104 protein-coding genes and 1 tRNA gene (1 of these 105 only partly in view) are annotated in these 115,343 nt (G+C 68.2%); 55 read left to right on the top strand and 50 right to left on the bottom strand.

The genetic code is table 11. The features are described from left to right. A protein-coding gene (locus OXG79_14310; GenBank protein ID MCY3784938.1) for a hydantoinase B/oxoprolinase family protein crosses the window boundary here: on the bottom strand, nt 1-520 show its start. 1,064 nt of this gene lie to the left of the window's left edge; only the first 520 of its 1,584 coding nucleotides appear in the window; it begins with the start codon at nt 518-520; the stop codon falls past the left edge of the window. A 187-nt stretch (nt 521-707) separates the two neighbouring features. Here OXG79_14310 and OXG79_14305 point away from each other — a divergent pair, with 187 nt between their 5' ends. Next, the gene (locus OXG79_14305) at nt 708-1,148 is read left to right on the top strand and encodes a hypothetical protein (GenBank protein MCY3784937.1); all 441 of its coding nucleotides are present in this window, start codon (nt 708-710) and stop codon (nt 1,146-1,148) included. Nucleotides 1,149-1,262: 114 nt separating this feature from the next. Then, nucleotides 1,263-2,231 carry an HD domain-containing protein gene (locus OXG79_14300; GenBank protein MCY3784936.1) on the top strand — a complete coding sequence of 323 codons (969 nt, stop codon included), beginning with the start codon at nt 1,263-1,265 and terminating at the stop codon, nt 2,229-2,231. Here OXG79_14300 and OXG79_14295 read toward each other — a convergent pair. Continuing rightward, nucleotides 2,228-4,909, bottom strand: a complete 2,682-nt coding sequence (locus OXG79_14295) for a valine--tRNA ligase (protein MCY3784935.1) — start codon at nt 4,907-4,909, stop codon at nt 2,228-2,230. The genes OXG79_14300 and OXG79_14295 overlap by 4 nt on opposite strands. Before the next feature lie 196 nt (nt 4,910-5,105). Between OXG79_14295 and OXG79_14290 the strand changes: the two genes are divergently transcribed. The 6 genes from OXG79_14290 (at nt 5,106) to OXG79_14265 (ending at nt 11,444) form a co-directional block, all read left to right on the top strand. Continuing rightward, nucleotides 5,106-5,777 (top strand): phosphoribosyltransferase family protein, encoded by a 672-nt coding sequence (locus OXG79_14290; GenBank protein ID MCY3784934.1) that lies wholly within the window; start codon nt 5,106-5,108, stop codon nt 5,775-5,777. A gap of 6 nt (nt 5,778-5,783) precedes the next feature. Further along, nucleotides 5,784-6,926 carry a D-alanyl-D-alanine carboxypeptidase gene (locus OXG79_14285; GenBank protein ID MCY3784933.1) on the top strand — a complete coding sequence of 381 codons (1,143 nt, stop codon included), beginning with the start codon at nt 5,784-5,786 and terminating at the stop codon, nt 6,924-6,926. 215 nt (nt 6,927-7,141) lie between these two features. After that, nucleotides 7,142-7,423: a twin-arginine translocase TatA/TatE family subunit gene (locus OXG79_14280; protein MCY3784932.1), complete on the top strand. Its 282-nt coding sequence runs from the start codon at nt 7,142-7,144 to the stop codon at nt 7,421-7,423. Nucleotides 7,424-7,467: 44 nt separating this feature from the next. Then, on the top strand, nt 7,468-9,066 hold the full coding sequence (locus OXG79_14275) for a SpoIID/LytB domain-containing protein (protein ID MCY3784931.1): 1,599 nt from the start codon (nt 7,468-7,470) through the stop codon (nt 9,064-9,066). 234 nt (nt 9,067-9,300) lie between these two features. After that, the gene (locus tag OXG79_14270) at nt 9,301-10,359 is read left to right on the top strand and encodes an ABC transporter ATP-binding protein (protein ID MCY3784930.1); all 1,059 of its coding nucleotides are present in this window, start codon (nt 9,301-9,303) and stop codon (nt 10,357-10,359) included. Next, complete coding sequence (locus OXG79_14265; protein MCY3784929.1) at nt 10,359-11,444, top strand: ATP-binding cassette domain-containing protein; 1,086 nt, start codon at nt 10,359-10,361, stop codon at nt 11,442-11,444. The genes OXG79_14270 and OXG79_14265 overlap by 1 nt, the downstream gene beginning before the upstream one ends. Nucleotides 11,445-11,470: 26 nt before the next feature. On the opposite strand, the gene OXG79_14260 is transcribed toward OXG79_14265, so the two are convergent. Beyond that, a complete protein-coding gene (locus tag OXG79_14260; protein ID MCY3784928.1) occupies nt 11,471-12,667 on the bottom strand; it encodes an amidohydrolase family protein in 1,197 nt (398 codons plus the stop codon). A gap of 43 nt (nt 12,668-12,710) precedes the next feature. On the opposite strand from OXG79_14260, the gene OXG79_14255 reads away from it, so the two are divergent. Next, the gene (locus tag OXG79_14255) at nt 12,711-13,865 is read left to right on the top strand and encodes a lactonase family protein (GenBank protein MCY3784927.1); all 1,155 of its coding nucleotides are present in this window, start codon (nt 12,711-12,713) and stop codon (nt 13,863-13,865) included. A gap of 31 nt (nt 13,866-13,896) precedes the next feature. On the opposite strand, the gene OXG79_14250 is transcribed toward OXG79_14255, so the two are convergent. Next, entirely contained in the window at nt 13,897-14,799 is a 903-nt protein-coding gene (locus tag OXG79_14250) for a hypothetical protein (protein MCY3784926.1), read from the bottom strand. Nucleotides 14,800-14,953: 154 nt separating this feature from the next. On the opposite strand from OXG79_14250, the gene OXG79_14245 reads away from it, so the two are divergent. Together OXG79_14245 and OXG79_14240 are read left to right on the top strand one after the other, a co-directional pair. Beyond that, nucleotides 14,954-15,433 carry a flavin reductase family protein gene (locus OXG79_14245; protein MCY3784925.1) on the top strand — a complete coding sequence of 160 codons (480 nt, stop codon included), beginning with the start codon at nt 14,954-14,956 and terminating at the stop codon, nt 15,431-15,433. Between the two features lie 33 nt (nt 15,434-15,466). After that, nucleotides 15,467-16,150 carry an MBL fold metallo-hydrolase gene (locus OXG79_14240; protein MCY3784924.1) on the top strand — a complete coding sequence of 228 codons (684 nt, stop codon included), beginning with the start codon at nt 15,467-15,469 and terminating at the stop codon, nt 16,148-16,150. Here the strand turns inward: OXG79_14240 and hisG are convergent, their stop codons facing one another. The 6 genes from hisG to OXG79_14210 form a co-directional block, all read right to left on the bottom strand. Next, the gene (gene hisG / locus OXG79_14235; protein ID MCY3784923.1) at nt 16,151-17,023 is read right to left on the bottom strand and encodes an ATP phosphoribosyltransferase; all 873 of its coding nucleotides are present in this window, start codon (nt 17,021-17,023) and stop codon (nt 16,151-16,153) included. A gap of 146 nt (nt 17,024-17,169) precedes the next feature. After that, complete coding sequence (locus OXG79_14230; GenBank protein ID MCY3784922.1) at nt 17,170-17,994, bottom strand: ABC transporter permease; 825 nt, start codon at nt 17,992-17,994, stop codon at nt 17,170-17,172. Beyond that, nucleotides 17,991-18,845, bottom strand: a complete 855-nt coding sequence (locus OXG79_14225; GenBank protein MCY3784921.1) for an ABC transporter ATP-binding protein — start codon at nt 18,843-18,845, stop codon at nt 17,991-17,993. Before OXG79_14225 ends, OXG79_14230 begins: the two co-directional genes overlap by 4 nt. A 233-nt stretch (nt 18,846-19,078) precedes the next feature. Next, nucleotides 19,079-20,428, bottom strand: a complete 1,350-nt coding sequence (locus OXG79_14220; protein ID MCY3784920.1) for a hypothetical protein — start codon at nt 20,426-20,428, stop codon at nt 19,079-19,081. Between the two features lie 10 nt (nt 20,429-20,438). Beyond that, on the bottom strand, nt 20,439-21,128 hold the full coding sequence (locus tag OXG79_14215) for a PHP domain-containing protein (protein MCY3784919.1): 690 nt from the start codon (nt 21,126-21,128) through the stop codon (nt 20,439-20,441). A gap of 38 nt (nt 21,129-21,166) precedes the next feature. Then, on the bottom strand, nt 21,167-21,652 hold the full coding sequence (locus OXG79_14210) for an NADH-quinone oxidoreductase subunit B (protein ID MCY3784918.1): 486 nt from the start codon (nt 21,650-21,652) through the stop codon (nt 21,167-21,169). A 258-nt stretch (nt 21,653-21,910) separates the two neighbouring features. Here OXG79_14210 and OXG79_14205 point away from each other — a divergent pair, with 258 nt between their 5' ends. Continuing rightward, nucleotides 21,911-23,803: an ASKHA domain-containing protein gene (locus OXG79_14205; protein MCY3784917.1), complete on the top strand. Its 1,893-nt coding sequence runs from the start codon at nt 21,911-21,913 to the stop codon at nt 23,801-23,803. A gap of 8 nt (nt 23,804-23,811) precedes the next feature. Here the strand turns inward: OXG79_14205 and OXG79_14200 are convergent, their stop codons facing one another. The 7 genes from OXG79_14200 to lon form a co-directional block, all read right to left on the bottom strand. After that, complete coding sequence (locus OXG79_14200; GenBank protein ID MCY3784916.1) at nt 23,812-24,555, bottom strand: creatininase family protein; 744 nt, start codon at nt 24,553-24,555, stop codon at nt 23,812-23,814. A gap of 321 nt (nt 24,556-24,876) precedes the next feature. Then, nucleotides 24,877-27,405, bottom strand: a complete 2,529-nt coding sequence (locus OXG79_14195) for an AAA family ATPase (GenBank protein ID MCY3784915.1) — start codon at nt 27,403-27,405, stop codon at nt 24,877-24,879. A gap of 27 nt (nt 27,406-27,432) precedes the next feature. Next, on the bottom strand, nt 27,433-27,843 hold the full coding sequence (locus tag OXG79_14190; protein ID MCY3784914.1) for a MerR family transcriptional regulator: 411 nt from the start codon (nt 27,841-27,843) through the stop codon (nt 27,433-27,435). Beyond that, a complete protein-coding gene (locus tag OXG79_14185; protein ID MCY3784913.1) occupies nt 27,844-28,770 on the bottom strand; it encodes a J domain-containing protein in 927 nt (308 codons plus the stop codon). It lies immediately after the preceding gene. A gap of 7 nt (nt 28,771-28,777) precedes the next feature. Beyond that, the gene (locus OXG79_14180; protein ID MCY3784912.1) at nt 28,778-29,302 is read right to left on the bottom strand and encodes a nucleotide exchange factor GrpE; all 525 of its coding nucleotides are present in this window, start codon (nt 29,300-29,302) and stop codon (nt 28,778-28,780) included. 3 nt (nt 29,303-29,305) lie between these two features. Then, nucleotides 29,306-31,243, bottom strand: coding sequence for a molecular chaperone DnaK (gene dnaK / locus OXG79_14175; GenBank protein ID MCY3784911.1), 1,938 nt, complete (start codon nt 31,241-31,243; stop codon nt 29,306-29,308). Between the two features lie 12 nt (nt 31,244-31,255). Continuing rightward, nucleotides 31,256-33,682: an endopeptidase La gene (lon, locus tag OXG79_14170; GenBank protein ID MCY3784910.1), complete on the bottom strand. Its 2,427-nt coding sequence runs from the start codon at nt 33,680-33,682 to the stop codon at nt 31,256-31,258. Between the two features lie 50 nt (nt 33,683-33,732). On the opposite strand from lon, the gene OXG79_14165 reads away from it, so the two are divergent. Next, the gene (locus OXG79_14165; protein MCY3784909.1) at nt 33,733-35,166 is read left to right on the top strand and encodes an extracellular solute-binding protein; all 1,434 of its coding nucleotides are present in this window, start codon (nt 33,733-33,735) and stop codon (nt 35,164-35,166) included. A gap of 27 nt (nt 35,167-35,193) precedes the next feature. Here OXG79_14165 and OXG79_14160 read toward each other — a convergent pair whose 3' ends face one another. After that, entirely contained in the window at nt 35,194-36,597 is a 1,404-nt protein-coding gene (locus OXG79_14160; GenBank protein MCY3784908.1) for a DUF2851 family protein, read from the bottom strand. A 356-nt stretch (nt 36,598-36,953) separates the two neighbouring features. On the opposite strand from OXG79_14160, the gene aroF reads away from it, so the two are divergent. Genes aroF through OXG79_14115 form a run of 9 tightly spaced genes read left to right on the top strand, consistent with a single transcriptional unit; the run spans nt 36,954 to nt 45,749 of the window. Next, nucleotides 36,954-37,988 carry a 3-deoxy-7-phosphoheptulonate synthase gene (aroF, locus tag OXG79_14155; GenBank protein ID MCY3784907.1) on the top strand — a complete coding sequence of 345 codons (1,035 nt, stop codon included), beginning with the start codon at nt 36,954-36,956 and terminating at the stop codon, nt 37,986-37,988. Between the two features lie 23 nt (nt 37,989-38,011). Next, nucleotides 38,012-39,280, top strand: a complete 1,269-nt coding sequence (gene aroA / locus OXG79_14150; GenBank protein ID MCY3784906.1) for a 3-phosphoshikimate 1-carboxyvinyltransferase — start codon at nt 38,012-38,014, stop codon at nt 39,278-39,280. After that, a complete protein-coding gene (gene aroE / locus OXG79_14145; protein MCY3784905.1) occupies nt 39,277-40,140 on the top strand; it encodes a shikimate dehydrogenase in 864 nt (287 codons plus the stop codon). Before aroA ends, aroE begins: the two co-directional genes overlap by 4 nt. Nucleotides 40,141-40,144: 4 nt before the next feature. Continuing rightward, a complete protein-coding gene (gene aroC, locus OXG79_14140; GenBank protein MCY3784904.1) occupies nt 40,145-41,329 on the top strand; it encodes a chorismate synthase in 1,185 nt (394 codons plus the stop codon). Further along, the gene (locus tag OXG79_14135; GenBank protein ID MCY3784903.1) at nt 41,326-41,874 is read left to right on the top strand and encodes a shikimate kinase; all 549 of its coding nucleotides are present in this window, start codon (nt 41,326-41,328) and stop codon (nt 41,872-41,874) included. Before aroC ends, OXG79_14135 begins: the two co-directional genes overlap by 4 nt. Continuing rightward, entirely contained in the window at nt 41,874-42,938 is a 1,065-nt protein-coding gene (aroB, locus tag OXG79_14130) for a 3-dehydroquinate synthase (protein MCY3784902.1), read from the top strand. The genes OXG79_14135 and aroB overlap by 1 nt, the downstream gene beginning before the upstream one ends. Nucleotides 42,939-42,989: 51 nt before the next feature. Further along, the gene (locus OXG79_14125; GenBank protein ID MCY3784901.1) at nt 42,990-43,814 is read left to right on the top strand and encodes a gamma carbonic anhydrase family protein; all 825 of its coding nucleotides are present in this window, start codon (nt 42,990-42,992) and stop codon (nt 43,812-43,814) included. 8 nt (nt 43,815-43,822) lie between these two features. Beyond that, the gene (gene radC, locus OXG79_14120) at nt 43,823-44,551 is read left to right on the top strand and encodes a DNA repair protein RadC (GenBank protein ID MCY3784900.1); all 729 of its coding nucleotides are present in this window, start codon (nt 43,823-43,825) and stop codon (nt 44,549-44,551) included. A 43-nt stretch (nt 44,552-44,594) separates the two neighbouring features. Next, nucleotides 44,595-45,749, top strand: a complete 1,155-nt coding sequence (locus OXG79_14115; protein ID MCY3784899.1) for a mandelate racemase/muconate lactonizing enzyme family protein — start codon at nt 44,595-44,597, stop codon at nt 45,747-45,749. Between the two features lie 20 nt (nt 45,750-45,769). On the opposite strand, the gene OXG79_14110 is transcribed toward OXG79_14115, so the two are convergent. The 3 genes from OXG79_14110 to OXG79_14100 form a co-directional block, all read right to left on the bottom strand. After that, nucleotides 45,770-46,549, bottom strand: coding sequence for a hypothetical protein (locus OXG79_14110; protein MCY3784898.1), 780 nt, complete (start codon nt 46,547-46,549; stop codon nt 45,770-45,772). Nucleotides 46,550-46,559: 10 nt separating this feature from the next. Next, on the bottom strand, nt 46,560-47,000 hold the full coding sequence (locus OXG79_14105) for an SRPBCC family protein (protein MCY3784897.1): 441 nt from the start codon (nt 46,998-47,000) through the stop codon (nt 46,560-46,562). 113 nt (nt 47,001-47,113) lie between these two features. Beyond that, a complete protein-coding gene (locus tag OXG79_14100) occupies nt 47,114-47,587 on the bottom strand; it encodes an HIT family protein (protein MCY3784896.1) in 474 nt (157 codons plus the stop codon). Between the two features lie 296 nt (nt 47,588-47,883). Here OXG79_14100 and OXG79_14095 point away from each other — a divergent pair, with 296 nt between their 5' ends. Both OXG79_14095 and OXG79_14090 read left to right on the top strand, forming a co-directional pair. Then, on the top strand, nt 47,884-49,500 hold the full coding sequence (locus tag OXG79_14095; GenBank protein MCY3784895.1) for an ABC-F family ATP-binding cassette domain-containing protein: 1,617 nt from the start codon (nt 47,884-47,886) through the stop codon (nt 49,498-49,500). A gap of 27 nt (nt 49,501-49,527) precedes the next feature. Next, nucleotides 49,528-50,553, top strand: a complete 1,026-nt coding sequence (locus OXG79_14090; GenBank protein ID MCY3784894.1) for a DUF402 domain-containing protein — start codon at nt 49,528-49,530, stop codon at nt 50,551-50,553. Nucleotides 50,554-50,695: 142 nt separating this feature from the next. On the opposite strand, the gene OXG79_14085 is transcribed toward OXG79_14090, so the two are convergent. Both OXG79_14085 and OXG79_14080 read right to left on the bottom strand, forming a co-directional pair. Then, nucleotides 50,696-51,178 (bottom strand): HIT domain-containing protein, encoded by a 483-nt coding sequence (locus OXG79_14085; protein ID MCY3784893.1) that lies wholly within the window; start codon nt 51,176-51,178, stop codon nt 50,696-50,698. A 59-nt stretch (nt 51,179-51,237) separates the two neighbouring features. Beyond that, entirely contained in the window at nt 51,238-51,726 is a 489-nt protein-coding gene (locus OXG79_14080; GenBank protein MCY3784892.1) for a Rieske 2Fe-2S domain-containing protein, read from the bottom strand. Between the two features lie 177 nt (nt 51,727-51,903). Between OXG79_14080 and OXG79_14075 the strand changes: the two genes are divergently transcribed. After that, a complete protein-coding gene (locus OXG79_14075; protein ID MCY3784891.1) occupies nt 51,904-52,839 on the top strand; it encodes an alpha/beta hydrolase in 936 nt (311 codons plus the stop codon). Here the strand turns inward: OXG79_14075 and OXG79_14070 are convergent. Together OXG79_14070 and OXG79_14065 are read right to left on the bottom strand one after the other, a co-directional pair. Beyond that, nucleotides 52,836-53,588: a glutamine amidotransferase gene (locus OXG79_14070; protein MCY3784890.1), complete on the bottom strand. Its 753-nt coding sequence runs from the start codon at nt 53,586-53,588 to the stop codon at nt 52,836-52,838. The genes OXG79_14075 and OXG79_14070 overlap by 4 nt on opposite strands. Next, complete coding sequence (locus OXG79_14065) at nt 53,585-54,979, bottom strand: MurT ligase domain-containing protein (GenBank protein ID MCY3784889.1); 1,395 nt, start codon at nt 54,977-54,979, stop codon at nt 53,585-53,587. Before OXG79_14065 ends, OXG79_14070 begins: the two co-directional genes overlap by 4 nt. A gap of 90 nt (nt 54,980-55,069) precedes the next feature. Here OXG79_14065 and OXG79_14060 point away from each other — a divergent pair, with 90 nt between their 5' ends. Both OXG79_14060 and OXG79_14055 read left to right on the top strand, forming a co-directional pair. Further along, nucleotides 55,070-55,918, top strand: a complete 849-nt coding sequence (locus tag OXG79_14060) for an FAD-binding oxidoreductase (GenBank protein MCY3784888.1) — start codon at nt 55,070-55,072, stop codon at nt 55,916-55,918. Nucleotides 55,919-55,955: 37 nt separating this feature from the next. After that, nucleotides 55,956-56,029, top strand: a tRNA-Pro gene (locus OXG79_14055). A 994-nt stretch (nt 56,030-57,023) separates the two neighbouring features. Here the strand turns inward: OXG79_14055 and OXG79_14050 are convergent. Further along, complete coding sequence (locus tag OXG79_14050) at nt 57,024-58,571, bottom strand: NAD(P)/FAD-dependent oxidoreductase (GenBank protein MCY3784887.1); 1,548 nt, start codon at nt 58,569-58,571, stop codon at nt 57,024-57,026. 218 nt (nt 58,572-58,789) lie between these two features. Here OXG79_14050 and OXG79_14045 point away from each other — a divergent pair, with 218 nt between their 5' ends. Together OXG79_14045 and OXG79_14040 are read left to right on the top strand one after the other, a co-directional pair. Beyond that, nucleotides 58,790-59,608, top strand: coding sequence for a class I SAM-dependent methyltransferase (locus tag OXG79_14045; GenBank protein ID MCY3784886.1), 819 nt, complete (start codon nt 58,790-58,792; stop codon nt 59,606-59,608). A 40-nt stretch (nt 59,609-59,648) separates the two neighbouring features. Next, nucleotides 59,649-60,122 carry an SRPBCC family protein gene (locus OXG79_14040; GenBank protein ID MCY3784885.1) on the top strand — a complete coding sequence of 158 codons (474 nt, stop codon included), beginning with the start codon at nt 59,649-59,651 and terminating at the stop codon, nt 60,120-60,122. 115 nt (nt 60,123-60,237) lie between these two features. Here the strand turns inward: OXG79_14040 and OXG79_14035 are convergent, their stop codons facing one another. The 3 genes from OXG79_14035 to OXG79_14025 all read right to left on the bottom strand — a co-directional run bounded on the left by OXG79_14035 (nt 60,238) and on the right by OXG79_14025 (nt 61,460). Beyond that, nucleotides 60,238-60,468: a type II toxin-antitoxin system VapB family antitoxin gene (locus OXG79_14035; protein MCY3784884.1), complete on the bottom strand. Its 231-nt coding sequence runs from the start codon at nt 60,466-60,468 to the stop codon at nt 60,238-60,240. Nucleotides 60,469-60,780: 312 nt separating this feature from the next. Then, nucleotides 60,781-61,206, bottom strand: a complete 426-nt coding sequence (locus tag OXG79_14030; GenBank protein ID MCY3784883.1) for a type II toxin-antitoxin system VapC family toxin — start codon at nt 61,204-61,206, stop codon at nt 60,781-60,783. Continuing rightward, complete coding sequence (locus OXG79_14025; GenBank protein MCY3784882.1) at nt 61,203-61,460, bottom strand: antitoxin; 258 nt, start codon at nt 61,458-61,460, stop codon at nt 61,203-61,205. The genes OXG79_14030 and OXG79_14025 overlap by 4 nt, the downstream gene beginning before the upstream one ends. Nucleotides 61,461-61,818: 358 nt before the next feature. Between OXG79_14025 and OXG79_14020 the strand changes: the two genes are divergently transcribed. The 10 genes from OXG79_14020 to OXG79_13975 all read left to right on the top strand — a co-directional run bounded on the left by OXG79_14020 (nt 61,819) and on the right by OXG79_13975 (nt 71,606). Beyond that, nucleotides 61,819-62,649 carry a zinc ABC transporter substrate-binding protein gene (locus OXG79_14020; protein MCY3784881.1) on the top strand — a complete coding sequence of 277 codons (831 nt, stop codon included), beginning with the start codon at nt 61,819-61,821 and terminating at the stop codon, nt 62,647-62,649. Beyond that, entirely contained in the window at nt 62,646-63,461 is an 816-nt protein-coding gene (locus OXG79_14015; protein MCY3784880.1) for a metal ABC transporter ATP-binding protein, read from the top strand. The genes OXG79_14020 and OXG79_14015 overlap by 4 nt, the downstream gene beginning before the upstream one ends. A 34-nt stretch (nt 63,462-63,495) precedes the next feature. Beyond that, a complete protein-coding gene (locus OXG79_14010; GenBank protein ID MCY3784879.1) occupies nt 63,496-64,629 on the top strand; it encodes a metal ABC transporter permease in 1,134 nt (377 codons plus the stop codon). After that, on the top strand, nt 64,626-65,735 hold the full coding sequence (locus tag OXG79_14005; GenBank protein MCY3784878.1) for a metal ABC transporter permease: 1,110 nt from the start codon (nt 64,626-64,628) through the stop codon (nt 65,733-65,735). The genes OXG79_14010 and OXG79_14005 overlap by 4 nt, the downstream gene beginning before the upstream one ends. A gap of 129 nt (nt 65,736-65,864) precedes the next feature. Continuing rightward, entirely contained in the window at nt 65,865-67,397 is a 1,533-nt protein-coding gene (locus tag OXG79_14000) for an FAD-dependent oxidoreductase (GenBank protein MCY3784877.1), read from the top strand. A 406-nt stretch (nt 67,398-67,803) separates the two neighbouring features. Then, nucleotides 67,804-68,322 carry a hypothetical protein gene (locus tag OXG79_13995; GenBank protein MCY3784876.1) on the top strand — a complete coding sequence of 173 codons (519 nt, stop codon included), beginning with the start codon at nt 67,804-67,806 and terminating at the stop codon, nt 68,320-68,322. Between the two features lie 54 nt (nt 68,323-68,376). Next, nucleotides 68,377-69,501: an exo-alpha-sialidase gene (locus OXG79_13990; protein MCY3784875.1), complete on the top strand. Its 1,125-nt coding sequence runs from the start codon at nt 68,377-68,379 to the stop codon at nt 69,499-69,501. After that, nucleotides 69,498-70,280 (top strand): alpha/beta hydrolase, encoded by a 783-nt coding sequence (locus OXG79_13985; protein ID MCY3784874.1) that lies wholly within the window; start codon nt 69,498-69,500, stop codon nt 70,278-70,280. Before OXG79_13990 ends, OXG79_13985 begins: the two co-directional genes overlap by 4 nt. 141 nt (nt 70,281-70,421) lie before the next feature. Beyond that, entirely contained in the window at nt 70,422-71,192 is a 771-nt protein-coding gene (locus tag OXG79_13980) for an SDR family NAD(P)-dependent oxidoreductase (protein MCY3784873.1), read from the top strand. 3 nt (nt 71,193-71,195) lie between these two features. Beyond that, the gene (locus tag OXG79_13975; protein MCY3784872.1) at nt 71,196-71,606 is read left to right on the top strand and encodes an ester cyclase; all 411 of its coding nucleotides are present in this window, start codon (nt 71,196-71,198) and stop codon (nt 71,604-71,606) included. Nucleotides 71,607-71,662: 56 nt separating this feature from the next. Here the strand turns inward: OXG79_13975 and OXG79_13970 are convergent, their stop codons facing one another. The 3 genes from OXG79_13970 to OXG79_13960 all read right to left on the bottom strand — a co-directional run bounded on the left by OXG79_13970 (nt 71,663) and on the right by OXG79_13960 (nt 75,022). Next, nucleotides 71,663-72,232 carry a GNAT family protein gene (locus OXG79_13970; protein MCY3784871.1) on the bottom strand — a complete coding sequence of 190 codons (570 nt, stop codon included), beginning with the start codon at nt 72,230-72,232 and terminating at the stop codon, nt 71,663-71,665. Nucleotides 72,233-72,265: 33 nt separating this feature from the next. Next, nucleotides 72,266-73,534, bottom strand: coding sequence for a hypothetical protein (locus tag OXG79_13965; GenBank protein ID MCY3784870.1), 1,269 nt, complete (start codon nt 73,532-73,534; stop codon nt 72,266-72,268). 144 nt (nt 73,535-73,678) lie between these two features. Beyond that, a complete protein-coding gene (locus OXG79_13960; protein ID MCY3784869.1) occupies nt 73,679-75,022 on the bottom strand; it encodes an aminotransferase class III-fold pyridoxal phosphate-dependent enzyme in 1,344 nt (447 codons plus the stop codon). Nucleotides 75,023-75,116: 94 nt separating this feature from the next. On the opposite strand from OXG79_13960, the gene OXG79_13955 reads away from it, so the two are divergent. Beyond that, nucleotides 75,117-76,220 (top strand): sialidase family protein, encoded by a 1,104-nt coding sequence (locus tag OXG79_13955; protein ID MCY3784868.1) that lies wholly within the window; start codon nt 75,117-75,119, stop codon nt 76,218-76,220. Between the two features lie 28 nt (nt 76,221-76,248). Here OXG79_13955 and OXG79_13950 read toward each other — a convergent pair whose 3' ends face one another. Next, nucleotides 76,249-77,415, bottom strand: coding sequence for an LLM class flavin-dependent oxidoreductase (locus tag OXG79_13950; protein MCY3784867.1), 1,167 nt, complete (start codon nt 77,413-77,415; stop codon nt 76,249-76,251). 276 nt (nt 77,416-77,691) lie between these two features. Between OXG79_13950 and OXG79_13945 the strand changes: the two genes are divergently transcribed. The 3 genes from OXG79_13945 to OXG79_13935 all read left to right on the top strand — a co-directional run bounded on the left by OXG79_13945 (nt 77,692) and on the right by OXG79_13935 (nt 81,032). After that, nucleotides 77,692-78,714 carry a hypothetical protein gene (locus tag OXG79_13945; protein ID MCY3784866.1) on the top strand — a complete coding sequence of 341 codons (1,023 nt, stop codon included), beginning with the start codon at nt 77,692-77,694 and terminating at the stop codon, nt 78,712-78,714. A 67-nt stretch (nt 78,715-78,781) separates the two neighbouring features. Next, nucleotides 78,782-79,873 (top strand): alcohol dehydrogenase catalytic domain-containing protein, encoded by a 1,092-nt coding sequence (locus tag OXG79_13940; protein MCY3784865.1) that lies wholly within the window; start codon nt 78,782-78,784, stop codon nt 79,871-79,873. Nucleotides 79,874-79,877: 4 nt separating this feature from the next. After that, on the top strand, nt 79,878-81,032 hold the full coding sequence (locus OXG79_13935) for a hypothetical protein (GenBank protein MCY3784864.1): 1,155 nt from the start codon (nt 79,878-79,880) through the stop codon (nt 81,030-81,032). 130 nt (nt 81,033-81,162) lie between these two features. Here OXG79_13935 and OXG79_13930 read toward each other — a convergent pair whose 3' ends face one another. The 7 genes from OXG79_13930 to OXG79_13900 all read right to left on the bottom strand — a co-directional run bounded on the left by OXG79_13930 (nt 81,163) and on the right by OXG79_13900 (nt 88,775). After that, entirely contained in the window at nt 81,163-82,383 is a 1,221-nt protein-coding gene (locus OXG79_13930; GenBank protein MCY3784863.1) for an aminotransferase class V-fold PLP-dependent enzyme, read from the bottom strand. Nucleotides 82,384-82,387: 4 nt separating this feature from the next. Next, the gene (locus OXG79_13925; GenBank protein MCY3784862.1) at nt 82,388-84,715 is read right to left on the bottom strand and encodes a LamG domain-containing protein; all 2,328 of its coding nucleotides are present in this window, start codon (nt 84,713-84,715) and stop codon (nt 82,388-82,390) included. A gap of 109 nt (nt 84,716-84,824) precedes the next feature. Beyond that, nucleotides 84,825-85,838, bottom strand: coding sequence for a Gfo/Idh/MocA family oxidoreductase (locus tag OXG79_13920; protein ID MCY3784861.1), 1,014 nt, complete (start codon nt 85,836-85,838; stop codon nt 84,825-84,827). A 131-nt stretch (nt 85,839-85,969) separates the two neighbouring features. Next, the gene (locus OXG79_13915; GenBank protein ID MCY3784860.1) at nt 85,970-86,230 is read right to left on the bottom strand and encodes a type II toxin-antitoxin system RelE/ParE family toxin; all 261 of its coding nucleotides are present in this window, start codon (nt 86,228-86,230) and stop codon (nt 85,970-85,972) included. Beyond that, the gene (locus OXG79_13910; protein MCY3784859.1) at nt 86,208-86,429 is read right to left on the bottom strand and encodes a ribbon-helix-helix domain-containing protein; all 222 of its coding nucleotides are present in this window, start codon (nt 86,427-86,429) and stop codon (nt 86,208-86,210) included. Before OXG79_13910 ends, OXG79_13915 begins: the two co-directional genes overlap by 23 nt. A 222-nt stretch (nt 86,430-86,651) precedes the next feature. After that, complete coding sequence (locus OXG79_13905; GenBank protein MCY3784858.1) at nt 86,652-87,944, bottom strand: sialidase family protein; 1,293 nt, start codon at nt 87,942-87,944, stop codon at nt 86,652-86,654. A gap of 105 nt (nt 87,945-88,049) precedes the next feature. Beyond that, on the bottom strand, nt 88,050-88,775 hold the full coding sequence (locus OXG79_13900) for a hypothetical protein (protein MCY3784857.1): 726 nt from the start codon (nt 88,773-88,775) through the stop codon (nt 88,050-88,052). Nucleotides 88,776-88,834: 59 nt separating this feature from the next. On the opposite strand from OXG79_13900, the gene OXG79_13895 reads away from it, so the two are divergent. Then, nucleotides 88,835-89,611, top strand: coding sequence for a phytanoyl-CoA dioxygenase family protein (locus OXG79_13895; protein ID MCY3784856.1), 777 nt, complete (start codon nt 88,835-88,837; stop codon nt 89,609-89,611). 214 nt (nt 89,612-89,825) lie between these two features. On the opposite strand, the gene OXG79_13890 is transcribed toward OXG79_13895, so the two are convergent. Continuing rightward, nucleotides 89,826-90,737, bottom strand: coding sequence for a dihydrodipicolinate synthase family protein (locus OXG79_13890; protein ID MCY3784855.1), 912 nt, complete (start codon nt 90,735-90,737; stop codon nt 89,826-89,828). 73 nt (nt 90,738-90,810) lie between these two features. After that, nucleotides 90,811-92,049, bottom strand: coding sequence for a hypothetical protein (locus OXG79_13885; protein ID MCY3784854.1), 1,239 nt, complete (start codon nt 92,047-92,049; stop codon nt 90,811-90,813). A 101-nt stretch (nt 92,050-92,150) separates the two neighbouring features. On the opposite strand from OXG79_13885, the gene OXG79_13880 reads away from it, so the two are divergent. Beyond that, nucleotides 92,151-92,639, top strand: a complete 489-nt coding sequence (locus tag OXG79_13880) for a VOC family protein (GenBank protein MCY3784853.1) — start codon at nt 92,151-92,153, stop codon at nt 92,637-92,639. Between the two features lie 273 nt (nt 92,640-92,912). Here OXG79_13880 and OXG79_13875 read toward each other — a convergent pair whose 3' ends face one another. Genes OXG79_13875 through OXG79_13865 form a run of 3 tightly spaced genes read right to left on the bottom strand, consistent with a single transcriptional unit; the run spans nt 92,913 to nt 96,076 of the window. Continuing rightward, entirely contained in the window at nt 92,913-93,896 is a 984-nt protein-coding gene (locus OXG79_13875) for a TIM barrel protein (GenBank protein ID MCY3784852.1), read from the bottom strand. A 7-nt stretch (nt 93,897-93,903) separates the two neighbouring features. Next, nucleotides 93,904-95,241: a sialidase family protein gene (locus OXG79_13870; GenBank protein MCY3784851.1), complete on the bottom strand. Its 1,338-nt coding sequence runs from the start codon at nt 95,239-95,241 to the stop codon at nt 93,904-93,906. 16 nt (nt 95,242-95,257) lie between these two features. Continuing rightward, nucleotides 95,258-96,076, bottom strand: a complete 819-nt coding sequence (locus OXG79_13865) for an aldolase/citrate lyase family protein (GenBank protein MCY3784850.1) — start codon at nt 96,074-96,076, stop codon at nt 95,258-95,260. A gap of 43 nt (nt 96,077-96,119) precedes the next feature. Between OXG79_13865 and OXG79_13860 the strand changes: the two genes are divergently transcribed. Next, nucleotides 96,120-97,895, top strand: coding sequence for a family 10 glycosylhydrolase (locus OXG79_13860; GenBank protein ID MCY3784849.1), 1,776 nt, complete (start codon nt 96,120-96,122; stop codon nt 97,893-97,895). Between the two features lie 15 nt (nt 97,896-97,910). On the opposite strand, the gene OXG79_13855 is transcribed toward OXG79_13860, so the two are convergent. Both OXG79_13855 and OXG79_13850 read right to left on the bottom strand, forming a co-directional pair. Beyond that, on the bottom strand, nt 97,911-99,854 hold the full coding sequence (locus OXG79_13855; GenBank protein MCY3784848.1) for a hypothetical protein: 1,944 nt from the start codon (nt 99,852-99,854) through the stop codon (nt 97,911-97,913). A gap of 59 nt (nt 99,855-99,913) precedes the next feature. After that, a complete protein-coding gene (locus OXG79_13850) occupies nt 99,914-102,019 on the bottom strand; it encodes a beta-galactosidase (GenBank protein MCY3784847.1) in 2,106 nt (701 codons plus the stop codon). A gap of 541 nt (nt 102,020-102,560) precedes the next feature. On the opposite strand from OXG79_13850, the gene OXG79_13845 reads away from it, so the two are divergent. The 8 genes from OXG79_13845 (at nt 102,561) to OXG79_13810 (ending at nt 111,639) form a co-directional block, all read left to right on the top strand. After that, complete coding sequence (locus OXG79_13845; GenBank protein ID MCY3784846.1) at nt 102,561-104,639, top strand: ABC transporter substrate-binding protein; 2,079 nt, start codon at nt 102,561-102,563, stop codon at nt 104,637-104,639. Between the two features lie 158 nt (nt 104,640-104,797). After that, nucleotides 104,798-105,808: an ABC transporter permease gene (locus OXG79_13840; GenBank protein ID MCY3784845.1), complete on the top strand. Its 1,011-nt coding sequence runs from the start codon at nt 104,798-104,800 to the stop codon at nt 105,806-105,808. 3 nt (nt 105,809-105,811) lie between these two features. Next, on the top strand, nt 105,812-106,951 hold the full coding sequence (locus OXG79_13835; protein MCY3784844.1) for an ABC transporter permease: 1,140 nt from the start codon (nt 105,812-105,814) through the stop codon (nt 106,949-106,951). Nucleotides 106,952-106,958: 7 nt separating this feature from the next. Beyond that, complete coding sequence (locus OXG79_13830) at nt 106,959-107,996, top strand: ABC transporter ATP-binding protein (GenBank protein MCY3784843.1); 1,038 nt, start codon at nt 106,959-106,961, stop codon at nt 107,994-107,996. A 34-nt stretch (nt 107,997-108,030) separates the two neighbouring features. Beyond that, nucleotides 108,031-109,065 carry an ATP-binding cassette domain-containing protein gene (locus OXG79_13825; GenBank protein ID MCY3784842.1) on the top strand — a complete coding sequence of 345 codons (1,035 nt, stop codon included), beginning with the start codon at nt 108,031-108,033 and terminating at the stop codon, nt 109,063-109,065. A gap of 74 nt (nt 109,066-109,139) precedes the next feature. Continuing rightward, nucleotides 109,140-109,577, top strand: a complete 438-nt coding sequence (locus OXG79_13820; protein MCY3784841.1) for a hypothetical protein — start codon at nt 109,140-109,142, stop codon at nt 109,575-109,577. 112 nt (nt 109,578-109,689) lie between these two features. Beyond that, the gene (locus tag OXG79_13815; protein ID MCY3784840.1) at nt 109,690-110,538 is read left to right on the top strand and encodes a sugar phosphate isomerase/epimerase; all 849 of its coding nucleotides are present in this window, start codon (nt 109,690-109,692) and stop codon (nt 110,536-110,538) included. Nucleotides 110,539-110,547: 9 nt separating this feature from the next. Continuing rightward, nucleotides 110,548-111,639: a Gfo/Idh/MocA family oxidoreductase gene (locus OXG79_13810; GenBank protein MCY3784839.1), complete on the top strand. Its 1,092-nt coding sequence runs from the start codon at nt 110,548-110,550 to the stop codon at nt 111,637-111,639. A 58-nt stretch (nt 111,640-111,697) separates the two neighbouring features. On the opposite strand, the gene OXG79_13805 is transcribed toward OXG79_13810, so the two are convergent. After that, nucleotides 111,698-112,177 carry a GyrI-like domain-containing protein gene (locus OXG79_13805; GenBank protein MCY3784838.1) on the bottom strand — a complete coding sequence of 160 codons (480 nt, stop codon included), beginning with the start codon at nt 112,175-112,177 and terminating at the stop codon, nt 111,698-111,700. Between the two features lie 191 nt (nt 112,178-112,368). Here OXG79_13805 and OXG79_13800 point away from each other — a divergent pair, with 191 nt between their 5' ends. Continuing rightward, complete coding sequence (locus OXG79_13800) at nt 112,369-113,274, top strand: phytanoyl-CoA dioxygenase family protein (protein MCY3784837.1); 906 nt, start codon at nt 112,369-112,371, stop codon at nt 113,272-113,274. A gap of 39 nt (nt 113,275-113,313) precedes the next feature. On the opposite strand, the gene OXG79_13795 is transcribed toward OXG79_13800, so the two are convergent. Both OXG79_13795 and OXG79_13790 read right to left on the bottom strand, forming a co-directional pair. Beyond that, the gene (locus OXG79_13795) at nt 113,314-114,495 is read right to left on the bottom strand and encodes a phytanoyl-CoA dioxygenase family protein (protein ID MCY3784836.1); all 1,182 of its coding nucleotides are present in this window, start codon (nt 114,493-114,495) and stop codon (nt 113,314-113,316) included. A 72-nt stretch (nt 114,496-114,567) separates the two neighbouring features. Further along, nucleotides 114,568-115,293 (bottom strand): SOS response-associated peptidase, encoded by a 726-nt coding sequence (locus OXG79_13790; protein ID MCY3784835.1) that lies wholly within the window; start codon nt 115,291-115,293, stop codon nt 114,568-114,570. Nucleotides 115,294-115,343 lie beyond the last annotated feature (50 nt).

Genomic DNA, 115,343 nt, shown 5'->3' with positions numbered 1-115,343 from the left:
CGTTGCGGCAAATGAGCTCGACCAACTGCTCGTCGACGGTCCCTGCGTCCACGAGCTTGAGGGGCGGGATGACGATGCCCTCGTGGAAGAGCTCCGTGGACATGGGCATCGAGCCGGGAGTGAGCCCGCCGACGTCCGCGTGGTGGGCGCGAGTGGCTACCCAGCCCCACATTTCGAGCGGCTCGCCCACGAACACCGGTGACACGGTGGTGATGTCGGGAAGGTGCGTGCCGCCGAGATAGGGATCGTTGACGATGATCACGTCGCCCGCGGCGGGCGCCCGCTTATCGTAGAAATCGACGGCCGCCTGCACCGCCATGGGCATGGCGCCTAGGTGCACCGGCACGTGGGCCGCCTGCGCCACCATTTGGCCCTCGTGGTCGAAGACGGCACAGGAGTGGTCGCGCCGCTCCTTGATGTTGGGCGAGTGCGCGCTGCGCTGCACGGTGACGCCCATCTCCTCGGCAACCGAGGCGAAGAGATGGCGAAAGACTTCGAGTTCAAAAGCTACGGCGGCCATGATTCGTGGAGCATATCGAAGCCGGCCTGCGCGATACAGCGATTGGGGCGTGGGGAGGTTGCCGTCCAGGCGGGGGAATGCCGGGGGCGCGGAGGTGACGGTCGGGTGGATTCCCGCGTTCGCAGGAATGACGGACGGGGGTCGGGGGTATACTTGACCGTAGGCAGAGTTGCAGCGGCGAGCACGGGTGACCAAGGACTGGCGCGAGGAAGTTCGGGACATCCTCGACGAGAACGACTTCAATTCGCCGGCGAGCGGCGAGCCGCCCCGGTCGGAGCCGGACCAAGACCAACCCCGCGGGCCCTGGCTGGATACGTTCGGCGCATGGCTGCGCCGCCGCTTCGCCACCACCAACGAGATGCTGGTGACGGCTGCCAGCCTGGTTGTCTTGGGGCTGCTGCTCTATGCCACGCCGCTGCGGCCGGTGGCGGCGGTGTTCGCGCTTTCGGGCGGAATCACGTTTCTCCTGGCCATCGGCCGCGGAGTTATCGAGCGCCGGTCGGGAACTGGTCCTGCAAAGCCGTCGAGTCCGCAGATGTGGCGCGGGCAAGTGATCGATCTCAACGACCACCGGCCGGCGCCGTCGTTTGGCGACCGATTTCGCGCATGGTGGCGCCGCCGTCGCTAACCGCCGGCCAGCGCCAAGGATGCCCTCGGGCCAGCGCCGACTCGACGTGCGACCTGGACCGGCGGCTCGGCGGCCGTGGGTAGGATGGGCCGTCCGTCCCCCGGATAGTCGCCCGTGAGGATTGCCGACATCCGTCCCGGCCAGATGGTGTCCGGGACGTACGTAATCGCCTCGCCGGACGTGCGCACCAGCCGCAACGGCGACCCGTATTTGCGGGTGACGTTGCGGGATCAGGACCGCGACTCGATTGACGCAATCTACTTTTCCGTGCCGCCGGAGCTCGCCGCTGCCGTCGATGCGGGCCAGACCTACACCGTCGAAGGCCGCGCGGAGGAGTTTCGGGGGCGGGTGAACGTGAAGCTGACGCGCATGGAGCGTTCCGCGGTGCAGTGGGACGCCACGGCCCTATTGCCGCAGGGCGAACGCGATCCGGCGGCGCTCAGTGTAGCTATCGCCGCCGCCGCCGACTCGATCGGCAACGCCGGCGTGCAGGCCGTGGTGCGGGCGGTGCTGGCGCAGCCGGCTGTCACGGAGCGGCTGACGACGTGGCCCGCCGCCAAAGGGCGGCATCATGCCTGGGTGGGCGGGCTGGCCGAACACACGGTCGAGATGTTGGAACTGGCGGAGCGGGTGACCGAGACATTCCCCGAACTGGACCGCGACCTAGTGGTGGCCGGGGTGATTCTGCACGACCTGGGCAAGGTGCTGGAGCTCGAGGTCACCAGCGAGTTCTCCTATACGCCGGCGGGAAACCTCGAAGGCCACATGGTTCACGGCGTGCAGTTGCTCGACGCGGCCATTGACGAGGTCAAGTGTGATTCGGAAACGGCCATGCTCCTGCGGCATCTGGTGCTCAGCCACCAGGGCACTCGAGAGTTCGCGGCCGTGGTGGAGCCCATGATTCCGGAGGCCATCGCGCTGCATTTCATCGACCAACTCTCGTCGCAGGTGCGGCCGGCGCTGGAAGACGTCAACGCGGCCAGGGCGCGCGGCATCGGCGGAGCCACCGTGCGCGGGGCGACCAGCCTGCGTCAGCTCTACGTGCGCGCAACCAGCGACGACGGAGCGGGAAGCTCGCGCTAGGACCGGGGCGGAAGGGCCGCCAGGCGGTCGTCGATCTGCGCCAGCGCCGAACGCGCGGCAGCGGCCTTTTGCCGCTCCTTGTCGACCACGGCGGCGGGCGCACGCTGCGTGAAGGCCTGGTTGGCGAGGAGGGCTTCCGCGCGTTCCAGATCGGCCAATCGTTCCGCCCGCTCACGCGCCAGGCGCTCATGCTCGACGGCAATGTCGATCATCCCCGCGAGCGGCAGATTCACCTCGATTCCGGCCGTGCGCACGGTCACCGCGGGATCGTCGAACTGCGTGCCCTGGGGGTGGAAGGACAACGGCTCCACCCGCGCGAGCCGCTCCACGAAGATCCGCTCGCGCTCGATAAAGGCGGCCTGGCCATTGAGAACGATGCGCGCCTCGATCATGCGGCCCGGTTCCACCTGCGACTCATGCCGCGCGTTGCGAATCCCCTGCACGACGGCAATGAGATCCCGAACCTGGCGCACGGCCTCGGCGTTACCCGGCGGCGGCGGCTCGTCGATGCGCGTCACGATGAGCCACTCGGGTGCGTCCGGCGCGCCGCCGGCCTCGCGGAAGTGGCGCCAAATCTCTTCGGTCAACGACGGCATGAAGGGATGCAGCAGGCGCAGGCTGCCGTCCAGCACGTGCGCCAGCGTCGCGGCAACCCGGCGCGCCTCGGCTGGAGTGTCCGAATAGAGGCGAGTCTTGGCCGCTTCGACGTACCAGTCGAAGAACTCGGACCACAGAAAGTCGTGCAGCCGGCGGCCGGCTTCGCCGAACTGGTAGCTCTCCACCAGGCGCACGACGTCCGCGTGCAGCGCGCCGAACTGGGCGGTGATCCATTCGTCGACGATCGTCGGCGCGGCCGTCGCGTCGGACTCTGTCGTGCGCCCCATGGCGCCGATCACGAACTTCGCGCCATTCCACAGCTTGTTGGCGAAGTGGGCCGCGGCCTCGACGCGCTTCAGATTGATGCGCAGGTCGGCGCCTTCCGCCGTGGACGTCACCATCATGAAGCGCAGGGAGTCGGCGCCGTAGGGATCAATGATGTCGGCGGGATCGTCGCCGGGCTGATAGTTCGATTTCTCGATCTTGGACCCGTCGGCATGCCGCACCATGCCGTTCAAATAGACGGTGTGGAACGGCAGCCGGTCGGTGAGCTCGAGTCCGAGCATCACCATGCGCGCGACCCAGAAGAAGATGATGTCGCTCCCGGTTTCAAGCACGTCGGTGGGATAGAAGCGCTTGAAGTCGGGAGTCTCGTCCGGCCAGCCGAGCGTCGAGAAGGGCCAGAGCCCGGAGCTGAACCAGGTGTCGAGCACATCCGGATCCTGAGCCAGGTTCTCACTGCCGCATGCCGAGCAGCGCTCCGGATCGGTGCGGCTCACCAGCGTCTCGCCGCAGGCGTCGCAGTACCACACCGGGATGCGGTGCCCCAGCCATAGCTGGCGGGAGATGCACCAGGGCTGGATCATTTCCATCCAGCGCAAGAACTCGGCGGCGGCGCGTTGCGGATAAAACGTGAGCGTGCCGTCGTGGACGGCTTGCGCGGCGCGGTCGGCCAGGGGCCGCGCGTTGACGAACCACTGTTCCGACACGCGCGGTTCCACCACGGAGCCGTCGCGCTGGCAATGGCCGAGGGCGTGGGCGTGCGACTCGACGCGCTCGAGCAGGCCTTCAGACTCAAGGTATGCCACGTAGGCGCGGCGCCCCTCGAAACGGTCCAAGCCGGCCCACTGACCGGCTTGGTCGTTGAGCGAGCCATCGTCGTTGAGGATGCTGACGACGGGGAGCCCGTGCCGCCGGCTCATGCGCCAGTCGTTGGGGTCGTGGCCGGGGGTGATCTTCACGGCGCCGGTTCCGAATTCGCGGTCGACCTCGGGGTCGGCGATGACGGGGATTTCGCGTCCGATTCCGGGCACGACGGCGGTGCCGCCGACCAAGTGCCGGTAGCGCTCGTCGTCTGGATGCACGGCCACGGCGGTGTCCCCGAGCATCGTTTCGGGGCGGGTGGTGGCGACGACGATGTGATTGCCGTCCGTCAGCGGATAGCGGATGTGCCAGAGGTGACCCTCGACGGTCTCATGCTCGACCTCGAGGTCGCTGATTGCCGAGCGATCCTCCGGGCACCAGTTCACCAGGTATTCGCCGCGGTAGATGAGGCCCTTTTCGTAGAGGCGCACGAAGGCCTCGCGCACGGCGCGCGAGAGCTGGTCGTCCATCGTGAAGCGCTCGCGCGTCCAGTCCGCGGAGGCCCCAAGGCGGCGGAGTTGCTGCGTGATGCGAGAGCCATAGGTGTCGCGCCACTGCCAAAAGCGGCGATCGAACGCTGTCCGGCCGATCTCGTGCCGCGTCGTGCCTTCGCGGCGCAACTCGCGCTCGATCACCGCTTGCGTGGCGATGGCGGCATGGTCCGTGCCCGGAATCCACAGCGCGGCGCGCCCCCGCATGCGATGCCAGCGAATCATGAGGTCCTGGTAGGACACGAACATCACGTGGCCGTTGTGCAGGGCGCCGGTGATGTTTGGCGGCGGAATGGCGATCACGAACGGCTCACGGGCGGGATCCTCGGACGGGACGAAATGACCGGCGTCCTCCCACAGGTCGTACCAGTGGGTCTCGACGCGCGAGGCGTCGTAGGGTCCCTCCATGCCCGCGATGGCGGGAGCCGGGACGGGGTCGTGGGCCACGAGACTGCCTGTGCGAAAACCGGATTCCGACGCATTGTAGGTGCGCCTGTTGCGTCCGGCGTGAAGCTCAGCCGCTCCCCGGTGCGCCGAGCGAGTCCCAGGTGATTCGATTTGGGCGGCGATTCTTGACCGCGCGTGGCCTGGCCCCAATAATTGCGGCGACGCAGGGTCCGCCTGGGAGGCCGTGGCGGCGGGCGTGGCGCGTCGCAGCTTGCGCGAGGCGCGCGTGACGGCCGACGACAACACGACGCTGGGCTTGGCTCGCCAGATCTACGAGCTCGGCGGCATTGAGTTTGGCAGCTTTACGCTTGGGCGGTCGACGGTCGACTCGCCGGTTTATGTAAACCCGAAGCGCCTCATTGCCGTCCCCGCCGCGCTTCGCGCCGCCGCCGATTTGGTACGCCAGACGGCGGAGCTCGCGGTGGCGCGCCTGCACCATCCCGCCGAGCCGTGGGAGCTGGTGGCGGGCGTCCCCTTGGGTGGTCTGCATCTGGCGACCGCTTACTCCCTGGCCACCGACGTGCCCCTCGTCTACCTGTCGCCCCGGCTGTCATCCGACGAACTATTGCTCGAAGGCCGATTCCTGCCCGGGCAACATGCGCTGCTGGTCGACGATCTGATCACCACCGGCGGTTCGGTGATCGCCACGGCGAACGCCATGCGCGAGCAGGGGCTCGTGGTCCGCGACGTCATCGTGCTGATCGATCGCGATCTCGGGGCGGCTCGCCGTCTCCAGCACCACGGCTTGCACCTGCTGCCCATCCTCTCGTTGCGCACCATGCTCAACTTCTACATGAGCGAGCAGTTGATCCGGGAAGCGGACTACCGCCGCAGCCTCGACTACATCGCGCGGCATCAGGTGGTGTAGCGGGCCATGGCGACACGAAGACGAGATCGCGGGGCACGGCGCCCGCTGGACGGTTGGCGACAAGAGGAGTTGCTCGAGGCCGGCGCTGGGGACGCGACCGGCGCCGCGGTGCCGCCGCCGATCTACCACGCCCAATTGCGGCAACCAGCGCAACAGCCGCGGGTGCGCCGGGTGCAGGCGTTGCGTTTTCGCCGGGGCGCGGAGTTGCTCCTGGTCCTGCTGGCGGCCATTTCTGGCGTGCTGGTGCTGACGCGGATCTTTTCGTCGGTGGAGGCGCCGCTGCCGGACATGGGCCGGGTGGTGAACTTGCTCGACCGCGACATCGAGCGCGTGCAGGCCAATGCCCCGACGTTGGCTCGGACCAGCAACGCCGCATTCATCGACGACCCGTTCATCCAACCTCTGGAAGCTCCGCCCATCACGGCCGCCTCGGCGATGGTTGTCGATCTTTCGCAGCGCACCATCCTCTACGGGCGCGACACGCACGTGCCGCACGCACCCGCGAGCCTGGCCAAGCTGGCGACGGCCGTGGTCGCCCTGGAGCAGGCGCCGGCCGATTTGCGCATCCAGGTGCCGCCCGAGGCCGCCGAGCAGCCGCCCAACGTTCTCGGCCTGCGCCCTGGGGAGGTGCTCACGCTGCAAGATCTGTTGTTCGCCATGTTGCTGCCGTCGGCGAACGATGCGGCGGTGACGGTCGCGGATGGAATTGGCGGCGAGGCCTATACCGTGGCGCAGATGAATGACCTCGCGCGACGGCTGGGGCTGGGCAACACCACGTTCGCCAACCCGGTGGGATTCGACTCGCCCGACCACCGGAGCACCGCCTTCGAAATGGCCGTGCTCGCCGCCGACGCGATCGAACGCTTTCCGCTCATCGCGCGCATCGTCTCCACGCGCTCCTATGTGATTCCAGCCCGCCCGAATCACGGCGCCTACACCGCCACGAGCCTCAACGGCCTGCTGTGGTCCTATGACGGCGCCCTCGGCGTCAAGACCGGACGCACGCAGGATGCCGGCGGCAACATCATCGCCGCGGCCGAACGCGACGGGCGCCGGCTGATGGTCGTGATCCTGGGGAGCAGCCAGCGCGAGCGGGACGCGGCAGTGCTCCTGGATTTCGGATTCCAACTCCTCAACGCCCAGGGTTAGGATGCGGTGCTTGCGAGGATAGACGCGACGATTTCTCATCCCAAGGCGCCGGGAAAAGGTAAAGTGACGTACGGTGTATCGAAGCACCGTGGTCGGGAACGTGTCGGTCGCGACGCGTGGAACGGTCGCGACCGCGGCTGTGGCAGAACCCCGACAATGAGGACTCGTCCACCAAGGGCAGCGCTCTCGCTGCCGCAGCGAGGGAGAAATTAGCCGTGTTCACATCACTTGGGCCGCTTGAGTTGCTCATCATCTTGCTCATCGTGATCGCACTGTTCGGCGCCGGCCGCATCGCGGGCGTGGGGCAGGCGCTCGGCAAGAGCGTGCGCGAGTTCCGCAGCGAGGCGCGGGCGGGCCTCGAGGACGAGGAAGAAGAAGAGGGTGAGCAGGACGAAGCCGACGAGGCGCCGGAGACGCCGGCCACTACGGTTGCAAGCGCCGACGCCACGGCCGAAGGCGCGGCCGAAGCTCCCGCCGAGAAGAAGCCCGAGTCCTAGTCCCACGCTCCCGACCGCGCCGCAGGCGACGTTGACCTGCGGTGGTGGAGCGTGAGCGTTTGATGATCCCGCCGCGCGAGGCGGGCGCCCGCTTGCGTTCCGGCGTGGTCAGTCGGCCAATCGCCTGGCTGCATTCGCTGGCAATTGCCGCGGCCGGCGCGGCGCTTGCGCTCACGCTGCTCCCAACGACCGGCGCGGGCGCTCAGCAGCGCGACCTGTCCTTGCCCGAGGTCGTTCGCGTCTTGCTCAGCAACATGGGCGACACGCTCACGCTCGAGACGCAAGGCCCTTCGACGGCGGTTATCGACGGCCGCGCGCGGGACGTGGCCGCTGGGCAGCGAATTGTCGTCGGGCGCTCGTCGAGATACCTGGCATTCTCCGTGCAAGGGGCGGCGCCGTGGGCGCTGGAGATCGGCGTCGACGGCCCCGTGCGGGCGGCCGAGCCAAGCCTGGTGCATGTCGGTCCCTACGTTGACCTTGCGGTGCTCGAGCGCCATCGCCGGTTGCTTCGGACGGAGGCCGGCGTCGCCGCGCGCGTCCTGCCGCCGCGCCCCACCCTGGCGGTTGGCGAATGGGCGACGTTTGAGCTTCCGGAGCGACTCGACGTGCGGCCGGCTGAGTCTCATGTCCCGACGCATCTCAACGGTACGCCCTACCGCGGCGGATTCGACATCCGTCGGGTCGATAGGGGCTTTCTCGTGGTTAATCACGTGGGCCTTGCCGACTACCTGGCGTCGGTGGTGGGCGCGGAGATGCCCCGCAATTGGGAGATCGAGGCGCTGAAGGCGCAGGCGGTGGCGGCACGAACCTACGCCATCCAGCACTTGCGGCCGGACGAGATCTACGACATTTGCGACAACCAAAACTGCCAGGCCTATAGCGGCACGCGCAGCGAGTCCGAGCGAACGCAGGCGGCGGTGGCGGCGACGGCGGGAGTCGTGGCGATGTTCAACGGCGCGCCGATCGAGGCGCTGTACTCGGCGAATGCCGGCGACGTGACCGAAGATTCCGAGCACGTGTGGGGCACGCCGGTTCCCTATCTTCGCAGCGTGCCGTCTCCAGGTGACGCCGCCGCCCTGACCGTGTCATGGGGCGCCGAGGGTTATCGCTGGACGCGGACGATCCCGCTGTCCGAGCTGGCCGACTACCGGACCTTTCGCAACGGGGGCGTGGGCGCGATCGTGGATTTGCGCGTCCTGGAGCGCACGCCGGCGGGACGTCCGCTGCGGGTTCTGGTGGTCGGCGCCGCGGGCGAGGTGGAACTCTTCGGCGATGCGGTGCGCACGGCACTCGGCCTGCCCAGCGCGTTTGTCGAGCTGGAGCTTGCCCCGGTGGCGTCGCTGGAGCTGATCGGCGCGGCGCCCCGCCGCCTGGGCGCGTTGCTCCAAGAGGGACTCCGCATGACGTCCGTGCGCCGCAGCGTCGCCTTCGCCACGGCGCCGTCCGATATCGAGCTGGTGAACGGCGCCGTGCACGTCGCGGTATTCGAGCGCCCGCCCTCGCTGGTCCTCACGGGTCGCGGATTCGGCCATGGCCTGGGCATGAGCCAATGGGGCGCGCAGGGCATGGCGCTGGCCGGGCACACCTACGACGAAATCCTGACCCACTACTACACAGGCATCGAGTTGCGTGTGCTGGCATGAGTTCGCACGTTGACGCCCTGCGGCGCTCGCACCTAAACTCATTCCCGCGGCTGAGCAGTCGTCCGTGAAGCGTGCGCGAGCCGCCCACGGGTGGGTACCGAGCCTCAACCTACGGAGTAACGGGTCAACAATGTCGGTAGTGCATCGTCGGAGCGTCCCGCGGACTCGGAATGGCGGCGCGGAGCGCGCGCTGCAACGGCCATGAGCGAAGTCAACGGCGCGCCCGAGCCCGGCATGCAGCTGCCGGAACGAGTCGAAAGAGGCGACCTGCTGCTGTCGGTGCGAAACCTGCGCACGCACTTTCGGGTTCGCGACGGAGTGGTTCGGGCCGTCGACGGCGTGTCCTACGCCATCGAACGCGGCAAGACGCTCGGGTTGGTCGGCGAGTCCGGCTGCGGCAAGAGCGTCAGCGCGCTCAGCGTGATGCGCTTGATTCGTCCGCCGGGCGACATCGTCGGCGGCGAGGTGATGTGGCAGGATCGCGATCTGCGTGGCCTCAGCGACCGGGAGATGCGCCGCGTGCGCGGCGACGAGATTTCGATGATCTTCCAGGAGCCCATGACGGCGCTGAACCCCGTGTTCAACACCGGCAATCAGATTGGCGAGGTCCTGCGCGAACATCGCGACTTCACGGGCAAGCAGCGCTACGAACGGACGATCGAGGTGCTGCGTCTGGTGGGGATTCCCCAACCGGAGCAGCGGGTGAAGGCGTATCCCCATGAACTGTCGGGCGGTATGCGGCAGCGAGTGATGATCGCCATGGCGCTGGCGTGCGAACCCCAGCTGCTCCTGGCCGACGAGCCCACAACCGCGCTCGACGTGACGATTCAGGCCCAGATTCTCGAATTGATCCGGGAAATCCGGGCCCGGACCGGCATGGCGCTGTTGCTGATCACCCACGATCTCGGCGTGATTGCGGAAATGGCCGACGACGTGGCGGTGATGTACACCGGTGAGGTGGTCGAGTACGCCGACGTCAAGTCCTTGTTCGCCGCGCCGAAGCACCCGTACACGCGGGGGCTGATGACGAGCATTCCGAGCCTCATGACGGATCGCAGCGAGCGGCTCTCGACCATCCGCGGATCGGTGCCGCACATGATGCGGCTGCCGCTCGGCTGTCTCTTCCAGTCACGCTGTCCGGAGGCGATGAACATTTGCCGCGACAACCGTCCGCAACTTCAGCGGCTTGACGATGGGCGCACGGTGCGCTGTCACCTGTATCCCCAGCGACCATCCGGACACGACGGGGAGCCGCTGCCCCAAGCTCGGGCGACCGCGGGATCGGCGAACTGATGGCTACAGAAATCGATGCCGCGGGCAACGGTGCCTCCGACGATGTCCTCGTTTCCGTGCAGAAGCTCACCAAGCACTTTCCGGTGCGAGGCGGCATCCTCCTGCGCACCATCGCCCACGTGCACGCCGCCGACGACGTCTCCTTCGACATCAAGCGCGGCGAAACGTTTGGCCTGGTGGGCGAAAGCGGGTGCGGCAAGACCACCGTGGGCCGCACGATCCTCCGCATCTATCCACCGACGAGCGGCGAGATCTATTTCGGCGGCGAGGATGTGTCGAAGCTCGACCGCAAGGTGCTCGCCCGCAACATGCAGATCATCTTCCAGGACCCGTATGGGTCGCTGGATCCGCGTATCACGGTGGGCGGCATCATCGGCGAGGGCCTCGAGGTCCACAGGATTGGCACCCCCGACGAACGCAACGACCAGATCCGCGAAATCATGGACATCGTCGGCATCAGCAGCCACTACGCGCAGCGCTATCCGCACGAGTTTTCCGGCGGACAGCGCCAACGCATTGGCATCGCGCGCGCGCTGGTGCTGCGTCCGCAGTTCCTCGTATGCGACGAGCCGGTTTCCGCCCTCGACGTCTCGATTCAATCGCAGATTCTGAATCTGCTGCGCGACTTGCAGGGTGAGTTCGGCCTCACCTACCTGTTCATCGCTCACAACCTGGCCGTCGTCCGGTACGTGTGCGACCGCGTGGCGGTGATGTATCTGGGCAAGATCGTGGAGCAGGCCGATACGCCGGATCTCTTCAGCAACGCCATTCATCCCTACACCCGGGCGCTCATGGACGCTATTCCCGTTCCTGATCCGTCCGAGCAGCGGGAACGCCTGATCATTCCCGGCGAGTTGCCGAGTCCGACCAACCCGCCCCAGGGATGTCGCTTCAACACACGCTGCGCCGTCGCCCAGGATGTGTGCTTCAACGAGGAGCCGCCCCTGCGCGACTTCGGTGACGGTCACCTCGTGGCCTGCCACGTCGCGGAGGACTTTGACCGGCGCGGCACGCCGCTCCCGCAGCTCAGCAGCGAAATGCACGACGCCATCACCGACTCCGTCCGGAGTTCATCCACGGAGTAGGACCGAGGTTCGAACCGGTGCGTGGCTTAGGGCGCCACGATGACCCGGCCGCCCTGCATGACGAACTCGACCCGTTGCAGGGTGTCGAGGTCACGCAGTGGGTTTTCGCGCACGGCGACGAGGTCTGCCGCTGCCCCAGGTTGCAGGCTGCCCACGTGCGGATGGAGCCCAAGCGCCTGCGCCGCCACGCGCGTGCCCGACAGCAGCGCGTCAACGGGCTCCATGGTCTCGGCCATGAGTCTGAACTCAACCGCGTTCTCGTGGCCGTGCGGCATCTCGGCGCCGCCCGTCGTGTCGGTCCCGAGCGCCAGCCGCGCCCCGGCGGCGTAGGCCCTCCGCAACGAGCGCATCTGAGCGTCGTAGATCTGCCGGCCGTCGTCGCTGGTGGAAAACGCTCGCGCGCGTAGGGTTGGCACCAGATAGGTGCCGCGCTCGATGATCAAACCCAGGGTGTCGTCGGTGATGTTGTAGCCGTGCTCGACGGTGTCAACACCGCCGAGCACCGCCCGGCGGACACCTTCGTCGCCCATGGCGTGCGCCGCCACGCGCAGGCCCCAGGCATGCGCCTCCTCGACCACGGCTTGAACCTCGGCCACGGTGTAGGTCGGAATCTCGCCCCACGCCGCGTCGCCGCGCCCGGTGGAGGTTCCGATCTTGATGATGCTGGATCCTTCCCGAATGCAGCGATGCACGGCCTGCCGGCAGGCGTCGACGCCGTCCGCGGGCCGCACCCAGCGCCACGATGGCTCCATGCCGAACCAGGGGCCGCCGGTGCGGGCGATGGCATAGCCGGCGGCGATCATTCGGGGCCCCGGCACTGCGCCATCCTCGATGGCTTGCTTGAGAGCCACGGAGGTCTGCGATCCCAGGTCGCGTAGCGTGGTGAACCCGGCCTCGAGCAGCGCCCTGGCTTGCCCCGCCGACCGAATGGCGCGGTATTCGATGGGGCCGGGGTGCGCGTGCGCCGGGTTCTGCCCCATGAGATGGACATGAGCGTCGATCAGTCCCGGCAGTACCGTGCAGGGCCGGAGATCGACCACCAGGTCGTCGGGATGAATCTCGACATCGGACGCCGATCCGGCGGCGGCCACCTGGCCGCCGGCAACCACGACCACGGCGTCATCGGTGAGCGTCCGGCTCACCCCGTCGAAGAGCTTGCCGGCGCGCACGACGGTTTGCCCCGTCGGCGACGGGCCGTGAGACTCGTGGCTGTGGGTGTGCATTGGCAGGGCTCCCGTCGTCGACACGTTCGCATTGTGCCCGCGAATGCCAATCCGGCATGTCGAGCCGTGTCCGGTGCTATGGTCCGCCAATCGCACCGGCAACGACGCGCGAAATGAGGCCGTGAGCGTGAACGACGAGCGATTCCTGTTCGTGGGCACCTATACCGATCTGGGCGCGGAGGGTATCTATACCTGTCGCCTGAACGTTGCGACCGGCGCCGTCGAATGCATTGACGTGCAGCCCGGCATCGTGAATCCGACCTTCGTTGCCATCGACCCAACCGGCGACCACCTGTATGCCGCTTCCGAACAGGAATCCGGCCACGGCGTGGTCACGGCCTACGCCATCAATGGGAATGGCGCCCTCACGGTGCTCAACTCGGCGCACACCGGCGGCGCTGGGCCCTGCCACGTGCAGGTGGACCAAACGGATTCCTACGTCGTCGTGGCGAACTATTTCGGGGGCAGCGTGTGCCTGCTGCCGATCAAGCCGGACGGGTCACTAGGAACGCGCACCGATTTCGTCCAGCATCACGGCTCCTCGGTCCATCCCGAGCGCCAGCGACAAGCCCATGCGCATTGCGTGGTGATCGATGGCGCCAACACGCTGGTCTACGCCTGCGATCTGGGCATGGACGCCATCGTGGTCTACCGCATCGATCACGCTACCGGCCGTCTGATCGAGCAACCGGACCTGGCGGTGCGCGCCGAGCCGGGTGACGGGCCGCGGCATTTCACCTTCAATCCCGCCTCCGCCCATGCCTACGCGGTGAATGAGTTGGGGTCGTCGGTTTCCGCCTACGACTACGAGGCGGCGACGGGGACGCTGACGGTCAAGCAGAGGATCTCGACGCTTCCCGCGGCGTGGAGCGGCGACACCACCTGCGCCGACATTCACGCATCGCCGGACGGTCGGTTCGTCTACGCCTCGAACCGGGGGCACAACTCGATAGCGGCGTTTGCGGTCGAGTCAGGCACCGGTAGGCTCACGCCGGTTGGCCATACTCCGACCCGCGGCGATATCCCGCGGAACTTTCTCATCACGCCCGACGGCCGGTTCCTCCTTGCCGCCAACCAGAACTCCGACACCATCGTCACGTTCCGGGTCGATGCGGCTTCAGGCGGGCTCGAGTTCACCGGCCACGAGGCCGCCGTGCCCGCGCCCGTGTGTCTGAAGCTGGCGCCCCTGCGCGAATAGCCCGGTGCTCACCGATCCACGGGTCGAGTGGTCACACTGGCATGGTTCGCCCGGTGAGCGCCCGGCCCGCGGCGGCCAGGATGGGGCCGTCACCCGCCGCGATGAGCTTGGCGCCGATCTCGTTGATTAGCAGGTCGGCGCGCTGCTCCGGCGTGAGGGCCGGGTCGTCCCAGGCGCAGAGGAAGAGGATGCCCGCACGGTCGCAAGCGGCCTTCACCTGCCGCCAGGCGGCCTCCATTTGCGGGCTGTAGGGGGCGTTTTTCCACTCCGGATGGCCGAAGAACAGGCCCATGTCGCCGGGGCCCCATTCGCCGAATGCCACGCCCGGAACGGCCATGCAGGCGTCGGCGTGCGGCAGGCCGAAGCGGTCTTCAACCTTGATGCCGAGGGCCAGTTCACCGGCCGGATTGAGCGGCCAGGGGTCGGCGACGCGCACGTAGTCGGACACGTCCAGTCCCCAGATGTCGGCCGGGTATCCCTCGGCGCCGTGCCCGCGGGTGCCGATGCCCAGGTCGTCGCCCATGCCAACGGTCTGATGCGGAAAGCGGCAGGCCTCGACGAATGCCCGCACAGCCCGGGGGTCGCGCACGTGGGCCAGATAGAGTCCGTGGACGCCCGCTGAGAGGATGTGCCGAATCTGCCAGGCGTTGAGCCGAACCTCGTCGGCGCTCATGCCCGTGGCCGGCAGGGTGCACATCACCGTGGGCGTGCGGTGTCCGCTGCGCGTCGGACCGGCATCGACCATGCCGCGCATGAAGCGCGACAGCGCGACCGCATCGAGTCCCTGGTGCTCGAACTCGATCCGCAGGTAGTCGGCCCAGGTGCTGCTCAGCTCGCGGCCCAAGTCATAGCTGAGCTCGAGCGGGTCCACCCGGTCGTAGTAGACGGGCTGTCCTTGCTCCAGCAGCTCGATGCAACGATTGACGCGTGACACGTGGGCTCCCGGGTATCTGGTCGTGGCGGCGAGGCATCGTAGCGTAGCCGCGGCCGTTCATCGCTGGGCTTCGCGGCGTCGGCGTTGCCGCGGACGCGGCGGGGCGCGGATAATTGCATGGAGCCAAGGCCCTTGCACCTAGATGGGATCTCTCATGTCTGACAGCGACCCGGTATCCGACGCGCTCAATGCCCTTGTCTACGGTCTGGTGGTGGTCGGCACGAAGTCGGCGGACGGCGAGCCGAACGGCATGACGGCGAACTGGCTGACCCAGGTGTCCTTCGATCCGCGCGTGGTCGCGGTGGCGATTCAGGACGGGGCGCACACGCGGCAGAACATCGACGCGACGGGCGTCTTTTCGATTTCGGTCTTGCCGGACGGTTCCAAGGACCTCTCGCTCAAGTTCACGGCCAAGTCCACCAGCGGCGAGGGACGCCTGGAAGGCGAGCCGGTGACGACGTACGACACCGGCACTCCCGTCTTGGATGGGGCCGTGGCCTGGTTCGAGTGCCGCGTCGTGGGCAGCAGCCAGCCCGGCGATCACGTGGTCTACTTCGGCGAGGTCGTCGGCGGATCCGAACGCGGCGGCGAGCCGCAGCTCCTGTCCGCCACGGGGATGAGCTACGGGGGATAGTCTCGCTTGGTTGCCTGGCCTGACTGGCGGGGCATGAGCAAACGCCAGCCGCCGTTCGAACTGGCGCCTGGCTGCTACGCGGTGGACCGCTTTCTCAGCTCGTGGTGCTACCTGCTCACGGGCGCCGCGACGCTGCTGGTGGACACCGGGATGCCCGGACGGGCCGGCGCGATCCTGCGCGCCGCGCGCGAAGTCGGCATCGAGCCGTCCGGCATCGACCGCATCGTGCTGACGCACTTCGATATGGACCACAGCGGCAGCGCGGTGGAGCTGCAGCGGCGAACCGGGGCACCGGTCCTGATTCACGAGGCCGACGTGCCATATTTGGCGGCGCCGGAGACGTGTCCCCGTCTCCGCTCGGTGCTCTACTGGCCACTCATTCCCTGGATCATGCGCTGGCGACCGCCGGTGGACGTTTCGCCGGTGCAAGAAGGCGACATGATCGACGACTGGCACGTGCTGCACACGCCGGGCCACACGCCCGGCAGCATGTCACTCCAGCGCGGCGATGTGCTCGTGGCGGGTGACGCTCTCCTTCACAGTCGCGGCCGCTTGCACGAAAACGTGCCCTGGCTGGCCACCAGCCGCGCTGAGCAGCGCGCGTCCGCCCGCCGCCTGGCGGCGAGCGGCGCGCGCGTGGTGCTACCCGGGCACTACAGCCCCTGCACCGACCCCGAGGCTCTGTCGGCCCTGGCGCGGCGTCTCGAGCGCCGCTGATCAGACGATCTTGTTGAGCGGGTACTCGATGATGCCTTCGGCGCCCTTGGCGCGAAGCTCCGGGATCAGCTCCCGCACCTCGTGCTCCGACACGACGATCTCGATGGACAGCCAGTCGGTGCCGAAGAGATTGGCGACCGTCGGCGCGGTGATGCTCGGCAGCACCTCGACGATGTCTTCCACTCGCGTCCGCGGCACGTTCATCTTGAGCCCCACCCGTGACTCCGCTTCCAGCGCGCCCTTGAGCAACAGCGCGATCTGATCGATCTTGCGCCGCTTGTCCGGGTCGGCGTAGGCGGTGTGGTTGGCGATCAGCTGCGGATTCGAGGTGGTGAGCGTCTCGATGACGCGCAGCCCGTGCGCCCGGATCGTGGTCTCGGTTTCGGTGACCTCGACGATGGCGTCGGCCAGGCCCTCGGCGGCCTTGAGCTCGGTAGCGCCCCAGGAGAACTCGACGGAGACGTCGATCCCGCGATCGCTGAAGTACTTGGTGGAGAAGTTCACCAGCTCAGTGGCGATCTTGCCGCCCTGCAGATCTTCCGCGCACTGGGCCGGCGAGTCGTTGGGCACCGCCAGCACCCAGCGAGTCGGCTGGAAGCTGGCCTTGGAATAGACCAGATCCGCGACGACGCGCACGTCGGAGGCGTTCTCGAGGGTCCAGTCGAGCCCGGTGATGCCCGCGTCGAGGCTGCCGTCGGCAACGTAGCGCGAGATTTCCTGAGCCCGGACCAGCTTGCAGCGCACATGCTCGTCGTCGATGCCCGGTACGTAGTTGCGCGACGACACCGAGACGCTCCAGCCCGCGCGGCGGAGCAACTCAATGGTCGCGTCCTGCAAACTGCCCTTGGGAATTCCCAACTGCACCGGATCCATAGCTGATGTGCGCTCCCACATAAACGCGCGCCGCCTGGGCGCGCCGGCTGATTGTCGCGCATTCGACGCTGCGCGCGGCGGTTTGGGTCGGGTGGAAGCCGCGACACGTGCGCGGCTTCTGCCATCGGTTTGCGATTGCTGACGCATCATCCGTGTCGCTTCAGGCGCCCGCTGCGCAGCGCATAGCGCTCGGCGGCGCGGAAGACCACGACGCCCAGCGGCAGGGCCACCGCCGCGATGGCCAGCAGCGGCGGGAACACCTCGGCGACATCGCCGATGGTTGCGCCGTCCAGCACCGCGGCGCGCATGCCCTCCAGCACGTAGGTGGCCGGCGACAAGCGCCCCACGACCTGGAGCCAGCCCGGCAGCACCTCGATCGGGTAGAACACGCCGGACACCAGCAGCAGCGCCGCGAGGGTGATCATCACCATCTGTTCGCCGCGTTCCAGGAACAGCAGCGGCAGCGCGGCCACCATAAGCGCTAATCCGAGAAACCCAACGCTGCCGACGCTGATCGTGGCCAGTGCCGTGAGCCAGTTGGCCTGCAGCAGGTCGAGGTCGAAGAACAGCGAGACGAAACCCAGCACCAGGAGGGCGCGGATGAAGGCGTACACAATCGCAAAGGCGCTGGTGCCGGCCACCATGGCGAGACGCCGGGCCGGGGCCATGAAGGTGCTTTCAATCGTTCCTCCCCAGCGCTGCCAGGCGATCATGAAGCCGACGGAGTCGAACACCTGCTGCAGATAGGCCCACACCACGGTGCCGACGACCAGAAAGAGCACCAGCCGGTCGGTGGCAAAGGCTTGGCCCGTGACCTCGCGTCCGCCGGGCGCGATGTAGGCCACCGTTAGCGCGTTGACGATGGCAAAGGCCAACCAAACGGCTTCCCAGCCCCAGTAGCGCTTGATGGCGCGGAAATTCAGTTCCACAAAGGCGTAGGACGCGCGCCATTCACGCCGGGCGGCAATCATGGTCTCGTCTCCTCCCCGACGCCGGCAGGCTCGAGCCGCGCCGAGCGTCCATTGGTGGTGTCGCCCAGGGCATGGCCCGTGAGGCGAATGAAGGCGTCCTCAAGCGTCTCGCCGGGCGCGGCCAGCGATTCGGGCGTTCCCTCGGCGACGATCCGGCCGTCGTCGAGCACGGCCATGCGATCGCACAGCCGGGCTATCTCGTCCATGTCGTGCGACATGAGCAGCACCGTGGCGTCGTGGCTGTCGCGTACTTCCTGGATGAAGGCCTGTACGTCGCGCTTAGAGGCCGGATCCAGCCCGGTGGTCGGCTCGTCGAGCACCAGCAGCACTGGCGAGGTCAGGAAGGCTCGCGCCACCGCTACCTTTACCTTCTGCTGCATGCCGCGCGACATCTGCTCGACCGGTCGCGTGAGCGGGTCACCGCTGATGCCCAGCCGTTGCAGAATCTGCCGCACGCGGGGCTCGGCGGCGCGCGGCGGCAGGTCGTAGAGCCGCCCCGAGAACACGAGGTTTTCCAGCGGGCTCAGCTTCTTGAAGAACGACGCGTCGACCGACACGCGATTCAGCAGGCGCCGCACGTCGGCGGACTCACGCTCCACGTCGCGGCCAAACACGCGCGCGCGGCCCGCGTCGGGCGTCAAAAGCGTGGCCACGATGCGGGCCAGCGTGGACTTGCCGGAGCCGTTCGAGCCGACGACGCCGTAAATCTCGCCTCGCGCCACCCGCAACGTGACGCGGCGCAGTGCGGCGACCCGGGTCACGGGCCGTCCGACCAGGCGGCGCAGCTCGCCCGCGAGACCCGACGGGTCGAAGGCTTTTTCCAATTCAACGATTTCAACGGCGGTGGTCATTTCTCATCCTTGCGGTTGGGGTGCGGCGGTTTGCGACAACAAAAAAAACCGCGGAGCGTCTGGTGGGCTTGTGCCCGACGTCCGCGGTCGTTCGCGCGTTGGTTTACGACGTCAGCGGTTGGGGCACAGTCCTCCCGGAGTCGGCATATGGCTGCCGTGGCGGAAGCGGATCTTCGTCCCCATCAGGAACTATCGCAATCTCAACGTCGTACTGCTGACTAGCATCCTAGGCGCTAACGGCCGAATGTCAACGCCTCGGCGGTCGTGAGCTGGCGATAGGCTCCGCGGCCATAGGCGTAGGTCGCGATGGCTTCGACGATCAGGCTGGCCGCCCAGGCGCCGGCGCCCACCGCAACGCCGGGTAGTCCCTCCAACCCGAGCGCCAGCACCACGAAGACCAGCAGCGCGGCGAGCCGCCACACGTTCACGTAGAGAATCGGGCGGGTGCGTCGGACCTGCATGAGCGCCGAGGCGAATACCTGCTCCTGCACCAGGATCAACGGTAGGGGCGCCAGCACGCGCAGCCCCAGCAGCGATAGCTCGCCCAGCCGGTCACGCGCGCCGCTGATGTCCTCGATGACCAGCTGGCTCAGCGGCGGCACGAATGCCGACGCCATCGCGGCGATCAAAACGACGCCGGCGACGCCGTTGGTCAAGACCGTGATCCGGCGCATGCCGTCGCCTCGCGCCAGCAGCGCGAGAATCGAGGGCTGGGCGCCCCACAGCAGGATGGTCAGGAACTGAAAGAGCCCGATGGCGATGGCGAAGGCGGCCAACGAGGTCTCGGGCTCGGCGGTGCGGGCCAGGGCCGCGTTGACGATTGGGGTGGTCGCGGCTGGAAGCAGCGAGGCGAAGATGAGCGGCGTGAAGAAGCGCGCCACGGCGCCCAGGCTGGAATCGAGGCCGCGCGGTGAGTGCGCGGGCAGCCCGTGCCGCAACAGGTTGCGCGTGGCCGCCATCAGCATGACGGTCTCCAGGCCGGCGGCCAGGGTCGTCCCCACACCGGCCGCAGCCGCGCCCTGTATGCCCGTCGCGATCAGCGCGGCGGAGATGGCAACGGCGCCTCCGGCCCCGAGCCCGGTGCCCAGCCACACCAACCGCGCCTGCCCGAGTCGCAGCGCGGCGCCGTGCAGGTGCGTGCGCGCCACCATGAATATCGGCAGCGGGCACAGCGCCACCAACGCCGCCCGCGCTTGAGTGAGCAAGTCGCCGGTGGCGGCAAAGATGCCTTCGAGGATCAACTCGGCCAGCGGGGTGAGGGCCGCGACGCAGCTGATCGCACCGACGACCGCGGCCGTGATGGCGACGAACCGGCGCAGGCTGCGCAACGCGTGATGATCGTGCAGGAACACCAGCGTCAGCTGCTGAATGCGGAACTGGGGCAGTGCCACGATGGTGATGACCCCCAACGCCACGGAGAAGCCAGCAATCGACGCCTCGGGATCGACGGCTCGCGCCAGCAGGGCGTTCATGGCCGGGGCCAGCAGGCTGGCAATGCCCAGGTTCACCGAGGCCGGGAGCCACAGCGTCACTCCGCGTCGCGTGAACGCCGCCCAGCCGTCGGACGCGGCTTCCGCCGTCATGCGCGTCGCGCTAGCCGGCGAACCAGGTATTCAGCCGCTTCCGGAACTTCGTGGCGTAGGCGTGCAGCGAACTGCCGGCATGCACCCACGCCGGCGCCAGCTCCATGTGCAGCTCGGCCTCGCGCAGGTTGTCCAGAAACTCGGCGGGATCGTTCCACGGCTTGAGCACCTGCCAGCTCACGCCCACCTCGCGGGCGAGATGCGAGTCCGAGCCGACGGACGCCACGAGGCCATGGTCGTGCGCATAGTCCTGCGCCGTGCGGTTGTCGCGCTCGCGCAGGGTGCGCCCGTTGAACACCTCGAGGATGTCGATGTGCTCGCGAATGCTCTCCGTGGCTTCCCGCAGCGCCGACCGGCGCAGGCTGTCGAAGGGGTGCGGCACGAGCACCAGCCCGCCCTGGTCCTTGATGGCGGCCACGGTGTCCCTGGGCGACATGTCGCGCGGGATTTCTTCTTCCAGGAAGAGGCCGATGATGTCGCCGGCGGTGCTCTTGATCTCCTCGGCGAGGATGGTGGGCAGGGGTGAGACGCGCGCCATCTCGAAGGCGCCCGCCATGGTGTTGTGATCCGTCACCGCCAGCGCCTCGATGCCGCGATCTTGCAGCAGCTCGATGAGTCGGGTCGGGCTCAGCCCGCAGTCGGGCGACGCGTGCGTGTGGGCGTGAAGCTCCAGGCGGAGGCGGCCGTCAGGTGTCGTCATTCAGTGGTGGCCTGAGGCCGGGCGCGCGTGGTCGCAACCTATCCGGCTTCGGCCGCCTGCTCCTCGCGCAGCGCCTTCAACCGGCCCGTGCCCATGATGCCGTCGCGCTGGATCTTGCGCTGCAGCATCATGATGCCGTCGATGAGCGCCTCGGGTCGCGGCGGGCACCCGGCGATGTAGACGTCCACCGGCACCACGCGGTCGACGCCCTGCAGCGTGCTGTAGCTGCGGAAGGGCCCGCCGCAGGTGGCGCACGCGCCCATGGCGATCACCCACTTGGGGTCGGGCATCTGGTCATAGAGGCGCTTGACGACGGGGGCCATCTTGTTGGTGACGGTGCCGGAGACGACCATCACGTCCGACTGCCGCGGCGACGAGCGAAAGATGGTGCCGAAGCGGTCGAGATCGTAGTGGGGCGAGGCGCTCGCCATCATCTCGATGGCGCAGCAGGCCAGCCCGAACCCCATGCCCCACAGCGCGTTGGACTGGGCCCAGGAAAAGAGCTTGTCAACCGTGGTGGTCATGGCGTCCAGCACGCCGACGCGGTCCGACAGTTGCCGCAGCGGGATCGTGTCGTCGCCGTAGACCATGGGCGCCTTGCCCCACGGCTGCTCGCCCAGCGGGATATTGTCCAGCCCGAAGTCGTGGCGGCGCTCGCCGGGTGAGCCGTTGCCGTCGGTGCTTGCCATGGTGCTCGGACCTCCGTCCGCTTGCGTCGTCCCTGCGAACCTCGACAATTGTAAGCGGTTGCGCCGTCGTCTTCACGGGCGCATTGGCGCACAATGCCCACATCGACCCCGGAGGTCCGTCCAATCAGCGCCCCCAGCACCGTTTCGTGCCGCTTCCTGCCCGAGGACCGCGCGATCGAAGCCGAAGTCGGCACCACGATCCTCGACGCCGCCCATGCCAACGACGTTCCCGTGGAGACGGTGTGCGCCGGCAAGGGCACCTGCGGCACCTGCCGGGTGCTGGTGCGCGACGCCGAGGTTCCCGAACCCACGCCGCACGACAAGCGCCGCCTGGCGATCGCGCAGCTGGCCGGCGGCTGGCGGCTGGCCTGCCAGCACCCGGTGGACCAAGGCGCGGTCTATTCGCATCCGCTTGGGATTCGCGCGGTGCGGGTGGTGGAAAGCGCCGGATTGGGGCGCATCAGTCTCGACCCCAACATCCAGAAGATTTATGTCAAGCCGTCACCGCCAACCCTGCACGATCCTCGCGCCGACTGGAGCCTGGTGCAGGACGAGCTGGCCGCGGCCGCGGGCGACCTCGATCCGACACGGGATGCGTTGAGCCGGCTGGGGGCGATCGGCGAGGACATCAGCCAGGGCGTCACGATCGTGATCGCGGGCAACCGGGTGATCTCGGTCGAGCGCGGCGATACCACCGGCACGGCCTACGGCCTGGCCTTCGACATCGGCACGACCACGGTGGTCGGGGCGCTGATGGACTTGACCACCGGGCAAGAAGTCGCCGTGGCGTCGGACATCAACGGCCAGCACATCTACGGCGGCGACGTGATCAGCCGCATGAGCGCCACCATGCGCGGTCCCGAGTTCGTCGAGCGGCTGCATCGGGCGATCCTGGACACCGTGCGCGGCATCGCCACGCGCTGCCTGGAGGCCGCCGACGTGCGGCCGGACCGCGTGTACGAGGCCACGTTCGTCGGCAACACGGTGATGACGCACCTGCTGCTGGGCATCGATCCGTCGCGCATCTCGTATTCGCCGTTCGCGCCGACCACGGTGGACCCGGTATCGCTGCGGGCGTCGGAGCTCGACTTGCCGGTGCTCCCGTCGGCGTGGGTGTGGGTGGCGCCGGCGGTGGCCAGCTATGTCGGCGGCGACATCGTGGGCGTGATGCTGAGCACGAACCTGGGCCGCCGCCGCGGTACGACGCTGGTGATCGACGTGGGCACCAATGGAGAGATCGTGCTGGCGCACAAGCGGCGGCTCTTCGCGACGGCGGCGCCCGCCGGACCGGCATTCGAGGGCGCAGAGATCACGCGCGGCATGCGCGCGGCGCCCGGGGCGATCGAGCGCGTGCGGATTACCCCCACGTCGGTGGATGTGGACGTGATCGGCGGCGGCGAGCCCGAGGGCATCTGTGGATCGGGCCTGGTGGATGCCGTGGCCGAGCTGCTGCGCGTGGGCGCGGTGGCGCCGAGCGGCCGGCTGCTCTCGCGGCACGAAATGGAGCAGGTCCTGCCCGGCCTGGCCGGCCGGGTGCGGCCGGACGACACGGGCGGCGAGTTCGTGCTCACGGGCGATCCGGCGTTGCCGGAGGAGAGCATCGCGCTGCATGCGCAGGACATCCGCCGTTTGCAGTTAGCGAAGGGCAGCATTCGCTGCGGCACGAACGTCCTCTTGCGCGAGGCCGGCCTGCAGCCCTCCGATCTCGACCGCGTGCTGCTGGCGGGCGCCTTCGGCAGCTATATCGACCCGGCGCAAGCCCTGGCCATCGGGCTGCTGCCGCCGGTGCCGGAGGAGGCGGTGGAGGCCATTGGCAACGCCGCCGGCCACGGCGCGCGCATGTGCCTGCTCTCGCTGACGTCGCGCGTGCGCGCCACCGACCTGCCCGGCCACGTGCATTATGTCGAGCTGTCCGCCGTCCCCGACTTCCAGGATCAGTTCGGCGACGCCATGGGCTTCCCGGCGCCGGACGGAGATTCGGGCTAGGTCTCAGCTCATTCGGGCGCCGATTCGGCGATCTCCCGAATCTGTGCGGCCACCACCGTCGCCGCCGCGTCGAGATACTGGCGTCCCAACTCGGCCGTGCCGTGCGACGCGTCGTCGCTCACGCCGGTGGGCCGGTCGCCCAGGAAGTCTCCGTCGCGCGCCTCAGTGACGTTGGCGAGGCCGGCCGGCAGCGGCGTGTCGCCGGTCACGGGAATGTGTTCGGTCCGCACCAACTCGGGGTCCAGGTGGAGCATGAGCGACGTCTCGAACGACCCCGCGTGGCCGGGAATGGAGAACCCTCCATCGCGCGGAACGGCCTCCAGCGCCTCGCGAGCGACATCCCAATAGCTGCCGGCGACGACGTGCATCTCGCGAAAGTCCAGGACGAAGTCGCGCGCGGTCTGCTGGATCAGGAACTCGTTGCCGCCGTGGCCGTTCAGCACCAGCACGCGGCGGAACCCCATCATGCGCAGGCTGTCGAGCAGCTCGAAGACCACCACGCCGAAGGTGTGGCTCGTGAGCGTCAGCACGCCGGGCCACGGCAGGTGATGGTGGGAGCTGCCGAAGTGCAGCGGCGGGCACACGACCACGTTGAGGTCCGGGCCGGCGGCCTCCGCCGCGGCGCGTGCCACCGCCATGCAGCACATGGTGTCGAGGCCCACGGGATTGTGCGGCCCGTGCTGCTCGATGGCCGCGGTGGGCAGGATGGCCACCGCCGAGGGCGCCAGGGCGCCGATTTCATCGCGTGTCATCCGTTCAAACGCCACATGGGCCATTCGCGCACCTCTCACGGCGATGCCTTGGATGAAATGGTGGGGCACCTGGCCGCCCCCCGCAACCGCCGAATTTCGTTGCCTTGAGCCGAATGGCGCGGAACAATGCCATTCCCGGTCAACGAGCGGCCCTCGCGCTGGGGAGGCCGCGAGGGCCGTTCCCCGACCGGCGGCGTCCGGGGAACCTCTGAAGAAGCGCGGCTCCCCGGTCCACCCGAACCTGAATCCGTTCGGCTATCCCTTCGACAAGCTCAGGGCGAACGGATTCGGGTTGGATCCATTGGCGCTTTCAGCGCCTCCCTAAGTGCTGGTGGTCGCCGGTTCGACGGCAGCGTCGGAGACAGCGCCGTTGTTGCCGTCCACCGCGGGCGCCGCCTGCTGCACGTCGAACGTGAAGTCGTCGTCGGCCACGTCCACGCGGACCCTGCAGCCGGCATCGCAGCTCTGGTCGAGCAGCAGCCGCGCGATGTGGTTTTCGACCTCGCGCTGCAGGGTGCGCCGCAGGGGCCGCGCGCCGTAGTCCGGGTTCCAGCCGAGCTCGAGCACGCGGTCCTTGGCGGCGGTGGTGAGCTCGACGCCGATGCCCTGCGCGGCCATGCGGCGGCCCAGGTCGGCAGCCATCAGGTCCACGATCTCGCGCAGCTGCGGCTGGGTCAGCGAGTGGAAGATGATGATCTCGTCCACGCGGTTGAGGAACTCGGGCCGGAAGGTCTTGCGCAGCTCGTTTCGCAGCCGGGTGCGCATGGCGCGGTCTTCGCTGGCGGCCGAGTCCGCGGCATCGCTTTGCCGGAATCCCAAGGCGTTCTCGCGTCGAATCTGCTGCGCGCCCACGTTGGACGTCATGATGATGATGGTGTGGCTGAAGTCCACCACGCGCCCGTGGCCGTCGGTGAGCCGCCCGTCGTCGAGCACCTGCAGCAGGACGTTGAAGATTTCCGGGTGGGCCTTTTCGACCTCGTCGAAGAGCACCACCTGGTAGGGCCGGCGCCGGACTTTCTCCGTGAGTTGGGCCGCGTCGTCGTAGCCGACGTAGCCGGGCGGCGCCCCCACCAGCCGGCTGACCGAGTGCCGCTCGCCGAACTCGGACATGTCGATGCGCAGCATGGCCGACTCGTCGTCGAACATGAACTCGGCCAGCGCGCGCGCCAGCTCGGTCTTGCCCACGCCGGTGGGTCCCAGGAAGAAGAACGAGCCGATGGGCCGGCGCGGGTCGGCGATGCCCGCGCGCGAGCGCCGGATGGCGTCGGCAACGGCGGTCACCGCCTCTTTCTGATTGACGATGCGCTGGTGCAGCGCGTCTTCCATGTGGAGCAGGCGCGCGGCCTCCTCTTCGAACATGCGCGCCACGGGAATGCCGGTGATGTTGGAGACCACGTCGGCGATGTCCTCGCGGCTGACCACGTCGTCCAGGTCCCGCTCGGCCAGCCAGCGCTTGCGCCAGTCCTCGAGCTTGGCGTTGAGCTGCAGCACGTCCGACTTGACGTTGGCGGCGCGCTCGTAGTCGCGGGCCTGCCAGGCGTTTTCCTCCGCCTCCTGCAGCTCCTCGATGCGCTTCTCGACGTCGCGCAGCTCGGGCGGCGTGTCGAAGATGTCGACCCGAACCTTCGCGGCTGCCTCGTCCATCAGGTCGATCGCCTTGTCGGGCAGGTGGCGTTCGGTGAGATAGCGGTCGGAGAGGCGGGCGGCGGCATCGATGGCCTCGTCGTTGATCTTGAGGTCGTGGTGCTGCTCGTATCGCGGGCGCAACCCCTGTAGCACCGCCACCGTTTCCTCGACCGAGGGCTCTTCCACGTAGACCGGCTGAAACCGCCGCGCCAGTGCCTTGTCGCGCTCGACGTGGGTGCGGAACTCGTCGAGCGTGGTGGCGCCGATGGCTTGCAGCTCGCCGCGCGCGAGGGCCGGCTTGAGCATGCTCGACGCGTCGATGGCGCCCTCGGCCGCGCCGGCGCCCACGGCCTGGTGCAGCTCGTCGAAGAATAGGATGATCTCGCCGTCGGAGGCGCGGACCTCGTTGATCACGGCCTTTAGGCGCTCCTCGAACTCGCCGCGGAACTTCGAGCCGGCGACCATGGCGCCCATGTCGATGGCCAGCACGCGGCGGTCGCGCAGGATGCGCGGCACGTCGTTGCCGGCGATGCGCTGGGCCAGGCCCTCGACGATGGCGGTCTTGCCGACGCCCGGCTCGCCGATGAGGGCGGGGTTGTTCTTGGTCCGGCGGGCGAGCACCTGGATCACGCGCTTGATTTCCTGCTCCCGACCGATGACCGGATCGAGCTTGTCGTGGCGCGCGATTTCGGTGAGGTCGGTGCTGTACTTCTCGAGCACCTCGTAGCGGCTTTCAGCCGACGGGCTGGAGGAGCGCTGGGCACCCCGGACGTCGCGCAGGGCGCCGTAGATGCCCTCCGTATCGACTCCGGTGCGGCGCAGCACGTGCCCGGCCTCGGAGTTGCGCGAGCGCGCCACGGCCAGCAGCAGGTGCTCGTTGCCCACGAACTCGTCGCTGAGGCGTTCGGCCTCCTCGCGGGCCGCGTTCATCAGCTCCAGGGTTTGGGGCGTCACGAACATCTGGCCCTGCGCCACACCGCCGTCGCCGTCCTCGACGCTGACGCGGGGCTTGTCGGCCAGCAGGCGGCGCAGCTCGCCTCGTATCAGGTCCGGCGAGACGCGCAGCCGTTGGACGATGCGCACCGCCACGCCGTCCGCCGGCTCGAGCAGCGCCAGGAGGATGTGCTCGGCGTCGAGCTGGTTGTGCGCATGCTCCAGCATGATCGACTGGGCGCGCTGCACCGTCTCTTGCGCCTTTTCGGTGAATCGGTCGAAGTTCATCATGGTGCTCGTGGCTCCTTGCCCGCCCCGCTATCCGACCAGGCGGCGCAGCGCGGCGCGCAGTCGATCGATCTCCGCCTGCAGGCGCTCGATCTCCAGCTGATGGCGATCGCCCAGGCGTTGCTCCCGGCGTTCCGATTCCTGCCGCTGCCGCTCATGGGTCTCGCGCATGTTCAGAATCACCTCGACGCCCGCCAGGTTCACGCCCAGCTCATGGGTCAGGCGCTGAATCAGCCGCACGCGCTCGATGTCTTCCTGCGAATAGAGGCGCACGTTGCCCCGGGACCGCCCCGGCGTGACCAGGCCGATGCGCTCGTAGTGGCGCAGCGTTTGCGGATGCACGCGGGTGATTTCGGCCACCACGCCGATGAACACCGCGGGCCGCTCGCGCATGCCGGCGTCCGGTTCGCTGACGGCGTCAAAGTCGTCGGGGGAGCGCATTTAGCTTCGTTGGGGCAGCGGCTGTTCGCCGCGCAGCTCGGCGAGCTCGCGGAACAGCGCTTGCTCGCGGTGTGAGAGATCCTGCGGCAGCCGCACCCGAATGCGCACGATTATGTCGCCGCGCTGATTCGAGCGGGCCTTCGGCAGTCCCTGGCCGCGCAGCCGCAGCCGAGCGCCGTCGCGCGTTTCCGGCGGCACCTGCACCGTCAGGGTGGGCCCGCCGAGGGTGGAGACGTTGACGTTGGCGCCGAGCATGGCTTCCGAGAGGCCGATGGTCGCCGTGGTGTGCAGGTCCGCGTCGTGGCGTTCGAAGCGCGAGTCGGGCGACACCGCGACGCGCAGATACAGATCGCCGCGGGTGCCGTCCGGCCGGATGCTGCCCTTGCCGGTCACGCGCAGCCGCTGACCGTCGCGAACCCCCTTGGGGATGGTGACGTCGATGCGCTCCTGGCGCATCTGGCCGTCGGCGTGCGGCGCGCGCAGCATCAGCGAGCGCCGGCCGCCCTCGGAGACCTCGCGCAGGGTGATGTCCAGCCGATCTTCGACGTCCGCGCTGGGCGGCGGACCCGGACGCTGACCGCCGAACCCCATGCTGCCGAAGAGGGACTCGAAGAAGTCGCTGAAGCCCGCGCCGCCAAAGCCTCCCGGCGAGGCGCCGGTCGGGGCTCCGGCTCGTCGAAACGCCTCCTCGAACGACCCGGTCTGTCGCCAGTTCGATCCAAAGCGGTCGTAGCGCTTGCGCTTGTCGGGGTCGCTGAGCACCTGGTAGGCCTCGTTGATCTCCTTGAAGCGCGCGTCGGCCTGCGGATCGCCGGGATTGACGTCGGGGTGGAAGCGACGCGCCAGACGGCGGAAGGCCCGCTTGAGCTCGTCGTCGCTGGCCTGCCGGCTGACGCCCAACGTCTTGTAGTAGTCCCGGTATTCCATGGCGTCGCTAGTCGTCGGGTGCCACCGCGACGCGCACGCGCGCCGCGCGCAGCACCATGTCGCCCCAGAGATAGCCGCGGCTGACCTCGTCCAGGATGTGACCGTCGGGAACGTCGCCGGTGGCCGCGGTGGCCACGGCCTCGTGCAGGTTCGGGTCGAAGGCGCCGCCGGAGTCCATTCGGCGCACGCCATAGCCGGCCAGCACGTCCCGCAGGCGCGTGAGCGTGAGATCCACGCCCTCGGCCAGCGCCCGGCCGTCGTCGTGCGGCGCGGCCAGCGCCCGCTCCAGGTCGTCGGCGAGGTGCAGCAGATCCATGAACAGCCGGCGCTTGGCGTCGCGCACCAGGTCCTCGGTGGTGCGTTCCAGGCGCTTGCGATAGTTGTCGGTGTCGGCGCGCACGCGCAGCAGCTTGTCGTTGAGCGACTCGATCTCGGCGCGCAGCGTGGCGATCTCCTCCTCCGGCTCGCGGTGCTCGGCCATCGGGTCGTCGCTCATGCGGGACGTGGATTCACGGGGTTCGGTGGCGCTCATGGGCTACTTGTCGTCGGCCGGCTGGGCCTCAGCCTCGGCATCGGCGTCGCTCGTCTTGAACTCCGCGTCCACCACGTCGTCGGCGTCGGTCGAGGGCTGCGGGCCGTCGGCGGGAGCGCCGTCGCCCTGGGCCTGCTGCGCCGCATAGAGCTGCTCGCCCAGCTTCTGGGCGGCGGTTTCCAGCACGGCCACCGTGCTGCGGACCTTGTCCAGGTCCTCGCCCTTGAGCGCCTCGCGCACCTCTTCGATGGCCTGCTCGGCCGCGGCGCTGTCGTCCGCGTTGAGCTTGTCGCCGTTGTCCTTGATCAGCCGCTCGGTCTGGTAGGCCAGGCTGTCGGCGGCGTTGCGCGTCTCGATCGCCTCGAGCGCCTCCCGATCCGTTTCGGCGTTCTCCTCAGCTTCCTTGACCAGCGCTTCCACCTGCTCGCGCGAGAGGTTGGTGCTTGCGGTGATGGTGATGCGCTGCTCCTTGCCCGTGGCCAGGTCCTTGGCCGACACGTTGACGATGCCGTTGGCGTCGAGATCGAACGTGACCTCGACCTGCGGCACGCCGCGCGGCGCCGCCGGAATGCCCTCCAGCCGGAAGCGGCCCAGCGTGGTGTTGTCGCGCGCCATCGGGCGCTCGCCCTGCAGCACGTGGATGTCCACGGCGGTTTGGCCGTCCTCGGCGGTGGAGAAGATCTCGGACTTGCTGGTGGGAATCGTCGTGTTGCGTTCGATCAGGCTCGTCATGACGCCGCCGAGGGTCTCGACGCCCAGCGACAGCGGCGTCACATCCAGCAGCACCACGTCGTCCACCTCGCCGGCCAGGACGCCGCCCTGGATGGCCGCACCGACCGCGACCACTTCGTCCGGGTTGACGCTCTGGTCGGGCTCCTTACCGCTCAGCCGTGTGACCAGGTCCACGATGGCGGGCATGCGCGTGGATCCGCCGACCAGCACCACTTCGTCGATGGCGCCGGCCTCGATGCCCGCGTCCCGCAGCGCCTGCTTGAAGGGCGGCACGCAGCGCGCCGTCAGGTCCGCGGTCAGGTCCTCGAACTGGGCCCGCGTCAGCGTGTGATCCAGGTGCTTGGGGCCGTGCTGATCGGCGGTGATGAAGGGCAGGCTGATCTGCGCCTGCGGCACGGTTGAGAGCTCCTGCTTGGCCTTCTCGGCGGCCTCGACCAGACGCTGGAGCGACTGGGAGTCCTGGCGCAGGTCGATGCCCTGGTCGCGCTGGAACTCGTTGGCCACGTGATCGACGATGCGGCGGTCGTAGTCGTCGCCGCCCAGATGCGTGTCGCCGCTGGTGGCCTTGACTTCGAAGACGCCGTCACCGGCCTCCAGGATCGACACGTCGAAGGTGCCGCCGCCCAGGTCCCAGACGAGGATCGTTTCGGCGCCCTTCTTATCCAGGCCATAGGCCAGGGCCGCCGCGGTCGGCTCGTTGATGATCCGGCGCACGTTCAGCCCGGCGACCTCGCCGGCGTTGCGCGTGGCCTGGCGCTGCGAGTCGTTGAAATAGGCCGGCACGGTGATCACGGCATCGGTGACCGATTCGCCCAGATAGCGCTCGGCCTCCTGCTTGAGCTTTTGGACCACCATCGAGGCGATCTCTTCGGGCGTGATCTCCTGGCCGCGCTCGGGGATCTTGATTAGCGCCTCGCCGGCCTTGCCCTGGACCACGTCGAAGGTCACCGCGCTGCGCTCGTCGCCGACTTCGTCGTAGCGGCGGCCGATGAAGCGCTTGGCGGAGTAGATGGTGTTCTCGGGGTTCATCACGGCCTGGCGTCGCGCCAGCTGGCCCACCAGCCGCTGGCCGTCCTTGGCGAAGCCCACCACGCTGGGCGTGATGCGCGAGCCCTCGCTGTTGGTGACCACGGTGGGCGCGCCGCCCTCCATCACGGCCACGACGGAGTTCGTCGTGCCGAGGTCGATGCCGATGATCTTGGTTGCCATTCGCTCTGCCTCCTAGGCCGTCGCGCCATGGGGCGCGGGCCGGCTCGTCGCCGGTGTCATCAATGCGGTCGTCAGGACCGCGTCCATGTCGTCCACCCACACAAATCGCATCTGTCGTCGGACTTTCGCGGGTACGTCGTCGACGTCCGCCCGGTTTTCCGCGGGCGCCACCACCGTGCGCAGGCCGGCCCGGTGCGCCGCCAGCACCTTCTCCTTGAGCCCCCCGATGGGCAGGACGCGGCCGCGCAGCGTGACCTCGCCGGTCATGGCCACCTGGCGCCGCACGGGCACGCCGGCGACGGCCGACATGATGGCGGTGCTCATGGTGATGCCCGCCGAGGGGCCGTCCTTGGGCACGCTGCCCGCCGGCACGTGCACGTGCACGTCCGTTTGCCCGAAATTAGGTCGATCCATGCCGAACGCGTCACCCCGCGCCCGCACGTAGGACAGCGCGGCCTGCGCCGACTCGCGCATCACCTCGCCCAGCTGACCGGTGAGGCGCAGCTTGCCGCTGCCCGGTACGGCGGACGCCTCCACGTCGAGCACCTCGCCACCGAACGGGGTGACGGCCAGGCCGGTGGCGACGCCCACCAGCGGCGAGCGGTCGTCGTCTTCCGGCAGATAGCGCGGCGCGCCGAGCAGCGAGCGCACCACGCGCGGGGTGACCCGGCGCGCGAAACGCCGCCCGTCCGCCACGCGGCGCGCCAGCTTGCGGCAGACCGACCCGAGCTCGCGCTCGAGGTTTCGCACGCCGGCCTCGCGGGTGTAGTGCCGGATCGCTTCGCGGATGGCGCGATCGGAAAACTCGATGCCGCGTCCGCCGAGCCCGTGCTGCTTGAGCTGGCGCGGGAGCAAATGCCCGTCGGCGATGCGGACCTTCTCATCCTCGGTGTAGCCGTGCAGCTCGATGACCTCCATCCGATCGCGCAGCACTGCGGGGATGGCTTCGGCGTCGTTGGCCGTGGTGACGAACAGCACGCGCGACAGATCGAGCGGCACTTCGAGATAGTGGTCGGTGAAGCTGTGGTTGTGCTCCGGGTCGAGCACTTCCAGCAGGGCGGACGAGGGATCGCCCCGAAAGTCGCGCCCGATCTTGTCGACCTCGTCGAGCAGCAGCACCGGATTGCGCGAGCCGGCGCGGCGCATGGCTTGCACGATGCGGCCCGGCAGGGCCCCCACGTAGGTGCGGCGATGGCCGCGGATTTCCGCCTCGTCGCGCACGCCGCCCAGCGAGATGCGCACGAACTCGCGTCCCAGGGCTCGGGCCACTGAGCGCCCCAGACTCGTCTTGCCGACGCCGGGCGGCCCGACCAGGCAAAGGATCGGCGTGCGGAAGGCGTCCGACAGCATGCGCACGGCGAGGAACTCCAGCACCCGCTGCTTGACGTGCACCAGGCCGTAGTGATCGCGCTCCAGCACCCGCCGCGCGCGGCGCAGATCGCGGCGATCCGAGGTTTCCGTGCTCCAGGGCAGGCCGAGGAGCCAGTCGAGGTAGCCGCGGATCACGCCGATCTCCGGCGAGGTCGGGGGCGTGGCTTCGAGCCGGCTGATTTCGTGCTCGGCCTTCTCGCGCACCACCTCGGGCAGGTCGGACTCCTCCACCCGTCGGCTCAACTCGTCGGTGTCGTCAATCTGGGTGTTCGAGATTCCGAGCTCGCGTTGGATCGCCCGCAGCTGCTCGCGCAGGTAGAAGTCGCGCTGAACTTTCTCAATGCCGTCCTGGATCTCGCCTTGAATCTTGTTGCGGATGTCCAGCATCTCCGCCTGGCGCGCCAGGTAGCGGGCCACGCGCCGCAGGCGCTCGACGGGCTCGAACGCTTCCAACACGTCCTGGCGCTCCCGCATCGGCATGTCGGAGGAAAAACAGATGTAGTCGCACAGCCAGCTCGGATCGGACACGCGGCGCGTCATGGCCACGACGTCGGGGGGAAAGGTGTTGGTCTCCTCGGCCACCGCCTCCACCTGAGCCACCACGACGCGGCGCAGGGCCTCGAGCTCCAGCGATGACTCGTGGGGAATCTCGACGGGTTCGACGCGGGCGACGAGATGGCCTTCGCGCTCTTCCACGGACTCGAGCCGGGCGCGCTGGCGGCCTTGCAGCAGCACTTGCTGGCTGCCGTCGGGCATGCGCAGCTTGCGAATGACCTCGGCAATGGTGCCGACCTCAAAAAGGTCCGACGGACGCACCTTGTCGCTGGCGCGCCGCTGCGCCACCAGCACCACGCGGCCGCCGCGCGTCTCGGCCGCCGCCACGGCGGCCAGCGAGGCGTCGCGGCTGGCCTGCAAGGGCATGGCCATTTCCGGGAACGCGACCCAATCGAGCAGCGGCACCACGGGCATGACCACCAGCTCCGACCGCGTCTCGGCGGTGGTCGCCGCCGTTTCGTCGACCGACGCCGCCAGGTTTCCCAACACCGACTGCTCCGCACTTCGACCCATCGAGATCGAGTCTAAAGATTGAGTGTGGCCATGTCAAGAATGCTCAGTGCGTGACGTTATACCTTCGCCTGTCCCGACTCTCCGCCGAGGGCGCGCGGCTCGACGCCCGCTCCGGGCTACACTTCCAGCCTATGCCGAACGCCCAACGCCCGGCGGTGCGCCGCCGCCGCTTCTCCCGCCGGCGCGTCCTCGGTGCGGGGCTAGGAGCCGCCGCCCTCGTGGCGTGCGGCGAAGCGGCGCCGGAGGCGACGCCCGCGCCGTCGCCGATCCCGACGCCGCCGCCCACCGCGCCGCCGCCGCAGCCTCCGGCTCCGGCGCAGCTGCGCTTGCTGGGCTGGCCATTCCGTCCGGATCTGCTGCGGCAGCGGCTCGACGCCTTCGAACGGTATCGCGGCGACGTGCGCGTGCTCCACGAGCAGGCGCAGCACGACTATCCGGTGCGAGCCCTCGAGGCCCTGACCCGCTTGCCTTCGGTGGACGTGGTACAGGCGCGCGACGGCTTGGTGGGCGCGTGGTGGTCGGGTCGCGCGTTGCAAACCATGGGCGCCGAGGACACCTGGCGCGTGGTGCTGGACGCCATGTGGCCCCACGCCCGGCAGTCCGTCACCCTTGGCGGGCAGGTGGTCGGCCTGCCGTATTACGCCGACGTGATGCTGCTGGCCTACAACCGGCAGCTGCTGGATCGCGTGGGCGCGCCCGTGCCGAGCACGCTCGAAGAGCTCACCGACGTGTGCCGCGATGCCGCGCGGCGGCAGATCGTCGAATTCGGCATTTCCCTTAACCTCGCGCCCAAGGTCTTCACCAATCTTCCGTGGTGGGGGCTCGTGTATGCCTCCGGCGGTCGGTTGGCGGCGCCGGACGGCCCGGACCCGGCGGCGGTCGCGGTGCTGGAGTGGCTGCGCGACGCCAGCGCGGTGTCGAACGTCGTGGATCCCGACTTCGGCTTGGCTACCTACGACGCGTTGGCCCGCGAGCAGCACATCTTCAGCATCGTCGGCGCCCATGTGCTCCGCCGCCTCAATCAAGCGTCGCCCGGCGCCTTCGGCGTGGCGCCGATCCCGGGCATCGCCTCGCCGCTCGGCACCGTCGCCTGGACGCCCCTCTATTCGGTGGCCGCCAACACGCCGCGGCCGGCGGACGCCGTCGACCTGGTGAACTATCTGGGCGGGCCGGGACCGGCCGGCGACTATGCCTCGGCGGCCTTTTGGCTGCAGCAGGAGGGCCTGATTCCCGCCTACCGCCAGCTGCTCGATCGTCCGGAGGTCGAAGGCGACCTGGCGGCCTGGATCGATCCGAATGCCCTGACGTCGATCCTGGCCGCCGCGCGTCCCGTGGAGCGGCTGTGGGAACGCTGGTTCTTGTCCTGGGAGCACGAGTTGCAGATTCAGGTGCAGGAGGCGATCTTCGGCCGCCAGTCGGCCGACGGAGCCCTGGCGGCGGCGGAAGCCGTCGCGCGCGAGCTGGCCCTGGACTCGGGCGGCTAGCGTCGCGGTCGCCGCGGAACGAACGCCCTAGACGGCAGCCGCCGTTTCCACGCCGGGCGTCGCGGCGCAGCGGGCCATCGGACAGGCGTCGCAGCGCTTGTCCCGGCACCAGCGGCGGTGGAGCCGCAAGAGCCCTTGCTGCGCGTTTGCCCCGCCGAGGCCGCGGCGCTCGATCCCCAGCGTTTGGACCATATAGCGCGAGTCTTGATTCCACATGCCGCCCGGCAGCGCGGCGAGGATCGCGGCGCTGGCCCGCGGCAGGTCGGAATCTCCGAGCGTGTGGCCCATGGCCGCGGCGAACGGGAGCACGGCGTTGACCAGGATCTCGCGCGCGCGGCCCGTGCCCACCAGCGCGGACGCCGGGCGCCGTGTGGGTTTTCCAAAGTCGAAATGCCGGGCCCAATAGGCGTCCGGCGGCTCGGCCACCTGAAATCGGGCCTGGAGCCGCCGCGGATCCGACGCCTCAGCCGCGCGGCGTACCTCCGCCAGCGCGGTTTCCACCAGGCTCCGGCCCGGATCCGGCGCGCGCGACAGCAGCCGCGCCGCCGCGGCGATGCGGCGGGTCGGCCGGTTGGCCGGCCGCACCGATTGCAGGGTCCAGTCGGCCGCGTGCAGGCACGTGAGCCGCCCGTAGGACTGCCAGATGCGCTGCAGCGTCCGCGCGTAGCCGTCAGCCGCTGGCGCGCCGCGCTGCATGGGCAGCAGCCCGGCGGCGCCCATGAGCACGGCCTCGAGCACTGCCAGGCCGGCGTCCGCGCCGTTCGCGGCCAGCGCCTCGCCGAGGTCGCTCGTCACGCAGCCGCCCAGGACTTCGAAGGTCTCGGCGTTCGGGCGGTAGCCGAGCGCGCGCAGGATGGCCTGGTGCAGCGCCTGATCGGGCCCCAGGGCGACGATGTTGCTTTCCAGCACCGCCGTGCGCTCGGCGTGGCGGCGCTGGCCCTGTCGCTCGATGGCGGCGACGGTTTCGCGGCGTGAGGCGGCGCCCGCCGGACCGGGTCGTCGGCATGGCAGCGCCTCGTGCGCCGACGCCGGGTCGGCCGCAGCCGGCCCGGCGGCCCTGGAAAACGCAGGCGCCAGGGCGATCGTCGGCGGCCCCGCCGCAGGCGGGTGCGATCCAATTTCCCAGACCAGGTGCAGGCCGACGGCGGCATAGGCCGGGTCGCGATCGTGACCGTGGCGCCGCCAGTCGGCGGCCGCCAGATGCACCTCGAGATCGAGGCGGCGCGCCGGCCCGTCGTCGATGCTCACGATGGCGTCGCGCAGATCCGGGCCCGGCAGGCCGGTCCAGCGCCCGGGGTAGATGACGGCGACGGTGCGGCCGCTGCTATCGCGCCACGGGCCGCGCCGCACGGCCTGTCGCAGCCACGCCGCCACGAGCTCGGCCTCGGAGGCCGGCCGTTGCCTGTCGCCGTTCAGCGCTGTGCCACTCATATCGATCCGGCCGGAGCGATTAAGCATATCGCCCCCTTCGCCGCAGCCGTTCTCAGCGTGTTGCATCAGGGATCCGCGGCGATTTGCGCGGGACCGAGGGCGCGAAGCCAATCGTGACTTTTGTGATTCGGCGTTGACGAATCGGCGCTTCGCGCGCACACTCGCGGCGCACGGGGACGGCGCAGGCTCACGAATGCCACGAATCAGCCGGGTCGAGCGGTATACCTTCGCGTTTACGCGGCCGGCGCGGCTGGGTGCGCACGTCATGTAGCTCCCCCGATCGAGAACGCGCCGGCAGCAGAGGTCAAAGCCTCTGCTTTTTTGTTGCCCGAATCCGAGCGAAGGAGAACCCACCCATGATTGTCGTCCTGGCCAAGCAGGCCTCCAGTGACCAGATCGAAGCCGTCGCCGGGCGTATCCGCGCCGAGGGCTTGGAAACGCGGATGCTCTACGGCGTCGAGAAGACCGTGATCGCGGTGATTGGCCACCGCCCGCCTGAGCTGCTGCAGCAGATCCAGCGCATGCCGGGGGTCGAAACCGCCATGCCGGTCGGCGCGCCCTACAAGCTGGCGGCGCGGCGCGACGGGCAGGAGCGCACCGCCATCACCGTGGGCGGCGTCACGATCGGCGACGGCTCGGTCGCCGTCATGGCGGGACCGTGCACGGTGGAAAGCCGCGACCAGCTGATCGTCACCGCCGAGCACGTGGCGGCGCAAGGCGCCCAGATTCTCCGCGGCGGGGCGTTCAAGCCGCGCAGCTCGCCCTACAGCTTCCAGGGAATGGGAACCGAGGGCCTGCGGCTGCTCGAGGAAGCCAAGGCCCTGACCGGCTTGCCCGTCATCACCGAGATTCTCGACCCGCGGCAGGTCGAGGAAATCGCGGACGTGGCCGACATTTTGCAGATCGGCACGCGCAACGCCCAGAACTACCCCCTGCTCAACGAGGTGGGGCGGCTCGAGACGCCGGTGCTGCTCAAGCGCGGCATGGGCAACACCATCGAAGAGTGGATCATGTGCGCGGAGTACATCCTGGCGGCGGGCAATCCCAACGTGCTGCTGTGTGAGCGCGGCATCCGCACCTTTGAAACCGAATCGCGCTTTACGCTCGACCTAAACGCCGTGCCGCTGCTGCGCCGGGCGACCCACCTCCCAATCGTCGTGGACCCGTCGCAGGGCACCGGCAAGTGGCACATGGTGGAATCCATGTCCCTGGCCGCGGTCGCCGCCGGCGCCGACGCCGTGCTGCTCGAGGTGCATCCCTCGCCGGACACGGCGCTGATCGACGGGGCGCAGAGTCTCAGCCTGGAGCACTTCACGCAGCTCATGGGCAAGCTCGTGCCAATGGCGCAGGCGCTGGGCCGCCCGGTGCCGGCTCCCGCCGCGGTGAGCTGATGTCCTCGGCGCGGAGTCGTGTCGTGCCGCCGGCGCGCCGCCTGCGCGGCGAGCTGCGCGTGCCGGGCGACAAGTCCATCACCCATCGGGCCCTGCTGCTGGGCGCGATCGGATCCGGGGACTCGCGCGTTCGACGGCCGGGGCTCGGCGCCGATACGCAGGCCACGGCCGGCGTCGTCGCGGCGTTGGGCGTGTCTCACGCCGTGCACGGCGACGAGCTGGTGGTTCGCGGCGGCGGGTTTTCGGGCTTGCGCGAGCCGGCCGATGTCTTGTCGTGCGGCAACAGCGGCACTACGCTGCGCCTCGTCAGCGGCATCCTCGCCGGCCGGTCCTTCCATTCGTTCGTTACCGGGGACGACTCGCTGCGCCGCCGGCCGATGGGGCGGGTGGTCGAGCCCTTGCGCGCGATGGGCGCCCGGATTCACGCCCGCGCCGACGGCACCCGCGCGCCCATGGCCTTCGCGCCGGCCCGTTTGCACGGAGCCCGTCTGCGGTCGCTGGTGGCCAGCGCCCAGGTCAAGTCGGCCGTCCTGCTGGCCGCCCTGCAAGCCGACGGACCGACGTCGCTGGAGCAGCCGGCGCCTTCCCGCGACCACACCGAGCGCTTGCTGCGCGCGCAGGGGGCCACGGTCACCTCTGACGATGGAACCGTCGGCTGCACGCCGAATGGGCCGCTGGCGCCGCTGGACCTGGACATTCCGGGCGATTTTTCGTCGGCGGCATTCTGGATTGCGGCGGCCGTGGTGCATCCCGACGCGGAGATCACCGTTCGCGACGTGGGTCTCAACCCCGGGCGAACCGGCCTGCTCGACGTGCTGCGCACCATGGGCGCCGACGTGAGCGTCGAAGTCGAGCGCCACGATCCGGAGCCCGTCGGGACCGTCGTGGCCCGATCGTCATCCATGCACGCCGCCGACGCGGGCGGCGACCTCGTGCCGCGACTCATCGACGAGGCCCCCCTGGTGGCGCTGCTGGCCGCGCATGCCGACGGCGAGTCCCGGCTTCGCGACGCCGCCGAGCTGGCCGCCAAGGAATCCAACCGGCTGCGCACGACGGCCGCGGCCCTCGCCGCGCTCGGCGTCGAGGTTGACGAGCAGCCCGACGGCTTCGTGACCGCCGGCGGCCAACGGGCCGGCGGCGGCCGCGCCGACGCCGCCGGTGACCACCGCATCGCCATGCTGGCGGCGGCCGCCGCGCTCTCGGGCAACGGCCCCGTCACCATCGACGGCGCGGACAGCGCCGCGGTGTCCTACCCCGGCTTCTGGGACGATCTGGCGACCCTGAGCGAATGAGCCCCGACCTCCGCTTTGGCGTCATCGGCTGGCCGCTCGGACACACGCTGTCCCCGGCGTTTCAGCAGGCGGCGCTTGACGCCCTGGGCGTGCCCGCGGTCTATCGCGCCGTCCCGACGCCGCCGGAGGATGTCGAGGCGCGTGTGCGCGAGGCTCGCCGCGGCGAGTGGCGCGGGCTCAACGTGACGATTCCCCACAAGCTGCGCGTGGCCGAGCTGGTCGACCGGCGCACCCCCGCCGCCGAGCGTCTGGCGGCCGTGAACACGGTCGACGCCCGCGACGGCAAGCTCATCGGCGACAACACCGACATGGAAGGCTTCGCGCGCGCGCTCACCGAGCACGGCGGCTTCGACCCTGCCGGCGCACGCGCCGTGCTGTTGGGCGCGGGCGGGGCGGGCCGCGCCGTGGCCTGGGCGCTCGCCGACCTCGGAGTCGAGCATCTGACCCTGGCCAACCGGCGCCGCGAGCGCGCCGACGCGTTAGCTGCGGCCCTCGCCGGCCAGCCGCTGGCCGTCACCAGCTGCGGTCTTGCCGATTCGGCGCTGCCACGCGAGGTGCGCGACGCCGAATTGTTGGTGAATGCCACGAGCCTGGGAATGGTCGGCGGCCCGGATCCGATGGCCGCTCCACTGCCGCTGTCGTGGCTGCACGACGGGCTCTTCGTCTGCGACATCGTCTACCGCCCCGCGGAAACGCCCCTGCTGGCGCACGCGCGGTCCATCGGCTGTCGCGTGCTCGGCGGTCTGGAAATGCTGGTCCTGCAGGGCGCCGCCAGCCTCGAACGATGGCTGGGCCGGCCGGCGCCCGTGGACACTATGATGGACGCTGCCCGGAACGCGCTGGCCGCGTCAGGGGCCTAGCACCATGGGACGCCTTCGTTTTCTCACCGCCGGCGAGTCGCACGGCCCCGGACTGACCGTCATCGTCGAGGGGCTGCCGTTCGGACTCGCCCTCACCGCGGACGACATCAACCCCGATCTGGCGCGTCGGCAAGGCGGCTACGGTCGCGGCGGGCGCATGCAGATCGAGCGCGACCAGGCCACCATCCGCAGCGGCGTGCGCCACGGTCGCACCCTGGGCAGTCCGGTGGCCTTGCTCATCGAGAACCGCGACTGGGCCAACTGGCAGGACAAGATGGCGGTGGAGCCGATCGACGGAGAGATTCCGCCGGTCACCAAGCCCCGGCCTGGTCATGCGGATCTAGCGGGCATGGTCAAGTACGGCACCGACGACCTGCGCAACATCCTGGAGCGCTCCAGCGCGCGCGAAACCACCTCGCGGGTGGCCGCGGGCGCGGTCGCGCGTCGGCTGCTGGCCGCCGCCGGCATCGAGATCCGCAGCCGCGCGGCGCGCATCGGTCCCGTGGACGACACGCCCGATCTGGACCCCTTGCAGCCGGAATCCTGGCCCTGGGACGACGTCGAGGCCTCGCCGGTGCGGGCCGTCACGCCCGAGCGCGCCGACGCCATGATCGAAGCCATCGACGCCGCCGGTGCGGCCGGCTCGACTCTGGGCGGCGTGTTCGAGGTCGTCGCCTGGGGCCTGCCCATCGGTCTTGGCAGCCACGTGCACTGGGACCGCAAGCTCGATGGACGCCTGGCGCAAGCCATCCTGAGCATCAACGCCGTCAAGGGCGTGGAGATCGGGAGCGCGTTCGACAACACCGCGCGCCGGGGCCACGACGTGCACGACGAGATCGATCGCACGCAGGCGCGCGGCTGGACGCGCCTGAGCAATCGCGCCGGCGGCACCGAGGGCGGCATGACCAACGGGCAGCCGCTGATCGTGCGCGGCGCCCTGAAGCCCATCTCGACCATGCGCACCCCGCTGCAAACCGTCGACGTCAAGACCCTCGAGCGCACCCAGGCGCACTTCGAACGCTCGGACGTGTGCGTGGTGCCGGCGGCCGGCGTGATCGGCGAGGCCATGGTGGCGCTGGTGCTGGCCGACGCGCTGCTCGAGAAGTTCGGCGGCGACAACATGGAGGACATCGCGGCCGCGGTGCGCGCACAGCGGGCGGCCTCGCGGGCAGCGCCCGCGGCCACGTGAGCGGCCGCCGCCCCGTGGACCGACTGTTCCTCGTGGGCATGAGCGGCGCCGGCAAATCGTCGGTCGCCAGGGCCGCCGCGGCTCGACTCGGCTGGTCGGCCTGGGACAGCGACGCGGAAATCGCGGCGCGCGACGGCAGGTCGATTCCACAGATCTTCGCCCAGGACGGCGAGCCGGCGTTTCGCGACCTGGAACGGGACGTGGTGGATGCCTTGAGCGCGCGACCGTGCGCCGTCGGGGCGCTCGGCGGCGGCGCCATGGCCGATGCGCCGACCCGCGAGCGGCTGCTCGCGCGCGGTCTCGTCGCCTGGCTGCAGGTCAGCCCGGACGTGGCCGCCGTCCGTCTGGAAGCCGGGCTGGCGGCCGAGCCGCGGCCCATGCTCGGCGACGATCCACGCCGCCGCCTCGCCGACTTGATCGCGGCGCGCGAAGCCGCCTACCGACAGGCCCACCTGCATGTCGCGACCGACGACCGCTCGGTGGCCGAAATTGCCGACACGCTGGCCGCTGAGGTGCGCGCCGCAAACGCCACCGGCTCGGCCTGATGGACACCATGGACCACATCCAGATCGAGCGCGGCGCCAGCAGTCGGCTGGCGCGGGTGCTGGAGCGGGAGGGCTTGCCCCCGCGCGCGTGGGTGATTGCCGACGCCACCGTGATGCGGCTGCACGGCGACCGTATCGTGGCGGGCTTGGCCCGCGACGGCGTCAACGTCAACGCGCAGGCCGTTCCCCCCGGCGAATCCAGCAAGTCGGTCGAGATTGCATCCGATTTGTGGATCTGGCTGGCGGAGCAAGGCGCCGAGCGCGGCGACCCCATCATCGCCCTCGGCGGCGGCGTGGTTGGCGACCTTGCCGGATTCGTGGCCGCCGCCTACCTGCGCGGGGTGCCGTTGATCCAGGTGCCGACCACCCTGCTGGCCCAGATCGACAGCAGCGTCGGCGGCAAGGTGGCCGTTGATCTGGCGGCGGGCAAGAACCTCGTCGGCGCCTTCTACCCGGCACGGCCGAGCGTGATCGATACCGACCTGCTGGCCACCCTTCCCCGCGAGCAGCTGGTGGCGGACTACGCCGAAGTGATCAAGACCGCGATGATCTTCGACGCAGACATGTTCGAGCTGATCGAGCGGAGCGTCGATGCGCTGCACGACCCCGCCTTGCTCGAAGAGCTGGTGACACGCTGCGTGCGCTGGAAGGCGCGGATCGTGGACGAGGATCCGCACGACCGCGGCCCGCGCGCCGTGCTCAACTACGGGCACACCATCGCCCACGCGCTCGAAACCGTGTGCGGCTACGGCGCCTACCGGCACGGCGAGGCGGTGGCCATCGGCATGCGCGGGGCCGCGGCCATCAGTGTTCGCGCGGCTGTGCTGACCGAAGCCAACGCCGAGCGTCAAGACGCGCTGCTGCGCCGCGTCGGCCTGCCGCAAACGTATGCGAGTGCCGCGCCCGACGACCTGCGGCAGGCGATGCAGCGGGACAAGAAAGTGCGCGGGGGGCGCATCCAATGGGTGCTGGCCCAGCGCATCGGCGCGGCCAGCCCGGGGCATCACGTGGACCCCACGATCGTTCACGACGTGCTGCGCGAGCTTCGGGCCCCGGCCGCATGAGCCCGCCGCCACTACAATCGCGCATGCCTTTCCGGCCCGGGACTATCTAGCGTGGAGCCGCTCGGCCGCGGAATCACCGTGGCGCTGGCGCTGGCCGCCGCCTTTGCGGCGGCGGCGTGGGTGGCCGGCGCCATCTGGGCGCACTACGACATCGGGCGGCGCACCCAGGACCTCTACGTCCGCATGTTCGCCACCTTGATGGTGCTGCTGCTCGGCCCCATCGGCGCGGTGCTGTATCTGATCCTGCGGCCCCGCGAAACCCTTGACGATGCCTACCTGCGCGCGTTGCAGGAAGAGGTCCTGCTGCGGGACATGGGCCCGTCGCCTGCGGCGGAGTCCGACCCGAGCCTACTGGCGATCAATGGCAAGGCGCCCACCATCGGCCGCGGCGCCTTCGTGGCGCCCGGGGCCAAGCTCATAGGCGACGTGCGCCTCGGGGACGGCGTCAGCGTGTGGTTCAACACGGTGATCCGCGCCGACATTGCGCCGGTGATCATCGGCGCGGGCACGAACATCCAGGATGGCTGCGTGCTGCACGTGGACCCCGGCGTTCCACTGCGCATCGGGGCCGACGTCACCGTGGGACACATGGCCGTGCTGCACGCCTGCATCATCGAGGACGAGTGCCTCATCGGCATCCAGTCGACGGTGCTCAGCGGGGCGCACGTGCGCCGTCACTCGATCGTGGGCGCGGCCGCGCTCGTGCCGGAGAACAAAGAGTTTCCCGAATCGTCGTTGCTGGTCGGCGTGCCGGCGCGGCCGATGCGCGACGTCACCGCGCCGGAGGTCCAGCACCTGATCATCGAGCGGGCGGCGGAATACCGCGCGCTGGCGGCCGACGAGCGCGACGCCGGCCACAACACCGCGGCGGGCTGATCCGCCGGATGGCCGCCGCGCCCGACGGACGACGACCGGGCTATAGCGTTCGCATTCGCGACATGGCGGCCTCGAGCCGTCCGCGGGAGCGGCTCGCCGAAGACGGCGCGCAGGCGCTGAGCGAGGCCGAGCTGCTGGCCATCATCCTGCGCGTCGGGTCTGATCGCGGCAGCGCCGTCGAGCTGGCCCAAAAGCTGCTGGCCGAGGGCGGGCTGGCGGGGCTGGAGGCGGCGACCATGGACGAGCTCTGCGCCTATCACGGCGTCGGCCGCGCCAAGGCGGTGCAGATCAAGGCGGCGCTGGAACTTGGGCGCCGCCTGCAGATCGAGCCGGTGGATTCGCGCCCCGAGATTCGCAGCCCGGCCGATGCCGCGGAATTCCTGGCGCCCCGCATGGCGGCCTTGCCGCGTGAGACGTTTCAAGTGGTGCTGCTCGATGGTCGACATCGCGTGATGGACCTATCAAAGATTGCCGAAGGCCGGGTCAACACCGTGGGCGCAAGCATGGCGGATGTCTTTCGCGACGCCGTGCGGCGGGAATGCCCCGCGGTGATCCTGGCCCACAACCATCCGTCGGGCGATCCCTCACCCTCCGACGACGACGCCAAGCTGACGCGCACGGCCGCCGAGGCGGGCAAGCTCCTCGGCGTCGAGGTGCTCGACCACCTGGTGATTGCCCGCGGTCCGACCAATCCGCCCAAATTCGTGAGCCTGCGCGAGCACGGAATCGAGTGGTAGCCGTGCCACGATCACTTGCCGCCCATCGCCGTCCGTCACCCCAATGAGAGTCACGTCGGTCGAGCCGCTGCAATGCGACGCGGGCTGGACGGCCTGGACCTTCGTCAAGATCACCACCGACGCGGGCATCACCGGATACGGCGAGTGCACCGACTGGCGCGGGGCGCACGCGCTGGCCGGCGGCATCCGCGACCTGGCCCCGCTGGTGGTCGGGCGCGATCCGGGCGCCATTCGCGCCGTCGTGCGCGACCTCAGCCGCCACACGCAGCAGAACCTGGGCGGGCTGCTGACCAAGAGCATCGCGGGCATCGAGCTGGCGCTGTGGGACATCCAGGGCAAGGCGCTCGGCGTGCCGGTGCACCGGCTGCTGGGCGGTCCCACGCGCGATCGCGTGCGGCTCTATTGGTCGCACTTCGGCAGCTACCGCGCCCGCAGCCCGGAGATTCTCGGCACCCCGCCGCTGCGGACCTGGGACGATGTCGCCGAGCTGGGCCGCGAGGCCGTGCGCCGGGGCTTTACGGCGCTCAAGACCAACATCTTCACGCCGGGTGAACCGGCGAACTTCTGGACGCGGGGGGACGCCAACCTCGACCACGCGACGCTGGACACAGCGGTGCAGCTGATCGGCACGCTGCGCGAGGCCGTGGGGCCGCGCGTCGACATTTGCCTCGATCTGAACTTTCGCTTCCGCCCGGAGGCCTGCATCAAGCTCGTGCGGGCGCTGGAGCCGTTCGACCTGCGCTGGATCGAAATCGACATGTACGACCCGGCCGCGCTGCGGGACATCCGCGACGCCGCGCCCATGCCGCTGGCTTCGCTCGAAAGCCTCAACACCGTGCGCGACTTCCTGCCGTTCCTGGAGGGGCACGCCGTGGACGTGGCGGTGATCGACGTGCCGTGGAACGGCCTGGCCCAGTCGGTGGAGATCGCCACGCTGGCCGCGACCTACGAGATCAACGTCGCCCCGCACAACTACTACAGCCACTTGGCCACGTTCATCGCGGCGCAGTGGAGCGCCTGCGTGTCCAACCTGGCCATGATGGAGGTCGACGTGGACTCGGCGCCTTGGCGCGACGATATCGTGACCGCGTTGCCCGAGATCGCCGATGGCCACATGCGCATTCCCACCGCGCCGGGCTGGGGCACGGACCTCGATGAGGTGGCAATCGCCGAGCATCCCTGGCCGCGGTCCGGGTAGCCGCGGAATCCGCGCCGGAGTCAGCCGGATTTGCGGCGCGTAAAGCGTAATCCCGACCAGGTCTGGTCGATGGACGCGATCTTGTAGTCCACCAGACCCTGCGCGAGCCCGGTTTCGCGCACCACGCGCTCAGATAAATCGGACACCACGCCGGAGGCCTTCTTGGGCCAGCAGATCCAGAGCCCGCCCGCGCCCGCCCTGGCGCCGTAGCGCGCGACGCGCCGCTCGAGATCGCGGCGCGACCCGACGAACCAGACGATCAGATCGCAGCGGCCCTGCGCGCGGCGGCGCAGGGTCACGTCGGGCGGCAACTCGCCCAGGGTGCGCTCGAACTCTTCGGGCGCGCCCACGAGCGCCACCGCGTAGCCAGGCTTGATGCCGAGCTTGCGCGGCAATGGCGTGCCCGAGTATCCGGCCATGCTCGAGGCGGGGACTAGCGGCTCCGCCGCCGGATGCGCCAGGGCATGCGCCAGCGCCTCGTGAACCCCCGGCCAGTCGGTAAACGTGGCGTCCGGGAGCAGCTCCCGCACCCGGGCGACCTTGGCCGGATCCCCGTCGGCGAATATCAGCGGGACGAAACGCGTGGCCCTGGTCTGCCGCAGCGCCGCGCCCAGGTCGCGCCCGTGCGACGGCAGGCGGCTCAAATCGATCACGACGGCATCCGGCGGGTCGGCGCGCAGCGCCCGGAGTCCGGCCGGGTCCAGCGGCGCGTGATCGACCCGAATCTCATCATTCGCCAGCCGCGCCGCCCGCTCCGCGGCCTCGTCGGCGTTCCAGTGGATCAGGCGAATGCGCGGCATCGCGAGCACATCAGGACGCTTCGACCAGCTCCTTGAGCGCGCGCAGGTGCTTGCGGCCCAGCGAGCGTGTGAGCCAGCCGAACAGGAATCCCATGAGGCGCACGAACCACGAGTCCGACCCCACGTCCACGACGGTGGTCACCGTCGTGCCGCCGTCCACCGGCGCGAGCCGGTATTCCACGACCATCGAGTAGGAGCCGCCAGTCGTGCGCGAGCCCCAGCACGCACCCGGATCGTAGGTCGTGATCTCACCCTGGTACTCCGTCACGCGCCAGCCTTCGCGGATGCGCTGGGTGAATGTCGCGCCCACCGCGTTGTCGGGGTCGAACTCGGACGCGTAGTCGAACGTCTCGACGCCTTGCTGCCACTCGCCGCGGCGGTCGGTGTCGGCCAGCAGCGCAAACACGTTGTCCGGGGAGGCGTCGATCTGGATGCGGGCGATTTCTTGCATGGGTCGTCCTCGGGTAACGGCGGCAGCCATTGTGACGCAGCGGCGCCGCGGGTCGGAGACCCTGGCCGCCCACGGAGACGGGGATGGGCGAACGCCCGCCCTGGCCTCAGCGCTCAGCCGCGGTCGGAGTCGAGCGCGGCCCGCAGCATGGCGGCCCGCCGCGCCCGTTCGTCCGGCGGCGCCCTGAAGCGTTCCGCCGTGCGCTCGTAGAGCTGGTCGTTGGGCCACCGCGGCAACACGTGGAGGTGGTAGTGCCAGACCTCCTGGCCGCCCCCGGGGCCGTTGTGCTGACGCGTGGAGACGCCTTCGCAACGATAGACGCGGGTCATGGCCACGGCGACGCGCTGCGCCACCGCGTGAATCCGCGCCGCGGCCTCGGCGGGCAGGTCGAATATCGACTCGTAGTGGGCGTTGGGGATCACGATCACCGACCCCTCGTTTCGCGGCCACCAGTGGGAGCCGACAAACGCCGTCACGTCTGGCGTCCGCAGCACGTCGGCTTCCGCGCCGCCGCGCACCGGGCCGCCAAACACCCCGCGGGCGATGCGGCAGAACGGGCAGTCGTAGCCCGGTGGCGCGTAGGTCAAGCGGTTTTCCATGCGTCAGTATGGCCCTGACGGCGCGCGGCGCCGAGCGCTCTCGCTCACCACGTCGGCTTGACAGCGAAATGGGCGTGCCTATGCTCAAAGTCATGCGCGGATTAATCGTTCCCACCGTCCGACCCGAATTGCGGCGCCGCTGCTCCGTGCGCCGGGCTGCCCTAGGTGGAGTGCGCCCTCCGACCTGACCGGCAACCACCAGCAACGCCAGCCGCGGACGGGCCACCACACCACATCGTCCGCGGTTTTTTGTTTGGGCGGATCAAAAGGAACAGACCAGACCTATGTTGAGCATCACCAACTTTTCATACGCCTGGGGCCCCCAGGAGGTCCTGCGCGGCGCGTCGCTGTTCGTCGGGCGCGGTGAGAAGGTGGGACTGGCCGGAGTGAACGGCGCCGGCAAGTCCACGCTGCTGCACGTCGCCGCCGGGACCCTGCCCCCCGACGCCGGAGGGGTGGCTCGCCCGCGACGCATCGGCCATCTGCCGCAGGAGCCGGAGCTCTCCGACGCGCTGTCGCCCGACGCAACACTCATCGACGTCGTGATATCCAGTGGTCCCACGGCACCATTGGCCGGCCGGCTGGCCCAGGCCGAGCGAGCGCTCGCCGGCGCGGCCGGTCCCGATCTTGACGCCGCCGTGGAGACCTACAGCCGCGTCGAAGAGGAATTCCGCGATTCCGGCGGCTACGCGGCACATGCCACCGCGGCCACCGTGCTCAACGGTCTTGGGCTGCCGGCGGGCCTGGCGGGCCGAGCCGTGCGCACCCTGTCTGCCGGGCAACGCACCCGGCTGGAGATGGCGCGCGTGCTGGCCAGCGGCGCCGACCTGTTGCTGCTTGACGAGCCGACCAACCACCTCGATGTTGACGCCACGCGCTGGCTCATGGACTTTCTGGCTCGGACCGAAGCGGCAGTGCTGATCGTGTCCCACGACCTGCGCCTGCTTGACCACGCCATATCGCGCGTCTACGAGCTCGATGGCCGGTCGCGCAGACTCACGGAGTTCAAGGGCGGCTACTCCGACTACCTGGCCTGGAGCGAGGCGCGCCGGGCCACGCTAGAGACGACCCACGCGCGGCAGCAGCGCGAGATCAAGCGCTTCGAAGCTACCACCGACCGGCTGCGCGCCCATGCCTTCAAGAGCGAAAAGCTCGCCCGCCGCGTCAAGGTCATGGACCGCCGGCTCGATCGCATGCGCGAGCAGGTGGTCGAGCTGCCCCTCAAGCCGGGCGAGATCGGCATGCGCGTCGGGCAGGCGCCGCGGTCGGGACGCCTAGTGCTGGACGTGCGCGACGTCGCCCATGCGTACGGGACCGTGCCGGTCCTGCACCAGGTTCGCTTCTCCCTGGAGCGTGGCCAGCGGCTGGCGGTCATTGGCCGCAACGGCGCCGGCAAGTCCACCCTGCTCAACATCCTGGCCGGCAAGCTGCAGGCCCGGCAGGGCACCGTGACGCACGGGCACAACGTCGACGCGGCTCACTTCGCGCACACCCTCGATACGGCGCTGGCGGCGCGATCCGCCTACGACGCCATTCGACCGCTCACCAGCCCCACCGAGAGCGGCGTTCGGGGCTTTCTCGCCACCCTACTGTTCAATGAGGACCACATCTTTCGACCGCTGCACACGCTCTCTGCCGGCGAGCGGGCGCGCCTCGCCATCGCCCGGCTCATGCTCCAGCGGCGCAACCTCCTATTGCTCGACGAGCCCAACAGCAACCTCGACCAAACCACGCAGGCTTGGCTTGTGGAAGCGCTGCGCAGCTACGCGGCGGCGCTGGTGGTGGTCTCCCATGACGTTGGCTTCGTGGCCGGCCTTGAGCCCGACCTGGTGCTGCTTATGCCCGAGGAGCGCCTGGAAGCCTTCCACGAACGTCACCTGCGCCGCGTGGATCTCGTGTAGCCGCGGCCTCCGCGAGCGTCTGTCCGGTTGCGCCTAGACTGCCGGGCGGATGTGCCGCACGTCGCCGCATGCAAGGAGTTCTCGATCGGCGAGACAGACGCCCATCCCGGCCTTCGGCCGGGACAGCAAGTCACCGTGCGCAAGCTGCCGTGGAATTCGGACACGCCCAAGTGGGAGTGCCGGGCGCAGGTGCACGAGGTGACGGCGGAGGAATTCAGTGTTTCGGTTCCCGCCGGCACGACGTTCCGGATGGCCGACGGCTCCTCGTGGTCCGGCCGGGACGACAGCCTGGACCGCTACCGGCGCGGCGCGTGGCGCCAGGTGATGGAGCTGCCGACGCCGGGCCGGCACTGGTACGTGAACGTCATTCGACCGGTCGAGATCAGCGACGGCGTCGTGACCTGGCGCGACTTGATCGTGGACGTCGAAGCGTATCCCGACGGCGCCTATCACATCGCGGACATTCCGGAGCTGGTGCACGCTCGACCGGCGCTGCCTGCCGCGGACTTCGAGCGCGTACGGCAGGAGATCGCCGCAATCGTGGACGACATCAGGGCCGCGAGTCCGCCGTTCCGCCGGGTCGCCTCAGATACGCTTTACGGCTCGGAGGAGTCGCGCTTTTGGCTGATTCCCGGCGCGGGCGATGGGCTGGCGGTGATCGGCGACGTCGACGGCGCGGGACGCTCGTCGGTCGAGCGCATGCTGGATCGCCTGGACCCGGTCTCGGTGCACGCAGCATCCGCGAATCCCCTGATGGTGCTGCCGGAGAGCGCGCCGCCGCGGGATGGCGTGCTCATCGCCGGAGCGCCGGACGAGCTTGACCGGCTGGTGCCGCACGCGCGCGCCGCCCTGGGCATCTATGGGGGTCGCACGCTGGTGACGCTGGCGCTGGCCCTGGAAGACGAGGCGGATCCGCTGGCCGAGTTCCACGCGGCGTTGGATGAGTCCGAGCAGACGCTGACCATGCAACTGGACAAGGCACTGCGACGGTTGGGCATTCCCTCGCGCGGCATCGTCACCGTGCCGCGATTCGTCGCGGCGTCGTGGTTCTAGTCGGTCCGAAGCCTGCGGCACCCAGCTCGCGCCTGGCGTCTCGAAAGCCAGGGGTGGATTCCCGCCTCCGCGGGAATGACGGACTCGGGAGCCGGAAGCGGTTACGCGACTTATGTAAACACGGAGGCCGGAGACGCCACACCTATCGCGGCGGTGGATCGGCCTCCAACGCCGCGCGGTAGTCCGCAATGATGCGGTCGACATCGCCTTGATCGGCGCCCGGCAGCTCGCCGCCGGCAACCTGGCGAAAGGTGTCGCTGAGGCTCCACGCCACCGCGTCGTTCGGCATCTGGGCGTAGCGCGGCGCCAGATGGGCGTGCATGTGGGGCACGCTCTCGCCGAACGCGACGACGTAGATCCGCAGCGCGCCGGTCACCTCTTCGAGCGTGCGCGTGAGATGCCGCAGCACCGGTCCAAAATTCTCCGTCTCCTCGTCGGTGAAGTGCGCCGGGCCCTGCACGTGGCGCTGGGGATGCAGCATCATCCAGCCCGCCAGCGGGGCCGGCGGGGGCGTGTGGCGCACGAACCACAGGTCGTTGGCAAAGATCACGCCGCCGGGGCTCGGGGCCTCGCCGGCATTGGCGTGGCACACGTCGCAGGCGGGGTCATAGGAGGGGTGTCTCATGCGGGTAAACGCTCCTCACGCGGTTGTTCGACCGACTTGCCGCGCATCATGCCACGGAGCTAGGGCCGGAGCGCCTGGCTGGGGTCGTAGGCGTCGCGCTGTTGGACGGCCGAAAGGCCAGTGCGCACCACCAGCGCCTCGCCGCTGAGGCCAACCGGAAAAACATCCATCGGGCGCTCGGCGGGTCCCGTCAGCCGCTCGCCGCTGAGGGCGAAGCGCGAGAAATGGCAGCGGCACTCGAATATGCCGTCCCGCGGCGGCGGAATTGGGCAGCCCAGATGCGGACAACGCTCGTAGAGCGCCAGGAATCCGTCGGGAAGCCGCACCAAGTGGAACTGGCCGTCCGCCCAGTGGCGCGACTCGCCAACCTGATAGTCATCGGGCCGCCCCACGCGAATCGTGCCGCCGAAGCGCGTCGCCGCAGGCGTCCAGGCGAGACGCCAGGCGGCGCCGATGCCGATGGCGCCAAGCGCGGCCACGAGAGGCGGCAGAAAACTCCGCCGCAACCACCACCGGCGCGAGCGGCGCTCACCGGGCGCGTCACGCATGGCGGCAGCGTCGTCACTTGGAGGCGGTGTCACGCAGGACCCTCGGGGCCGTGACTGGGCGGCGGCCACGGCCAATTCACTCGGTTCCAGTGTAGGCGTTGGCACGGCGAGCGCCTGTCGGTCGCGCGCCGGCGGGAGGTGCTAGCGTGCCGAGGTAACGTTGCCCGCGGACTTCCGATGCGTCAGGTGGTGCTTGCGGCGGTGCTGGCGGCGGCCGCCGCGGTGATTGCCGCCTGGCGTCGCTTGCGACCGCCCAGCGAGCCCACGCCAGCCGGCCCCGCGGCCAAAGGGGCCGGATTCATCAAGGTGGACGGCGCGGCCTACCACGCGCGAACGACGGGCGACGGCCCGTCGGTGGTGTTTCTGCACGGCTTTCTGAGCACGGCCGGCGTGTGGGATCCGGTCATCGATCGCCTGGGCCAAGATTTTCGATGCGTGGCGGTGGACCTGCCTGGGTTCGGTCGCTCGGCCAAGGGCACGACGGTGCCCGCCGGCGTGTGGGGACGCGCGGAGTGGCTGCGGGACCTGCTGGACGCCTTGTGCCTCGATGCGGTGACGCTGGTCGGCGCCTCCATGGGCGGGCAGACGGCGCTGGCCTTCGCCAGCCGTTATCCGGCGCGGGTAAGGAATCTGGTCCTCGTCGCGCCGTTCGCCCGCGAGCCGGACCCATACCCGGCGCGCGACGCGTGGACCTGGCCGATGGTGGTGTGGCTCTTCGAGCGCAGCATGTTCAGCCGCAGGTGGCTCGCGTGGCGTCAGCGGCAGCAGATGACCCGCCCCCACCGATTGCCACGCGGCCGCGTAGACGACCTCTACCGCCAGACCCAAACGCCCGGCTTCCTGGATGGCATCCGCGACGGCTACATCCAGCCACCGGTCGACGACCTGCGCGAGCAACTGGCCGACGTGCAGGCGCCGGTGCTGGTCCTTTGGGGCGCCGGCGACCGCACGCTGTCCGTTGCGCTGGGCCGGGAGGTCGCGGCGCGTGTGCCCAACGGTCGCCTGCGGGTAATTGCCGGCGCCGGGCATTCCGTGCAGCTTGACGAACCGGACGCCGTGGCGGGAGCGATTCGGACGGCCATGAACGACGGTGAAGAAGCGCGGCCCGCCTAGCGGCGCCCCGACACCCCGACGATCCGCAGCGCGGTCCGATGGGCCCGCCACTCGACGTCGTCATCGAGTGGCCCCAGCGTGTACTCAGGGGCCATCCGCCGCAGCGCCATGGCGAGCAGGTGGTCGGCCAGGTGCGGGTTCTTCGGCAACAACGCCCCATGCATATACGTGCCGATGGCAGCACCCGCCACAGCCCCTTCGCCGCCGTCCTTGCCGTTGTTGCCGAACCCCTTGACGACCGCGGCCAGCGGTCGCGCGCCGGCGCCCAGATAGGTCCGTCCGCCGTGGTTCTCGAACCCGATCAGGTGCGCGCCCTCCCACCGGCAAGCGATGTTGCCGATGCAGCGCGCCACCTTGGGCCCGGGGTGAACGGTTTCCATGTCAAAGATGCCAAGTCCCTGCATGACGGTGCCGTCGGCGTCGCGATAGGACCGCCCCATCAGCTGATAGCCGCCGCACACGGCCAGCATGGCGGCGCCGTCGGCGACGTCGCGTCCGATGCGGTCGGCATGCCGCCGCGACAGGCCCTCGCTAGCGGCTCGCTGCTGCCGGTCCTGCCCGCCGCCGATCACGTAGATGTCCTGCGGCTCGTCCAGCGAATCGCCCCAGGCCACCGTCGTCACGCGGAGCTCGATGCCGCGCCAGGCGCAGCGCCGCTGCAGACACGTCACGTTGCCCCGGTCCGCGTAGAGATTCATCAGGTCCGGATAGAGGTACGCCAGCCGCAGGGTCGGTCCGTCGGCGGTCACGCGTCGCTCCAGTACGGGGTCGTCCAACCCCGCGCGACGCACACGGCGCGCACGTCCAGCATTGCGGTGTAGGTGGCCACGACCGCCATCCGCCCGTCGGCGCGGCTCAGCGCCCGGTCGAGCGGTTTGGCGATGCCCGGCTCGACGGCGACGCTTCCGTCCAACGGCTGGACCCCGGCGTACTTCACGCGCAACTCCAGGTCATGGGCCCGTCGACCGCCGAGCGTGAGCCGCCGCGGTCGCAGGCGTTCGAACTCCACGTCCCAGATCCACGAGACGTCCTCTCCGTCGGCGACGCCGTCGTTCAGCAGCACCAGCGTATCCAGCTGCTCCGGCTCGGCGGCTAGCAGGTCCAACACCTGATTGGCGCTGGTGGGATTCTTGGTGAGCAGCAGCACGATCTCCCCGTGCGGAGTCGGGATTACCTCCGCGCGGCCAAAGGCCGGACCGGTTTGGGCCACCGCGTCCAGCGCCTGCGCCGGTCCAATGCCGAGGGCCCGTGCGGCGGCGACTGCGGCGGCGACGTTGTAGGCGCTGTAGAGCCCCGGCAGCGGCACATCCGCCTCGCATTGCCAGCCGTCGGCGGTGAGTGTCAGCGCCAACCTGTCGACTCCGCGGGGCTGGGCGGCCGCGATGGCCACGTCGGGCGAAGGGCGCACGAGGTCGCCGGTCGGACAGCGCCAGCGGCCCAGGTGCGCAAAGGCGACGGCGTCGTAGACCAGCGGCTCACCGCACGTGGGACAGCCGCGAACGTCGGCCCAGGGGTCCAGGTCGGCCGCCGCGCCCAGGCGGTCGCTGCCGAACCAATCGACGCGCCCGGGGTGTGCCTCAGCCACCGACGCGACCAGTGGATCGTCGGCGTTGGCGAGGACGGTTGTCGTGTCGGGCAGCCCGGCAACGACCTGGCGCCAGGCGCCGGCGGTCGTGTCGATCTCGCCGTAGCGGTCGAGCTGATCGCGAAACAGGTTCAACAGCACCACAAGCGTCGGCGATAGGCGCGGCAGCAGGGACGCGAGCGCCCATTCATCCACCTCGAATACGCCAACCGCCGACCGTTCGCGACGTTGTCCGCCATGCCACGCGGCGCGTCGCGCCAGCGCCGCGGCGATGCCGCGTTCCAGATTCGATCCGGTCGGGTTCGTCCAGACCTCGTGACCCGCCGCGCGCAACGCCGCCGCGATCAGCGCCGTGGTCGTGGTCTTGCCATTGGTGCCGCTGACGAGCACCAGCCGCGACAGGCTGTTGAGGCCATCGGGCACATAGTGCGGCCATACGGCCTGGGCCACGAGCCCACTGATCGCGGTTCCCCCGCCGCGTCGCGTCAAACGGGACACGGCGGCCGCCGCGCGCGCGGCCGTCGTCGCCGCTGCGCGTTGGATCCGTCGTCTCAAGATCCGGCAACCGATCGCCGCGCGACCATTCGTCCGATGCTCATGGCCGATTCTGGGCCGTGGACGGCCCTCGCGCTACCCTTTGCCCGCATGCGCCATCCGCCGGCCGATCTGACGCCGCCCACCATAGCCGCGCTGGCCGCCGCGCTGGCCGAGGCCCGCCATGTGCGCATCGTCGGCACGCAGAGCCTGGACTCGCGCACGCCGCCACCACCGCCCAACGCGCTCACGGTCTCGACCGCTGCCCTAACTGAGCTCCAGATCGAGCCGCTCGACCTGATCGCGCGCGTCCAGGCCGGCGTCACGCTTGCCGATTTGCGGCAACGCCTTCGGGAGCATGGGCTGGTGTGGCCGGTCGAGCGTCTGGAGCCGGGCGGGACCGTGGGCGGGCTGATCGCGTCCGGTCGCGGATCGGCGGTGCGCGAGGATGACGCGCCGGCGCGACGCTGGATCCTGGGCGCCACGGTGGTGCTGGCCGCCGGCGAGACCATTCACGTCGGGGGCGCCACGGTCAAATTCTCGGCTGGATATGGGCTCACCCACGCCATGTGGGGCTCCGCCGGACGCCTGGGCGCTCTCGTCGAGGTGACGCTGCGCCTGCGCCATGCCGTGCCGGGTGATTCGATCGACGCCGACGCAAGTACGGAATTCAGCCAGGTGCTTGCGTCGCCCGTCGACGTGCGCGCCGAGGGATTGCCGTCAGGATGGAGTAAGGCCGACTGGGAAGACATCGCCCCCGCGGTGCCACGGGTCGTCAGCCCCGACGGCGCCCGCGCCATCATCGGCTGTCCGGACCGGCACACGGCGGATGCCGTGAAGGCCGAGATTCAGGGTCGCGGCGGCTGGGCGGCAATCGACCGCCCACCGGAGACCGCGCCGCCTTCCGAGGCCTGGGAACCGGTCAGAGAGGCCCTCGACCCCGAACGAAGGCTCGTCTAGCCGGGCCGGGGTCAGACTCGCCTATACTGGTCGCCATCGGGGCGTGGCGCAGCCAGGTAGCGCGCATCGTTCGGGACGATGAGGTCGGAGGTTCAAATCCTCTCGCCCCGACCTCCTGGGCCATTGGGCCCGTGCCGCTTGCCGCCGCGCGCATGCCGCCGATTGGGCCGTCCGTCACCCCTCGACTTGCCGACTTCCGCCGGAATCCAGGACCCGCCGAACCTGGAATCGCCGAGGGTTCGCGGGGCACGTTCCCGAGCTGACGAGTTGTGCAGGCGTCGCGTTTCCGGTCGGCGCCGCAAGCTCCTGAACGGCGCGCGCTTGAGCACCCTGCCCCACGCGGCTCGCGACCGGCCGGGGTGTGTAGGAACAGTGTCAAAACCTGACCCGCCACGGACTGGGCCAGATACCGAGCGTTTCCCGTTCGGCGGGTTCAGGGTCGAATTAGATATAGGCCTTGTGAATGCGCTCACAAGACCATTAACTTAAGTTAAGGATTAGTCGCACGAAAACTCACAAGTTCTATGAGGGAAACTATCGTAGAAATTGCATGCAAGTCATTCCCAATGGCGGCGGACGATGAACGAGCGAAGGCGCACGCACGTTCGCACGGCGCAACATCCGCTGTGCGGCCTGACCGTGCGCTGCATGCCGGTGGCCGTCCGCCTTGCGCTAGCGGCGACGGCGGCTCCGTGGCCAACGTCCCGTCCGGTCCGCGCCGAGCACACGGGAATGTACGCAGTGTGTCCGGATCCGATCCTGGAGGGGAAGTCGGGGCAGATGCAGGTTCGCTCGAAGGGGCGCCATGCAATCTGCGCCGCGATGTTCGCCTGTTCCGGGAGTGACACCGCGGTCGTCCGCACCACCAAAACGGTGGAAGGCGACGCGGGCAGCGACGGCATTGGCAGCGACGCCAACAGCCTCACACTGCGTGGCGGGCTGCACGAGCGACGGTGCCGGCAACGACGCCGGTTTGTCGCACGCGGCCGTGGCAGCCGTCGGCGGTCAGCGGGTGGATACCTCTCCTCCCCAAGGCTAGACACCCGCTGACCCGCCGGCGCAACGAAGCGCCGCGACCCCGCAACAGGTCGCGGCGCTTCCCCGTTTACCGGCTCAGTTGCTCCAACACCACGTGCGCCGCGTTGTGCCCTGGCGCGCCGGTCACCTCACCGCCGGGATGCGTGCCGGCGCCGCAGAGGAAGAGACCCTCGATCGGCGTGCGGTAGTCGGACCACCCGGGCAGCGGTCGACGCGAGAGGATTTGCTGCGGAATGAGATCGATGTGCCGAATGTTGCCGTCGGTGAGGCCAATGCGCTCCTCGATGTCTTCCGGCGTCAACAGCGTCCAGTCGATGATCGCGTCCCTGAAGTTCGGCGCGTAGGCGGTCAGCTCGTCGATCAGCCACTCGCCAAACGGTTGGCGCATGTCCGACCAGGAGCCGTCCTTGATGTGCGGCGGGACGAAGAAGACCCACATCGACAGGATGTGGCGGCCTTCGGGAGCGATCGTCGGGTCGTAGACGGTCGGAATCTGGACCTGCACGATCGGCGTGGTGGGCACGCGCCCGTGCTTGGCATCGTTCCAGCTGCGCTGAGGATTCTCTAGCGACGGGCAGAGATTGATCATCGCCAGGTGCTTGGGGTCATAGTCGTCGCCCAGATAGGCGGAGAAATCGGGCAGCTCGCGCAGCGCGCACAGGAACTTGGCCGAGGCCGATTCGGTTTTCAGCGCCTCGACCGCCTCGCGAAAGCCCGGATCCAGGTCGGTCTCCTCCAACAGCTTGAGATAGGTCCGCTTGGGATCCGCATTCGACAGCACGACGTCGGCTTCGACCACCTCCCCATCGTGCAGCTGGACGCCCACGGCGCGACCTCGCTCGACCAAAATGCGCCGCACCTCGGCGCCGGTCCTGATCGACACGCCCGCTGCTTCGGCGGAGCGGGCTAGCGCCTGGGTGATACCGCCCATGCCGCCGCGGACGATGCCGTAGTTTTCCGTGTCCTCCCGGAACGCGCTGAACCGGTAGAGCGCCGTGATGTAGGCGCTGCCCGGCGCGCTGATGTCGCCCATGTCCCACGTGCTGGTGCTCATCGCCGCCCTGACCTGGTCCGAAACGAAATACTGCTCGATCAGGTCTCTGAACGGGACGGTCAGCAGGGTCTCGAGCAACTCCTCCTCGCCCTCGCGGCGAAACCTCTCGGAAAGCTCGGCCAGCGAGGGCGGCGGGCGCAGGTAATAGTCGCTGAGGATGCCGACGGCGCGATGCCAAAAGTCGGCCCAATCCATCCAGGCGTCGGCGTCCTCGGGCGAGATCTTGCGAATCTCCTCGACCGTCTGCTCGTCGTCGTGCCAAAGCGTCAGGGCCGTGCCATTGGGGTGGGGATGGACGCGCGACGGGTCGATGGGGTAGACGTGGAAACCGTGACGGCGCAGCTCGAGCTCGTCAATGACCTTCTGCTGCAGGATGTGGCAGACGTAGGAACAGGTGGAGATGTTGAAGCCGGGAAACCACTCCTCGGTGACCGCCGCTCCGCCGACGACGTCCCGGCGTTCCAGGACCTGCACGTCCAGGCCGGCCCGCCCCAGGTAGCCGGCGGCGACGAGGCCGTTGTGCCCGGCGCCGATGACGACGACTCGCGTTCCCTCAGCCATGGTCAGCCTCCTCCGTCCGCGCTGCGGCCATAATTGCAGAATCGCGCGGCCTGGGCACTGGGCGCACTTCGCCACCAGCCACCGTTGCGTTCGACGTTGTGGGAAGGCGCAGTCTCCGTGGGGCGTAAATGTAAAGACCGGCGCGCTCGACGGATGAGCGTCCGACGTGACCGCGATCGGCTGACGCCGGCGACTGAAGATTCCGTGGCTTGCAGGCCATGACTGGCCAGACGGCGGCCGACGCCGCCCAGCTGCACGAGCAGTACTCGGACACGTCGCGCCTGCAAACGCGCATCGAGGCCCACCGGCGCTTCTCCGAGCGGGCCGATTCGTTCATGGCCTGGGTGGTTGACGGCCTGGCGCTGCGATCCGACGACCTCGTGCTGGATGCGGGTTGCGGCTACGGGGCGTGCTTCGATGAGTTGCGGCGGCGCGGCGCTCGAATCGTCGGCATCGACCGCTCGGCGGCGATGGTGGGAATGGCTCCGCGGCCCGGTTGCACGGGGTTTCCTTTGGGCCTTGGCGTCGGTGATCTCCAGGCACTTCCCATTGCCGACGGTTCTATGGATCGCGTCTTCGCCAACTACGTGCTTTTTCACGTGCCGAACCTAGCGCTGGCCCTGCGCGAAATCTGGCGCGTGCTGCGGCCGGGCGGCCGTGCCGTGCTGACGACCAACGCCTCGGACAGCCAGGCGGTGCTGATCGAGCTGCACGGCCTGGCCGCGCGGGCGGCGGGCTATTCGCCGCGTCCGCGGCGCACGCTGCGGTTCACCGAGCTGGACGAGCGCATCGTCGCCTCCGAATTCGCGCACTGCCGGCTCGACACCTGGGACGACGCCTTCCTGTTTCCGACCGCGGACGACGCGTTGCGCTACTACACGACGGGGCCCATCGACTCCATCGCCGACCGCCCCACGGACAACAGCCACCGCGCCGCGATCGCGCTTGAGATGTCCGATCTGATCCAGCGCGAGATCGACCGCCACGGCGTGCTGCGCCTTCCCAAGAGCGCGATCCGCTTCACGGTGCAGCGCTGACCCGCGGTAGCATGGTCCGTCGCCGACCTGGGATTGTTATGTGAAGTACACCTGCAAGTTGGTCATTAATGTGGCGCGCGAGCCGATGGTCAAGCTGTTCGACGACCCCGACAACATGCTCAAGTGGATGGAGGGCCTGCAGAGCTTCGAGCACGTCAGCGGCACGCCCGGAGAGCCCGGCGCCACGTCGCGCCTGACCTTCGCGCGCGACAACGGCACGACGTTCGACATGATCGAAACGCTCACACGCTACAACCTGCCGGACGAGATCAGCGGCACCTATGAAACCGAGGGCGTGCGCAACGTCATCGAGAACTGGTTCGTCGAAGACGGCCCCAACGCTACCCAGTGGATCGCGCACAACGTCTTCGAGTTCGGCGGCGTCATGCGCGTTGCCGCATGGTTCATGCGTCCGCTGTTCAAGCGCCAGTCGCTCAAGATCATGGAATCGTTCAAGGTCTTCGCGGAGAGCACGGCCCTGGCGGGCGAGGACACGTCGGACGGGGACGAGTAGAGGCTCGACAGGTCAGGACTTCAGAGTCGAAGGATCTTACTCGGCGCTGCGCGGTTGATCGTGACTCGTCGTCGCGGCTGCCGAATGCCTGTGGCGCGGCAAGCGATGAGCGCCTTCAGAATTCTCGCTGCGCTCGAAATGATATTGATTGACAGTTGGAGCGCATGTCGTCGAGATCACCTTCCCAGCCGATCCCGCGAAGCGCTCGGGCCTCGACAACGGATAGTGGTTCGGCCGCCAGCGTCCGCAGCGCGTAGTTGATCGCCTCGCGCTTGGTGGCGAGTCGATAGCGCCGCATTACCTCGGCAGAGGCCTCTTCGTCGATATCGAAGGTGGTGCGCGACATGCTTCAACGGTACATGCAGACACGGCAAGGGTGAGCGGCTCTGGATTCCGTCGGACGCCTGAAGGACGGAGGGGCATCTGCCCGTTCATGGTGGGCGTGTCGAACCATGAACGGGCGTGGATTCCCGCCTTCGGTGACTCTTGCAAAGCCCGGCCAAGCTCGAGGATGAGGGGGCGAACCCTATCCGCCCTCAGGTTCAATGACGGGTGGATTCCCGCCGTCGCGGGAATGACGAAGGGCTACGCAAGGGTCTACTTCGCGGAAATGACGGATTGGGCGCGGGGATGACCGAGGAGTTGTTCCGAGGCCGCCTCAGAGTGGATTGCGCCAGCGGAGGCCAGGGAAGCGGCTGAAGTCCGTGTCGGTGGAGTGCAGCTCCGCCTGGTATTCCATGGCCAGGGCCGCCAGGTGGGCGTCTGTCACGAGGTTGGCGCCGACGCCCGCAGCTTCGAGGCAGCGTCGGAAGTGGGCGAGGTGGTCCCGGCCAGGGTTCAGGGGAATGACGTTGGGCACGCGGAACCATTCGTCCACGTAGCCCGCTGCCGTCGTCGGCGTGGTGGGGTCCGCGAGCACCCGCGGATGGGTCATGAGCCGGACGAAGCCGGTGGACACCGCCCACGGCACCCCGACCCGCTCCGTCCCGTTGACCGACGCTTCCCACCACCGTCGGGCCGCGTCGTGGAAGGGCGCGCCGTCGTTGTAGGCGTAGAGCAGCAGGTTCAGGTCCGGAACGATCACTCGCCGTCCCGGCCGATGAACTCCTGCGTCTCCAGCTCGTCGTTGAGCTGATTTAGCTTGAGCGGATCCACGCCGGGACGGAAGCCGCCGCGGAGCGGCTTAACCCGATAGGCCGGGCGTTCCTCGCCGGCCGCGGGCGACATCCCTCGGCGCAAGGTGTCGTTCACGACCTGCTTGAACGGCCGGTTCTGGAGTCGGGCCTGCTCGCGCAGAAAGTCGGCGACGTCCGCGTCGAGCGTCAGCGTAGTTCGCATGAGGGCATCGTGATGTCTCTCTTAGGTGATGTCAAGATGTCACCAGCATGTGCCGCCACGAATACCGAGCCTTTCAACCCAGCGCCGGACTGGCCAAATCCGTGAGGCTGGGGGGTGACGGATTCAATTGTTGAATAATTCAACTTTTGTATTGGGCTGATTGACTTAACGGCTCGATTCATGAAACCATTAGGCGCCGACGATTCCTCAGGGGATGTGACCGCTGCGTTCGGGAGCCGTCCAAACGGCGCTGGTTTGCTGCCTGAATGGGAGTCTCGCCGCCGCCCTGCTCCTCCTTGCCGCCTGTAACGGCAGCGCTCCGGAGCCCGATGGCGCGGATGACCCTCGACTGCGCATTGTGGCCACGACCGGGCAGATCGCCGACGCCGTGCGCCGGGTCGGTGGGGACGCCGTCGAGGTTCACGCTCTCATGGGGCCTGGCGTCGATCCGCACCTGTACCGCGCCAGCGAGAGCGACATCACCCGTCTTGAGTCGGCCGACGCCGTGTTCTGGAACGGCCTGCACCTCGAGGCAGGCATGACCGGCGTCCTGGAGCGCATGGAGGATCTGGGGGTGCGGTCGGTGCGCGTGACCGACGGCATCGACCGCGGCCAACTGCTGGCGCCCCCCGAGTTCGAAGGAGCCTACGACCCGCATGTGTGGTTTGACCTCGGCCTATGGACAGTCGTCGTCGCGAGCGTCCGTGACGCCTTGGTCGACATGGATCCCGATCGAGCGGCGACCTATCGCGCCAACGCCGAGGCCTACATCGCCGAAATCGAAGCCCTGGACGCCTATGTCACCGAGCAGGCCGACACGCTGGATGCGGACATCCGCGCCCTGGTCACCGCCCACGACGCGTTCAACTACTTCGCCCAACGCTACGGCTTCGAGGTGCGGGGCCTCCAGGGCATCAGCACCGAGAGCGAGGCGAGCACCGCGGACGTGCAAGCCCTGGCGCGGTTCATCAGCGACCGCGGGATTCGCGCCGTCTTCATCGAGTCCTCGGTGCCCGATCAGGGCGTGCAGGCCGTCATCGAAGCCGCGGGCGCGCGCGGGCACACGGTGGTCGTCGGGGGCGAGATTTTCTCCGACGCCATGGGCGCCTCGGGCACGCCGGAAGGCACCTATCTTGGCATGATCCGCCACAACATCGACACGATTGTCAGCGGGCTGACGGGCGAATGAGCGCAACAGCCGCGCGCGCGCCGCTGGCCGACCCGACCGAGTCTGACGCCCCGCCGGCGGTCGAGGCCACCGACGTCACGCTGGCCTATCACCAACGCCCCGCGCTGTGGGACGTGGACCTGGAGGTGCCGCGCGGCGTCCTGATGGCCATCGTGGGCCCCAACGGCGCGGGGAAGACGACCCTGCTGCGGACCATTCTCGGTCTGCTCCGGCCCGCTGCCGGGCGGGTGCGCATCCTGGGGCGGCCCTATCGCGTGCAACGCCACCTGGTGGCCTATGTGCCGCAGCGCAGCAGCGTGGACTGGGACTTTCCCACCACGGTGCGCGACGTCGTCGCCATGGGGACCTACGGGCGGCTGGGCTGGATCCGGCGCCCCGGCGCGAACGAACGCCGGCGATCGCTGGCCGCGCTGCAGCAGGTTGGCATGGAGAGCTACGCCGATCGTCAGATCAGCCAACTCTCCGGCGGTCAACAGCAGCGCGTGTTCCTGGCCCGCGCGCTGGTGCAGGACGCCGAGGTCTACTTGATGGACGAACCCTTCCAGGGCGTGGACGCCACCACCGAGCGGGCAATCGTGAGCCTGCTGCGAACCCTGCGCGCCGAAGGCAAGACCGTGGTCGCGGTGCACCACGACCTGCAGACCGTGGCGGAGTATTTCGATTGGGTCACGCTGCTCAACGTGCGCCGCATCGCCGCCGGACCGGTCGCGGACGTGTTCACCGAGGAGAACCTGCGGGAGACCTACGGCGGGCGCGTCTCGGGCATCGCCGGCGGACACGCCAACGGGTCCAGCCCGAAATCGACTCCGTGAACGCCTCCGGCCGGCGGAGCTGACGGTCGTCCCCGTGGACGTCCTCAGCGATCTGCTGTTCGACTACACGCTGCGCACGGTGGCGCTGGGTTCGGCGGCGCTGGGCGTCGTGAGTGGGGCCGTGGGCGCATTCGCCGTGCTGCGGCGGCAGGCGCTGCTGGGCGACGCGATGTCGCATGCCGCGTTGCCCGGCGTGGCGCTCGCGTTCCTCATCACCGGCAGTCGGACACCGCTGGTGCTGATGATCGGAGCGGCGCTGGCCGGTTGGGTGGCGGCGTTGGCCGTCATTGGGATCGTCCGCGCGTCGCGGGTCAAGGCCGACGCCGCCATGGCCCTGATCCTCAGCGTGTTCTTCGGCGCCGGGCTCGTGGTCCTCACGTTCATTCAACGACAGCCGGCGGCCGGCAAGGCCGGGCTGGATCGATATCTCTTTGGCCAGGCGGCCGCGCTGCTCGAAGTCGACGTGATCACCATGGCGGCCGTGGGAGCCGTCGCGGTGCTGATCCTGCTGGTGCTCTGGAAGGAGTTCAAGCTGCTGAGCTTCAATCCGGACTTCGCCGCCTCGCTGGGATATCCCGTTCGCCGGCTGGACGTGCTGCTCACGAGTCTGCTGGTCGTCGCCATCGTGGTGGGGCTCAAGACGGTCGGCGTGGTGCTGATGAGCGCCATGGTGGTCGCGCCCGGGGCCGCCGCGCGCCAGTGGACCGACCGCCTCGGTGTGATGGTGATCCTGTCGGCCGTGCTCGGCGCGGCCGCCGGCGTGGCCGGCTCGGTCATCAGCACGACGGCCCACACCGCCACGGGGCCAACGATCGTCCTGGTTGCGACGGGATTTGTGGCCGTTTCACTGCTCTTTGCACCGCGCCGCGGGATCGCCTGGGCGCGATTCCGCGCCTGGCGCCACCGCCGGCTGCTGGCCCTCGAGGCCGTGCTTGGTGACCTGGCGGCGCTTTCGGCACAGCACACCCGCAATCCCGCCCACGCGCACCACGTGGCGGCGCTGTACGCGATCCGCGGTCGTGCGGTCGTTGATCGCGCGCTGGCGGAGCTTGCAGCGCAGGGTCTCGCTCGTCGCACCGCCGGCGACGCCTGGACGCTAACCGACCTGGGGCGTGAGAGAGCCTCCCGGGCAGCGCGCCTACGCGCGGCCGAGGCCAGCGCCCCGTGACGCCCGCGCAGCTCGAAGTTCAACTTGTCGCGGTCGTCGTGGCCGCCGCGTGCGCGATTCCCGGCGCGTTTCTGATGTTGCGACGCATGTCCATGATGAGCGACGCCATCAGCCACACGGTCTTGTTGGGCATCGTGCTGGCGTTTTTCATCGTGGCCGATCTGCGGTCGCCGCTGCTGATTGCCGGCGCGGCCATCGTGGGGCTGGCGACAGTGGCGCTGGTGGAGGTGGTCAACCGGACCGGGCTGGTTCGCGAGGACACGGCGATTGGGCTGGTGTTCCCCGCCCTGTTCTCCATCGCCGTGATTCTGATCTCGGCCCTGGCGGGGGACGTGCACCTCGACAGCGACGCCGTGCTGCTCGGCGAGCTAGCGTTTGCCCCGTTCAACCGCTTCACCCCGTTCGGCCTGGACCTGGGGCCGGTGGCGCTGTGGGTGATGGGCGGCATCTTGCTCATCAACCTGGCGGTCTGCGGCGCGTTCTACAAGGAGCTCAAGGTGGCCACATTCGACGCCGGGCTGGCGACGGCGCTCGGGTTTTCGCCCGCGTTGATTCATTACGGCTTGATGGGCATGGTGTCGGTCACGGCCGTCGGCGCGTTCGACGCCGTTGGCAGCATCCTGGTGGTGGCGCTGATGATCGGTCCTCCCGCGGCGGCCTACCTGCTCACCGATCGACTGCCGCGCCTGCTCGGGCTCAGCGTGGCCATTGGAGCCGTCTGCGCGATCGGCGGGTACTGGCTGGCACGCGCCCTTGACGCCAACATCGCCGGCGCCATGGCCACGGTCGTCGGCGCGGTGTTCGTGCTCGCCTTGCTGCTGGCGCCTCAGCGTGGCCTGCTGGTCACGGCGCGGCGCCGCGGGCGCCAGCGCTGGGACTTCGCCCGACAGTTGCTCCTGATCCATCTGGCGACGCACGAGGGAACGCCCGCTGCCGACGACGAGAGCCGAATCGACCACATGCAGCGACACATGCGGTGGCAGCCCGACTTCGCCGAACGCGTGGTGCAGTCGGCGGCCGACCGCGGCTTGGTCACGCGGGATGCCGACCGCCTGCAACTGACCGAACCGGGGCGCCACGCCGCGCGCCTCGCCTCAGTCACCTAGCGCGTACTCTTCCCTGGGCTGACCTGCACCGCGCGGCCGCGCCGCAGTCCAAGAGTGACCGCACACCCCAACCGAAAGCCGACCGACGCCGGCCCAGTACCGCGTGGGCCTCAGCAGGCGGACGTCGTCGTGCTCGGCGCGACGCCGGGCGGCATCGCGTCCGCCGTGGCCGCCGCGCGCCTGGGACACTCGGTCTCGCTGATCGAATACCACCGGCACATCGGCGGCATGGCGGCCAGCGGGCTGGGCAAAAGCGACATCGAGCATCGGGAGCTCATCGGCGGCCTGTTCCGGGAGTTCACGGAGCGCGTGCTGGCCGCCTACGTGGCGCGCCACGGCGCGGACTCGGACAACGTGCGCCTGTGCGACGACGGCTACTACTACGAGCCGTCGGTGGCTGAGGCGGTGTTCGAGGGCATGGTCGGCGAGCAACGCCGCATTGGCCTGATCCGCGGCGCCCGGCTGACCGAAGTGACTTGCTCGGATTTGGCCGTGACGGCGATCGAGATCGTCGATCGGCGCAGCGGGCGCCCCGCGACGATCCACGGCCGCCAGTTCATCGACGCCACCTACGAGGGCGATCTCTTCGCGGCGGCGGGCGCCGCCTTCCGTCTTGGGCGGGAGGCGCACGAGGAGTTCAACGAGCCGCACGCCGGCGTGGTCTACTACGACTACCAGGAGGGGGAATTCCTGCCGGGCACAACCGGAGCCGCGGATGGCCGGCTGCCGGCCTATACCTACCGGCTGTGCCTGACCACGGACCCGGCCAACGCCCACCGGCTGACCGATCCACCGCCCGGTTACGACCGCGCCGAGTATGCGGGCTATTTCGATGATCTTGCGGCCGGACGGCTCAGCGGACCCAAGACGCTCAAGCCCGGGCGCGGCTACAACCCCGCCCACTTCGACACGCTGGTGCGGGCGCTATCGGTGACCGAGATTCCCAATCGGAAAACCGACGTCAACATCAACCCGCGGCCGCTGGCGTTTCCTTTTCCCGAGGAAAACCGGGGCTATATCGAGGGCGACGACGCGACCCGGCAGCGCATTCGCCAGAGACACCGCGACCTGTCACTGGGACTGCTGTGGTTCCTGCAGCACGACGAGCAGGTTCCCGCCAAGCACCGGCGCATCGCCAACGGCTATCACCTGCCGCGCGACGAGTTCACCGACAACGGTCACTTCCCCTTCCAGCTCTACGTGCGCGAGGGCCGCAGGCTCGTGGGGGACTACACCCTCACTGAGCACGACATGACCACCGGCTCGCGGCGGCACGAGGACGCGATCGCGGTGGGAGAGTTTCCCATCGACAGCTTCCCCTGCCGCAAGCGCCAGCCGACGGACACGCTGGTGCTGGAAGGCTATCTGGGCATGCTGGACGCGGTGACGCGGCCCTACGAGATTCCGTATCGCATCATGATTCCGGTGGAAGTCGAAAACCTCATCGTCCCGGTCGCGGCGTCAACCACGCACGTGGCCTACTCCTCGATCCGCATGGAGCCCACGTGGATGGCGCTGGGCCAAGCGGCGGGAACCGCGGCGCACCTCGCGCTGCGGTACAACGTGACGCCGCGCCGGGTGCCGGTGGGTGAGCTTCAGCGCTTGCTCGCCGCTCAGGGGCAAGTGGTGGCGAATCTGGCCTCTGACAGGGGTCCCGCTTGAAGGATGCGAACGGCGCCGAATTGGAGCCGAAGCAACGGAAGGGGTTTCGCTTGCCGATAGACGAGTTTGAGTTGAATCCGCACTGCAGCATGGGAGCAATGGAGAGCCGATTTCGAAAAGGAGCAGGATGAGCATTCTGAAGCGACTGTTCGGTCGGAAAAAGGACGGTCAGGAAAGTGCTTCTGCTAAGCGTCGGCAACCTACAGCAGGTTCGGCAGTTCAGGAGGCGGCTCAATCGCGTCAGGCCAATTCGACCGCCAGGAAACGGAAACCGGAACCACCGCAAACGCCAGTTGCTTGTCCACACTGCGGCGTGATTCTCAGTCCTCCACCGATGCGAACTCGAAAGTGCCCCGAGTGTCGCGAGAGAATCGTCGTACGGACACGCCGACGACAAAAGGTCTACATGACCGACGCTCAGGTTGCCGCATTTGACCAAGAGCGTGCACGAGAAGTCTTGCGCAATAGGGCCATCCGGGCAGCCGAAGGCATCGGGATCAATCGCCAGGCATTCGAAGCACGAGAGGAAACGCTACAGAAGGAGATGCCAGGGGCAGGCCCTGGTGATGTGTTCTGGGTCTTGGCGAACGAACGCGCGACAAGCTTGATGAAGGGCCGGATGGACAGCTCGGACTGGCACTCTCTGTCAATGATCTACTTCAAGCAGGCTCGCTGGCTCAATGAGCAAGGTCGTTCCTATTGGCACCTAAAGAGGGAAGCCGACAAGGCGTATGCCCAGAGCTATGCACAGAGAGGCCTCGATACGCTGGAGATCATGGCCGACGATTGCGACGGCTGCCGTGCTTTCAATGGTCGGCGTTTCCCGATTGGTGAAGCAGTCAAGGATTGGCCGATTCCCGAGAGCGTGTGTACAGCTGATTGGTGCACCTGTATGTGGAACTTGGTCGTGCCAGATCATTTCTAGGCGAAGAAAGGCGTCGCCCTGAAGGGCATGTCAACACTCCACGCAGCCAGAATCATGCTCGCCGGTCCGTGGGCGCCCGACGGCTCACACCAAATCGACTTTGCATCGCTTCCGCGGGTGCCGTCGGAGCACGTCATGGTGAGCGACGTGCGCGCCGAGGCGCGCCACGGCAGCGATCTCGACCGCGACCGGGGCGGCGTCAACCAGCACAACTACCTGGCGCATTACGACGGGAAGTTTTGGGTGATGTGGAGCGACGGCCCCGGCATCGAGGACCGCGTGGGGCAGCAGGTGAAGTTCGCCACGAGCCCCGATGGACTTCGGTGGTCGAGCCCTCGGTACCTCACGCCCGCGCCGCCGGGATCGGGTCCATCCTCGCCGCTGTATGGCCAGCGCACCGATCAAGGTCTGCGCTATATCTCGCGCGGGTTCTGGCGGCGGGACGGCGAGCTGCTGGCCCTGGCGTCGCTGGACGAGGCGGCAGGATTCTTCGGCCCGAGCCTGGCGCTGCACGCGTTTCGGCTCGATCCGACGGACGACGCGTGGGAACCCGCGGGCATCGTCTGCCGCGACGCCATCAACAACTTCCCGCCCGAGCGGCTGCCGGACGGCCAATGGATGATGTCCCGGCGCCGCCACAACTACCGCGAGGTCGGCGTTGACTTTCTGGTCGGCGGCGTGGACGCGATCGACGAGTGGACATCGGTTCCCGTGCTGGGGTCGAACACCGAGCTCTCGGCGGAGGAGCCGCACTGGTGGGCACTGCCCGACGGGAGGCTGGCGGCGCTGTTTCGGGACGGTCGCCGCAGCGGGTTCATCTACCGCGCGATTTCCGCGGACGGCGGGCGCACCTGGAGCCGCCCGGTGCGCACGAACTTCCCGGACGCCACGTCCAAGTTCAGCGGGTTGCGGCTGGCCGACGGTCGCTACGTGCTGGTGTCGAACCCCAATCCAAAGCGACGCGATCCGCTGGCGATTTCGATCAGTGACGACGGCCTGGTCTTTCACACCATGGCCTACCTGGTGGGCGGACGCTGGGTGGACTATCCGCACGTGATCGAGCATGGCGCCCATCTCTTCATTGCCTTTGCCGGCGGCAAGCAGACGGTGGAGGTGTTGCGGGTGCGGCTTATCGATCTCGAAGGGGTGCGCAATCCGCCGCTGGGGCCGGCTCGGTGAGGCCAAGCGCCGAGCATCCTGGTCCAGCCGGTGGCCTGGGACAGGCATTTGTCCAGCGCACGATCGAGGCGCCGGGCGCGACACTCGCCCACTATGAGCGCGACGGATGCGGGCCGCCACTGGTCCTCATTCCCGGAAGCTTCAACGCGGCTGGGGCGTTCAAGGACATCATCGATCACCTGGACGCGGCACTGCATGTTGTCGTCGTCGAGCTCCGGGGCCACGGCGGCAGCTGGCCGCCGCCGGTGAATGGGTCCATCGAGCTGTTCGCGCGGGATGTGCTGCAGGTCCTGGATGGGCTGCGGCTCGGCCCGTGCTTCGTCGGCGGCCACAGCATCGGCGGCATGATCGCGATTGAGATCGCGCGGGTGCGACCGCGGATCTTGGAAGGTGTGATTTCGATCGAGGGCTGGACCAACCATCACGCGCAACGCGATGCGTTCCGGGACGACACCATGAGCACGCTGTCCGCCGAGCAATTGGAGCAACGCGAGCAGCTGCGCCATGAGGTATTGCACCGGTGGACCGACCGGCAACGGCTCGACTTTGCCGCCATCTGGAGAACCTGGGACGGCTTAGACATCCTTCAGCGAACCGACCTGCCGATCCTCGAGCTCTACGGCGACCGCGGACGCGAGCCCGCGACGCACGAACAGCTGCATATCCCGCGTCGTGACAACATCGAGCTGCGCTGGCTGGCGGGGGCTTCGCACTCGCTGCCGCTTGAGTGCCCGCACGAGGTCGCACGGCTCATCACGGACTTCATGCGGCGCTGCTGATTCGACGGCGCGCGACCGAGCTTTCGCCCAAGCGCGCCGCTTAGCGATAGGCTGCGGCGCGAACGCGATTCTTGATGTTCCGGCTGACCGTTCGCGCGCCATACGGCGACTCGCGCGGCCAACCTGGGAAAGGGCAACTCCATGACGGGCAAGGTGGCATTCGTGAGCGGTGGCGCGGGCGGTCTGGGAGCGGCGATCTGCCGGCGCTTCGTGCGCGACGGCGCGGCCGTGGCGATCGCCGACATCGACCGCGGCCGGAGCGAAGCGCTCACCGACGAGATCGTCGAGGGCGGCGGGCGGGCCCTGCCCGTGGACCTCGATTCCGCCTCCAGCGCCTCGGTTCAGCAGGCCGTCGACGAGGTCGTCGACCACTTCGGCCGCTGCGATTTCCTGGTTCACGGCGCCGGCAACACCGCCATTGCCCCGCTGCTCGAGCTGGCCGAGGAGGACTGGCGCTCGGTCCTGGACACGCATCTCACCGGAGGCTTTCTGCTCTGCCAGGCCATCGGACGCCAGCTCGTTCGGCAGGGCGAGGGCGGACGCGTGGTGCTGATCTCGTCGGTCGGCGCCATGGTGCCCGTGCCGGATCGCGGCGCCTACAGTCCGGCCAAGGCCGGGTTGATTGCGCTGGCTCAAATGCTGTCCATCGAGTGGGCGCCCTACGACATCAACGTGAACGCGATCTGTCCCGGCGTCACGCGAACACCGATGGTGCAGGAAATCTACAGGCGCCGCCCGGAGCTGCGGGATCAGCGCATTCGACGCTTCCCCATGAAGCGCGAGGCGGTGCCGGAGGAGATTGCGGATCTCACGGTGTTCCTGTGCGGCGACGGATCGACCTACATCAGCGGCACCGCCATCACGATCGATGGCGGCTTCATCAACGCCGGCTTCATGCCCGAGGACGAGTAGCCGGTGACCGGTCGCAATGCGGCAATCGTGCAACGTCTGGCCGACGAGGCGTTCAACGGTCGGAACTGGGACGTGTTCGATGCGTTGCACGATCCGTCGGGACTGGTGCACCGCGCCGGCGAGAGCGTGACGCCCGCGGCGATCAAGGACGTGCATTGCGACCGCTTGCAGGCCTTTCCGGACCTGCGCTGGACCATCGAGCGACAGCTGGAAGACGGCGAGTTCGTCATCACGCACGCCACCTGGCGCGGGACACACCTGGGGACCTATCTCGGCATGCCGGCCACGGGCGAGGCGGTGAGCGGGGAGGTGATCGCCATCCGGCGCGTCGTGGACGGGCGCATCGTGGAGACCTGGGCGGTGGCCGACACCCTGCGCGTGCTGGAGCAAATCGGCGGCCGGATCTCGCGGTGACAGGCACGGCCTAGGCCCGCAAGCACTATCGACTCTCCGCGGACGTGGCGGGACTCCTACGGCTTTCGCGAAGCCTCCCACTCGCGGCGCAGGATGCTGCACATGACCTGGTCGGTGGCGACGCCGTGCATGACGACGTATTGGCGCAGCAGGCCCTCGGGAGTCATTCCGGCCTTTGCCATGACGCGCAGCGAGGCCGGATTCTTGGGGTTGGCATCGGCCTGAATGCGGTTGACGTCCGGAAACGCGGTGAAGGCGGCGTCGATGGCGGCGCGCACGGCCTCCGTCATATACCCGTTGCCCCAATGCGCCGGCGCGAGGCCGTAATAGAGGTCGATGCGCCCATGGCCGGGGTACAGCGTCATGCCGACGTGCCCAACGGCCTCGCCGTCGAGGTCCACGGCCCACATCGCCGACCGCGTCCAGTCGCACTGCATGCGCGAAGCGACGCTGCGCTCGGCGTCCGATCGCCGGTATGGCTGCCGAACGCCAAGAAACTCCCCATAGGTTGCGTCCGACTCATACCCCAGCACGGCGCTCACGTCCGAAAGCCGGAACGGACGGAGCGCGAGACGCCGCGTGCGGATGGTGCGCGGAAATCCAGACCCGCCCGAAGGTTCGGTCATGCCCTCGGCCTACCGTGGGCTACGCGGCGAGTCCTAAGGGTTGGGAACCTCGAACTGGAAGCCCTCGATGTCGATGAGCAGGTCAACCAAGCCTGGATCGACATCAAACACCACGGCGACCGTCGCCGACTTCCCGTTGGGCACGCTCTCGACCAGGAACAGCGGTCGACCTTCCGTCGCCGTCGTGGCCATACCGATGAGCGCGTTGACACCCGGCGAGTCCACAGCGATTTCGCTGCCGTCCGGCTGGATCAGGTAGATGTTCGCCTTGGAGACAACGATGTTGCCGCTGTCGTTGGTGTTGTTGAACGTAATGGTCACGAGTTGGAACGAGCCCTTCTTGGGCCTGAACGGCGTGCCGTGAACTTGCGTCAACTCTTCGAACCGCTGCACCGAAACGAGCGTCACCTCGAGCCCGTCTCCGCCAAGCTGGGCGTCGCCCACTGTGGGAAGTCCGGTGCGCGACACGGCCGTTTGCTCCTCCGCCTCGATGCGCGCTCGCCCCCGGTTCACGGCGGTGTCCAGCGAACTCCCGGCGCGGGTGTCGCGTGTTTCGGCATCCGGCGTGGCGTCGGCCGCAGCCGTGGTCTCGGCCTCGGTCTCGGCCTCCGCCACCGCCGTGCCGGCATCGAGATTGACCGCAGGCATCGCGAATTCAAGGCCTTCGACGTCGAGCTTGGTGACCGTGTCGCTCTCCCTGACGTCGAACGACACCGACACCACGATCGATTTGTCCACCGGCACCGATTCCGCCAGAAACAGCGGCCGGCTTTCGTAAGCCAGCGGCGGTGCGGAAATGAGCCTGTCGAGGGAGTTTGCATCGACGACGATGCGGGAGCCGTCGTCCTTCACCAGCCAGATGTTGGTGTTCTGCACGGTGGTCGGGTCGGAGCTGTTGTTCTCAAATTCAATGGTGACGATCCGGAAGTAGTCTCGGCGCGGATCGACCGGGTCGCCCACCAGCTGCGGCAGCACCGACAAATCTTCTACCGCAAGCAGCGTGACCGACAGTTCGTCCGTCGTGATATGGGTGTCGCCAACGCCCGGCAGGCCGCTGTCCGCGGCGGCGTCCGTTGCCGCCGTCGATTCGGTGGTCGTCGAAGCATCCGTCGGCGCCCGGGTGCGGACCTGGACCGCCTCGCGCTGAGGTCGCGCCGCCTCGGCGCTGGCCTGCATCCTTTCTTCGTTCGGGTCGAGAGCGACCCGGAGAATCAGAAGTGCCAGGGCAACGAAAATGAGGGACCCGATGAGGGCCTGAATCGGACCCGGCAAGCGACGAACGTTGGTTGCGATGGCAGCCACGGCACGCGGCTCCTATTCCTGCAGACGACGATTCGCGAAACCGGCGGCAGGGCACCATAAACCGGCTCGACTAGCCACCTATCGTGACGGCCGTCGCCACGTCGGTCAAGTAATGAACGCTACCGCTGGATCGCCCTCCGGCGCCTACGTGGTGAGCACTGCCGCGGGCGCGGCCTCGGCGATGGCGGGACGCAGCTGTCGCAGGACGTCCGTCAGTGCTTCGGTCAGCGCATGAATCTCTTCGGCGACCGTCGCCGTGGACACGGTCATCATCGATGCCGCCTTGAATCCGCGGTTCAACAGCTCGAGGACGATCAGCTCCATGATCTCTCCGGCGGATGCGCCGGCCAGAGGAACGTCGACACCGATCACCGATGCGATTTGCGTCACGTCCAGCGCCACGCCGGCCCGTTGCGAGGCTTCGACCAACCCCCGCCCCAACGCCTCGCCAAGCTCCGCCAGAAGCTCGAACGCCGGCGCGTCGAGCATTCGCATGGCCGTGATACCCGCGGCCACGGTGGCCGGGTTGCCGTTGAAGGTGCCCGCGTGCGGCAGCACCGGCGGCTGCCGGTCGGCAAAGATCTCCATCACCTCCGCCCGACCGCCGAAGCCGCCAACGGGCAGCCCTCCGCCGATGATCTTGCCCATCGCCGTGAGGTCCGGCAGCACGCCGAATAACTCCTGGCCGCCGCCCCGTGCCAAGCGCAGCGTGATGACTTCGTCGAACACCAGCAGCGTGCCGTGCGCGTCCGCGGCATCGCGCAGGGCCTTCAGATAGCCCGGCGACGGCGCCCGCAGGCCGCCCTGGGTCTGGGCCGGGTTGACCACGATGGCGGCCACCTGCCCGGGATGGGTTTCGAGCAGCCACTCCACGATTTCCGCGTCGTCAAAGGGGGCGATCAGCACATTGTCCAGGGCATTGCTGGGCACGCCCCGCGACACGGGCGCACCTGGTCCGCCCCAACCGTCCGCCCCTTGGTGAATCTCCACGCCCTCATAGGTTCCGTGGTAGGCCAGGTCCATTTTGATAATCAGGTCGCGGTCGGTGAACGCCCGCGCGGCCTTGATCGCCTGCATGTTCGCCTCGGTGCCGGAGGCGCAGAAGCGCACCTGATCGAGTGACGGCACCCGCGCACAGAGGGTCTCGGCCAACTCGACCTGGCCCGCGTTGGGCGCGTTCCACGCGGTGCCCTCGGCCACGCGGCGCTGAACGGCCGCCACGATCTCGGGATGGGCGTGGCCGTGGATGACCGACGTGGAGTTGAAGGTGAAGTCCACCAGCGCATTGCCGTCAACATCGGTCAGGGTCGAGCCCAGGCCGGTAGCGATATAGGTCGGGTAGGGCGCAAACCAAGTCGCCGTGCGCGACTCGCCGCCCGGCAGCGACTGCAGCGCTCGGTCGTGCAGCGCCCGCGATTCGGGCGTGCGCGCGCGATAGCGGGCTTCTATGCTTCGGCGGGCATCCACCAGGGCTTCGACCGAAGGCATCGCATGCTCCCTGCGCACCGTCGGGCAATCTCGAATCGGGCGCCGGGTGATTCGACCGCGAGTCAGCCCGGATTATGGCAGCCGGAGCTTGCCCATGATTGACGTGCTGGCCACCGGCCTGGTCTATCGCAATCCGGAGCCGGAGCGGCGCGCCATCCACGCCTGGCATCCCTCAATCATCGTGCTCGACGACGGCGAGCTGTTCGCCAGCTTCGATCTCGCCTCGGGCGTGGAAGCGTTGGACTACCGGACCTACAAGGCCCGCTCGTCCGACGGCGGCGTGACCTGGTCGACGCCCGAGCTGCTGGTCGAGCTCTCCACCACCCGACCGACGACCGGCGGCATCCGCGTGAGCCTGCTGCGCGACGGCACGCTGGTCGGCATCGGCGGCCGCACCTACCGCGACGTTCACGGCGGTCAGCTCGTCAATCGCGAGAACCTTGGCCACGCACCCATGGACCTCATCACGGTGTCCAGCTCCGACCGCGGCCACACCTGGAGCACGCCCGAGATCCTCCAGCCTCCCGTGTGGAGTCCGGCGTGGGAGGTGTGTCACCACATCGTGGAGCTGGCCGACGGCCGCTGGCTGGCGCCCATGGCCCCCTGGCGCGGCTGGGACGGCGAGGAACCGATCGGGGCCCTGGCGCTGGCGTTCGTGTCCCACGACCGCGGTCGGACCTGGCCCGAACACCTTGTGCTGATCGATGAGACCCACCGGGGCGTCTTTTCGTGGGAGGTGTCGCTGCGCCAGCTGAGCGACGGTCGGCTGCTGGCCACCGCCTGGGCCTTCGACTCCGCCACCGGCGGCACCGAGCCCAATCCGTATGCCATCTCAGCCGACGGTCGGACGTTCTCCGAGCCACGGTCCACCGGCATCCACGGCCAGACGGGCAAGCTGCTGGCGCTGCCCGACGACCGCATCCTGTTCGTCTACCGCCACGACCAGCGGCCGGGCCTCTGGGCCAATCTCTCGCGGCTGGATGGCGACGACTGGGTCAATCTGGCCGAAGCGCCCCTGTGGGAGGGCGCATCCTCGAGCATGACCGGCGCCACGGCGAGCAGCGGGCAGGAACTGGTCGACCTCCCATTTGGCTTTCCCAGCCTGGCGTTACTTCCGGACGGCGACGTCTACGTGGCCTTCTGGTGCGAAGAGGACGAGGTCTACAACATCCGCTGGTATCGCCTGCGGATCTCGTGAGCGGCGCCTGACCGAGGAGCGGTCGGCCCTATGCGGCGACGAACTCGGGCATCACGTCCTGCGCGAACCACTCGATGTCGGCCCGCATGGCCAACGGCGGCACGCCCAGGGATCCGGTCTGTATGAACACGCGGCGCAGGCCGGGCAGGCGTTCGAGCAAACCGCTCAGATGGTCGCGTACGTGCTCGGGTGTCCCGCATACCCAGGTGCCCTCGGCATCCAGATCGTGAATGGTGGGCAGCCCCGCGTCATAGGCCGCTTCGCCCTGGGCCGTGGACCGGATTTGGGCCTCGCTGAGCTGCGGATACCGCCCCAACGGCGCGAGCCCCTTGAGGTGCTCCTCGCACCACGGGGTCGCTTCGCGCAGGGCGGACTCGCGGCTGTCGGCGAGGTGAATCTGGAATCCGACCGCCAGTCCCTCACCAAGCTCCGTCTCGCGCCCCGCCCGCGCCAGGGCGTCGCGATAGACCGCCGCCGCCTGCTCGGCGCGGCCGCCCGGCGCGGTTCCGCCGGCGATCACGCCCTTGATGCCATGCCGGGCCATGAAGTCCAGGCCGCGCCGCTTGGTGCTGGTGATGGGCTGCCAGATTTCGACCGGCAGGTGCGCCGGCCGCGGCACGAGCGTTATGTCAACAAGGTTGTCGAACATGTGCGGCACGTCGGCGGGCACGCGATAGGCCGGGCCCGCGTGGGCGAACTCCGGCTCGTGCCACGCCTTCAGCATGATCTCGACCTGCTCTTCGAACAGGTCGCGGTTGGCCGCGTCGTCGAGCAGGGGTCCGCCGAGGGTCTCGACCTCGCGCGCGACATAGCCGCGCCCGATGCCGAAGCGCAGCCGCCCGCCGGTGAGCACGTCCACGGTGGCGTAGTCCTCGGCCAGCCGCAGCGGGTGCCAGGCGGTGACCGTGTTGAAGAACGCGCCGAACTTGAGCCGCTTCGTGTGGTGCGCCAGGTACAGGCTCAGCAGCGGCACGTTGCCGATGCAGCCGTAGCCCTCGCGCTGAAAGTGATGCTCGGCCAGCCAGAGGGTGTCGTAGCTGGTGCGCTCCATCAGCTCGGCGAAGCGCAAGGCCTCGTCGTACACCGTGGCCAGGTGTGCGTCGCTCATCCGCCGCGTGTGCGCCGGCGGCCCCCGAAATCCCGGGTTCGGCATCTCCACGTGGCCGCCATAGAAGGCGTCGATGGCCAGCGTCATTCGGCTCCCTTGCACATCCGCAGACAGCTTCCGCTGCGAGCTTGAGGAGTTTGTGACCGTAGCGCGACCGCGCATCCGCTGTCGACGCGCCGAGCCTGGGGATAAGCTGGCCGCCGATGACTGGTACAGCATCATTGTTGTGGTGCGGTCAATATCCCGTTCGCCCTGAGCCTGTCGAAGGGCGTCTTCCGAACTCGCCGAAGGTGCGTGGTTCGACAAGCTCACCACGAACGGACGGTGCCGGAGTTCGCCGAGAGTGACAGGGGCCACAAGTCCGTGACGACCAGCACCTCGCCGATCGATCTGCGCGCTCGCTTGGCGTCGTACGCGGGCGCCAAGCGACGCGGCGTGGATTGGCTGCTTGGGCACATGCATCCCGACGGCTCCATCGGCGACCCGTCGCATGGCTTCCGGTTCTACCGCGTGCCGTGGACCTTCACCGTGGCCGGCGAAACCGCCGCGGCCACGGCGCTGTGTGGCTGGATTCGCGGGCACATGTTCACCCCGGAGGGCGATTTCGACGGCGGGCGCCGGGTGTTGACCGACGCCTATGCCTATCGCAACGCCACGCTGGTCTACGGCGCGCACATGGCGCGACAGTTCGACCTGAGCAGCCGCGGCCTCGACTTTGTCCTCACGCTGCAGGACCCGGAGTCCGGTGGCTTCATCAATGACCTGGATGCCGACGGCACGCCGAGCGACGTGATGGACGTTCCGTACGCCTGCGGCTGCGGTCTGGCCTGCATTGCCCTGGGGCGCCTCGACGAAGCGCGAGCCGTGCATGCCTTCCTGGAGCAGATCTGGCGGGCGGCGCAGCGCGAACTTCCCGACCGGCTGCACTATGCCTGGTCACGGGAGCGTCAGGCGCTGGTCATCGCCGAGGCAGGCGAGGAGTCGTGGTTCACCGTTGAGGCCCAAGCCGCCCGCAAGCAACGCTGGACGGTGGGCGGCATTGCCGCAGCCTTCCTCTGCCGGCTGCACATGGTCGACCCGCAACCGGGCTATCTGTCGCTCGCGCGGGACTACATGGCGTTCTCGATGCAATGCACGCCGCGCCAGTTTGACTATGCCCAGGTCTGCAAGAGCGGCTGGGGCTCGGCGCTGCTCTATCAGCTCACGGGAGACGCCGAATACCGCGACTGGACGGTGCGCGTGGGCGACTGGTTCGTCGAGACGCAACAGCCGGACGGCTCGTGGTCCTGGGATCCTCAAGCCACGCTGGGCGAGGCCATCGAGCTGACGGCGGAGTTCGTGGTCCACATGGACACCATCATCGGCTGCCTGGCAAGCCGCCCGTGAAAGGCGGGCGAACGGCCGCCCCCTCCGTCTTTCCGGCGGAGGCCGGAATCCAGTCCGGCGAGTCAACGTGACCGTCAGCCGCGGCGCCGTGCTCGTGGCCCCGCACCGCATCGAGCCGCGCGACTTCCCACTCCCCGAAACCGGCGACGACGACGGCCTGCTGCGCGTCGAGCTTGCTGGCATCTGCGGCAGCGACATCCACCACTGGGACGGCCACTCCGCCGTCATCCGCAACGTCCCCGCCCTGCTGGGCCACGAGATCGTGGGCCGCATCGAACGGGTGGGCGCGGACGCCGCCAAACGCTGGCAGGCAGCCGTCGGCGACCGCGTCATCGTCGAGGCCAGCTTCGGTTGCGGCCGCTGCGAGTGGTGCCGCCGCGGCTCCTACCAGATGTGTGCCGACGAGCAGGGCTACGGCGGTCGCGTCTCCGCCGCCGAGCCGCCCCACCTCTGGGGCGCCTACGGCCAGTTCCTCTACCTGCCGCCGCGCGCCCGCGTGCATCGCGTCTCTGAGCGGATCACGCCCGAAGTCGGCGTCGTGATCGGCGCGGTGCTCGCCAACGGCATCCGCTGGGTGCAAACGCTGGGGAATGCCGGCATCGGCGACACGGTCGTCGTCTTTGGACCTGGACCGCAGGGGCTGGCCTGCACCATCGCGGCCCACGCGGCTGGCGCCGGGCAGATCATCGTGGTGGGCTTGTTGCGGGACCGCGCCCGGCTCGAGCTTGCCTGCGAGTTTGGCGCCACCGACACGCTGATTGCCTCCGATTCGACCTTCGCCGAGATCGCGGCGCTCACCGAAGGCCGCCTGGTGGACGTCGCGATTGACGTAACCGCCAGTCCTCATGCGGCCGGCCAAGCGGCCTCGGTGGTGCGGCCACTCGGCACGTTCGTTATGGCCGGGTCGAAAGGCGGCGCGCCGGTCGAGCTGCCCTGGGACCGGCTGGTAGCCCGCGAGGTCCGCGTACTCGGCGTCAACAGTCACGAGACCCAGACCGTCCGCGCGGCCGTCCAGTTGGCCGAATCGGGGCGCTATCCGCTCGACCGCATGCTCACCCACCGCCTGCCATTGGCCCAGGCCGCGCAGGGCATCGAGCTCGTCCGCTCAGCCATGCCCGCCGACGGAGTGATCAAAGTCGCCCTCGATCCGTGGGCCTGAGCCAATGGTGTCCAAAGCTGTCGAGCGCGCAGAGCTAAACCGCAGACGCTTCCTGCAGCTCTCAGTTGCGAGCCTCGCGGCCGGCGGGCTAGACGTTGCTCTTGATCGCCCTGCTCTTGCCCAAGAGCCCGACCCCGTCAGCGAAGAGTCGGACCTAATCGTCATCGACGGCCTGACGGAGGCCGCCAAAGACCCGGAGGTGCAGCAATACGTCCGCACTGGCGCCTTACCGTTCTGGGTCGCGGGGTTGTTTGTCAACGTTTGGCGCGCGAACCTCGAGTTCATTTCCGTGCCACGGGACTTGGCCGACTACTACCGTCGAGCAGGAGCCGCATACCGTGATCGGGCTGGCGCGCAGGCGATTTGGGAGACGATTCCGCGTCAAATCCGCATGGGCGGGCCGGAAGCGTTGCGGCGATTTCACAGCAGCCGGGACTGGAGCCACTTCATTCCCCGCATCCTCGGCGGCGGCGACAGCGCCAGTGAGGGCATCTTCGAGGACTCGGTGCTGAATCGATCCAGAGGCGCGAAGCCAATGACTGCCACTGAGATTGAAGCGGCACGAATGGCACTGCGGACGCAAGCCGTGAAGGATGCCATCAGGCAGACAGCGAGAGTAACGGTGGCCGGGGCTCTGGTTGGGCCTGTTACGGCCGGGGTATTCGCCGTCATGGAGCACGGACTGTCGTATCAAGAGGGCGAAATTGATCAAAGCGAGCTTTTTGACCTGGTATGGAAGGAGTTAGGCGTGGGGACTGCCGTTGGGATCGGCATCACCGGAATCATTGCCGGTTTGGTGATGATCTTCCCCGCGCTGACGGCGGTTATTAGCCCATTTGTATTGCCATTGGCCTTTGTTGGCTTTGCCTTTCTGGGCTACCAGTTCTACACCGCGGCCAAGAGTTGGAAGGACGCTGGCTTCGATCCGCTGCTGGGCGCCTGGGACACGTCGAAGGAGATTTCCAAGCAAGTCTGGGCAAGATCGGCGACGCTGTTCGAGAACTTCCAGGACGCCGCCGGCTCCGCGCTACAGAGGGCGATCGATTGGTTTAGAGGTCGGTCTTCGCCAGTCGAGGTCTGTTACTACTCGCTAGTCGAAATCGATGACTATTCGGTAGCCGAAATATACGACTACTCACCAGGCGAGGTCTGTGACTAACGAGTGGACAACCGGAGCTAGGTCAGCCCGTGACGAATCGTCCGAGTAGGGGCGGTTCGCGAACCGCCCCTGCGTGCACGCAGAGGTTTCGCGCCGCGGGGACTACGAGTGTATGTGGGCGAGGACCCTTCTACCGGGCGGCTTGGACCGACTCTCCCAGCGCCTGTACGAACCCGTGGGCGTGGTCGGCGTCTCGGTAGGGGTGGAGCGACAGGCGGATGCGGGCGTGGCCGTTCATGTGGCCGAAGGTGCTGCCCCAGCCGCGCCGTGAGAGCTCGTTGAAGACCTGCTCCATGTCCACCGTGTCCGAGGTGAAGTTGATCACGCTAATCAACGGCTTCACCATCAGCCGCAGCTCGTCGATGGCCTCGATGCCCTCGACCACGATGCGCACCGACTCCAGCAGCCGCGCGGTGGCGGCGCGGTAGCCGGCGCGTCCCAGGTGCCGCATCACGGCCCAGGCCGTCGCGGCGTGGTCGCCGGGCTTGGTGGCGGTGAGGGTGTGGATGAACGTCCAATCCAGCGGCACCGCCTCCAGCAGGCTCGCGTCGCTGATCAGAAAGAATCCGGTCGCCACGGGCAACTGGCCCAGCTTGTGGCCGTCGGTCATGAATGAGCTGACGCCCGGCACGCTGAGATCGAAGTCGCAGAGGTCATGACCAAGCTCGCGCATGAACGGCAGGATGAAGCCGCCGAACGCCCCGTCGACGTGCAGATACAGGTCGTGCTCCAGGGCCAGCCTGGCGAACTCGGGGATTGGATCGAGCTGACCGAAGTTCCCCTCGGGCGCGGAGCAGATCAATCCGACGGTGTTGGGCGTGATGGCGCGCTTGACCGCATCCATGTCGGGCGCCATTCGCTCGTCCACCGGCGTCTCTATCAGCTTGATGCCGAGCAATTCGGCGCCCAGCCGAAAGCTGTAGTGCGCCGACGTGGGCATGACGATCTCGGGTTCGGCCTTGCCGCCCAGGTTGCGCGCCAGCCGCATGGCCGACATGTTGGACTCGGTGCCGCCACTGGTGATGAAGCCGGTGGCCTCGGGCCGGCCAAGCAGGCTGGCCATCATGCGGATGGCTTCCTTCTCGAAGGCGTAGGCGCCGGGATTCATCTGCCGCGCCCACTCCACGAAATAGGTGCCCCGGGTCAGCGTCGCCACGCGCTCTGCGATGGGATGCGGCGGCCCGACGTAGGTGATGCCGAAGTTGCGCTCGACCGAGAAGGGATCCTCCGCGATCCGCGCGTGCACGTCGCCCAGGACCTCCGATTCGGCTGCGCCGTCCTCCGGAAAGTCCATCGGCGGCGGCATGGGCAGCGGGTCGTGTGGCGTGTGTCGCTCGAACTCCTGGGCCACGGGGCTACTCCTCTCGGCGAGACTTGCCGGCCATCGACATGACAGCCGGATTGGCCGACGGATCGGCCAGCGGCTCCGGCGACGCGAACCGTCGCACGACGTTCTCGGTCACGCGCGAAACCGTGTTGTCGTAGTCGTTGTAGGAAAGGCACGAGCGCCAGGCGATGGAGCCAACCGAAAACACGCCGCCGCCATTGGGAGTCTCGAAATAGGTCATGTCGGCGCGAATGAACGGGTGGTACTCGCCGGGGGTTGTCGGATCCCCCACCGACACGCCGTCGATGCCGCGCGTGTACCAGAGCGCCTCGTCGGCCAGCCCGACGTACTTGTCGGAGTGCCCCAGCGACGTTGCCAGCAGCAGCGTGTGCGGCGGCGTGCCGAGGCTGAAATCCAGCCGGTCCATCTCGTAGCCGGCGGCGCCGTGATTGACCACTAGCGACGGGACATCGCCGATGGGCTCGTCGTCACCAATGCCCTCGAAGATGAACGCCGCGCGCGGATCGTGGCTGTCCGGCTGCCGGACGTAGGGCGCCCCCTTGTCGAAGCCCGCCGAGCCGCAGCCGATGCCCACCAGGGCCTGCGGCGGACGGCCGCGGTTGCGCCAGGCGCCGCCAAGTTCGCCGGTAGTGGCGAGCACTCGTTCCGCCGGCGGATGCTCGAAGGGCCAGCTCGTGCCCCAGCGCCGCACCTCCACGACGTGCGGTCGGTTTGGATCGACGGCGGCCACGCCGAAGAAGCCGTTGCCGCCCAGATACATCATGCGCCCGCCGTCGTTCAGATAGGCCTCGAGACCCTCGATCATCGGCGAGGTCCAGTACTCCGGATGCGAGGCGGAGATGATGACGCGGTGCCGCTTGAGCAGGTCCGCGCCCTGGGCGTGGACGTCGTGGTCGGTGATCACGTCGTATTCCAGGCCGCGGGCCTCCAGCCAGTCGATCACGTAGGGGTCCGCCGGGAACCGCGACGGCGCCGACCAGACGCGGTAGCGGTAGGTGGCGCGCATGTTCAGGATCGGCCGGCGCCACGAGCACAGCGCCGCGCCCGTCCCGTCTGAGTGAAAGTCGTACAGCCCCGGCATCGGGTTCGCCCGCAGGAACTCGTGCGCCGCCGGGTTCAGGCTGGGATCCGCGTTGGGAACGCGCTCCGGGCTCCAGAATCCACCGTCCACGTCGCGGAAGTTGGCATAGGTGACGTATGAGACGGTCGACATCAACACGCCGATCGGAGCCGTCTCGGCATCGTCGGCGGGTCGCACGAAGAAAGTGATGTAGTCCTCATCGTCGCCCGACCGCACCCAGGCGGCGTAAACGCCGCTGCGCAGGTCGCCAGGCACCGTCAGCTCGAAATCGACCTCCCAACCGGCATCCTCGAGGTCGTCGTCGTGGAAGTGGATGGCGCCGTATTCGTCCTGCGCGAGCCGAAAGCTCGTCTCCTGTCCGGTGTAGTTGTGGCCGGTGACGCCGCGGGTGGGCATCTGCACCGCGCGGCCGTGGAGGCCGCGTGGGCCGGCGTCGGTTACGTGGCAGGTGCTGATGTCCTGGCTGAAATCCCAGGCGCTCACCAACCCCTCGACCGCCGGCGAGTCGGCGCCGCGCGCCAGGGCTTCGATCTCGTCGCTGGAGAGCGCGCGGTCGTAGACGCGCGGCGCGTCGATCTTGCCGTTGAAATGCGAGTGCGTGAGCAGCTTGCCGCCTTCGCGCGACTCGACCGCGGCGGCCATCACCATCGGCGCGCCCTCCGAAGGGCGCGAGCCGGGCGCGGTTGTCACCGCGACCCCGCGTCCGCGCTCAACCGGCCACGGGTGCTTCGGAAGCTGATATACCGCCAGCCGCCCCGAGTCCGCGTCATAGGTCATGGCCGCGAACGTCCACTGATGTTCGGCAAGCGGCGCGCTGGGGCCGGCCACGGTGATGCCTCCCGCGCCGTCCCCGACCTGGCCGACGAGCTGGCCGCCGCTGCCGACGAAGAGTCCGTACCCGGCGCTTTCTGGCGCTTCGAGACCATGGGTGACGACGGCTTGCGGCTCCTCCCTTTCCGGCATCGTGGGCATGATCCAGGCCGTGACCGTGAAGCTATCGAGCTGGCCCAGTGCGTCGGCGTAGGGGATCTGCACGCTGGAGCCGGTCCGGATTTCCTGCTCGCGGCCGGCGTGCTCGCCGCTGATGCTGGATTCGACCATCGGCGCCTTGAATCCGGGCCCGCGGGGATTGTTGTCGCAGTGCACGATCCGGACGAGATCGGCCCGATAGCTTGGGTGGGCGCTGCTGACCATGAAGCGCACCGTGTCGCCGGGCGCGACGTGCAGGGGATCGCAATAGCCGACGATCTTCATGGCTTACCGGTCCTTTGCCGCAAGGTGCGCCGAGTCATCCGCCGAGCGCGGAGCCAAGCATGCCGCAGAACGCCCGATCACGCGTTGTCGACGCTCGGGCGTGGACGGCCTACGCCAGCGACTCCGGCCGGCCGTGCGCGGCCGAAGCATATGCCGCGTGCACCGCGCGCAGCGCCGCCAGGCCGTCGGAAGCCGACAACGGCGGCTCGATCTCGCCCAGGCAGGCGCGCAGCGTCAAGTCCACCCAGCTCGTGTATGGCGCGCCGCGGTCCTCGTAGAGCGTGCGCCGCACCTTGGCGTTGTCGCCGCGGCCCGAGCACCACATCAATTTCGGCGAGGCGGCGGCGTCGGTTTGCAGCCAGCCGCGCGAGCCGTAGATGGTCAATCCCTGGTGTCCGTTCTCCTCCATCAGGTAGCCGGAGAACAGCGACACCAGCGCGCCGCCGGACAGCCGCATGTTCACCAGGGCCAGGTCCTCGACGTCGATCGGCGCGCCGCCCACGACGCCCGTCAGCGCCTGCACCTGCTCGATGTCGCGGCCGGTGACGTAGCGAATCACGTCTACGAAGTGAATGCCCAACCAGACCAGGTGTCCGCCGCCGCCCCTTGCCCGCTCGAAGGTCCAGTCGGGCGCGGTGAGCTCCTGGATGCGCGTCTGGTCCGCCACCTGCGTCGCCCGAACGGCGTATAGCTCCCCGATGCCGCCCTCGGCGATGATGCGCCGGGCGTCGGTCATGTCCGGGCGCATGCGGTTGGCCAGCGCCAGCATGAGCGGCACACCCTTCTCGTCGGCGAGTCGCGCCAGTGGGGCGAAGTCCTCGGGATCCACACAGGCCGGCTTCTCCGCCATGATCGGTATTCCAGCGTTGAGCAGCGCCTCGATTGCGGGCGGCGAGTTGGACGCCACCAGCGACACGATGGCCATGTCCGGGCGCACCGCCGCAAGCAAGCCGTCCACGGACGTGTGCCGGCCCACGAGCTTCGAACCGACGACGCCGAGCAGGCCGTCATCGCCGTCGTCGACCACGTGCGCGGCCTCGATCCGCTCCACGTCGCGGATGGCCTCGGCATAGGGCATTCGATGCTTGGCTTCGGACTCGGTGATGAACGCAACGGTGGCCAAGGAACTATCCCCTCACTGAGCGCACCCAGCGTGCACGCCCGACAGTTTATGCCCGCGCGACGTGGGCAGGAATTCCAGGAGCTCGGACCGGCCGTGGGGAGGACGCGCGGGGCGCCGATGTACGAGCGGGGTCAGATTGGTCGGTAGGCGGCTCCACGCCGAGCGACGCGAATCACGAGGACGACCAACTCATCGTCGAGCACCTCGTACACGATGCGGTAGTCGCCGACGCGCACGCGCCGCAGGCCGCGAAGCCCTCCCTTGAGGACGCTGCCGCTGAACGGCTGCTTGCCGAGACCGTCAATAGCTCGGATCAAGCGCGCCCTTGCCGGCTGGGGAATACGGGCCAGTTCTCGCGACGCGCTGCGCTTAATCCGAACCGAGTAGGTCACGCCTGACCTCGTCCCAGTCCAGCACGGGGTCCGCGGGATCCCGCAGCCGGTCCAGCGCGACGGACAGGTCGTCGAAGTCTTCCAGGTATTGCTCCAACGCCTGGCGGACTACCGCGGCGCGGCTGCGCTTGAGCATCGCCGCGGCCGCGTCCAGCGATTCCGCCAGCTCGTCCGGCACGCGCGCGGTGATCTGCGTCATGGCACACCTTCCCGAGACCATTGCCGAATCCGGTAGGGGCGGGTCTGAGACCCGCCCGACGCCGAGCGTCCGGCCCACCTCAAGATTCGCCCGGACTGGATTCCGGCCTCCGCCGGAATGACGGAGGGATTACGCAAGAGTCTCTTCAGAATCATGGCGTGTAATCATAGTCAATGTCAATGACATTGATTGAGATCAGAATGCGCCAGCGACGCTTCCCGTCTACGCCTCGGGCACCGTCAGCGGCGCCAGCATCTCGTCGGTGATGTAGCGGCCCAGCCCGAACAGCTTGCGGTCGGAATACCACAGGATGCGCTCGCCCTCGCGCTCGGTGAGACTGGAATACATCGACAGCCACGGCCGATAGTGCGGCGCCACTCCCACGCCGTCGGTGTCGAACAGCAGCAGCGGCTCGCTGAACCACAAGGGTTGGTGGGCGTTTGGGCGGAATTCGCCGACCGCCAGGAACTGCGGCCGCCGGCTGTCGCTGTTGAGCGGACCGAAGCCGTTGTAGCCCCAACCGTCGTGGTTTTGCAGCAGCTGGATGTAGCGCCCATCGTGAAGTCGGTAGAGCGGCGTGGGCGAAACCGGGTTCTCCATCGGGGCGCCGCCGTCGCGAAACCGGAGCATTTCGCTCGGGCGCCACGAGTGGCCGTCATCGGCGGAAACCGTGTACCAGATCTGCCCGTTGGGCGTGCGCATGCTGGCGAACAGCCGTCCGTCCGGCAGCAGCACCAGGCCAGGCTCCTGGCAGAAGGAATATCCGGCGGTGACCTCGGTGTCGAACATGACCGGTGACGACACGAGATCGTCGCTGTCGGGCAGCCAGGTCAGCTCGAGGTCGCGCGGGTCTGGCTCGTCGTCGATGTTCTCGAAGCGCAGGAACTCGACGTGGCAATCGCCGACGCCGCGCGGCGCTTTGGCGGAGGCCGGCGTGCGGCGCCGGACGCGCTCGGAGGTCCAACGGGTGATGCCCACGATGTGTTTGTTGTTGCGATCACGAATCGGCTTCTGCCACACGATGCACGAGGCGCCGGCCTTGGGATCGGGCAGGTCGAAACGGGTGTGCCGGAATGGAATCTGCACGTTGCCGTCGACCCAGGTGCGACCGTCGTCGTCCGAAACCTTGCACTCGAGGAACGCGTTGGTGTAGCTGTCGCCCAGGCCTGTGCTGCGGTTGTAGAAGCAATAGATGCGCCCGTTTTGGCTCATCACGGGGAAGCCGAACGACGCGACCTGGCCGGGATAGCGGTCCTGTCCGGCCAGCACGTCGGGGCCGGTCCAGGTGCGCCCGCCGTCCTCGCTGCGGCGCACCATGATCGCCTCGTCGGCGGCGTGTTCCTGGGTGCAGTACGTCCAGATGGCCAGCAGCGCGCCCTCGCGGGTGAGGCTGACCAGGACGTGGTCCACCGACTCCTGCCACTCCGGGGGCGCGGGCGGCAGGAAGAACACCAGATCGGGGTTGGTGCGCCGCCAATCGTCCGAATAGGTCTGGTGCTGGCTCTCGTCAATCATCACCGCGCGCCTCCTTTGTCCGGGCGCCGTTCCCGACGGTCGAGTTCGAGCCCCGGTCCAGCGGCGAGTGCGGGATCATATCCCACGCCCGCGGTCGCCCGATCGCTAGGCCGTGCGGAGCCCCTGCGCCGCGCGGCGCTCGCGCGCCCGCCGCACCTGGAGATTCTTGCGGGCGATCCGCTCTTGCGTCGCCACCTCGGCCTGCCGCCGTCCCCGCCACACTTCGGCGAGCCCGCCGTAGAACAGCAGGTAGCTGATCCCGTGGAGCAGCACAAACCACTGCTGGACCGAGAGGAATCGGCGGAACCCGGTGAAATTAAGCACCACGAGGGCCGACATCCCGGTCGGTACGCCATAGGCCATGCGCACCAAGCCGCTCACGATGATGAACAGCAGCGGAATCTGCGCGCCCTCAATGCGTCGCAGCGGTATGGCGACGGCAGCGTGCAGCAGGCCGCTCAGAAAGGCCCAGGTCCCCGCGAGCCCGACGTAAGCGGCGGCGGGGACGACGGTTTCGGACCACACCACCAGCCACAGGGCAAAGCCGGCGATTCCCGCAACGGCTCCCAGCGCGGCATCTGTCAGGATCAAACCGCGCGCGGGCCGAAACTCGCGCACGCCCAGCGCCACGGCCAGAGCCAGCGCACCGTCCGCGAGAGCAAAGATGCCAAAGATAATGGCCGGCGGCGCCTTCAGGTCCTCGGGCCAGAGAAGGCCGATCTGCGCGTTGGCATAGATCAGCGGCACCACGGCGCGCACCAGGAGCAGCCACCACCGGGATCGTGGAACCCCGACCGCGCGCCCCGTGGCGGCGGGCGCTTCAGCCGTCATCGGGGACGCCGGCAAGTCAATGGACGGTAGACTTCAGAGTCGCAGCCAGAGGTGTGCGCATGGAAACGCTGACGCAGGATCAAGTCGACGCCTTCAACGAGCTTGGCTATCTGAGGTTGGAAGAGGTCTTTGACGCCGAAACCGTCGCCCGGCAGTCGGAAGAGCTGGAGCGGCTCATGCAAGAGTGGGCCACGCAAGGTCCGGGGTGGAAAGGGCCATGGCGGCAAGCATATATGACCGCCGAGGAAGACCAACGTGCGAGATTAGACATTCTTGGCAATCTCCCCGGCTACTCCGAGGAGTTCTTCCGCGCCGTCACCGACGACAAGCTCGTCGGCGCGGTGGCGGACCTGCTGGGCACCGGCGTCGAGTACCACCACACCATGCTGCACGCCAAGGGACCGGAGATGGGCACGCCGTTCCCGATGCACCAGGACTATCCGTTCTATGCGCACGAGGGGCCGGGCTACATCGACGCGCTGCTCCATATCGACGACGCCACCGAGGCCAACGGCTGCCTGAAGTTTCTGCCCGGCAGCCACAAGCTCGGCCCGCTGGAACACATCGGGCGCGTTGACTCCAAGGACACCCGCCCGCACCTGCCGGTGGACGAATACCGGCTGGCTGACGCCACGCCCGTGCCGGCCAACGCCGGCGACGTGGTCTTCATGAGCTACCTGACGATCCACGGCTCGGATCCGAACCGCACCAATGGGTGGCGGCGCCTGGTTCGCACCGGCTACCGCGATCCTCACAACGTGCAGACGGGCGGGCACAACTCCGGCGTCAACGGCCTGATTCTGCGCGGTCAGAAGCGCAACCTGGCGTTCGCGTAGCGGTTTCGGCTGGCTCCTCGGCTGCACGCAGCCCGGGCCGCCGGGCGGCCTGAGTAGGCCGCCCGGATCCGTCATTCCGAGCCGAGGGCGAGGAATCTAAGGGGTGCGGAGATATCCCTGCGTCCTTAGATTCCTCACTTCGTTCGGAATGGCAGTAAATGGCTCGAGATGCCAGTCGCAGGCACGGCGCGGTTCTCGCGACGCAGCCTCGCCCCTACTCCACCGTCGCGCTGCCGAACACCTCGATCAGCTTGTCCCGAACCTTGTCGACGACGTCGGGCGCCGGGTGCGGGTAGGCGTGTCCCAGCAGGTTGTTTGGATAGAGCCCTTGCAGGTGGATCGCCGCCTTGAGCGACGCCAGCCAGTTTTGGCTCGAGGCCCACTGGAGCCACGGGTCTTCGTATTTGAAGACGAACTCCCAGGCTTCGTCGGTGCGGCCGGCCGCCACGTGGTCGTAGAACTCGTTGGCCAGGCGCGGCCGAATTGGCGCGATGGGACAGAGGTAGGCCGGCGAGCCCAGCGGGTACCCGAACATGAAGTTGCGCATTTGCCCGCCGCTGATGACGCCAAAATCCTCGTCGGCGGTACCGCGAATCAGCTCGTAGTAGTCGTAGAACGGATGGCCGTCGTTTTTGATGCCGATCATGTTGGGCCGCGCGGCCAGCTCGACGGCCGCGTCAAGCGGAAAGTTCGGCCCCGACAGCAGCAGCAGCGGCACGTCCGCGGCGTCCTGCACCAGGTCGAAGTAGCGCACCACGACCTCGCGGCTCAGCGTGAGCCAGCTGCTGAACTGCAGCTTGACGGCGTCGGCGCCCACGCGGTCGGCGTGGACCAGGAACTCGCGCGTCACCGACGGTTTCCATAGACCGGACGAAGCGATGAACACCGCGCGCCCCTGGTTGGCTTCCGCCACGACTGCCGTGAGCCGCCAGATCTCGTCGTCGCTCAGGCTGGCGAATTCGCTGCTGCCGGCCGTGAGCATGAGGATCGGCGTGCCCTCGTCCGCGAGCCAGTCCACGTAGCGCGCGATCGACGGATAGTCGGGAGTGCCGTCGAAGTTGAAGCACAAGTTGATTGGAACGACCGGGCCCTTCATCCGCGCGAGCACGTCTTGTCCGCGACTCATGCCTGCCCCCGAAAACCTTGACGCGACATCCGGCGCGCAGTGTGACACCGGGCTACGGCCGAGGCCAACGACCTCAGGTGCGCGCGGATCGCCCCGCCGCTTCGAACTCCGATCGCGGCCACTCCCGCAGGACATTCGCGAGGAGCACGTAGAGCATGGCCGTCAGCACCACGACGGCCATGAGAATCACGCTCTGGGTGTTGGCCAGGCGCACGACCTCGGGAGCGGCCGCGGCTTCGACGCCGTAGACGAGCCGGGTCACGGCGATAAAGATCGTATAGAGGATGACGAGGTGCGCGGAATCGCCGTGGCGCATGGTAAATGACACCGAAAACTGCGCCGTGGCCGTCAGCATCGCCCACACGGCAACCAGTCCATAGAACAGCTCGAAAGGCATTGGGCGGCCGAGGCCAAACGAGATGACGGCGGCGATGAGCCCAATCACGATCGATACCGCCGCTTCGAGGCGTAGTTGGCGCCGGGCGGGCGCGAAGGCGCGGCTCCGGTCTGCGAGCACCAACAGCAACGCGCCGTCGGCCATCGCGAACATGCCGAACATGAACGCCGCGTCCGCACGCTCGGCGGGCTCGATCCACAATTGCGTGAGCACGGCCGCGCCGTACGCCAGGATCAGCACCGCGCGCCCATAGACCGTCCGCCACGCTTGTGCGCGCTCGGGGAGACGACGCTGGGCTCTCAGCGCCGGGCTCGCTCGCTGTGGGGCCTCGTCGTTTCCGCGAGCCGCGAGGAATGCGTGCCAGAAGTCAGGCAGCCCATCCACGATCCGGGGGAACACGCGCCCGGCCCACGGCTCGACCAAGCGCCGCAGCGTAGTAGCACCGATGAGCGCCGCGACAATCGCGAAGACAAACACGAATGCGGCGCTGGCGACCGCCCACAGCGTGCCGGCGAGCAAGGCCAGTCCAAAGCCCTTCGGACGGGCCTCCGCGGGCACGAGCAGGGCGCGCTCCCCGATCTGCCAATCGAGCCCCCAACCAATGAAGGTGTCGAGCCAGGCAATGAGTCCAGTCACCAGGCCAAGCGCCACCGCCAGCCCGGCCGCCCAGGAAAAGCCGCCGCGCAGGCGGAACAGCAGCCCCCAGATCCAGCCGGCCAGCAGCAACCCAAAGATGACCGTGTGAAGGCCGATGCCCAGGGCAAAGGTGTCGCCCGCGAGCACGGCCGGCGCCAGGCCGACTTGATGGATCCAGGCGACGGCGATCACCAGGCCGGCCACGGCGCCGATCCGAAACCCCGTCCAGCCTCTCAGTCGGTCGGTGAGGTCGTAGTTCTCGGCGAGGTCGTAGCTCATGGCCGAGGCTCGATGCGTCTCGTGATCCCCAACGTCTTCAAGTCTCGCATCGCGGTCGGCGCTTCATGCAAGAATGCCGCCCCGTTCTCTTGAGGTCGGCAATGTCCCCCAGCGCCCCTACCGTAGGTCACGTTGGCCTGGTGGTCCGGGACATGGACCGCATGCGCGATTTCTACATACGCGTGGCGGGCCTGCGGGAAACGCGCCGCGCGACCCTCGAGGGTCCGCACATCGACGAATTGACCGGGCTATCGGGCGTCGTGCTCGAAGCCGTCTTCCTGGGCACGGCGGAGCGTCCCGAAGCCCTGGAGCTGCTCAAGTACCACAACCATCCCGATGCGACACCCGCCCGGGGGCCATCAGGCAGCGGTCCGAATCACGTGCAGTTCGTGGTTGATGAGTTGGATCCAATTGTCGACGCGCTGCGCGCGGAGGGCCTGGACGTGTGGGGCGGGCCGGTGGACTGGCCCCGTCTCTGGCGCCGCGTGCTCTACGCCAAGGACCCCGAGGGAAACGTGGTGGAGTTCAACGAACGGCTGCCCGACGTGCGGCATCCGGGGGACAGCCAGGTGGATTCGGGCAGCCACTAGGGCTGCCCCTACAATCCCAAATCCCGGCCGCCCCTCAAAACCCCAATCCCGTGTAGGGGCGCCTCTGGTGGACACCCGATCCGCCTTCGGTATCCGGTGGCCCACGCTGCGCGCAGCGTGGGACCGTCCCCGTTGGCAGCGCCTTTCCCCCGCTCGGGGCTAACATTGCCGCCAATTCGCGGTGACCAAAATCGGGCAGCTTCCGGATTCCCTGTAGGGGCGCCCCTGGTGGGCGCCCGTCCGCGGTCTTCGGGTTATCCGGGTAGGCCGCCCCTACCTCGCCTGCCGCAGCGCCTCCCACAGCATGCGCTGGGTCGCCAGGATGTCCTGGTCGCCCATCGCCTCGCGAAAGGCCGAGTCGTCCAGGGCGTCCAGCACCCGCAGCATGAAGTGGATGTTGTGGACCTGTTGCGCGGCGTTCAACGCCGAGTCGACCTGCCACCAGAAGCAATCGATCCCCAGGAATCCGCCGTAGTCGGCCTCGCGCAGCCAGTAGAGCAACTCCAGGCACTCCCAAAAGTGCTGGCTGGCGAAGATCGTGCCGATGTCGGTCGGCAGCTGGGTGTCGTTGAGGTGCAGGTGATGCAGCCGTCCCAGGCGCGCCGCGTCCCAGGCGGCCTGGCCGAGGTTTTCGTGGCTGAGCAGCGTGTGGGCCACCTCGAGCTGCGCGCCGAGGTTCGGGCGTCCGACCTCGTTGGCCAGGTCCAGCGTGGCCGCCATCGAGCCGATGTTGGACCAGCCCTTGGGCGTGTGAATGCGGTATTCGAGCGCCACGAGCAGGTCGCCCGCCGCGTCGCAGATCTCGCGCAGCGCCTCCAGGGTGAATCGGCGCGCGCGCCGAAAGTCTTGCTGGAATGGATAGTCAGGCCCATCGAGGGCGGTGAACAGATAGATGCCCCTCGCATCGAGGGCGCGAGCCACCTCGATCGAGTACAGCGCCATGTCGATCGCGATTCGCCGGTCGACCGCTTCGGGCGACGTCCAGAGCGCCTTGGGGAACCCGCGCGCGACGGTCTCGCCGTGCGACACCATGGCGCAGACCAGCCCGCGCTCGTCCAGCCGCCGTTTGACGTGCGCGGCGTTCTCCAGCGTGACGGTCGTGCGGCTGAAGCACTCCACGCCCTCGACGTCCGGCACACCGTCCATGTGCCGGAACGCGGCGTCGATCTCGTCGTTCGACGGCCCATCGACGTGACGCGTCTGAAAGTGCCGGTAGAGACCGTCCGAAAACCGTGGCCGCCAGTCGCAGTTGCTCACGCTGGGCTCACCGCGGGAGCCAGGTGTCGTCGAGCATCACGTCGGTCAACCGCCGGCCGAGCAAATACTGCATGCGGTCGCAGTACCAGAGGATGACTTCGTCGGCGAAGTCGGTCAGGCTACCGTAGGCGGCGAGGCCACCCGGACGCCCACGAGTCACCGAGGTCGCCCAGGCGTTGTCGACGATGAGGTGCGGACGCCCGAAAACCAGCGGCTGGCCGCCGGGATTGTCGATCTCGCGCCCGACGCTGACGAATATCGGTCGGCGAGACTCGCCGCTGCCCGGTCCGGTGCCGCCGTTGCCGGTGCCGTCGTTGTTGTGGAAGAACAGCAGATAGCGCCCGTCCCGCAGTTTGTAGAGCGGACACGGCGCCGACGGGTGGGGAACGGGCGGGCCGCCGGGCTGGAAACGCAGCATCTCGGCCTCGGACCAGGACTGTCCGTCGTCGCTCGACACCGAGTACCAGATGTACCCGGTCATGGTCCGCAGCACGCAGACGATGCGCCCGTCGCCGAGGGGCTGAATGCTCGGTTCCATCGCCGTGCTCATGCGCGGATCCCGCGGCTGGGGCACGCGGATGCCGTGGTCGGCGTCCGGCCAGGTGGTCACCACCAGGTCGGCCGGATCGTCCACCGTCATCACGTTGTCGAAGCGCAGGAACCACGCCTCGTGGTGTCGCTGGTTGAAGCCGATCTCGGGCGTGACGGTCTCGAACTGCCCTTGGAAGGCGTTGCCCGCCCAACGCGTGATCGGGCACATCACGCTGCCGCGCCGGGTGACGATGGGCGCCTGCCAGCCTGAGGTGACCCAACTGCTGAGCATGTCAGGGTTTGGATCGTCGATGGCGCCGCGGCCGATAGCGGTATCGTGCCGCGGTCCCCAGGTGTGGCCATCGTCGTCCGAGACGCGCCAGGCCAGCACGCCGGTCATGCCGCGATCGAAGTCCACCGGACCGGTGTTGCGGTGATAGAAGATCCACACGCGGCCTGAGTGCGGCACGACGACCGGAACCGACCACACCGCGGTTTGCTCCGTGCCTGCGGGCGGCGCGTCGAGCACCGTCGGCCGGCTCCAGGTGCGGCCCCGGTCTTCGCTGCGCGCCACGGCCACGCGGGCGTTGGGTCCGTGAAAGCTGTCGGCGTCTGCCTGGGTCCAGGTTCCCAGCAACGCGCCGGTCGTCGTGGCGGTGACCACGAAGTGCACGTTGCCCGCGTCCCACGGCCCGTTCTCCGACGCCTCGCGATGCGCCGGCGTGTCGCCGTCCTGCGGGATGTAGACCACGAAGTCCGGGTCGCTCACGTGAGCGTCGGCCCAACGTTCGGCGGCGGTCGATGCGGGAGCCATGGGTCGTCCTTTCAGCTCAGGCGCGGGCCGCCTGCAGTTCCTGCGACGCGACCTGGGCCAGCATGCGCAGGTCGCTGGAGAGATCGATGAAGGTGAACCCTTGCGCGATGAATTGCCGCGCGTGCGCGACCGTCGGGGCCGGCGTTCCCGCGGGCTTGCCGTTGGTCTGCGCGCCGGCGAGGATTCGGGCCATGGCTTCCAAGTGCTCCGGCACGCGATAGACGTCGGCGCGCGTGTAGCCCATCGCGACGACGAGATCATTCGGACCGATGAACGCGACGTCCATGCCGTCCACCGCCATGATCTCGGCGATGTTGTCGACGCCTTCGCGGTCCTCGATCTGCGGGCACACGAGCAGGTTGTCGTTGATGCCTGACACGTAGTCGGCGGAGATCGCCGCGCGCGAGTTGCCGCCCGACCGATGGCCGCGCGGCGCGAAGCGCACCGCATCGGCAATGGCCTCCGCCTGTTCCACCGTGCTCACGTGCGGCACGATCAGGCCCATCACGCCGGTGTCCAGGATGCGTCCGATTCCCTCGGGTTCGTGCGACCAGGCGCGAGCCATCGGCACCGCGCCCCGGGCCTCGATCGCCCGCACGGCGTGCGTGATTTCGCCGAGGTCCCACGGTGTGTGCTCGGCGTCGATGGCGAGCCATTCATAGCCGGCCTCGGCCAGCACCTCCGCCGCCAGCGGCGAGGCCAGGTTGAGCCAGGAGCCGATCGACACCTCGCCCCGCGCGAGCTTCTCTTTGACCGGATTGGGGAAGATCACCGCGTTCGTTTTGGCGAGGTCGTGCCGACCGGAGCATACTGCGGCACCGTGGCGGCCGCCCACCGCGGCCGAATGTCCCGCCCGCTTGCCGCAAAGGTGGTTCCGAATGTCCACAGCAGGCACCGCACACATCGGCGATCTCGGTCTGTCCCAGCCGCCGATCTATCTGACGAATCTCGACCGCTGCCAGCCGGCGGACGCGCTGTCGAGCGAGTCCAAGACGGGCCGCTGGCGCGCGTTTGCCTATTCCACGGCCGACCTGAGCGGCACGCTGCTCTACGCCGGCGACAACACGGCGGCGCCGGAGGTCACCTTGCCGCTCGGCGTGAGCGGCTGGCACGCGATCTCGATCGGCCAGATGGTGCACGACCACGAGCTCTACGAGTGGAGCGGCAACCTGCTGGCGAAGCTCAGCGGCGAACGCGGCTTCACCAATATGCATCTCCCGCCGCGCATCAACCCGCAGCCCGGCGGCGGCGTGCTGCTGGCGGAGACGTTCTTCAAGATCGCCGACCTCACCGGTCAGGACATGCAGTTCAAGCAGATCGCCGTGTCGGCGGACGTCAACCAGCCGGACGGCATCTGCGACTGCGAGCCGGCCCGGCCGGCCTACGTCAAGCTCGTGCCCCTCACCGACAGCGAGGTGGCGGCGCTGAAGGCCGACCGCGCGCGCACGGACACCAAGCGCCTCTACGCCCACGACGACAACCACGGCTGGATGGGCCATATCCGAGCGCACACGCCGGAGGACGTTCAGGGGCACCTCGAGCCGTACCGCAACACCGACTTCGAGCGGATCTATCTCGAAACCGGCGGCGGCGACCTGCTGAACTACTTCACCAAGATCGCCCGCGATCACACGCTGGACGCTCACGAGGACTTCTCACACGTTGGCTACCGGAAGCAGTCAGAGGCCTGGAGGATCTTCCGGGACCAGGGCGTCGACCCCTACGACGTCGCCATCGAGCACGCCCACGACATGGGCCTGGAGATTCACGCCTCGTGGCGCGTGACGGGCTTCCACTATCCGCCGCCCAACGATCACTTCAATTCGGGCGACGGAGTGTTCGAGGCGCATCCCGAGTGGCGCAGCGTGGATCGCGAGGGTCGGATCACGCCGCGGCTCTCCTACGCCTATCCGGGCTTCCGCGCATTTGCTATCTCTCTATTGAGGGAGATGGCCGAGAAGCCGGTTGACGGCGTGTGCCTGCTCTACAACCGCCGGCCGCCGTTCACGGAATACGAGCCGCATATCGTCGAGGCCTTCAAGGCCGCCTCGGGCCATGACCCGCGCGAGCTTGACGAGCACGACCCGGACTGGCTGCGATTCAGAGCGCGCGTGATGACCGACTTCATGCGCGAGCTGCGAGCCGGGCTGGCGGAGGTGGCCGCGGCCACCGGTCGTGACAAGCCGATCAGCGTCTCCGCGATCGTGATGAAGGACGAGGCCGAGAACCTGCACCGCGCCCTGGATCTGCAAGCCTGGGTGTCCGAGGGCCTGATCGACACGATCATTCCCTACACCTCGGCGCCGGAGCTCAACAGCCGGGTGCCCGCCTGGGACGAACCCGAGCGGCAGCTCGAATTCTTCTTGGACCTGGTGCGTGACACGCCGGTCGAGTTGGCCGCGAGCGTGCTGCCGCGGTCCATGACGCCGGAGGAATACCAGCACGCCGCGGCGCGCATCTATCGCACGGGCGTCGAGCGGCTGTTCTTCTGGGACTGCACCACGGCACACGATTCCTTTAAGGGCCTGCGCTCACTGGGGCACCGCGAAGATGTCGAGGCCTGGCATGCGGCAGGAAAACCGGACCTTTCAGCGCCGCAGCACACGCTGACGACGCTGGGTGACTGGGACTTCTCCTACGACACGCCCGGCTAGGGGCCGGCGACCGCGTTAGTCGGTCGCTTCGCGCGGACCTCGGCGCCAGACATCGCCGTCCAGCGTTCCGGCGAACACCGCCTCGGCGCCGGAGGCTTCCGTGGCCGCAGTGACGCAGGTCACGTTTGCGGGAGCGTCGCGGCCGCCGGTTGAACTCCAGGTGTGCCCTTTGTCGCGCGAGTAGAACAGCCCCAGGCCCGTGCCGGCATAGAATCGGCCCGTGCGCCCGAAGTTCGGCGACACCACCAGGCTCGTAACCGCCGCTAGCCGATCGACGCTCACCCGGCCTTCGACCCATGACGCCATGCGCGGGCCGTTGGGCGTGAAGACATCGCGCCCGGCAACCACGCCCACGAACGCGCGCGCATCGCGGTAGTTGGATGGCATGGCGATCGGAGCCAATTGCCCGCGCGCGCCCCTCTCGAATACCCGCACCCAGGTCACCCCGGCGTCGCGCGTGTGATAGAGGCGAATGCGTCCCTCCGCAATGGAGGTGACGAAGATCGTCCCGTCGTTGGCCACCCGCGGCGAAAAGGCAATCGCCACCACGCGCCCGTTGCCGAATCGCTCCGCAACCTGGCGCCATGTTGATCCGCCATCGTCCGAAAGGTGCAACTCACCGCCCGCGCCGCCGACCGCCAGGCGTCCCCCGGCCCCGATCGTGAGGCTCGCGGGGGAAAGGGCTTCAGGCAGGCCGGTCAATGCGTCCCAGTGCCGACCGCCGTCGGTGCTTTGCTGAACGTCTGCTCCAGCAATGGCGAGCACACGCTTGTCGTTGCCGAAGTCGGGCGACATGGCCAGCGTGGAGATCGTCGGCTCGTCGGGCGACGCAGCCGGCGGGGACCAGGTGCGACCGGCGTCGTGCGAACACAGCAGCCCTTCGTCGGCGGTGCCGGCGATCAGGGTGCCGTCGTCCGCGAAGGCCGGGGAGGCGGCCAGCGCAAGCAGCGGACGACTGGCGAGGCCGTCGTCGCTGCGCCGCCACGTCTCACCATGATCGTCGGAACGCCAGACACCGCCCTCATAGAGGCCGGCCAATAGCGCCCATCCGCCGCCGGATTCCACGGCGGCCAGGGTCAAGACCAGGCGCCCGTCGATGTTGCCGACTTGCTCCCAGGTCTCCCCGCGGTCACTCGTCCGCAGCAAGCCGCGCTCGGCGGATGCGATGACGACCATGCCGTCTTGGCCGTAGTTGGGAGAGATCACCAGAGCGTTCACGGTCGTCGAGGCGCCGACCTCGGGTACCTGCTGCCAGGTGAGCCCATTGGTTGTCGTGCGATAGAGACCGGCGCCTTCGGTGGCGGCATAGGCCGTGTACGCATCCGGATGCGCCACGAACTCCAGCGCCTGAATGGGGTGGCCCTTGGCGCAGTCGTCGGCCAACTGCCAGGCGCTCGCGCCTCGGGAACGCATGTACAGGCCGCTGGCGGTTCCGGCAAGCACGCGCTCCTGGTGCGGGGGGCCCGGCGACACGGCCACGGCGAGGACCTGCTGGTCGTCCAGGCCGTCATTTTGCGCGTTCCATGTCCGACCGAGGTTGGCCGACACGTAAACTCCGTCGCTTTCGGTTCCCACCAGCGCAAGTCGATCCTGGGCGTATTGCGGCGAAAAGGCGGCGGACGTGACACTGGCTTTGGCGCCCCAGAAGAATGTGTCGCGCCACGTGGCCCCGCCGTCGATGGAGACGAATGCCGAAGCGTCGACGGTGCCAGCCAGCAGCGTGTGGTCGGTGGCAAACGCCGGGGACACCGCCGCCGACTGCACGTAGGGCGCGCCGATGCCGCCGGCCGCGCGCACCCAGCTTTGCCCACCGTCCGGCGATAGAAAGAGCCCGCTCAACGTCCCCGCCAGCACGGCCGACGACCCCGAGCCGATCGGCGCGGCGGCGAGGCACGTGACCGTGCCGCCGCTGCCTTCGCGGAGCCGTGACCAGACGGGGCGTCGTCGAGGTGCAGCCATGGGTGTGACGCGCTAGCCGGCGGCCCGGCCGGTCATACCCAGCGATTGCCGCGTGCGAGTCATGCGTGATCCGGCAGGTGAACGACCGCGCGGCCCCAGGGCTCGATTTCCAGATCGAAGGCGCCGTCGGTCACCGGCAGGTCCGTGTGCGTGAGCAAATCGCGCGCCGACACGACGGCTTCGCGCGGACGCAGACGAGATCGCGCCGCGGTGCGCTCGACGTTGAAGACGAATAGGAGACGTCCCCCAAGGCGCGAGCGCCGCGCCACCGGCACGACCGGGTCGCCCGTGACGTCGATGGGCGCCGATACGCCGGCGTCGCGCGCCAGCCCCAGCACCACCTCCGGCACTCCCACGTCGCCGAAGCCGGCCGAGGTCGTGAGACCGAACCAGGTAAAGCGGGCGTCCGCCGTCTGCACCGCGACCGTTTCGCCTTCCAGCGTGGCCACGGCTTTCGTCGTGCCCAGCGGCTCGAGCACGGCGTAGCCGCACTCGGAGGTGATCGAAAGGTCGCCATAGGCCGTCGTCAGTTGGTTGCGGCCCTCGCGGATATCGAATTCGGAGACTCCAGAAAAGTCGGCCACGCGCACGCCGAACCGCTCGGCGAACCCCTCCGGGGGGCCGTAGCTCGATTGGCCGTCGGCAGAGTACATGCCAAAACTGCCCTCGGCGACGATTCGCGTCTCCGGCGAATGCTCGAGGGTCGCTTCGATCCGGCGTTGCAGCGCCTCGGTCATGAGCGCCGCGTTGGGCATGATCACGAGCTTGTAGCCGGACCAGTCCATGTTGGGCGAGAGCACGTCGGCGGGGATGCCATTGGCCCACAACGTGCGGTAGACGCCGCGCACGTCGGCCACGAATCGGTCGCCCTCCTCGTTGTAGTTAAACAGCTCCTGGGATTCCGGGTGATAGATCACGGCCACGTCGGCGGGCGGACAATCCAGCGGCAGGTGCTCGCGCAAACCCTGGATTTGCGACACCGCTTCCTCGGCGGATGTGAGCCGTGGCGTGTCACGCCCGTCGAGCGCGGTCAGGCAATACCCCGGCGACTCGAAGCTCAAATACTCGGGGCGGAATTGCCAGAACATCGCCCCGGCGGCGCCGTGGGCCAGGGTCATCCAGAGAAGCGTCGTCGTCTCTTGCGGGTCCGACTGCTTGCTCCAGGTCACGCCGCCCGGTGACATGCCCGCGTAGATCTCCTCGTTCCACCAGCGACCGTTCTTGCCGACGCTGCGCGACCAATCGAAGGAGAAGGCCCGCTCGGCAATTTTGTAGGGGTCGTCCGACGTCAACAGGTTGTTGGACGGCATGGACATGCCCCAGCTGTCGGCGTAAGGCGCGCAAATCTCATCCCAGGGCCGCGGGAACCACGCGCCGTGGGCCCGCTTCTCGTGGTGGGGGTCGATGGCGTTCGCCGTGTCCACCATCCACTTCAAGTGGTCGGCCAGGTTTTCGTAGTGGAACCGGCGATAGACCAGCATCTCGACGACGTTGTTGTGCGAGCGCGGCGGATCCACGTCTTCCCAGCGCCGGTAGCGGCGGAGAAAGCGTTCGTTCAGCTCGTCGAGGGTGTACCGATCGCGCAACCACGCCTTGTATTTCGCGAGGGTGTAGTCGCAGTAGCACGGGTAGCCACCGCCCTGCGGGCTCCAGGCGGCGGAGTAGTTGACGCCGTCCCAGAGCCCCCAGATCAGCAGACTCGGCCTGTCCTTATATCTATTGATGACGTGCCGCAGCAGGCCGCCGCCATATTCGCGCCAGGCCGGATGGTCGTAGCAGTGGATCACGCCGCCCTGGGGATAGGCCCCGCTCGCGTGCGACGACACCGCCTGCCCCAGATAGTTCACTACCCGCATGTCGGGGTGTTCGCGAGTCAGCCACTCGGGGCACGCGCCGTGGGTGCCGAGCATTATGTCGAGCCACACGTATAGGCCGTGCTTCTCGCCCAGGTCGAACATCATGTCGAAGTCGTCCAGCTCGTACTGGCCGGGGCGGGGCTCCATGTGGTTCCAGTAGGAGTGGCTGCGCACGATGCGCATCCCGGCGGCCCGGATGCGCGCATAGTCGCCGTCCCACACGTCGAGCTTGGGAATCGGCCCGCGGTAGTGCTCCGTGCCGACGGGAAACGGGTGGTCGGGAATGCTGACGAAGGCTGGCTCAGACATGCGGCAAGCCACCGTGCGGGGGCAGGCGGTACCGCGGCATGCTACTCGCCAATTCCCGGCAGCGCGAGTGATCGGCGGAGCGGGAAATACTGCCGCGAGGCCTGGGGCGCGCGGAAAGCCGCCGCCCCGTCCCGCGCCGTTGACATGCGAATTCGCTTAGGGGTATCGTCGGCACCCGAACCGCCAACGGGCCGGTTGGGCCGCTGCGTAAGCAGCATCTGCTGCGAGCGCTAGGGAGGCTTTTCCAGCAGGTGGAGTTCGACGGTAGCGCGCTCGTGGCCACGGGCGCGCGAGTGGGGGGCAGACAGCGCCGGATGCATATGGCAATATTCGGCGTGATGTTCGCGACGCCATCCATTCAGACTGTGGCAAGTTCGCGTATCTCTAGATTCGGCGCGCGTGGGAGCAGAGGACATGCGTGCGTCAGTTGTTCGTTGGCGCCACGCTGAGCGCCGAATCGGCGGCCGGAGTGTCGCCAAGGGACCGTAGAGACCAGAAGGGGGAGAGGATGACGAAGGACCTGTTGCTAAGTAGACGGCGAATGCTCGCCGTCACGGCCGGAGCCGCCGCAGTTGGCGTCCTGGCCGCTTGTGGTGAGGCCGAAGAGGTAGCCGAGGCGACCGCGGCGCCGGCAACGCCGGCTCCGACTGCCGCGCCCACAGCCGCCCCGACTGCCGCCATGACCGAGGCGCCGACGGCCGCTCCGACGGAGGCCCCGGCCGAAGTCATGGCGATGCCCGAGCACGACCGAAACACGGGCATGACGTATGAACTCGGCAAGGACTACAAGGAAGCGCCGGCGCTGGCCGACATGGTTGCCGCAGGCGAGCTTCCGCCGGTTGAAGAGCGCCTGCCCGACGAGCCGCTGATCTGGCAGCCGTGGGAAGCGATCGGCAACTACGGTGGCCGCACCAACTGGGCCAGCGTGGCGATTTCGGTGGACATTGGCAACGCCAACCGCACCGACGCCGTGGCCTACAACATGGAGGGCACCGCGCTGGTCAACGACGCCGTCAAGAGCCACCACGTGAGCTCCGACGGCACCACCGTTGTCTACGAGTTGCGCAAGGGCCACAAGTGGTCGGACGGGGCGCCGTTCACGTCCGCCAACTTCCAGTGGCACTTCGACAACTACATGGTGAATGAAGAGCTTTCGCCGTCCGGCCCGGGCCCGAAGATCAACGGCAAGCCGCCGAAGGTCGAGACGCCCGACGAGCTGACGGTGGAGATCTCCTATCCGGACCCCGTGCCGATCCTGCTGGACCGGCTGGGCCGTGGTGGTAGCGAGCGCGGGTTCTACCTGTCCTCGCACTACATGGAGCAGTACCACGCGGACTTCAACGCGGACGCCCCGAAGATGGCGACCGACGAGGGGTTCGACGACTGGACGCAGCTCTTCAAGGCCAAGATGCGCTGGGGCGCGCACCAGACCTGGTTTACCGAGCATGCGGTGAACCGCCCGGTGCTGGCGCCGTGGACGCTGACGGCCCACTCGGCGGACCGCGCGTCGCTCGACCGCAACCCGTACTACCACATCGTCGACACCGAGGGGAACCAGCTTCCCTACGTGGACGGTCTGAACTACGAGTTGCTGTCGGACAAAGAGGTCTACCAGATCCGCATTACGGCGGGATCGTTGGACTTCGGGCAGTTCGAGCTCGACTTCAACAACATGCCGCTGTACCGCGACAACGAGGGCTCGGGCAACTATCGGACGCTGATCAGCAAGGCGCTCCGAAGCTCGGCCTTGGCGCTCCAGCCCAACTGGACGTACAAGGACGCGGCGGTTGCCGAGATCTTCCAGGAGCTCGACTTCCGCATCGCGCTGTCAGTGGCCATCGACCGTGACGCCATCAACGACGCGGTGTTCTTCGGTCTGGCAACGCCGTTCCAGGGGACCATCCTCCCGAGCTACACGTTCTACGAGGACCACTGGGGCACGATCCACACCGAGTTCGACCCGGCCAAGGCCAACGAGCTGCTCGATGGCATCGGCCTCGACCAGCGCGACGGCGAAGGCTGGCGACTGCGACCGGACGGTGAGCGCCTGACGCTGATCTTCGAGATCGGTGACCAGGAAGGCCCGAAGGACGCGATCGCCGAGCTGGTGGCCGAGAACTGGCGTGACGTCGGTCTCGACACCCAGTGGAACCAGATGGAGCGCCCGCTGTACGAGGAGCGCTTGGACCAGCTCACCGAGATCATGATCGGGACCGAGCACACGGAAGCCGCCGGGTACTTCACCCGCTGGGTCCCGTGGGTCTGGGGCTACAAGGGCAAGCGAGCCGTCTGGGCCGGCGGTTGGACGCGATGGTTCGCCACCGACGGCGCCGAGGGCGCGGAGCCGCCGGCGGAGATCAAGGCCAACGCCGACCTGAAGTTCGCCTGGCAGCTGGCTGCGCCCGGCACTGCGGAGTACGACGACCTCGGTCGGCAGTACTTCGGGTGGCAGGCGGAGCAGTTGACGGTGATCGGCACCGTGGGGCTTGCCCCGCAGCCGGTGATCATCAACAACCGGGTGAAGAACTTCCCGGACGACGAGGAGAACCTGTGGTTCGGCGCTGGGGCCAACTTCACGAAGCCCTATCGCGCGTTCCAGTGGTTCATCCCGGACGCATAGTCGCGACCTAAGGTCGCCGGGAGCCGCCGGCCATCCGGTCGGCGGCTCCCGGTGGCAACGGTCGTGGAATGTGCGCTACGGTAGCGGGCACCGCGACCTGACCGGACCGAGGACGATACTGGCGAGTTGAGGTTGGGCGTCAGAGAGGGACGCAACGCATGAGGGCATATCTGGTCCGACGGTTCCTATTCATGGTCGTCGGATGGTGGCTGTTGAGCGTCGTGGTCTTTATCGTCATCCAGCTTCCGCCGGGCGACTTCCTCACTAACTACATCGCCGGCCAGGAGCAGGCCGGCACGTTCCTCGAGCGCGAGGAAATCGAGTCTCTCAAGCTCTACTACGGCCTCGACCGCACACCCATCGAGCAGTATTTCTACTGGGCCGGCCGCTTTGTGGTCGGCGACCTGGGCCGCTCATTCGGCAGCTGGCGCGCCGCCGAGCAGCCGGTGACGAAGATTCTGGCCGAGGTCCTGCCCTTCACGGTCATCCTGTCCACGCTGGCGCTGATCTTCACCTTTGCGGTGGCCATCCCGATCGGCATCTACTCGGCCACGCATCAGTATCGGCCCGGCGACTACTTCTTCACCGCCGTGGGCTTCATCGGCTTAGCGGTTCCAAACTTCATGCTGGCATTGCTCTTGATGTACCTGCTGTTCAAGTATTTCGACATCACGGCTGGCGGCCTGTTTTCGCCCGAGTATGCGCTGGCTGATTGGTCGGTCGAGAAAGTCATCGACATGCTCCAGCACCTCATCGTGCCTGTGGTAGTGCTCGGCACTGCCGGCACTGCCAGCACCATGCGGGTGATGCGGGGCGTGCTGCTCGACGAGCTTGGCAAGCAGTACGTGATCACCGCCCGCGCGCGCGGCGTGTCCGAGCGCAAGCTGCTCTTCAAGTACCCGGTGCGTCTGGCGCTCAACCCCATCGTGAGCAGCACTGCTTACATCCTGCCGGGCATCTTCGGCGGCAATGCCATCGTCGCCATCGTCCTGAGTTTGCCAATGACCGGGCCCGTGCTGCTGACGGCGCTGCGGGCCCAGGACATGTTCCTGGCCGGCAGCATCGTCATGGTTGAAGGGGCCCTCGTGATCTTTGGAACATTCCTTTCCGACATCCTATTGGCGCTGGTGGATCCGCGGATTCGCCAAGAGCGTGCCGTGGCGGCCTAGCTTATGGCTACAACTTCACTCGAACCCACCACCGGATCCGGCGTCTCAGTCCGTGAGTTCACCGAGGAAGAGCAGTATTACGTCGCCTCGCAGTGGCAGCTCATGTGGCGGAAGTTCCGCCGCCACCGCCTGGGCTACGCCAGCGGCGTCCTGCTGCTCCTTGGCTACTTCTTTGCCATCACCTACGACTTCTGGATCCCCTACGACTTCACAGATCGGCACGACAAGCTGTCCTCGCCGCCGACTCGAATTCATGTGATCGACGCCAGCGGGACTTGGCAAATGCCGTTCGTGTACGGCACCCAGGCCCTTGTCGATCCGCAGTCGTTCAAACGGACGTTTGTAGAGGACCCCGAGCTCGTCCACCCCATCGGCCTTTTCACCCAAGGCGCGCCCTACAAGTTCTGGGGCCTGTTTGAATGGGACCGGCATTTCTTCGGCGTCGAGGAGACGACCATCCACCTCTTCGGCACCGATGAGCTGGGACGCGATGTCTTCTCGCGCACCCTTTCCGCGGCCCGCATCAGCCTTTCAATCGGACTGGTGGGCGTGATCCTCAGCTTTGTGCTGGGAGTCATCATCGGTGGAATCTCGGGCTATTTCGGCGGCACGGTTGACCTGCTGATCCAGCGGTTCATCGAGTTTGTAATTTCGGTCCCCACAATTCCGCTCTGGATGTCACTGAGCGCCGCGGTGCCCATCACTTGGTCGCCGCTGCAGACCTACTTCGCCATCACCATCGTGCTCTCGGTGGTCGGTTGGGCCGGCTTGGCCCGCGTCGTGCGCGGCAAGATCCTCGAGCTGCGCGAGAACGACTATGTAATGGCAGCCCGGGTAGCCGGCGCCGGCAACATGCGCGTGCTATTCGACCACTTGGTGCCCGGCTTCATGAGCTACTTGATCGTGCACCTCACGCTGCAAGTGCCGAGCATGATCCTGGCTGAAACGACACTGAGCTTCCTGCGCCTGGGCATCCGCGCTCCCGCCGTGAGTTGGGGCACGCTCATGCAGGACGCGCAAAACGTAAGCGTGATCGCGGTCTTCCCCTGGCTGATGATTCCGGGGCTCTTCGTAATCATCGCGGTGTTCCTCTTCAACTTCCTGGGCGACGGCCTGCGGGACGCCGCAGACCCGTACCGATAGGCGAGCCATGACAGAAGAACAAGCACCCGTCGCCGCGCCCGAATCAGAGGCGCTCACGGACGAAGACGTCATCCTCGAGTTGAACGACGTCCGAACGTACTTCGAGCTGGATGAAGGAACGCTGAAGGCCGTTGACGGCGTCTCGTTCGCCGTTCGGCGCAACGAAACGCTCGGAATCGTCGGCGAGTCCGGCTGTGGTAAGAGCGTGACGGGTCAATCGATTCTCCGGATCGTGCCCAAGCCCGGCGAAACCGAAGGCAACATCTGGTTGCGGCGCAACGGCGAAACCGTTGATCTCGCGTCGCTCCATCCATCCGGCCGGGAGATTCGTGACGTTCGCGGGCGCGACATCGCCATGATCTTCCAGGAGCCGATGACGGCCTTCTCGCCCGTCCACAGCGTTGGCAACCAGATCATGGAAGCCATCCTGGTGCACGAGAACGTTTCGAAGCAGGCTGCCCGCGAGCGTGCCATCGAGGTCCTGAGCCAGGTGGGCATTCCGGAAGCCGAACGGCGGGTCGACGCGCTGCCGCACGAGCTTTCCGGCGGAATGCGACAGCGAGCCATGATCGCCATGGCGCTGGTGCTGCGACCCAAGCTGCTGATTGCCGACGAGCCCACGACCGCGCTGGACGTGACGATCCAGGCCCAGATTCTCCGCCTGATGCAGGACCTGCAGAAGGAAATGGGCATGTCGATCATGTTCATCACGCACAACCTTGGCGTGATCGCGAACATGGCCGACCAGATGATCGTGATGTACCTCGGGCGCGTCGTCGAGCAGGGCTCGGTCGAAACCATCTTCGGCGAACCGCAGCACCCATACACGCAGGCCCTCATGGAGTCGATCCCACGCATCGGCTTGACGCGGGGCGAGCGGCTGAGCTCGATCGCCGGCACGGTGCCGGTGCCGCTGAATCCGCCGGCGGAATGCGGCTTTGCCTCTCGCTGCCCCAAATTCATCCCCGGCCGCTGCGACGCCGACGTGCCAGCAATGATCGAGACGTCGCCGGGCCACCACGTACGGTGTGTGCTCTATGAGTAGCGAGCAAGAGATGCAGAGCGACTCAACCCAGCCCATGTCGACTGAGACATCCAACGGGCAGGCCGCCAACACCATTCTCGAGATCGAGGGGCTCAAGAAGTACTTCCCTATCGAGAAGGGACTGCTGCGGCGGGTCGTTGGCTACGTCCGGGCCGTTGACGACGTCAGCCTTTCGATCGCCGAGGGGAAAACGCTCGGGCTCGTCGGCGAATCGGGCTGCGGCAAGACCACGCTCGGCCGTTGCGTGGTCCGCGCCATCGAGCCAACCGACGGCAGCGTTCGCATGCATGTCGACAACCAAGACACCGAGCTGACGGAGTTGGGCTCGCGCGAGTTGCGCGAGTACCGTCGCAACCTGCAAATGGTCTTCCAAGACCCGTATTCCAGCCTCGACCCTCGAAAGACCGTGCTGGACATCGTGGGCGAGCCGCTGCGGATTCACAACGTGGCGCGAGGCCGTGAGCTCGAGACTCGGGTCAGCGAGCTACTCGAGGTCGTAGGCCTCGACATCCGCTACCTCAAGCGATATCCACACGCGTTCAGTGGCGGGCAGCGTCAGCGCATCGGCATCGCGCGCGCCCTGGCCTTGAACCCGAAGGTCATCATCTGCGACGAAGCCGTCTCGGCGCTGGACGTCTCGGTCCAGGCGCAGATCATCAACCTGTTGGAAGAGTTGCAGGAAGAGTTCGGCATTGCCTATCTGTTCATCGCGCATGACCTGAGCGTCGTCGAGCACATCTCCGATGAGGTCGCCGTGATGTACGTCGGGAAGGTCGTCGAGCACGCTTCTACGGAAGAGCTCTTCAGCAACCCGAAGCATCCCTACACCGAGGCCCTCATGTCCGCGGTGCCTCTACCCGACCCCAAGCGGAAGCTGGAAGAGATTACGCTTGAGGGCGAGGTGGCCGACCCGGCGGACCCGCCGAGCGGATGCTACTTCCACCCGCGCTGCCGCTACGCCCAGGACCGGTGCCGCGAGGAAACCCCGGAATTGCGCGTGGTTGGCGAAGGGCATGAATCCGCCTGTCACTTTGCCGAGGAGCTCGATCTTCGCGGCGTAACCGCTTGAGTCCGCCTGCCCGACTGCCCGCCGCACGGGTTTGGCGAGGCGAATCGGGTCGGCGGTTCGAATAGCCGGTAGTCATGCTTCAGTTGATCGTCCCACTGACGTTGCTCATTGCCCTCGTATGCACGGGCGTGATTCTCTGGGCTTTGTGGATGATTCGGCGGGCGGCAAGCCAGATCGAAGAGCGACATCGTTTCGCCGAGCTCATCGTGAATGAGGGCGAAGTGCCGCTTCCATGGATCGAAATGTATCGGAAGCGCGCGGCGAAGCTACGCCGGGCGCCGGACTCACCGACTGACGTCGAGGCCGCGACAGATCTCGCTCGCTCATCGATCGGCCGCGAGCTCGACCGACTGGTCCGCTACGTGGAGACCACGCGTCTGGTCGCCGACGAATTCACGCGCGAGACCCTCATCGAGGGCATCAATGAACGCCGGCGCGAGTGGGAAGCCAGCGGCTGGCGGGAGTTCGTGGACGCGGCGCGTCGACCGCTGAACAACCACACCGCGTCATGATGCGAGGCTTGCCGGCGTCAATTCGGAAGACATCCAGCCAACCTCTTTGCCTTCGTCTCGGGGGCGACGGCAGCCACCGGGCCACCTGCCCAAGCACACGGAGCCTCAGCGCATGAAGATCGCCTACGGAACCTACGCCATGCCGAAGCACACGCTCGAAGACGCCATTCCGATCCTGGCGAACATCGGCTACGACGGCGTCGAGATTTGCACTGGGCCGCGCCACGTCGGTTCGTTGCCGGAGGCGATGACTCCGAGCCGACGCGCGGCCATTCGTGGATTGCTCGCCGATCACGACATGGGCGTGCCGGCCTCGTTCGCCACGGCTCTTCACGTGCATGAAACAGAGGCCGCCAAGCATGCCGCGAACTTCGAATTTGCCCGCGAGCTCAATGGCCTGGTGCGAGACTTCGTGCCGGACCGCGAGCCGGTATTGGCATTCGGGATCGGCGGGCGGGACTTCGAATGGCTCAAGATCCGCGACTCGCTGGCCGAGGCGGGCCGGGAGTATGGGGAGCTCGCCGAGCGAGAGGGCTTTCACCTCGCAATCGAGGCCCACTCCGGAGCCGCCGTCGACCGCACCACCCGCGCGCTGTGGCTGATCGAGCAGATCGGCCACGAGCGCGTCAAACTGCACTTCGACATGGTGCACTTCTTTCTCGCCGGCGAGACGGTCGAGGAGGCGGTTCCGGCGCTGGTGCCGATCACCGGGCATACCCACGTCACCGACACGCGCGTCTACGACGACGGCAGCCTCGACCTGCTGCTGCTCGGCCAAGGCGACTTGGACACCACCGGCTATGTGCGGGCCATGCATGAGGCCGGGTGGGACGACTTCATCACCCTGGAGGTGAGTGGCATGGTCTGGAACAAGCCGGCCTACCTCCCCGTGGCCGCCGCCGAGTTCGCCTATGCCACCCTGGACGGCGCATTTCGCGAAGCCGGCGTGCCTCGCGGATAGGAGACTGACATGACGCCATCCGACGAACTCGCCATCGGCATCATTGGCGCCGGCAGCATCGGCACCCGCCACTACTCGAACCTGGAGTTCATTCCCGGCAATCGCGTCGTCGCCGTGTGTGATGCCGACGACGCCCAGGCCACCAAGCTGGCAAGCCGGGCCGGCGCCAGCACCTATCCGTCGGTCGACGCCATGTTCGACGCGGAGCGCGGGCTGGATGCCGTGCTCATCTGCGTGCCGCCGGGGATCCGACGCCAAGTGTTCGAGCGGGCGGCCGAGCGAGACGTAGCCGTATTCTGTGAGAAGCCGCCCGCGGACTCCCTGGAGCACGCGCAGACCGTGGCCCACATCGTGCGCGACAGCGGCATCGTGTGCATGGCCGGATTCAACATGCGCTACTTGCCGCCGGTTCAGCGAATGCGCGAGCTGCTCGCCGGCCGGACGGTAAGCCTTGTGCTGTGCACCTATCTCAGCGCCCCGGCGCTCACGGGCGGTTTCCGCCCGTGGTTTTTTGACAAAGCCCGTTCTGGCGGCCCCTTGCTGGACCAAGCCATCCATTACGCCGATCTCATGCGCTATCTCGTCGGTGAGATCACGAGTGTCCACGCGTTCGGCAGCAACGTGGCGCGCCCCAAGGGTCCTGGCTTTACGGTCGAGGACACCGCCGTCAGCACGATCCAGTTCGACTCCGGCGCGGTGGGCTACCAGGTGCATTCATGGGCGGCGCCCTGGGGGTACACCAAGTTCGAGTTCAATGGCCCGGATTTCCACCTGGAGCTGGAACCCGCCGGAAACGCACCGGGCGTGTTCGGCACCGTCGGCGATCCGAAGGGTGAAGGAACCGTCGTCCACGACGCGTTTCCCCGTGCTCCAAGCCTGGGCCGCGACGGCTCGCGGAAACCCGGCGCGCCACTCGACGCACCGCCCGACTTCATGCACTACCAGGAGATGGTTACGTTCCTGGACGCGGTCCGCACGGGCGACACCTCCGGCATCCTGAGCACATATGCCGACGGCATGCGCACGTTGGCGGTGGTGCTGGCCATGAATCGCTCGATCGATTCTGGCCAGGTCGAACCCGTGGTGGTGCCCGCCGTCTAAATACCTGGGCCGCGGGTGTCAGCCAGAGGTGAGGCTGTCGGCCTCGCCGCGCCGCGCGTCACTCAACGGGCCAAATGATCTCGGTCTGAAACTCCGAAGGATCCTCGACATCGAAGGGATCGTTGAGGTAGATCTCGATGGGACCGCCCGCCGGCGTGAGGCCGCGATCCCGGATCCAATCCACCATCGAGTTGTGCGCGTCCATCAGATTCTCGTACGGCCCCGTGTGGATCATGCGAGCCACTCGTCCGGCGGGAAGCTGGCTGGCGACGACCAGGTCACCGCCTTCGATTGCCCACTCCACGGGAAACCCGGTCTCGGCGCGCTTGACCTCGTCAGTCATCGCCAGATAGCGGGTGAATGGCGGGCCCACGGGGCTCATCTGAGCGCGCGTCAGATACTCCTGCACCGCGTCCAAGGCGTGCCCCATCAGCTCGCCCACGTCACGCCCGCCGAAGTTGAAGCGCACGACGAGGGTTGGTTGAGACGAGACGTGCTGGAGCGTGATGTCGCTAGTTGTCGAGCCGTTTGTAGTCATTCAGATCGCAGGCGTTTCGGCTGACTGCCGGAATGCGCTAGGGATGATCGCACAGAATGCGTCCCGCGCCAGCACGGCTCGGTGCCGGCGTCCCGTGCTTTCCAGCACGCCGCAGACTTGGATGACGAGCGAATCCAGAAATACTCAGATACGCTAATGACGACGAGCCCGCGAACCTCGGAGGCTACGCCATGACGCCAGAGCAAATCCTCTCCCATCCGCCGCGCGTGCTGACCCAGGCTCAGCGCGAGTCGTATTTCGAGAAGGGCTATCTCCTCGTCGAGAACGTCGTGCCCGACGAGTGGATCGAGCGGCTGCGCGACGTCACGAACGATTTCGTCGAGCGGAGCCGCGAAGTCACGGAATCCGACGCCGTGTGGGACCTGGAGCCCGACCACACCGCCGAGAATCCCCGCCTCCGCCGCCTGACAAGCCCCGTCGAGCAACACGCCGCGTATTGGGAGTTCGCCTCGGACTCCATCGTGGCCGACGTGGCGGCGGACATTGTCGGGCCCGACGTGAAGTTTCACCACTCGAAGCTGAACTTCAAATGGGCGGAGGGCGGCGAAGAGGTGAAGTGGCACCAGGACGTGCAGTTCTGGCCGCACACGAACTACTCGCCGGCGACGATCGGCACCTTGCTCTACGACTGCGGTCCCGATCAAGGACCGCTGGGCGGCCTGCCGGGCAGCCACAACGGCCCGCTCTTCGACCTCTACAACGACGACGGGACCTGGAACGGCGCGCTTTCCGACGCCGACGCGGCCAGCCTGGACCTCGAGAACGTCGAATACATGACCGGACCGGCGGGTTCACTGACCATCCACAACTGTCGCACCGTCCACGGATCGCCGCCGAACCAATCGGACACCGGGCGGCCGCTGCTGCTCTATGCCTATTCCTCCGCCGACGCCTTCACCTACACCTACAATCCGATTATGTCGAGTTACTACGGCACAGTCGTGCGCGGCAAGCCGGCCCGATATGCCCACCACGATCCGCGTCCGTGCCAAATTCCTCCAGACTGGTCAGGGGGCTATCAATCCCTCTTCGCGACGCAGCAAGGCGAGGACGAGGACGTAGCTCCCGGCATGTAGGACGCCGACGAAACTGCGAATCGCGCCGGTGCCACGGAGCTAGGCGGCCACGCCCCAGCTGCCGATGAACTCGTCGACGCCGAATCCCGCCGGCATGTCGTTGTGTGCGTAGCCCGCCGGGCCGTCCTGGAAGCCCGGCACGACGTGGTCGTCTGGTGCGCGCAGCGCGGCGTCGAGCCCGGCGAACCGGCGCTCAATCGACTCGATCTCACCGGCGGAAAAGGCATCCGCAATGTCCTTGCGCCGATCAAATCCGGCACGATCGGTCCGGGCCAGGCCGGCGAGGCGTAAGACGAGCTTGGACAGCAGCACCAGGGCCACCATGCGACCCTCGGCACCCGGATGCAGGATCGCCAACTGTCGCTGGAACTCGTCGGCATCCCGCTCGAGCGCCGCGCGAAGCACCGCTTCGATCACCCGCCGCTCGTTGGCATGCAGCTCGAAAAAGGACTTGAACTGGCGGCGCGTGTCGGCGGAAAGGCGGCTCGTGAAGTCCAAGTCCCAGTTGAACGCGTGGGCGTGCGGATAGATGGCGGCGCCAAACGCTCGATAGCCGAGATGAATCGTGCGGCGCAGCCTGGCGCTGTAGTCGCTGCCCCAGTGCAGCATCGTGTTGAGATAGACCACGGCGTCGCCTGCGTTCAGCTCCACGGGGATTCCGCCGGGCAGGGGCACCGACGGATCTCGCGCCAGGATGTCGTTCTCCTCGTCGGTATTCACGCGCCAGTGGCTGCCGGGCACCACCCACAGCACCGAGTCGTCGTAGAGTGGAAGGTTCCACTGCACGTACGCCGGGCCATTGGCTCGCGCGTCGTGCTGCAGACCGGCCAGCGGAGCAAGCGACGCCGGTCGGATATCGCGGTGCCAGCGATCCGGTCCGTGGTCCTCCGAGGGGTTGCACATCAGCGACATCAGCGTCGGCGCGGCGTGCGGCGCCTGCATCAGCCGGCGGCTCACGCCGAGCGTGCCCTCCTCCAGGCAAAGCTCCACCGCTGCGGCGGTTGACGCGTCGACCACGCGCTGAATCAGGATCCGCGGCTGACGGGCAAAGTAGCTGTCCGGCCACTGGCCCGCCGCGTCCCGTTCGCGCCGCCATCGGTCGAATTGCCGCTCGACCAGGATCTCAAAGGTTGCCCGGAGCCCGTTCAGTCGTTCGGGCGGAATCGTTCGCCTGATGATCACGTAGCCATGCTCGGCAAGCTCAGACTGGAGATCAGGCATTTGCCTGGCCTTCATGCCAGCTACGGGGCCCCACCGATCCCGCGTGCCACCCTGCTGACCTACGGTGGTTGGTCAATGGTCTCCTCGATCTCCAAAGAGGGTCGGCTGTGAGTCCCGGTCGGACGATGCCTGCGACTCCGGAGCGGTGATTGGCTGGATCAGCTCGGGTCCGCTGCTGGCCACGGTGTTGACGTCGCGGCTGACCGGGTGCCTCCGCAGCACGTTCTCCGCCGCCGGACGCAACAGGGCCGCCTGCCACCCCGGGTCGTCATCGCCGGGCGAAAGCCAGGCATCCCAGTCGCCCGGCTCGAGGATCGCCGGCATGCGGCTGTGAACGGCCGACATCCAGGTGCTGGGCGCCGTGGTGATGATCGTGAACGACAGGCCGAACTCGGCGTGCCACTCCCACAGACCGGCCAATGCCAGCGGATGGCCGTCGGCACGGTGAATGTAGTGCGGTTGACGCCGATTGCGAGGCCCCGTCCATTCGTAGAAGCCGTCAGCCGGCACGAGGCAGCGACGCGCGCGAAACGCGGCTCGGAAGGCCGGTTTGTCTGCCACCGTCTCGGCGCGCGCATTGATGGTGCGCGCGCCAAATCTCGCGTCCCTGGCCCACGCGGGAATGAGCCCCCAGCGCATGACCTCCAGTCGACGAGGCTCATCCAACACCACCAGCGACTGCTGGGTGGGCGCAACGTTGAAGTTCGGCGGCGGCGCAACCGCCGGCTCGAGCGGCGCGGACTTGAAGAAGTCCGCGAGGACCTGAGGATCCGAGTGACGGCTATACCTTGCGCACACGAGTGGCAACGCCCCCAATCGCGACCGGCGTCACCGCCATGGTGACACGC

The organism is Chloroflexota bacterium (assembly GCA_026706485.1).
GTDB lineage: Bacteria > Chloroflexota > UBA11872 > UBA11872 > UBA11872 > JAJECS01.
Note: the sequence above shows the minus strand (reverse complement) of the source record. Positions and strands in the feature narration are given on the sequence as shown.

Coding starts and splice junctions, on each gene's coding strand:
- OXG79_13800 (MCY3784837.1), top strand. CDS start 112,369: ATGACGCCAGAGCAAATCCTCTCCCATCCGCCGCGCGTGCTGACCCAG.
- OXG79_14095 (MCY3784895.1), top strand. CDS start 47,884: ATGTTGAGCATCACCAACTTTTCATACGCCTGGGGCCCCCAGGAGGTC.
- OXG79_13850 (MCY3784847.1), bottom strand. CDS start 102,019: ATGTCTGAGCCAGCCTTCGTCAGCATTCCCGACCACCCGTTTCCCGTC.
- OXG79_13820 (MCY3784841.1), top strand. CDS start 109,140: ATGCTTCAGTTGATCGTCCCACTGACGTTGCTCATTGCCCTCGTATGC.
- OXG79_13905 (MCY3784858.1), bottom strand. CDS start 87,944: ATGATTGACGAGAGCCAGCACCAGACCTATTCGGACGATTGGCGGCGC.
- OXG79_13885 (MCY3784854.1), bottom strand. CDS start 92,049: ATGAGCTACGACCTCGCCGAGAACTACGACCTCACCGACCGACTGAGA.
- OXG79_14260 (MCY3784928.1), bottom strand. CDS start 12,667: ATGCACACCCACAGCCACGAGTCTCACGGCCCGTCGCCGACGGGGCAA.
- OXG79_13825 (MCY3784842.1), top strand. CDS start 108,031: ATGTCGACTGAGACATCCAACGGGCAGGCCGCCAACACCATTCTCGAG.
- OXG79_14285 (MCY3784933.1), top strand. CDS start 5,784: ATGGCGACACGAAGACGAGATCGCGGGGCACGGCGCCCGCTGGACGGT.
- OXG79_13895 (MCY3784856.1), top strand. CDS start 88,835: ATGGAAACGCTGACGCAGGATCAAGTCGACGCCTTCAACGAGCTTGGC.
- OXG79_14075 (MCY3784891.1), top strand. CDS start 51,904: ATGCGTCAGGTGGTGCTTGCGGCGGTGCTGGCGGCGGCCGCCGCGGTG.
- aroB (MCY3784902.1), top strand. CDS start 41,874: ATGGACACCATGGACCACATCCAGATCGAGCGCGGCGCCAGCAGTCGG.
- OXG79_13890 (MCY3784855.1), bottom strand. CDS start 90,737: ATGAGTCGCGGACAAGACGTGCTCGCGCGGATGAAGGGCCCGGTCGTT.
- OXG79_13935 (MCY3784864.1), top strand. CDS start 79,878: ATGGTGTCCAAAGCTGTCGAGCGCGCAGAGCTAAACCGCAGACGCTTC.
- OXG79_14270 (MCY3784930.1), top strand. CDS start 9,301: ATGCAGCTGCCGGAACGAGTCGAAAGAGGCGACCTGCTGCTGTCGGTG.
- OXG79_13980 (MCY3784873.1), top strand. CDS start 70,422: ATGACGGGCAAGGTGGCATTCGTGAGCGGTGGCGCGGGCGGTCTGGGA.
- OXG79_13910 (MCY3784859.1), bottom strand. CDS start 86,429: ATGACGCAGATCACCGCGCGCGTGCCGGACGAGCTGGCGGAATCGCTG.
- OXG79_13795 (MCY3784836.1), bottom strand. CDS start 114,495: ATGCCTGATCTCCAGTCTGAGCTTGCCGAGCATGGCTACGTGATCATC.
- OXG79_13960 (MCY3784869.1), bottom strand. CDS start 75,022: ATGCCTTCGGTCGAAGCCCTGGTGGATGCCCGCCGAAGCATAGAAGCC.
- OXG79_14050 (MCY3784887.1), bottom strand. CDS start 58,571: ATGGCTGAGGGAACGCGAGTCGTCGTCATCGGCGCCGGGCACAACGGC.
- OXG79_14215 (MCY3784919.1), bottom strand. CDS start 21,128: ATGACGACACCTGACGGCCGCCTCCGCCTGGAGCTTCACGCCCACACG.
- OXG79_13950 (MCY3784867.1), bottom strand. CDS start 77,415: ATGACGCTGGCCATCGACGCCTTCTATGGCGGCCACGTGGAGATGCCG.
- OXG79_14105 (MCY3784897.1), bottom strand. CDS start 47,000: ATGCAAGAAATCGCCCGCATCCAGATCGACGCCTCCCCGGACAACGTG.
- aroF (MCY3784907.1), top strand. CDS start 36,954: ATGATTGTCGTCCTGGCCAAGCAGGCCTCCAGTGACCAGATCGAAGCC.
- OXG79_14210 (MCY3784918.1), bottom strand. CDS start 21,652: ATGACCACCACGGTTGACAAGCTCTTTTCCTGGGCCCAGTCCAACGCG.
- OXG79_14265 (MCY3784929.1), top strand. CDS start 10,359: ATGGCTACAGAAATCGATGCCGCGGGCAACGGTGCCTCCGACGATGTC.
- OXG79_13900 (MCY3784857.1), bottom strand. CDS start 88,775: ATGACGGCTGAAGCGCCCGCCGCCACGGGGCGCGCGGTCGGGGTTCCA.
- OXG79_14025 (MCY3784882.1), bottom strand. CDS start 61,460: ATGCGAACTACGCTGACGCTCGACGCGGACGTCGCCGACTTTCTGCGC.
- OXG79_13815 (MCY3784840.1), top strand. CDS start 109,690: ATGAAGATCGCCTACGGAACCTACGCCATGCCGAAGCACACGCTCGAA.
- OXG79_14200 (MCY3784916.1), bottom strand. CDS start 24,555: ATGACACGCGATGAAATCGGCGCCCTGGCGCCCTCGGCGGTGGCCATC.
- hisG (MCY3784923.1), bottom strand. CDS start 17,023: ATGGATCCGGTGCAGTTGGGAATTCCCAAGGGCAGTTTGCAGGACGCG.
- OXG79_14230 (MCY3784922.1), bottom strand. CDS start 17,994: ATGATTGCCGCCCGGCGTGAATGGCGCGCGTCCTACGCCTTTGTGGAA.
- OXG79_14085 (MCY3784893.1), bottom strand. CDS start 51,178: ATGAGACACCCCTCCTATGACCCCGCCTGCGACGTGTGCCACGCCAAT.
- OXG79_13870 (MCY3784851.1), bottom strand. CDS start 95,241: ATGGCTCCCGCATCGACCGCCGCCGAACGTTGGGCCGACGCTCACGTG.
- OXG79_14205 (MCY3784917.1), top strand. CDS start 21,911: ATGCCCACATCGACCCCGGAGGTCCGTCCAATCAGCGCCCCCAGCACC.
- aroE (MCY3784905.1), top strand. CDS start 39,277: ATGAGCCCCGACCTCCGCTTTGGCGTCATCGGCTGGCCGCTCGGACAC.
- OXG79_14240 (MCY3784924.1), top strand. CDS start 15,467: ATGAGCAAACGCCAGCCGCCGTTCGAACTGGCGCCTGGCTGCTACGCG.
- OXG79_13955 (MCY3784868.1), top strand. CDS start 75,117: ATGATTGACGTGCTGGCCACCGGCCTGGTCTATCGCAATCCGGAGCCG.
- OXG79_13860 (MCY3784849.1), top strand. CDS start 96,120: ATGTCCACAGCAGGCACCGCACACATCGGCGATCTCGGTCTGTCCCAG.
- OXG79_13840 (MCY3784845.1), top strand. CDS start 104,798: ATGAGGGCATATCTGGTCCGACGGTTCCTATTCATGGTCGTCGGATGG.
- OXG79_13880 (MCY3784853.1), top strand. CDS start 92,151: ATGTCCCCCAGCGCCCCTACCGTAGGTCACGTTGGCCTGGTGGTCCGG.
- OXG79_13990 (MCY3784875.1), top strand. CDS start 68,377: ATGCTCGCCGGTCCGTGGGCGCCCGACGGCTCACACCAAATCGACTTT.
- OXG79_14195 (MCY3784915.1), bottom strand. CDS start 27,405: ATGATGAACTTCGACCGATTCACCGAAAAGGCGCAAGAGACGGTGCAG.
- radC (MCY3784900.1), top strand. CDS start 43,823: ATGGCCGCCGCGCCCGACGGACGACGACCGGGCTATAGCGTTCGCATT.
- OXG79_13805 (MCY3784838.1), bottom strand. CDS start 112,177: ATGACTACAAACGGCTCGACAACTAGCGACATCACGCTCCAGCACGTC.
- OXG79_14015 (MCY3784880.1), top strand. CDS start 62,646: ATGAGCGCAACAGCCGCGCGCGCGCCGCTGGCCGACCCGACCGAGTCT.
- OXG79_13830 (MCY3784843.1), top strand. CDS start 106,959: ATGACAGAAGAACAAGCACCCGTCGCCGCGCCCGAATCAGAGGCGCTC.
- OXG79_14225 (MCY3784921.1), bottom strand. CDS start 18,845: ATGACCACCGCCGTTGAAATCGTTGAATTGGAAAAAGCCTTCGACCCG.
- OXG79_13855 (MCY3784848.1), bottom strand. CDS start 99,854: ATGGCTGCACCTCGACGACGCCCCGTCTGGTCACGGCTCCGCGAAGGC.
- OXG79_13835 (MCY3784844.1), top strand. CDS start 105,812: ATGGCTACAACTTCACTCGAACCCACCACCGGATCCGGCGTCTCAGTC.
- OXG79_14035 (MCY3784884.1), bottom strand. CDS start 60,468: ATGTCGCGCACCACCTTCGATATCGACGAAGAGGCCTCTGCCGAGGTA.
- OXG79_14255 (MCY3784927.1), top strand. CDS start 12,711: ATGCCAATCCGGCATGTCGAGCCGTGTCCGGTGCTATGGTCCGCCAAT.
- OXG79_14190 (MCY3784914.1), bottom strand. CDS start 27,843: ATGCGCTCCCCCGACGACTTTGACGCCGTCAGCGAACCGGACGCCGGC.
- OXG79_14185 (MCY3784913.1), bottom strand. CDS start 28,770: ATGGAATACCGGGACTACTACAAGACGTTGGGCGTCAGCCGGCAGGCC.
- OXG79_14160 (MCY3784908.1), bottom strand. CDS start 36,597: ATGAGTGGCACAGCGCTGAACGGCGACAGGCAACGGCCGGCCTCCGAG.
- OXG79_13995 (MCY3784876.1), top strand. CDS start 67,804: ATGACCGACGCTCAGGTTGCCGCATTTGACCAAGAGCGTGCACGAGAA.
- dnaK (MCY3784911.1), bottom strand. CDS start 31,243: ATGGCAACCAAGATCATCGGCATCGACCTCGGCACGACGAACTCCGTC.
- OXG79_13970 (MCY3784871.1), bottom strand. CDS start 72,232: ATGACCGAACCTTCGGGCGGGTCTGGATTTCCGCGCACCATCCGCACG.
- OXG79_14245 (MCY3784925.1), top strand. CDS start 14,954: ATGTCTGACAGCGACCCGGTATCCGACGCGCTCAATGCCCTTGTCTAC.
- OXG79_14115 (MCY3784899.1), top strand. CDS start 44,595: ATGAGAGTCACGTCGGTCGAGCCGCTGCAATGCGACGCGGGCTGGACG.
- OXG79_13925 (MCY3784862.1), bottom strand. CDS start 84,715: ATGAAGATCGTCGGCTATTGCGATCCCCTGCACGTCGCGCCCGGCGAC.
- OXG79_14220 (MCY3784920.1), bottom strand. CDS start 20,428: ATGACGGCGGAAGCCGCGTCCGACGGCTGGGCGGCGTTCACGCGACGC.
- OXG79_14180 (MCY3784912.1), bottom strand. CDS start 29,302: ATGAGCGCCACCGAACCCCGTGAATCCACGTCCCGCATGAGCGACGAC.
- OXG79_14045 (MCY3784886.1), top strand. CDS start 58,790: ATGACTGGCCAGACGGCGGCCGACGCCGCCCAGCTGCACGAGCAGTAC.
- lon (MCY3784910.1), bottom strand. CDS start 33,682: ATGGGTCGAAGTGCGGAGCAGTCGGTGTTGGGAAACCTGGCGGCGTCG.
- OXG79_14110 (MCY3784898.1), bottom strand. CDS start 46,549: ATGCCGCGCATTCGCCTGATCCACTGGAACGCCGACGAGGCCGCGGAG.
- OXG79_13845 (MCY3784846.1), top strand. CDS start 102,561: ATGCTCGCCGTCACGGCCGGAGCCGCCGCAGTTGGCGTCCTGGCCGCT.
- aroC (MCY3784904.1), top strand. CDS start 40,145: ATGGGACGCCTTCGTTTTCTCACCGCCGGCGAGTCGCACGGCCCCGGA.
- OXG79_14060 (MCY3784888.1), top strand. CDS start 55,070: ATGCGCCATCCGCCGGCCGATCTGACGCCGCCCACCATAGCCGCGCTG.
- OXG79_13810 (MCY3784839.1), top strand. CDS start 110,548: ATGACGCCATCCGACGAACTCGCCATCGGCATCATTGGCGCCGGCAGC.
- OXG79_14080 (MCY3784892.1), bottom strand. CDS start 51,726: ATGCGTGACGCGCCCGGTGAGCGCCGCTCGCGCCGGTGGTGGTTGCGG.